We start from the raw sequence: 111857 nt of genomic DNA, 5'->3' as shown, positions 1-111857 counted from the left end.
TGAGTGTCGTCCTTGCCATCCCGCCTCCTTGCCACCTGGAAAAGCCGTTGCACGGTGGGCGATTTCCGTCGTCTGTGTGCCAGCAGACGGTGCGCCCCTGTCTCTCGCTGCAGTGTCGCGCTATGCGTCGTGTGCTTTGTGCTCGCTGCTTCTACTATGATTTTGTACTACATCATGGCGGGGACATCGGTGCAGCTTGCGCTTACCTTGCTCTTACCTCGATGTGGCGCAAAGGCATGCGCCGCACGCCGAAACAAGCACGCATCAGGCACGTGACAGGCACGCCGTTTCACGGTTAAAGATGCTACGGCCACGGCGGCACCGGCACGGTGCGCCGCGCAGCACCAGCATGAGGCAGATGTACTGGCGAAGATCCGCGCGCGTCGTTCGCGCGCGGCGCTTGCGCCGCATACGAACCAGAACAGGTCACCCCGTTCCGCCATATGGGCAGGCCCGCAAGCCTCATGCCAACGCGATTCGCCGTGGCACGCATATTGCGGCTGATGAGGTCGACGCATAAAAAGGGGCGAGCCATGCTGTATCAGGTGTACCAGACTTATGCGGATTTCATGCAGCCCGCCTGCAGCCTGGCCGACATGGTGTCGAACACGCTTGCAGAAAATCCGCGCCTGGCAGGATGCGAGCCGATGCTTGCCACGCGCGCGGCCTGCGAGGTGCTCGCACTGAGCCGCCTGACACACCATCGCCCGCCGTTCGCCATCGACAGCGTCATGGTGAACGGCACACCGGTACAGGTTACGGAGGAAGTGACCGCGAGCACGCCGTTCTGCTCGCTGCTGCATTTTCGCAAGCACGGCGTCTACGACCACCCGCGAGTGCTGCTGGTGGCACCGATGTCGGGCCACTTTGCCACGTTGCTGCGTGGCACCGTGCAGACCATGCTGCGCGATCACGATGTCTACATCACCGACTGGCACAACCCGCGCGACATCTCGCTGGCGCACGGCCGCTTTGGCTTTGACGAGTACGTCTATCACTTGATCGATTTCCTGCGCGTGCTGGGCGGCGGCACGCACCTGATGGCGGTGTGCCAGCCCACGGTGGCGGCGCTCGCCGCCGTGGCGTTGATGGCAGAAGATAGCGATCCGGCGCAGCCGCCGAGCCTGATCCTGATGGCCGGCCCCATCGACGCGCGCATCAACCCGACCAAGGTCAATGAGCTTGCCACCAGCCAGCCCATCGAATGGTTCGAGCGCTCGCTCACCAGCTATGTGCCGTTTCGCTTTGCCGGCGCGATGCGTCGCGTCTACCCCGGCTTCATGCAGCTGATCGCCTTCATGAGCATGAACAGCGAGCGCCACCAGCAGGCTTTCCGCGACCTCTACGACCTGCGTGCCAGCGGCCAGCATGATCGCGCGGATGCGATCCAGGTGTTCTACGAGGAGTACTTCGCCACCATGGACCTGAGCGCGGAGTTCTATCTCGAAACCGTGAGCATGGTGTTCCAGGAATTCCTGCTGGCGCAGGGCCTGCTGGACGTAGGCGGGCGCCGCGTGAACCCGCACGCGATCCACCGCACGGCGCTGCTCACGGTGGAGGGCGAGCGCGACGATATCTGCGCCATCGGGCAGACCATGGCCGCGCAGGAACTGTGCGGCAGCCTGCGGCCCTATATGCGCATGCACCACGTGCAAACCGGCGTGGGGCACTACGGCGTGTTCAATGGCAAGCGCTGGGATTCGCAGGTCTATCCGCTAGTGCGCAACGCCGTCCATATGAACGCGTGAGGTTGTGCGCATGAGGCCGCGCAGCGCGGCCAGGCAGCCGGGAGCTTAGGCGGCATTTTGGTCTGCCGGCCACGGCGTCACCGCCGGCACCGCGCATGGACCCTCGACATCGACGGTGCCAAAATCCGCGGGCCCCACGATCTCCAGGTACTCCATGTCCGGCGAGTAGTCGAACAGGAAATGCGTGATGCCGGGGCGCTGGTGCACGCAATCGCCAGCCGCCACCAGCGTCTCCTTGTCCTCGTACATGAAGCGCGCCCAGCCCTTGAGCATCAGTACCACATGGAACTGCGCCTCGTGCCTGTGCCAGCCGGTGCCTTGCTCGGGCGGCTGGTTGGCCTTGACCAGTTGCACCAGCAGCTTGCCGCCGGTGGCCTCGGCAATGCCCAGGTCGCGATACAGGAAGAAATCGCGCAAACCCTGGTCGACAAAGGCTGTGTCTTGCGGGCGCACGTGGGAGAACTTCGTGGGAGAGGCATCCGTAGCGGCATCGCCAGCGGACGCGCTGGACTTGCTGAGGGACTCGGCCATGACAAGCTCCTTTCGCTGAGGGAAACGCTCTGCACTGCGACGCAACATTCACGCCAGCGGCCGCGAGCCCACGCAGCGCCGAAAGCGGCGAGAACTGGCCCGAATGTGGCACAGCGATCGCTGCGAAAGGCACATGCCTGACGAACGCCCGACGCCTCTGCACCGGCCGGGGGCGCGGCCGAGCACCGGGCAGGTGCCGCGGCAAGGCGCGTTGACGGCTATCATGCAGCGATGCCCACTCCCGCCGCAACTTGCATGCTGCCTCTCAATTCTATGCATTTCCAAGGCCAGGAACTGATCCGGGTCGGAGACGATTCCAGTTTCATGCTGCTCGCCCCGCAGTTCGGCGCCCGCCTGGTGCGCTGGGTGCATCGCGGCGAGGACATCCTTTACTGGCCGCAGAACGCCGACTGGTCCCAACTGGCCCGCGTGCGTGGCGGCAACCCGATACTGTTCCCCTTCATTGCCAGGCACTTCGTCGACAGCGTGCCCGGCGCATGGAAAGACACCAGTGGCACCGTACGGACGCTGCCGATCCACGGCTTCGCGCGCGACCTACCCTTCGCGGTCACCCAGCACGAGGCGGGACGCAGCCTGACCATGACGCTGCAAGCGTCGGACGCAACGCGCGCGGCCTACCCCTTCGAGTTCCTGTTCGAGGTCACCTACCGGCTGCTCGACGACGGCCTCGAAGCCACATTGCGCACGCGCAACGCTGGCGAGCAGGCCCTGCCTTACTACGCCGGCCACCACTTCTACTTCCCGCTCGCCCACCAGGCGCGCGCCGCTTCCACACTGACCATGCCGGCCGCGGAACTGATGCGCCAGCGCCCCGACGGCTCGCTGGCATTGAACGGCCAGGGCGCCGAGACCTATCAGCTCGACGACCCGCGCCTGCAAGACACCTTTCACGTCCTGCATGCCCAGCCCGCAGCGCCGCGCCACTGCACGCTGGCCACGCCACCCGATGCCACCGCCCCGCATGGCCGCAAACTGGTGATCGATCTGGACACGCCGGGCAGCACGCCTTGGTTCGCGGTCACCACCTGGTCGGAGCGCGTCGACTCCGACTTCTACTGCGTGGAACCCTGGCTAGGCCTGCCCAACGCCATCCACCACGGCACAGGGTTGCGCTGGCTCGCGCCGGGCCAGGAGGAAGCGGCGGTCTGCCGGCTGCGGGTGGCTCCATAAGGCGCCATAGCGCCTTCAAGCCCCTCCGATCAGCCGTTGATCGAAATAGCGCCCATGTCACCCAGAGGCGCTTCGGCACAGCGCGCCTTGGCCTGACGCAGTGCTGGCCAGCTGCTGCGCTTGCGGCTGGCGCTGGCCACCGGTGGGCGGAAGCGCGAGATAATGCACTTTTCATGGGATCCGGCGCCCGCGCACCTTGCGCTCGCCGGGGCATCCCGCGTAGAATCGCGCTTCTTGCGGGCGTCGTATAATGGCCATTACCTTAGCTTCCCAAGCTCTCAAGGTTTCCAGTATTGGCGCGGCTTTCCGGCTGATTTCAGTTCCGCAATTCCTCGGCACCATCCCCCTGTAAACCCGCATAAAGCCTGAGTGTGTTTCCGTTTTGCGGAACACTTTGGAGGGGCGTTTTGGCGTGTGGAGTACCATACCGCGAAACAACCGGGGGATCACCATGCGCTATCTCAAAGCGGCCGGCATCATGCTGGTCTGTATCGTCCTGGCCGGCCTGCTCATCCAGCAGCTGCCGCAATTCGAAACGGGCATTGTGCTGGGCGGCATCGCGGCGGCCATCCTGCTGGCGCGCCGGGAGATCCGGCGTCAAGCGGACAGGTAGACGCCGCTCTCGGCCTGGCGCCGGATGGTCAGGCCCCTGACCACCCTACCCCCTGCCTTGTTCCAGAGCAGGAAGGCGCGGGCCGCCGCCGCCCAATCCCCATCGTTCGTCTTGCGCTTTACCGTGCTGGCGTTGAATGCGCCCAGGCCGATGTTGTAGGCCAGGCTGCCGCACGCCGCAGCGCGCTCAGGCGGCTCCAGCCACAACATGGGTGCGCGCTTGTAGACCCCCAGCAGGAATTGGGCGACGCGCATGCGGAGCACCGATTCGGCCTGCGCCTGGGTCCAGACCATCCCGGGCTTCACGCCGTGGGTTTCCCCATAGCCGATGGTCCAGATGCCCACCACATCCTGATAGGCGGTCAGCCGGCAGCCCTCGAAGCGCATCACGAGGGTCACCAGCAGTTCCAGCGCGGCTTTCACTTCCGGCCCTTCTCGAAGCAGCGACCGACGAACCAGAAGCCTAGGATGCCCGACAGGATATTCCGGTCGTCATCGGTGTACAGCTTCAAGATAGCTTCCCAACCGGAGATCCCCGATTGGGTGGCCAGCACGAACATGGCAACCTTGGCCAGGCCGTACAGCGCGAGCACGTAGTAGGTTGCCAGCGGCCGGACGAGGAAGTTAAGCGCGTCCACGATCCGGATGCCCGTGATCTGCATCTGCCCCTTGAGCGCTTCGGCCTGGGCGTCGAGCATGTGGACGATTTGCTCGGAGGTGGTCTGTAGTTCCAGTTCGCTCTGGCGGTTCGCGCCGCGGGCCTGCTCCAGCGCGAGCTGCTTGTCCATCATGGCGAGCTCGTGGCTGTTGTCGGTCTTCTTGTTCAGGAAGCTGAAGACCTCGGGTAGCAGGCGCAGCAGGCCACCGCCGAGCAGGGATAGGATTGAAAGGATCATCGCTTGATCTCCATCTTGAACGCCACCCACAGGGTGTAGAGCAGCCAGCCGATCGCGGCCACGCCGCCGGTGGCGGCCATCTTCTCGAGAGCGGCGCGCACCAGGCGGTTACGCAGCTCGCGCCACTCGATCACCGCCTCGTGGTAGCGGCGGTGGCCTTCCGTGTCGCCATTGGGAAAGCCGTTCAGCAGGTCGTCCAGCTTCTTGTCGGTGGCGATCTGCGCATCACGCATTTCGGTGAGTACTGCCACTAGGGCGTCGTCGCCTCGATCGCGCAGCCGTTCCTGCCAAAGTTTGTCCATCCAACCCCGGGCCTGCCGCTCCCGTCCCGTGTCTTGTAATGCAGCAAAGGTACTGGATGGCGGGCCGGGTAACCGCACGGCAGGGGATGAAAAAAGCCGCCCGAAGGCGGCTTGCTTGGGTTACCCGTCTTTACTTCGCGATACCAACCCCTTGCTGTGCAAGTTCGGCCACGGCCCCGGCGGACCGTCGATCCCGAAGCCTGAGAATTGGCTGCTCGATGTATCTCCAACTCAATTGAGCCAGTGCATAGGTAATCGCGAACGAGGCGAGCACCCAAATCCAATGCAGGACAAGAGGAACTCCATCCGCCCCGAACGCGCCGCGTACAGTACGCGATCCCATTATGTCCGGAACAATCCCGTGGAATAGATAAAATCCGTAGCTAACACGCCCCAGCGAAACCAATGGCGAAAACTCTAGAAATCTAACCACTCTAGAGTTTCCATTGTTAGCGATCCACCAGATGAGGATAGCAATCGCAATACCAGCAGCTATCGATATCGCCACAAACGCCGCCGGTCGATCCGCGCCGGGGATCGACCCATAGAAAACACAACCAATGGTCGCGACCACCGTGGCCGCGAACACAACATACGAACCAGCTCCTCGGGGATAATCTTTGCGGCGTGCGTAGAGTAGATACGTGGCGCCGCCCAACGCAAGGAGCCAGAAATTCGAGAAGGGATCTGTGTACACCGTTACTTCAGGTGCGCCCGCATCCATAAGCGAAAACATGACCACTAAGCCGATAGCGATAATCGCAACGCAAACACCCATGTGGCGGCGCGCCGGGACCGCAAGAAGTAGCGGGGCGAAGAGTAGATAAAACTGTTCCTCAGTCGCCAGACTCCACAAGTGCGAAAAAGGCCCCGGCCACTCTTTCACTACATACCCAATCCATATGTTTGACAGATAGAAAACATGGTAAATCATGCCATCCGCATAACCTGTTTTCCATATGCCGACGGCAAAATTTACTGCCATCAAAAACAGAACAACATAATATATTGGAAATATCCGAAGCGTTCTGCGAAACAGAAATTTAGCTAGCTCCGCTTTATAGCTTGTTCCGTGCGCCTCGATCTTTGATCGTTGCCCGTGCAAGATTCCTGTTATGAGAAAACCGCTCAAAACAAAAAATACCCACACACCCAATTTTCCAGGGCCTGCGCCGTGCAACGCAAACTTGTGCTGCGCGAACACGAGCAGGACAGCTATCGCTCGCAGGCCGTCGAATCCGTGCACCCTACCGCCCGTGAAGTTCAAAATTTCCCCGCGAGTATTGTCGTCAGCTTTTGTAGCAATGCTATAACCGCACGTCAACAACACTCTTACCCTACGCGTCGGGGGATAGACTTGTGCACGGATGGCCCATAGGCCACCCGAGGTTCATCAATACACCACCCTCGCTGTGAGCATGCCGCTCGCCAAATCAACCGGACTGCCGGTCTGGTTAAAGAACACGCAGGTGACCGTGTTGTTAGCCGACACATAAGCGGTCAACGTCATGCCCGCCAGGCTATTGGAGAACCCGACGGCTACGGCATCACCGAGCAACGCGCCCTGCACAGAGACAGTTGTCGTGGCGAAGCTGTTAACGGCAATGAGTGGGGGATCGTACGTGACCGAGCCGCGGGGGGTGCTAGGATCGGCCAACGCCAGGTTCCCCGGGATAACCCAGTTAGCCCTCTGTGCAGACAGATCGCAGACGGTCCTGCCGGCAGTATGGTTAATCTGTTTGTTGCCCCGGATAAACCACTTAGCGCGGTTGCTATTTGCCGAGACTGCGACCGGGGAGCTAGTACCCGCACCAGCAAATTTCAAATCGAACGTGTTGTCTTGAATCACGTAGGTGTCATAGTCGTTCATCGCACCCCCGTCCGTGCAATGCCCGGTAGAGATCTCATACATCAGCTTACCGGCCGCGCTGACATAATTCCGCTCTATTCGAATTACGCGCGGCTTGCAAGGCGAGGAGTTCAGCAGGGTATTTGCGGCAACGGCACGGCTCATACCGCTAGCAATGCTGACATAACCAGATGCTGGGAAATCAAGGTCATAGTAGTTCGACGTTAGGCACTCGAAGTTGTTGCCAATGATCTCTGTGTAGGCCACGTCCCCAAGCACGGTCACGGTACCTGGGATGCCGACCGACGACTCCTCGCTAGGTAGGAAGGTGTTGTTCTTGATGACTACAGAGTTGACGCCGTATTCCTCAAAATACACAGTAGGTGGGGTTGTGTATCCCATGCCCCCTGTCAGCACAGTGAAGCCCGTGACAGCCCCTCCCACCACAGTAGCCCGCGCTGTAGCCCCGAATCCAGTATTGGTGCCATCGCGCAGCGACACCACCGGGTTTTTCGTGTAGCCCGCGCCGCCCGCCCCCAGCGTGATAGAAGTGACCGCGTCTCCTGTAAGCACGGCGGTCCCAGTTGCGCCAGAGCCGACACGGACCGGCCGATCTTTTTGGCCAAAAATATTGATAATCCCGCCCTTGAGCAAGTTATCGATAATCAGGATCGAGTCAACGGAAGCAAAGAAATTAGCCGGCTGGACCCAGTTCTTTGCTCCATTCTTGAGGAAATATGTGCAGTCGATGACATTCGACTGTAGCACTATCTCTGCGTTATTGAGGTTCCCATCCCCACCTCGAAATCCGCCCGTGGTTGACACGAACGTAGCGCACACGCCATTGTTTCCAATGGCTTGCAATCGCGTATTCCTGTTATTCGGATTCGTTACATCTCCGAAATCAAACGCAATAGCGGTAGCAGTTGGCATGTAGAACTGATTGCCAGAGACTATTACCCCATTTACGCCGTTCCGGATCTTTACGGCTTCACGAGTCGTCGTGGATGGTGCACGGAAAATATTGTTTGCAATCAGCGCATTCTGTGCTGCGTTCGCTGCAACCGCACTGTTGCCAAAGTAAACGGCATGGTCCGTGTATGCGTAGAACTTGTTGCCGACAATCTCCACATCACGCCCGCTATTCGACAGAATGAACGACCCCTGAGAGTCGATGAATGTGCAAGATTCAAACTTAAAAAATCTCTCCTGCCCGCCGAGTGCTGGCGAACAATTGAAGTCGTTATATAGCGTCAAATTCGCCGCATCAGCCAACCCAGTGGCGTTACCATCATAGGTAAGGCCAAACACAATGTTGTTTCCGGATAGCGAAAATGCGGAGTTGGCGACTGTGTACTTGTGGTATCGCTTTACTGTTGCCCCAAGGGCGTAGATGCTGACGCCGACCGGTACGACGACGACCGAATTTAGTTTGTAGAAAATCGAGGTAGGCGGAAACTCGACGCTCTTGTTCTGCGCCCCCGCGATGGTGCACGCAGCCTGAATAGAGGTGGTGTCGTCGGCCGCACCGTCACCTTTCGCGCCAAACCACTGGACGTTGAGATTGCTGCCGTAGATCCGCTTCCAGCGCTTTCCGTTGCTTGCGACGATGATCGTGCCGCCGTTGTCTACGCTAGTCGTGTCATTGTCGTCGCGCACGAATGTCCCAGCCACACCCGCAGGGGCCGACATCGCAAGGTAGCCGGTGACCGCAACCGTGGCGGCCGCGCCAGCGAAGGCTCGAAGACCGGCATAGTCCGCCACGCTGATGGGCGCGATCGTCGAAGCCGCCTGCGATGCGGCTGCCTGAGCGATGGCAGCACTGCCGTTGGCATCCTGCGAATACTTCTTTGCCGAGTAGCCAGTGTCGTCGACGGTACCCCCTAGGAGAGTTGCCCAATCCCTCGCGGAGCCGCCACCCGCGCTACCGCGCGTGAAAGTGCCGACAGCCCATTCTTTGGCAGAAAATAGCCCGCCAACCACCGCTGCGCCCACCTTGATCGCCCACGACTTGGCGTCACCGGCGGTGGGCTGCCCACTGCCCGTGCCCCCCACGGCCCAGGCCTTGGCGGAGTTATCAGTTCCCTCTGCGAAATCATCCGTCTTGGCCGCATAGTTGACGGCGCGCTGTGCACTCGCGGCCGAGTCGGCGGCGCTATGCGCTGCCGCATCGGCCTGCGCAGTGACGTTCGTGAGCTGGTCGACATAGTTGTCGACAGACACCCCCACGTTGCCTGCGTCGTCGAAAATCAGGGCCTTCTTGGCGCGCGCGGTGGCGGCCGGAAGCGTCGATATCGAACCGGAATCTGAAACCGGGAACTTGAGCGAGCGAGAGACCTTTTCCGAGATCTGCTGCACCAAGATGGTCAGCCGGTCGAACACGGCTTCGACCACATTGCCGAAGTACGGCCCCTGGTTCGGCAGGTCGGTAGGCTGCGTCTCGTCGAGCGCGCCGGTCACCGTCAGCTTGTAACCGGCTGCCATCGGGCCGCCGGTCTTCGGGTACCGGATGCTGCCGCCGGGGTTCGTGTCCTGGTTGCTGTTGACGGTGACGCTATAGGTCGAGTCGAGCACCAGTACCGTATCCACGCCGGACGGATCGGTGAGCGTGACCTGCACGTCCTGCTTCTTGAAGATGCGGAAGCTGAACGGGAAATCGATTGTCACGCCGTTACCGGCGAACGGCCCCGCCTTCCGGGGTGCGGAACTGGAAATTGTCATGGAGGGCGCCCTCGTGAAACTGCCCTAATTGTTGGGCACGAGGGCGCCGGTAACCGCACAGGCGGCTATTCCTTCTGGAAGCCGAATACCAGCGCGGCGGGGTTGCTGGTCTTGTCGCCTGCCAGCGCCTGCGCACCGGTGATGGTACGGTTGACCTGTGCCGATGGCAGGCCGAAGAAATCGCCAACCAAGTTGATGGAGGCCTTGCGGAATGCATCGTCGAACTCGCCCTGGTGCGCTTGCTTGGCGAAGGCCATCGTGTCGGAGATCATGCGCAGGCCGGCCGGCCCGGTGTAGTCGCGCCCGCGGTCATTGGCTCCGGTGACGGTCTTGGCCGCCTCGCCAAACTCGCGCACCACCACCATCAGCCCCATCAGGTAGTCAATCTGGTTCGCCAGCAGCTTCTTGGCCAACTTCTCCCAGTCGTCGTCCCCGCCGCCCGGCGTGAGCCCCTCCTTGAGGAAGAACCCGAGCACGGCCGGCACGACGTACAGCAGCGCATAGTCCACCGCCAGCCGGGCCTTCTTGGCCGGCGTGTCGGCCGCCATGGTCTGCGCCACGCCAGCATTGAGCGCGGTATTCATGAACGAATAGAACACGGTGAACAGCTTCTGCGCCGGGCCGCCGCGCTCGATAGCCGAGAGGTCTTTCGTCTGCCCTCCGCCCTGTGCATCAATCACGGCTTGGTCGGCCAGGTCGACAGCGCGCTCCTCCGCGTTGCCGCCGGCAATGGCCTTCTCGTACGCGCCCAACCAAGTGGGCACGTCCACCATCTGCTGCGCACGCATCATCAGGAAATAGGCGTAGCGCCCTACCCGCTCCTTAGCGGCGCCTTGGTCCTGCACCTGGTTGCGCAATTCGTTAAGCTCGCGGAAGCGCGTGCGTGCCCGGTTCGCCATGAACTCGGACTTGGCGTTGACTTCACGTGTCGAGCCGATCGGGCTGGCGATGTACTGGGCCATGCCGCGCCCGATCCACTTCGCGCCCACGCGGACGATGGACTGCGTGATGCCCAGCGGCTGCATCGCCGCGCTCATAGCGTTGAAGCCCAGGCCGGCCACGCTGATACCCTGGCGCAGGCGCGACAGCGCCTGGTCCACCGCTGCGTCCGATCCCTGGTCACCCTCAGCGACCGCGCCCGCCCAGGTCTTGAGCTGCTGCTTTGCCTCGGGGCCGTAATGCTTACGGATCGCGCCGTCGATGGTCTTGGATCGCAGCAGGCGATTGGCGTCGATCAGCCACTCGTGCCAGGCCACGTCGTGGATCACGTCATTGACGCCGGCATACAGCCCGGCCAGCGTGTACAGCAGAGGTCGCCCGGTGACTTCCTCGGCCCGCGCCTTCGTGAAGCTGCGGCGAGTGGTGGCCGAGGTATAGGCGCCCTGCAGCTGGCGCTTGGCACCCTCGGCGTCGGCGTGCTCCTCGGCTCGCTGGCTGGCCGCCGGATCGTACTTGATTGGGTAGTAGCCGCCGCGCAGGTCTACGACCTCGCCGTCGCGCGTCTGGACCTGGAATGCCTGTGGCTCGACCCACTCGGGTTCCTTGCCATAGACGCGGCGTTCCTTCGCCGCGATGCGCGGGCGGTAGGATTCGAAGTGATCCCACACGGCCTGTACCACGCGCCATTCCTCGGCAGTCAGCGACTGCATGACGGGTACCACCTGCGCGGGCGTCCACCCCTCGCCACCGAGCAGCCGCTGCATGTTGCTGGCGTTGCCCATGTTCAGCGCAATGGTTAGCCGGGCCTCGCGGTTCAGGCTGCGCTGGATGGTGGGGAAAAACTGCCCGGCCCCGCCCATCTTGCCCAGCTTGAAGACCGGCGCGAGGAGCGCGGACAGCGCCGTGGTGGCCTCGGCACGCATGGTCGTCTCCATGTCGCCGCGCTCGTTGGCGCTGCGCACGAAGTACTCCCACATGGGGCCGCCGTCCTTGCCGCCGTCCATCACGCGCGCCCAGGTGGCGGCCTTGATGTGCGCGGCCCAAAAGCGCTTCAGGCTTGCCGCGGCGCGGCCCAGGTTGGTGGTGGGCGTACGGGTGTTCGCCGAGCGGTCGCCCGCGTGGGCCTCGATGCTGGCCGCGATCTCGTCGCGGATGACTTCATAAGCGCGCTGGTCCCGCGCGGTGAGCAACCGGTGCTTGAGGCGCCCAAGGTGCTCGATTTGCTTGATGGTATCCACCAAGCCGCGAAACTCGTCGACGGTCATGTCCTTGTAGGGCTTGCGGTACGCCTCGTTCTGCAGCGCCTGCGGCACGTCCGGTTCCAGGCCCTGTTCGCGCTGCGCGGTCAACCATTCGGCAAGCGCCGCGCGCTTGTCGATGTCCTTGAGCGAGCGCTTGCGCAGGTCGAAACGCTCCAGCAGCGAGTCGATCTGCTCGGTGTAGTCCGAATCCAGCCCCTTGCGTGTGCCCTCGCTCTCAAACTTGCGCAGGTAGCGCAGCCCCTTCTCGACCTGCTCCTGCGCATCGTAGGCCGCGCGCGTGGCGTAGGTGTTCACCAGTTGGTTGCGCTTCTCGGCAACGGCAGCCTCGAGGTCGCCGCCCCGGCTGGCTTCCTGCGCGGCGCGGCCTGCGCGCGCCTCGGCGGCGGCATACTGCCCCGGCCGGATGTCCCGCACCTTCAGGCGCGAGATCATCGATTCGGCGAACTGGCGCGCCGCCTGAGGCAGGATTGCGCGGGTGATCGGGCGCCCCTTCTTGTCAGCGCGGCCAGTGTCTTCGCGCGCGCCAAGCGCCTTCGCCAGCGCGTTGGCTTCCGTCGCGATCATGCGCGTGCGCGCCTCGTTATGGATGGCGCGGTCCGCCGCCCTGTCGATCGCCTGCGCGTCCGCCAGGTCGCCGTACTGTTCCAACATGCGCTGGTCGGTCAGCGCGCCAATCTCCTCGCGCGGCGTCGGGGCGGCGGCGAGTGTGCGCACTAGCTCGTCACCTGACGTGAAGCCGAACAGATCCGCGACCGTATCCGGGTGCAGGCCGTCCTTGCCGGTCATCCGCAGTTTCTTGATGTGCTCAACGATCTCAGCCGGAATGCCGAGCGAGCGCACCGCCTCCAAATCGAACTTGCCATAGTGCTGGTCGTCCGGCGATTCTTCGACGGCGGTTGCCGGGCGCTCGGGCTTCGGGTTCGCGCGGTCCCAGTCGAGCATGGCGCGCGCCACGGTCAGGTCGATGTCCTTTTTTGACCGGGCGAGGAACTGGCCCTTGGCCATCCCCTTTGCCTGCCCCGTGGCGTACTCGGCCTTCGATTCGGCGGACGCTTCCCAGGCATCGGCACGGGCGCGCTGCCGCGCTAGGTCTTCGGCTTCGTTGCGTTCCTTCTGCCACTCGGCCACTGCCTCCGCGTGCGCGGCCTGCTCTGGCGTGGGCTCGCCCTGGACGGTCTTGGGCTTCTCGGTCAGAAACTGCCAGGCGCGGTACACCGGCTGGCTCATCACCTCGCGCCGCACGTCCATCTCGATCTCCGCCCGGCGCGCCGCGGCTTCCTTCTGCAGCTGCTTGATCACCCGGCCCTTGGCGTTGTGCAGCCAGCGCATGTCCCGCAGGCCGCGTGCCTGCAGTTCCTGCACAGCCTCGTTCGTGGCGTCCACGTTGAGATTCTGGTAGGCCGCGAATTCTTCGGGCGTCATGCCCGCCTGTGCCGGCGAATCGAACAGCGGCAGCATCGAGCGCCCCTGCTCCGCCAGCTTGATATCTTCCGTGGACGCCACCATGCGGTCGATCACGCCGCGCACCGAATCGCTCAGTTCAACATTCAGCGCCTTGAGATCCTTGTACACGTTCAGCAGCCACGCGCGGAAGCGCTGGAACAGGCCCTGCAGCTGGATGCTGGGCGCCTTGCCTTCGAACAGGTACGCCTCGAAGCCGCGCGCGAACTGCTCGTGATAGCTGCGCTTTTCCTCGAAGTCGAGGCTATACCATTCGCTCAGATCGCGGACACCGAACCACTTGAGCACGGCGGCGGCATCGTCGAGGATCTGCTGTTGCCCTGGCGTGCGCGTGTCTGCCGGCTCCTGCTGAATCTTTGCCGCCATGTCGAATTGCACCTCAAGGTAGAAGTGCCCCGATTCGTGCAGGAAGGTCGACAGGTCCGCATTCTTCAGCAGCGTGATGGTGTTGGTCGACGGGCTGAACGAGCCGCGCTGGCCGCCGGCGGCCTGCTCAAGTTGCTGCGCCGGGGTGGTGCTCGCGCGCCCTCCCTTGGGCGCTGCAGCACCTGCAGAGCCTTGTGCTGCCTTGCTTGGCGAGGCCGCAGGGGTGGTGTTCGCCGGCGCGGTTCCGGCTTCGCCGGGGGCGCCCTGTTCCGATATCGGCATTCCGATATCGCCCTGCTCGCCCTGTGCCAACACCTGCCCCGGGTTGGCGACGTTCTCGGCGCGGATCTGCACCGGGTAGCGCGCCATCAGTTCTTCGGGCGAGATTCCCATGCGCGCGGCCTGCACCGCATAGAAGTTCGCCATCAGGCCGGCATACGCCTGGTTGACGTTGGCGGTAAAGCGCTTCACCTGGTTCAACTGGTCGAGGATCTGCTGCTCCACGGCAGCGCGCGATGCCTTGAACATCTCGTCGCCCTGCTGCTCCGTGAGCGCCTTCTCCACCTCCTGCTGCAGTTCGGCGGCCTTCTCCTGCATGAAGACCTCGGCCTCGGCGCGCGACATGCCGGCCGGATCGGTCTTCAGGTGGGGCAGCAGCGCGGCCCCGGTCTCGGTGCCGGCAACGTGCGTGGCGAAGTCCTCGACCGGGATGCGCACCGAGCCGCCGGTCTGGACAGCCTCTGCGATCTGCTCCGCCACGGCGGGCGATGCCGCCACCAGCGGCGAGAGGTCGACACCGGACTGTGCGAGCTCCTGCAGCTGGTTGGCGTCGATGAACACGTCCTGCACGGCGCCGTCGGCGGCGGCCTGCGCTACGAATTCGCGGAAGCTCCCCGGATCGCGCTGGCGCAGCTTCGACGCCGCAGCGAGCTGATCCAGCTGGGTAAGCGCCTCGCCAGACTGGAGACCCTGCTCCGCCTGGGCTTCCCGCCCGCGCACGCGGTTCATGGCGAGTTCGACACCCTTGGCCGTGGTCACGGCACCGCCGGACGCAACAAGTGTTGCCACGAGCGTTTGCACGGCAGCGGCGGGCCGGTCGGCCAGATAGGACGAGAACGGCTTCTCCGGGTTCAGGATGGCCCACTCGTTCAGATCCTGCAGGATGGTGGCCACCTGCTCGCCCGGCACCTCGGCCGCCATCTGGCGGGCCAGCATCGAGGCGAACGGCGTGCCGGCCTTAATGTCGGTCAGGAAGCGGCCCACCGGGATCTTCTCGGTGGCGTATTCGATGGCGGCCTGTGAGACGGCAAACGGCAGCGCCAATTGCGGCGCCACGCCCTTGTCGCGCGCCTCGCCGTAGGCCTGCCCGCCGGTTATGCCCGACAGGATGCCCAGCATCCCACCCGGGTTGCCGGTCAGCATGGAGGGCGCGGCCAGCCCCATTTGGCCCAGCGACTGTAGGCCCGAGTAGTATCCGGATTCCACGGCGCCCTCGGCGCGCGGCATCATGTCTTTGGTGATGCTGTCCTGCCGCTGGCGCAATCCTGCCACGCCCTGCGCGACGCGCGCGAAAGGGTTCTCGGGCAGGATCGTACCGGCCAGCGGGTTCGTCAGCGTGGCAAGCGCGTCTGCGCCGGCCTGCGCCACGCCCCAGGCGGAGGCATTGAACTGCGGCAAGGCCGAGCCCAGCGCGCGCGCCGAGTTCGTCAGCAGGCGTACCCCTTTCTCGATGGCCGACAGGTTTGGCGTGTCGTCGTAGGAGATGGCCGCCTTCTGCGGATCGGAGACCATGGCCGCGGTGGTCGGGTAGTCCCGAGCCAGCCCCTGGTAGTCGATCGAGTCGATGGTGGCGCGCCGCTCGTAGTCCGGCTGTTGGAGGCGCACCGACTCCACCGGCACGCCGTACTGCTTGGCAAGACCCTGCAGCCGGGCCTCGACATCCGGGTTGCGGTCGGCCACCTGCATCATGGACAGGCGCCCAGGTGTGCCGGCCGTCGGGCCGCCCACCACTTCCGTGTAAGGATTGGGCGCGATATCGCCCTGGACGATACTGAGATAGGGATTCGAGTCAGCCATTGCGCTTTTGTGCGATCACGCCCTTGGAGCGGCGGTAGATGTCTTGGATGGCCTGATCGGTCACCGGCTTGCCCACGGCGCGCAGTGCCTGGGCGATCTGCTGGCGGTCGGTATCCGGCACCGCGAGGGCCTGGTCGGCTGCCACGGCCGCAGCAGGCATGCTCTTGTTCCAGAAGGGGCGATTCACTTCCACCGCGGTGAACAGCGCGGCCGCCTCGCCCTTCATCTCCTCGGGCTTGAGCTTGCGCTGGAGATCACCCTCGCGCGCGCGCACCCGATCTTCGAAGGCATTCCAGATCCGGCCGACCACGGCGGCACCATCCTTGTCGGTATCTTTGGGCGTGGGGTCGATGCCAGCCTCGCGCATGTATTGGCTCAGGTAGTCGCGCCCGGTGCGCAGGTTCGTCATCCGCTCGGTCTTGCCCTGCTGGATATCCTGCTGCTCGTTCGTCAGCTGCTTGAATTCCGCATCGCCCAGCTTGTCGCGCACCGCCATGAGGTTCACGCGGCCGAGCACGCCCGGGTCGTTCTTGAGCTGGTAATACAGGCTCCAGTCCGTCTCGATGGCCTGGCCCTTCGAGATGGTGCCGGCGAAGCGGATCACCTCGTCGACCTTGCCCGGGGGGATGGCCGCGCGCACGTTGACCGGAAGTGCGTTGTAGTTGCCCCCGTTCTGAACGATGCCCTGCTGCGCAGCGGCCACGGCCTCGTCCTCCCGCTGCTTCACGGCCTTGTTGGCTTCGTCGTAGCGGCGCGTTACCTCCTGCTCGGCAACGCGCAGCCGCTCCGGGTTGTCGGTGCCCACGATCTGGCGCACCTGGGCGTGGAGGTCCTGCAGGGTCGGCTTCTGTGGCGCGCCGGCGCCGGCGCTGTATGCCTTGGTGATTCCCGCGACATACTGCTGCGTCTCCGTCGACAGATACGCAATCCAGTCGCCGGGCTGCGCGGGGCGGGTACGATCACCCGCGCTCGCCGCCTTCTTGATGGCGTTGTCCACGGCGCCCGGGCCCGCGTTGTAGGCAGCCAGTGCTTGGGGCACGTTGCCCTGGTACTTCTGCAGCATGGCGGTCAGGTAGTCGCGGCCCACGCGGGCGCGCTCCGCCAGGCTGTTGTCCTTGGCCGGCGCCACGCCAAAGCCAGGATCGGTGTTGGTGCCATCCATCACCTGCATGCGCCCCTTGGCGCCCTTCGGGGAGGTGACCACCGAGCCATCAGAGTTCAGGTCGCGGTTGCCGCTCTCGCGGTTGGCGACCAGCCCGGTGAGCTTCGCCACGTCGACCGTCGAGCCGTCGCCAGCCACGAGGTTGGTCAGGCGCGTGGCATCGCTGGGGATGATCGAGGGCATAGCCGCCGTGATGACGCTGCCGGCCGCCGCGGCGCCGATGCGTGCGTCCATCTGCTTTGTCACCAGCCCGCTGGCGCGCAGGATGTCGTTCGCGTCCATGTCCTTCGAATACTTCTTCAGGTACTGGTCCGCGTATGCCGGGTCATTCTTCTGCAGCGCAGCGTCGATCGCCACCAGATGGGCGTTGCTGGTCATCTGGCGCGCGCGGGCGTCCGCCCACTCGGCAGACCGGCCTTGCATCCGCGCCAAGTCGTAGGTGGCCGCGCGGATCGACTGCACGTTTTCGTCGATCAACTTAGGGTTGTTGTAGTTCAGCCCGATATCGTTCATGCGGTTGGAGATCGTTCCCTCCCGCACCGAGACCGCATAGTCGCGAAACTGGTCCGCCTCGTGCCGCATGGCCGACGCCTGGAACTGCGTCAGCATGTCATTGGCGTGCCGCTGGAACGCGAGGCGCTGTGCCTCGTTACCCAGGCTGGCCGAAATGCCGTCGAACGATTCCTTCAGCTTCTGGCTGTATTCTTCCGACAGCGGCATGCCGCTGTCACGCTGCAGCGCGGCCTGCCCGCGTAGGTTGGCAAAGCCGGCATCCTTGTCGTAGATAAGCCGGTTGCTGGCTTCCTTGGCTTGGTTCAGCGCGTCGTCGACCCGCAACTGGTTCGCCTGCTGCTGAGCGTCGAGCGCGATGCGACTCATGTCCTCGCCCAGGCGCATGAGACCCTGCCCCATCTGCTGACCCTGCTGCGCGGCAGCGCCGCCCATCAATTCCGGGGTAGCCGACGAGGAAGCGCGCACGGCCGGCAGCGCTTGGGGCTGGACCTGTGGTGTGCTGAAACGCGGTACGGTAGGCATGTCTTACCCCGCCGCCTTGTTGCCGGCATACCAGGTGGAAGCCACCTGGCCGGCGCCGGTGAGCAGGGAGGTGGCGCCCGCACTCACCGGGCTGATACCGCTCGCGCCGGCGCGCTTCATGGCCGCATCGGCCTGGTAGTTGATCCCCTGCGTGCGGTAGCCCCATGCCGTGCGCAGAGCGTTGTCGCGGATGGTGTTCGCGTCAAGCTCACCCACATAGTCGGTGGTAGTCAGAATGTCCGCCGCGCTACCCTGCGTCACGTCGATGCCGTTGGCAGCAAGCGCCGCGCGCTGGCTGCCCTTGACCTGGGTGACCTGCATGTTGGACCGCGCAACCGCCTTCTCGCCTTGGCGGATAGCGTCCTGCGCATTGAGCTCAGCCAGCTGCGCATTGATATCCGACGTGCCGGCCTGCGCATTGAGCGCGGACTGCTGTGATTTGGCGGAGTTGTAGGCGCTATAGGCCGACACTCCCATCCCTACGGCTTGGACGGCTACTGGGTTGCACATACGGGTCTGGTCAAGGTGAATCGATGAAAAGGCGCCCCGTTCGGCCCCAAGGGGATCGGGTCCGGCTCGACCGTGAAGCCCAGCCGGCGCAGCCACCGCAGGCTGACGGCATTCTCGGCGTGCACGAAGTTGACGAAGGCGGGGTACATCTCCAGTGCAAGGTCACGATACTGCATGCCTATCCGGGTAACCGCACCTGGGAAGCGCTCGGCGTGGGTGGTGCCGAGCATCCAGCCGCAGCCCAGCTTGTCGACGCCGGGCACCGCCACGATGCCGCCGAGCAGCGCGAGCTGGCCGTCGATATCGACCGCGAGGCGCCACCCCTTGAACGCAATGGCGGCGCGCAGCACGGCCAGAAGGTCTTCGCCCGGGTGCAGCGCCTCCACCTCTGCGCGGTCCGCTGCGCGCATGTTGGCCACCAGTTCGACGATATCGGCATCGGTGGGTGGCCGGCGGGTGATCGTCGCCATTTCAGCCCCCCACGGCAACGTCGAGCGTCACCGATACTATCGTGGCAGGCAGCGGGTAGACCTGCTGCAGGAACACACCGGCGTCTTGATTCCAGCTCGGATCGAGCACGATCTCGACCTCCTCGTTGTTGATCAGCCGCGGCGGCGAGCCATACGGCTCGTTGGTGCGCTGCTTGAGTTCCTTCATGCGGTCCAGGCTCGGGCCGGCAAACAGGCCGGACGTCTTCCGCAGGCGTGGGAATACCTTGTTGACGTTCTTTGGGCGGCCCTGCCCGAAGGCCTGCACCGCCTCCAGCGTGAGCGGCAACAACTGGATCTCGGCGGTATAGGGCAATCCCGCCGTAATGATGGATGCCGGCTGGTCCAGCGTGATGACGCCGTCAGTCACAACTTGTGACGGCAGCACGGCGCCGTCAGCCAGGATCGCCACGGTCTTGCCCTCCAGGTGGTCGAGGCCAGTCACCACCGTGGCCGGCGCGCCGTTGTATGTGACACCCGCGTCGACGAAGAAGCATTCGGTAAGCTGGGTGAAGAACCTACTGTGCATCCGCTCCACGTAGCGCACGCTGTTGCCGTTGATCGTGCGCCGCACCACCGCATACAGCACGTCCTCGTTGCCTTCCGTCACCGCAGCTACCGACTCGAACACGCCATCGGTCTGATGCTGGTGCCAGCCGGCCACCTTCTGTTCGGGCACATAGGTCAGCCCCAGCAGGCTGCCGTTCGAGCTCACCGACCACAGCATGGGGTACGGCGCCTTGACGAACGCCATATCCACAATGGTGTTGTCATCGAACAGGTGCGGCGCGAGGATAGAGATATCCGAGTTGGTGTATCCGAAACCCGTGGCCGCGCTGTAGCTGTACTGCAATTCGCGGATCCGGCCGCCGCGCGCCTGCGGGTAGAGAATGGTATTGCCGATGGAAGGCGGCTGCACGTTACTGGCACCAATATAGGACAACGGCCTGGCGTTGGTGGTGCTGGCCGTGAGCGCCGCGCTGCCACCCGATGTGATGCGCCATTCCGCGCTGGCGGTCAGCACAATCAGGTCGTTGAGCGGCACGATGTGGCGGATGGTGTTCGCCTCTCGTGCGGCCATGCGGAACTGGATGGAGTCATCGTCCTGCGCGGGGATGGACCGCGCCATGTTGCCCTCAGTGGCCGAGCGGGTCAGCCACATGTTCTGCGGCTTGTTGGCGGTGCCGCCAAAGGCGCGGCGCTGCTCGAAATAGGAGGTAGCTGCCGGGTAATCGCCCGCCGCGGCGAACGGGTTGTCGGCCACCGGTGGCACGCGGGTGGTATCCGGCTTGATGTTGTCGTCCTCGAACGCGGTGCCCGCCGTCTGGCCGATGTAGCCGTAGAGCCCGTTAATCAGCCGATAGACGTTATAGCGCACGGCGCCGGAGACGGCGGACCACGTAAAGGTGTTGGTCGACCCCGCATGGGTCAGGTCGTTATCGCACGTCGCGATGGGGAACGTGACGGGTGCGGATTCCTCGAGCGTGTTGGCAGCAACCGCGCGCACGGTGTAGTTGTACGTAGTCAGCGCCGTCGCGGGCGGATTGTTGGCTGTCGCGGCCATAGACGACGGTGTGCTGATGGCAGGCACGAACGACGCATCGATCAGGGTCCAGTTGAGCGCGCCCAGGCGGCGCAGCTCCTTGGGCGGGTAGCTCGGGTGCACCAGCGTCAATACGTCGTTGGACTGGATGTAATGGATGTCGAACAGGTCAGCCTCGGCGTATGGCGTAGCCACCTCGTACGGCGCGCCGCCCCCGTCCACCAGCGTGGCACCGTTGGTGTGGAAGCGGACATATCCGGGGCCGAATTCCAGCACGAAGGTCTGCGTCACGCTGTAGGTGAACGGCAGCAGCTTCGTGCGCTTCGTGCTGTCCTTCACGGGGCGCACGAACTCGAAGCCTGGCCGATTGGCCACCGGGCCGTGGGGGAGCACTTCGAAGTTACGGCAAAGGGCCAGGCCTGTCTGGAAGGCGCCCAGGTCGAGCCGGCCGAATAGCTCCGGCGTGATCTCGCCGCCTGCGAACGATCGGGCAAGGGTGCGTTGATTTGCCATTAGCGACGCCCCCATGGGTCGCAGTCAGGCACGATGTTGCGGCCGGCCATCCAATCCGGGGTGTGGACCGTGCGTACCTTGCGCTGGTTGGCATCGCGCCCGGTGGCCTTCGCCAGCCAGACCTGAAACTGCTGGTAGCACGCCGAGCCCGCCTGCACGCCGCTGTCTCCCTTGATGATGGGCCCGGCCAGATAGGCGGCCAGCAGCCACGCCATGGCTTCGACGAACAGCGGCGAAAACTTGGTCGAGTCCTCCACGAATCGCGTGTAACGCAGGATCGCGTTCACCTGGTTGGTGAGCACGATCGAATCGCCGTTCTCGTCCGTCTCTACCTCGAATTCCTGCGTGTCCTGGTCGAGCGCACCGGGAGCGAGAAGTGTCTGCGGCGCCAGGCAGTCGGCCGGCAGCGCGTAGGCGAATTGCCATGCGGTATCTGGTGCATTTGCCAGGAGCGGCAGTTGCACTCGGCGCGTGGCGAATCCCCAGTAGTGGGCGGCCAGCGTAGTGTCGCGCGCGATCGGATAGAAGCGTGCGCAATGTTCCGCCTGGGCGCTGCCCTCTGGCGGATCGATGCTCGACACGGTGGCGCCGTCACCCAGGTGGGACAGCGCGAAATTGCAGATGTCAACGTCCGATGCCATGCCCGGCTCCAATGAAAACGGGAGTCTGCAGGAGACCCCCGTTAAGCTGCGACAACGTCAGGAGAGACGAGGATCAGGCCAGTGCGTTCGGGTCCGCCGGATCGCCCTTTGCCTGCTTGCCGCCCTTGGCCTTCGGATCGTCGAGACGTTCCATCCAGCTGCCGACGGCATTTTCGTCTTCCACTTCGAAGGTCTCGCCCGGGTTGCGAAGGCTGCCATAGAAGCCGACTTCGGTTGCGCGTACTTGAATGCCCATGCTGTGCTCCTTAGACCGGGATGGTTTCGTCGTTGCCCATCGTGAACCCGGCAGTGACTTTGCCGGTCGTCGGGGCCGTGCCTGTCACGGTGTAATTCAAGCGCATGTAGCGCTTGGTCAAGCCGTAGGGCACGGTCTTCAGCGCGAAGCGCTTGCCCGGGGTCAGGCTCGCCGCCAGCAGCGTCTCGGTGTACAGCGTGACGGCCGTACCGAAAGCAGGATCATCGTCCGTTTGCACGGCGACAGCCAGGCTAGTGAGGTTGTTAAAAGCCTCGGTCACCTGCATCAGCAGCGGGATGTCCTGGCCCTTGCTGACATCGCGCTTGATCGGGGTCGCGTTTCGGGTCGGCGGCGTACCGGTGGCGCCGAAGTCGATCGTGTTGGCGGATGGTGCGCTGGCCGTGATGGCCTGCTTGTCCGAGAAGAGGTTTTCCTTGTCGAGAATCATGGTCAGCTCTCCTGTTAGACCACGCGGGCTTCGGTGTTGAACAGGGCATCCGTCTCGCGGATAGGGATGCCGCGATACGTCATCACCTCTTTGCCCTCGATCTCCATCGGCTTCAGGCGGATGAAGCTGTCGCTTGCGCCGGCGTTGGTAGCCAGCGCGTCGAGCGCTTCCAGCACATCGCGGTTGCAGTAGATCGCAACGCGACCGCCGGCGATACGCCGTTGGAACAGCGCGTAGTACGCCTTGCGCAGGAAGTCGTACAGCTTCACAGTGCCGCCCCGCATCGCCGCAAGATCGATATTGGCGACGCGCGCAACATAGCGCCAATCGCGCACCGAGAGGCCCAGGTCCCACGAGAATTTCTCGCGATATACGTCCAGCACACCGCCGTCGGTGGTGTCCTTGGTCACCTTGCCCTTGTCATCGCGCTGCAGGCCCGCCTTCGATCCCTTCGGGTACAGGCCGTGTACCGTGCGCTCGCCCCACACCACGAACCAGATCGAGGTGTTGTTGGAGCCGGTGCCGCCGGCATCGATGATCTGGCCGCCGTTCTCCGCGCCCAGCGAACCGAAGCGCGGCGCCAGGCCGAGAAATTCCTCGGGATCGGTGGCGGTGTTGCCGTAGAAGATCCGGCGCGATGCGGTCTGGCTCAAGCCTTCGATGAAGGCAGCGGCTTCCGACAGGCGCAGCTTGGCCGGGTTGTTCGACAGCTCGACCAGCTTGGCGTCGATTTCCGACCAGTTTTCCATCATGCCGGTGGCATCGCGCACTTGCTTGGTGGTCGACTTGCTCGGCTGGACGGACTGGTACAGCTTGCGGAACGTGCCGGCCGGGATGCCGGTACGGACCGTGGTCAGGTGCGTGGTGCCGTCATTGCACTCTTCCACCAGCATGTCTTCGAGGATCGGGTTCACCTGCGCCAGCAGTTCGATCACGTCGGCAATGGTGCCGTTCGGATCGGTGCGCTTGAACGTGTCCGCGAGAGTCAGGTAGGTATTGCCGATAATGGGCATGGCTCAGCTCACTTTTTAACGTCGTTTGGATACAGCCGCTCTTCCATCGAGCGCTCAGCACCTTGCGGCGCGGCGCCGGTCAGGAGGCGGTCCTCACTGATTGCCTTGCCGACCCGGTTGAACGTCCGGATAACCTCCGGGTGGTTCCCCAGGCCGGACTCCACCAGCAGCTTGCGGAAGTCGTCACTTGCAAAGGCGTCGAGCGCCTTCTTGCTCGTGGCCAGGTTCTCGTCGAACTTGTCGCCGCCGAGTTCCTTGTCCGCGCGGGCATCGGCTTCCCACTGCACCGCGGCGGCTTTCAGCGCCTCGGTCTGCTGGGTAGCCCATTTCTGTTGCAGGCGTGCGCCGAGGTCAGCGACCTTCTGCGCGTTGGCCTGCGACAGACCCAATTCCTTGGCAAGTCCCTTGAGATCGCCGGCCGCGTCAGCGTCGAAGGTGACGCCATCGGGGGCCGTGAAATCAGCGTAGGTCTCCGGTGGGCCGTCCGGCTTGGCCGCGCCGTCATCGGTCTTTCCCTTGGTGGGATCGTCCGCATTCGGAGTGGCGGCAGCCTGCTGCCCGTCGACCTTGGCGGCGGTCGCCGCGTCGGTGCCAGGTTGTTGCTGCTGTTGCGCGCCGTCTGCCGCCGTGGCCTGTTGGCCTTGGCCGGCATCGGGCGCGCCGGTTGCAGTGGCGGCATCAGTGGGAGCTTGGCCGGCCTGCGTCGTCACGTCTGACATTGTTCTGTTGCTCCTGGAGCATCACTGCGTATTGCTCGGGGCACGCCGCGTGGATCTGTGCCATCAGGTACAGACCCACATTGCGCTGGCCTTCGCGAAAGAAGGTTTCCGAGTTGCCTGTGAACGAGCTGCGGAACACGCCGGTGCGTTCGAGCATGACCCAAACGATGCGGCGGCCCCGCTTGTCCTTCATGAGCCAGCGGAAGTCCTCGACCGCGATGCCGGCCTGTTGCCTGCTTCGCTCTTCGGCCTGCTGCTTGGTGCGCCGCTGGCCATCGATGTCGGTCGGGTCGTATCCGAATTCACTCATGCAGCAAACGATACATCCCGATTTGGGAGGTATCCGCACCGGGCAATGTCAGGTGCCGCCGTACATCCGCTCTTCCATCGAGCCCGATGGGGCCGGGTCGAGTTGCATGTCAGTGATCTGCAGGTTGACGTTGGTCTCTTTGCCGTCCTGGTTGGCGTACTGCGATGTGCCAGTCACCTCGACGACGGCAACCAGCTGCATCTTGGTGCCGACGGTCGGCGCAGTCGTCAGGCCCAGCTTGCCGAGCACTTCGTCGCACAGGTTGATGCTGAGGCCGTAGGGGTAGGCCGGGCCGCCGTCGCCGGAATCGGATGCGCAGCAGCCGGCTTCCTCCTTGGCTTCCTCGGGGGTGAGCTTCATCGAGACGAGGGCCATGGCCGGCTCCTTAGAACGTGGTGGGCTGGGCTACGGCGCGCACGGCCCACATGAACCCTTGCTGCAGATTGGTCTTGCCGAGCGCCACTGCGCGCTGGTCGAGCGAACTGCCGGCCGCCTGCAGCTGCTCGATGAGCGCGCCCACCTCTTCGGCCTTCTGCTTGATGGCATTCATGAGCGCGATCTCTTCCGCGCTCAGATCCCGATAACCCTTGATGTGCTTGTGCTGGTTGTCCATGAATGCTCCGTTGGGGTTGTGGATTTACTGGCCGGGCGCGCCGTAGCCCTGCAGCATGCCCATCACGTCGGTGAGAGCGTTCTGGCCGCTGGTGTCGGCGCCGGCCAGCTTGTTGGCCGAATCGGCCCCGGCCTGCATGAGCGCCGCCTGCTGTGCGGCCTGCTGTGCCTGGGCGCGCTGCTGGCGGATGACTGCCACCTGCTTGTCCGGCACGATGATGCGCGGGTCGACGCCGTAGCCGTCGGCATAGATTTCGGCCCACTGGTCGGCGTCGAAGCGGTCGAGCACCTCGGGCTTCATGCTGGCCACGGTGCCCAAGCCCATGACAAAGCGGTCCATGGCGTTGTTGCCGATGGCGCGCTGGGCCTGGGCGAGGATGGACACGAACTCGACGAGCAGCGGCTGCCCCTCCATCTCGGGCGGGGGCGGCGGCACCAGGCCGGCCTGCACCATGCGATCGAACGTGATTTCCACCAGCGGCTTCAGGCACTCGTTGTGCAAGCGCTCGAGCGCTGGCCCGATCATGAGCAGCTTTTCCTCGTGGCGCTCTGCGATCTCGGTGGCGGTCTTCTGGGTGTTGTCGCCCTGGTACAGCATCAGGAACAGGTCCGCGAAGAACGCCGCGTTGATTCGCTCGCGCACGTCGCGGATGTCCTCCAGCAGGAAGTCCAGGCGCAGGTTCACCTCGAAGGTGCTGCGGATGCCGCCGCTGGGGCCAGCCATGTCCACATACGACACGCCGCCCGGCAGCATGTCCACCTCGTGGCCCTTCATGGCGGTGGGCGCCTGCACGGGCGGCTTCGTCATGTAGTCGATGCCCTGCCCCTTGCGGAGCTGCTCGTGCTGCAGCTGCTTGATATCGCCCAGCGCCATCATGCCCGGCGAGACGCCATAGACGTCCTGGCCGAACACGCGCCAGCGTGGAGCCAGCGCGCGGAAGCTCTTGAAGCCGGATTCGCTCAGCGTCGCACCGGCGCGGTCCGCGCCCAGTTCGAAGTAGGTTGAACTCCACGGCATGTTCTTGCCATCGCGCAGGGTCGGATCGCGGTCGGCGCGCGGCTCGATGCCGTGCACCACGGTCACCCAGGTATCGAGCGAGCCGGAACCGTACAGGTTCTGCACAGCCCGACTGCAGCGGTCCTTGCCGAACTGGCCGACCATCTGCGCGACGGTCATGTCGAATTCGCGATACAGCGTGCACACGTCACCCTTGAAGTCCGTGGCGACGCGGTATTCACCGGCGGTCAAGGGGAAATTGTGGATGACCGATTTGAAGTCATCCATCACGATGTTGGCCGCCGTCCCGTAGCAGCCCAGTTCCTCGTACATCGAATGAAGGGTGCGATAGGTATTGCCGCGCGAGAAGATCGCCAGCATGCGCTGGGTGAGTTCGTTGAGCCACACCTTGACGGGCTCCGACTGCATCAGCCCATCGTCCGCTGTGGTCATCTTCACCCAGGGGCGCGCCGGGCTGGTGGCACCGGACATCATGCCGGCGCCGAAGATCGTCAGCGCCTTCGTGCCGGTGCTGTCGTAGATGTTGTTCATCCGCCAGTCGCCGCGGTTGCGGTCGGACGTGACGAAGCGACCCGAGTACGGCAGCAGGTGCCGGCTCACGTCCTGGTAGACGGTGCGCCAGCCGGCGTAGTCGAGGTTCAGGCTCGACCAGCGTTTCTGGTAGTTGATGACTTGCTCAGCGGTCGCCATGCCGGATCAGGCCCCCAGCAGGGTGTTCACGCCCTGCAGCTTGGTGCGAGAGAGCGAAAGCGTACTGGGGTCCACGCCCTGCGCGCCGGTGAGCAGCGTGCTGGCATTGCCAGCGTTGAGGCCATCGGTGGCCTGCGCGCCAGTGTTGGCGGTCTTCAGCGCCTGCACGTCGGGTGCCTTGGTCTCTTGTGGCTTGGCGCCGGCCTTGTTGATCTGGTCCTGCAGCGCCGCATTCTGTGCGTTCTGCGCATCCCGGGCGGAGTTCGCAGCCTTTCGCTGCTGGTCAGCCGAGTACGCGCCGACGGCGACGGCCGCGACCGCTGCGATGCCATAGCCAATCGATACTGGTTCGCACATGACGGATTCCGGTCAGGATAGTGATTCGTACGGATTATGGTCGCGACGTTTGCGGGTATCCGCACCCGGCAGGTCGGCCACCCGCGGCGTGTCGATCAGCGCGAGGATGGCGGCGCTGGCGTAGTCGGGGCTGCGCTGGATGCGCTTGATGATCTCGTCGCGGCTCTCGACCTGGACGGTGCGGCCCTGCAGGCGCCAGCGCGGTGCGCTGAGATCCGCCAGCAAGCGCTGGTCAGGTGGCAGCGCGATGCCAGTGGCGTTGGCCGGGTCCAGCGCCTCGCGCATCTTCCACCAGTACTGGCTGCGCTGGTTGGCGAAGGTGAGCCGGCCGGACTTGTCGGTGGCGGTGGAGCCCTCGGCCACGTTGATGCCAAGCACGTGCTGGCCCGCCTGGTTCAGGAAGTCGTAGGGCGAAGCCCCTACACCGATTACGTCGATGTGGATCGGCGCGCGGTCGCGCAGCGCGGCGATGGTCAGCCCGGCCACGGTCGGCCCGTCCGGGGTGGCCGTGCCGGGATAGGCGATCAGCTCGTCGAACCACATGCCGTGGCGCCGCGAAATGACGGTCTGATCCTCGCCGCCGCGCGCCACGTCGACGCCCAGGGAATCCATGCGGCCTGGCTTGGCGTCGTGCTTCTTCCATCGGGCTTGTGCCGCCTCGATCCAGGCTGTGGGAATGACCTGCATGGCATCGTCCTTCACGCCGGCCATGAAGTCGCCATAGAGCATTTGCGAGCGCAGCGGCTCGGGCAGGGCTTGCAGGGTAGCCATGTAGCCAGTCCCCATCAGGAAAGGGTTATCCGCCACCCGCGACGGGATGAAGGTGCGCGATTCGGGGGTGATCACTTCCCCGTTGCGCGTGAATGGCGTGCTATCCGGTACCTCGACCTCGGTGCCGTCGATCATGGCAAACCAACGCAGCTCGCCGGGCTCGGCCGGGCACGGGTGCTTCGGGTCCAGCCAGGGGGCAAAGAAAGCGATGATCCAGCGCCCTTCCGCCGACGTGGGCGGATTGAACGTGAGCAGCGCCTGACATTGCTGCTTGGGGTCGACGGATCGCAGCCAGCCGAGCAGGAACCGCACCTGGCCTTCGAGGAAGTTGGCCGCCTCGTCGAACACGAGCAGGTCGTGTGGCCGGCCCTGATAGCCCTTCTCGTCGCCAGCGTTGGGCAGGCTGGCAAACTCGATCTGCAGGGGCTTGCCGTCGGGACGCTGGGTGCGCCAGATCTTCTTTTGGCCGTTGTAGCCCAGCTTGTTGCCAATCAGCTCCTCGAGCCGATCCTCGATGCCGGTCAGCTCGGTACCCACGCGGCGCAGCATCATGACCTTGCGATGCCGGGTCAACGCCTTGCCGCACGCCAGGTCGGTCTTTCCGCCGCCGGCCGCGCCACCGTAGCCGATGATCTTGGCTTGCGAGGCGTAGGCCAGGGATTGCGGGCCTGGCAGCGGGTTCCAAGGGTGGCGCCGCTTCAGTTCGCGGGCCAGCAGCAATGCGCGCTCCAGACGCGCGCGCTCTTCAAACGAATTCGCTGCCATCGGATTGCGGTGCGGGGGGCGGCATGTCCGGCACCGCCACGCCCTGTGCAGCCAGCATGGCGAGCTCGGCACGGATGTCCTCGTTCGTCATCTCGGTCAGGGCCAGGCTGCCGGATAGCTCCAGCTTCTCGGCAAACAGACGCAGGTGCTTGCCGACCAGTTCGGCCGCGCGGGTGCGGTCGTGGGTCTTGATCTCGATGCCGTCCTTGGTCTGCTTCACCCCGGCATAGAGCGTGCGTGCGGGGCCGCTCAGGTGGCGAGTATCCGGGATGTACATGTCCGGCACACCCTCGCCGTGGCACTCGGGGCAGTCGAGGTGCGGATCCTTGCGCGGGTCGAAGCCCATGCCGCCCGCCTCGTCGAAATGCAGATCGCGCTCCTTCAGCGGCTTGCCGGTGCGCTCGGCGTCTTCGACTCGCCGATCGTGCGCGTCGCGATCCCGCTCCATCTCCGCCGGTGTGCGCTGGTAGCGGAACCCAATCCCGTGGCAATGGCGGCAGCAGATGCGGCGGTGCTGCACGATCTCGTTCGGGTCCGCGGTGGCGATATCCCACAGGATCCGCAGCACTTCCTTGGCCTCGATGTTCAGATCCGCAGCGCGCTCGGCTGCCAGCTTGTCGATGGCGGCTCGCACATACGGCGTGGCCATCAGTTGCGCGGCTTGCTCGTTCGCCGACCTGGGGCTGTAGCCCGCACGAATGGCGGCCTGCGTGCCGTTCAGGTCAACGAGGTACTGCTCGACGAATGCCCGCTGCTTCGGGGTGAGGGTAGGAGCCATGCCAACATGCTAAGTTTTGCGTGGCCCGGTATCCGCACCTCACACTGCCCGCCATGCTGTCGCCGTTTGCGCCCGAGTGCGGAACGTCACGATGTCGCGAACCGTGGACCGTCCGATCTCGAAGACTTCCGCCAGCTGGCGGTAGCTCATCCCCTCGGAGCGCAACTGCCTCAAGCGCTCCACATCCGCGTCGGTCAGCTTGGCGCGTTGGTGGTCTTCCCCGATCCGCAACCCCAAGTCGTTCACCGCCACAATGCGCTTACCCATGGTGACCTCCTATTCCCGCAAAATTTTGCGGATTAACGGTTTGCGGATGTCGCGGATGTCGCGGAGGTTATTTCAGTCGTTTCTATATAACTGTCACACTGACACTTCTCGTACATCAGCTAAAAAGACATCCGCGACATCCGCGACATCCGCAAGACCACCCCTCACCTAACCGGCTTTACCCGCCATTCGAGAAACTTTGTGTGTGAATTCTGCGAAACCGCAAAAACTTGCCCGTTCACAACTTCGTCCCGATGCTTGTTTAGCCAACGCGTAAAACTTTGCGGACTCATAAAACGGCCGTCATCGGCCAATTCTTCGATGGCTTCACGCAATTTTTCGCGGATTGGGGATTCTTCCAGCGAGTCGCTATCCCCCATCAGCGCCATCTTGGCCGTGACCCGTTGATCGCCGAACACCCCCACCCATGCATCCATGACGCGACCCAGCAGCGCCTTCTCGGGATTCTCGTCCACCGAGCGCAGGGCCGACAGCGCCGGATCAGCCAGCCCAACGGCACCACCCAGGCCCATTTCAGCGCACCAGACGACGCACTGCCGCACCAGCTGGTCCCACGTCTCGAAAGACGCGAGCTCGCCCTCCCCGACCGGCATGCCTCGCGTCTGGTATCCGCGCAGCACGGTCAGCGCCGCCCGCACGAGCACCTGCCTGCTGTCCCGGACCTTGACCAGAGGATCGAATGGGAACGAGCGCAGGAAGGGGGTCTCGCTGGCCGCATCGATACGGCACCGCAAGATGCGGCGGCAGGCATCGCCGCGCACGGTCAGGTTGTTGCCACTGGCGATGAACATGGCGCGGTTGGGCACCGTCTTGTTGCTGCTGGCGCCCAGCACGCGGTCGCTGAACTCGCTGGCCGTGAGGAACGCATTCAGCACCGCGCCCTCCAGGGGCCGCACGATGTTGTCCCAGATGACGCTACCCGAGCCTCCCAGCAGCAGCGAGAACAGCGCCTTGGATGCCTCGGGCTCGTCCCGCGGCGGCGCGTACACCGCCGGGCTGTTGCCGCCCAGCACCGCCACGCACTGCGCCAGCTTGGTCTTGCCCGTGCCGGCCGCCGGCGCGTCGAACGCGAAGCCGGGCGCCGTGGGAATAGCGCGGCGGATCACCGCAGTCAGGAGCGCGGCCAGCATCACGCCGCGCGCCTCGCTATCCGCGAACGGGAACATGGCGAACGGCTCCCACAGCTCGGTGAAGGCTTCGCGCACCTGGTCGAGCGTGGGCGACACCGGCACGCGCAGCGGGTCGCGATCGTCAGAGAGGAACAGCAGGCCGGTGGCTTCGTCATACCCCGGCGTGTCCAGCGCGGTGCCGTCGGGCCGCAAGGTGGGCGCCGTGATCACCGCGGTGAGCTTGGGCAGGCCACGCTCGCCCGTGCGGTCGCAAATGAACTTGGCGAGCTTCTCGGGCGCGTCCGCCGGCACCCAGTCCTTGGAGCGGCCATCGAAGCGCTCGAAGCGGATCACGCGACCGAGGTAGTCGAGCACCCAGGTGGCCGTGGCGATATGCACCCTGCCCTCCGCCACGCGCGCAATGGCGCCGTCGCCGAAGTCGAACACCTCACCCTGGGCGCGGATGATATCCAGCGACTCGTCCGCGAGCCGGGATAGCTCGCCCGCCTGCAGCTTGAGCAGCTTGGGCTGGCGCACCAGGTCATAGCGGATGCCGCCGTGCGCCCAGCTCCACAGGTAAGGCCGGCCACCGCTGCGCAGGTTGAGCCAGGCCACCCGCCTGTCGTTCCGGTAGCCCGGCTCACAGGGGTCCGCGAAGCGCTTGTTGTGCCAGCGCGCCGGGTTGTCCAGCACCTCGCCAACGGTCACCGGCTTGCCCTCCTCGGGCAACAGCACGAAGTCGGCATAGAGGGTTTCGTCCTCCAGCGCCGCGCGTACGATCTCGCGGGCCCGCTCGATCTCGATGTCCTGGGTAACGGACAGACCGTGCGCCTCCTCCTCGATATAGGCAGCGCGCACGCGATCGGCTTCCGGCTTGACCGCGGCGCGGGCCGCCGCCTGCAGCTCGGCCAGCTGGATTTTCTGCGTGGCGTCGAGGTCCGGGATCAGCCGGGAGTCGAACGCCTCGGCGCCACCGTTCCAGATCTTCGGATCCGGCCGGCGCTGCACGAGCGGTGCATGGCACATGGCACCAGCGGCGAAGTCGATGCGCTCGGGCTGGTACACCGACCCGTCGATGATGGACCGGTCCAGCAGCCGCCCGTTCTTGGCCACGATATAGTGACCGTAGCCGGCGAGCCAGGTATAGGCGTAGAGGGCCGTGCCTGCGCGCTCGATGTCCGTGCCCTGCAGGAAGGGGATGTACATGCGCTGGCCGCGCAGCCCGGTTACTGGCGCGCCGCCGTCGTTGCGCTCGATGAACGAGGAACTGCTGGCGCACCACAACATGGGCGCGTCGCCCAGCGCCGGGCAGGACTTGACCAGGGCATCGCGCAGGGCGTCGGCGCTGTTGAGCGGGTCGGATGCGTGGTCCGCATCGTGGTCGCACATGAACATGGCCGGGCCCGCGCTGAACGAGAAGTAGTCCCGGCTGCGCGCGATAGCGCCCGGGTTCTCGTGCATGACGTCCTTGGTCACGATCGTTGCGCGCGGCTTGGTGGTCAGGCCATAGGCCAGTGCCTGGTTGTGTTTGAGCGACTGCAGCAGCCCCGAAAAGCCGTGCAGGTCCGCCACCTCGATGCGCTCGGCCTCGCCGTGCGCGAGGAAAGCCTTGGTATGTTTGACCACCTTGCCGTCGGCATCGAGCGAGAACACCTTCGTGAGCTGCGCCTTGTCGTTGGTCAAACGGGTAATTGCGATGGGCATGTGTTGGGTTTCCTCAGACGGCAGCGCGCAGCGCCTGGAGTACGTCACGCCCGACGACCGGGCAGACCGCGTTGCCGAGCATGTGCACGGCCAGCCTGTGCTGCCGGGGCAGGATGTAGGTATCGGGGAAGGACATGGCCGCGCGGCACTCGTCCTTCGAGAACATGCGCATGCGGTCGCCATCGACTATTGCCCAGCGGTCCACCGTCGTGATTGTGCCGACGGGGCGGTCAAGGCTGCGGCCTGTCAGGCCCGAGCCCTTGCCGTAGTACGGCATGATGAAACGATCACCGAACCGGGCGCGGCCCGCGGCCACGCGCGCGAGCGTCTTGGGGCTGCGCTTCGGCTTCTCCACCGGCGACCAATTGCCGGCGCTGAAATCGATGATCGAGGACACCGGCACGTGATCGCGCTTCGGCAGCGCCAGCTGCAGTGGGTGCTTGCTCCGCGTTGCCACGATGAACATGCGCTGGCGGTGCTGCGGCACGCCGTGGTCGGCAGCGTCGACGATGTGTGGCGCGAGGCTGTAGCCAAGCTGGTTCATCGCCATAGCCCACGCCGGGTACAAGGCCCACTCAAGAAATTCCGGCACGTTCTCGATTACTGCAGCCTGCGGACGGTGATACTCAACCGCGGAGACAACAGCCCATGCCGTCGAGCGGCTGGCGTCATGCTGCGGGTTGTTGGCGGCCTTGCCTCGCGCCTTGCTATGCCCCTGGCAGCAAGGCGCAGCCAGCAGAAGATCGTGGCGCGGCACCTCAGCCCAGTTGGCCTGGTGCAAGTCCTGGCAGGCGTGCCGCGTGCCCGGGTGGTTCGCCGCGTGGGTATCGACGGCGACGCGCCAATGGTTCCCGGCCCACACGACCCGTATCCCAGCCATCTCCGCCCCCTCAGAAAACCCCCCGAGCCCGGCGAACAGGTCAACCGCTTCTGCGATCGCTGCGTTTCCCATCTCAACCTCGCGCCATGTCCAGCCAGCCCGCCGGCAGGCCGAGCCGGATCTCGAACGCGCGTGCTGTGCGTTCGCTAACGTTTCGCTGCGGGTTGGGTCCGATTAGCTGAGAGAGGTACGAAGGGTGCCGCATGTGCAACTTAGCAGCGAGGTCAGAAATGCTCTCGTGCTTACTTGCCAGCAGGCGCAAATTGGCCCTTCTTGCGTCGAATACCGCACTTAATGCATTGCTTTCCACCTGGGTAGTGTCCACTTGCTAAACTCCGTCCGTTATTTGCTAACGTCGACTTTAGCATACGCGTACATACCATGGTGTAGAGCTTTTTAGCAGTTGCTTTAATTGTTAGCTTTTAGTACCCTGCGGGCTATCAAGAACTAAAACGCGGCAGACCAACCATGACAGAGGCACTTAAGCCAGCAAAGCCACTCTCCCCTATAGAGCAGCGGCGCAGAGAGAATTTGAAGCGGATCTATTCGCTGCACGGCGGACCAACGCGCGTGGCAAATATGCTCGGGCTGAAGACCGCAAGTTACCTGTCGCAGTTAGCAAGTGGCCACCGGCCGATCAAGGAAGACCGGGCGCGATCCATCGAAGAAACGCTAAAGTTACCCGTCGGCTGGATGGACCAGGAGCATCCGGAGCCGAAATTCATCGCAGGCGCAACGTCATCCGTGGCGGCACTTGCTAGCCTGGTTCCAGGAAGTGGCGGTGTGATCGCAGCTGGCGGCGCTCTGCACAAGCTAGGCGTAGAGGAACCAAAGGCCAACCTGGTCACCGATGCGGTGCTCTCAGTTGGCGCGCTTCTAGAGGACGCAGGTTTAGAGGTTTCCCCGGCCAAATTCGCCACCATGGTGAACCTGGCGCTGGAGAATGCCAGCGTGCACGGTGCCATAAGCGAGGACTACCTGCGCAAGATCATCTCCCTGCTGAACGCGGACGATAAGCCCACAAAGTAACGCTCGCACCACCCCGCCGCACTCAAGCCACCTTCGGGTGGCTTTTTCACGCCCCGCGTCGTTAGCAAACGCTAAAAATACTTCTTGACCTTTGCTAAAATCACCTGCTAAATTGCTAACGCAGTCACGGAAAACGACGTTAGCAAACGGGGCAGGAAGATGAACACATACAACATCCAATTCAACCATCTGCTCGCCGCGCGGCAGTGCGCCGGTGACAAGGACATCAGGTATTACCTGAACGGCGTCTGCTTCACCGACGGCAAGCTGGTGGCCACCGACGGCAGCACGCTCATCGAGCTGACCACGCTTGAACTGACCCCCGGCCGCTTCATCGTGCCGAACGAGGCCATCGACGCGCTGCGCAAGCTGCTGGGTGCGCGCCATCTCACCGACGAGATCACGCTGGAAGTCGAGGGCCTCACGGCCCTGGCCAAGGGCGTGTTCGGCTCCTATTCGTTCAAGCTGATCGACGGCAATTTCCCCGATCACGTCCGCGTTCTGCCCGAACCCGATCAGCGCCACGACGAGGTTGCCCAGTTCTTTCCGGACCAACTGCAGCGGATCGAGAACGCTGCCCGGCTCTACGCCAACGCGGGCAAGAAATATCTCCAGACCTGCGTCTGGCATCGCGGCCTTAAGCCGGCACACGTCAGCGGCCCGACCGGTTTCCGCGCCGTCGTTAGCCCCGTCACCCCCTGAGCGAGGAGCCGACCATGGCAACCATCCACACCTGGCGCGTCCGCCTCCCGGACGGCACCGCAGTGAACATCCGCACGATGCCGACCCGGCCGCGCGCCGCCCGCAAGGTTGTGCGCTACACCGACGGCCACGTCATCGCGCTCACCGCCACCGGTGAGATCGTCTCCAACTTCGTGCACTTCAATCAGGACGTCACCGCGACGCAACCCGTGCGCTACGTCTTCGCCGTCGAGGCCCTGTGCCGCATCGGCGCCATCACCAAGGAACAGCGCGACGCCGCTTTCGCCCACGCCAACCAAGTGGGCCAGCGCGCCGCGCGCATCGCGCAGGTTCGCAAGATCCGCGAATCGCTTTTCGAGCTGGGCCTCAAGGTCCCGACCTCGCTCGACCGCGCCCTGAACCAGATCACCGACGAAGCCTAACCACCTGCCCGCGTGGCGGGCGACCCATTGACAGGAGAACCACCCATGTCCGCAGTTCCCAGCATCAAGCAGGTAGCCGTCCACGTCCGCCGCGTTTTCGCCGACGGCCAAGAAGCTACCTTCGACGCGCAGGCTGCCAGCCTGGAAGACGCGCTCGCCGCGGCGCAGTACCTGGCCGGCATCGACGCGCCGGCAGCCGCCAATGCGGTGATCGCAAAGGCGGCCGGAAAAAAGGAAAACGGGACCGGCCCCGCGACCGGAAGCGCCGCCGGCAAGCAGAACGCCGAGCCCTCCACCGGCTCGCCCGCTGGTGAAGCGGGAAACGCGAAGGACTCCGGCTCGGCTTCGACTCAGCAGTCGTCGCAACAGTCTGCGTCGACAGCCACGAGCTCTTCCGGCGAGCAGAAGCACGACGCGCCCGCGCTGGACTATGACAAGGACATCAAGGCCCGCGTGCTGCGCCTGGCTGCCGATCAAGGCCCCGACAACACTCGCGCCACGCTCGCGCGCTTCGGCGTGGCCAAGGCCACCGAACTGAAGCAGGACCAGTGGCCTGAGTTCATCGCCTTCATCGACAAGGTGATCGCCAAGGAAGTCAGCCCCGAGGAGTCGCTGGCATGAGGGGCACTCCCTTCGCGCGGGCCCAGGCCATGTTCGCCGCCATCGCGGCGGCCATGACTCTGCAGGGTTCCGCCCAACAGCTGGCACTGGGCCAGATTGGCCCCTACGAGTCGCGCGGCAAGGGCAAAGGCCGCCGCACGGCATCCCGCAACACGGTAGCCCAGGACAAGCGTGCCAGCGTGCCAGCGTCAAGGCTCGCAACCGGGCGAAGCATCGGAGGTCTGGCCGTGGCTAAGCGCAAAGACAACTGGGCATGGGTCAAGGTGAACACCGACACCATGACCGCAACCTTTGATGGTCCGATCCTTGGCTGCGCCAAGGAACTGTTCTTGTCACTTCCACTGGACAAGCACGAGAAGGCGCTGGAACTGTTCGCTGCCGAGTCGGCGAAGCGCAAGCAGTCGCACGCCGAGTGGCTCGCCCGCCAGGCCGAGCAGGAAGGCACCCGCCAACCCGAAGCCATCGCCGAGGTGCAATCGTGAGCGAATCCTCCCACGCCCGCCTCTCGCCCTCCGGGGCTGATCGCTGGTCGGTCTGCTTCGGCTCGGTGGTGCTCGAAGCGGATAAGCCCGACAACAGCAACGAGCACAGCGACTGGGGCACCGCATGTCACGCGGTCGCCGCCATGTGCCTGACCGAGAAGACGGACGCCCTCGCCTACCTCGGCCGCCGCATCGACGTGGGCGACTGCCGCACGGTTGAGTGCGATCGCGAGATGTGCGAGACGGCGCAGACCTACGTCGACTATATCCGCGAGGCATCCGCCGGCGCGCAGCTGCTGGTCGAGCAGCGCCTGGACATCAGCCACGTGGTGCCCGAGTGCTTCGGCACGTCGGATGCGGTCATCATCCGCGACGACGACGAACTGCACATCGCTGACCTGAAAGGCGGCCGCGGCGTGCAGGTGTATGCCAGCTACCCGGTGGACCCGTCCGACCCGAACAGCCCGCGCAAGCCCAACAAGCAGATGGCGCTCTACGCGCTGGGCGCCCTGCGTGCTTTTGAGTCCCTGGGCGACTTCAAGCGCGTGCGGATGACCATCAGCCAGCCGCGTCTGAACCACCTGGACGAATGGGATTGTTCCGTCGAGGAACTGCTTGCCACCGGCGAGGAGCTGCGCCAGGCCGCCGAGCGCGCATATGCCTACGTGGACAGCACCACCGCGCTCGTGGAAAGCGACCTGGTGCCGGGCGACAAGCAGTGCAAGTTCTGCAAGGCCAAGGCCACGTGCCCGGGTCTGGCGCGCCGGGTGCAGGACGAGGTGGGCGGCGATTTCGACACCATCGCCACGTTTTCCCAGTCGGACGAACAGAAGGCCATGTCGCTCAAGGCATACACGCCGAAAACCGCTGACGCGCTGAGCAAGGCCATGCGGGCTATCGACCTGATCGAGTCGTGGTGCAAGGCCGTGCGCGGCGCCGTCGAGGTCGAGCTGCTCGCTGGCCGTGAAGTGCCGGGCTACAAGCTGGTGCAGGGCCGCAAGGGCGCGCGCAGCTGGACCAGCGAGCACGAGGCGGAGACGGCGCTCAAGGCCATGCGCCTCAAAGTCGAGGAGATGTATCAGTTCAAGCTGATCACGCCCACGGCCGCCGAGAAGCTCGCCAAGGCCGGCACGCTGGGCCCGCGCCAGTGGACGAAGTTGAAACCCCTGATCGGCCAGTCCGAAGGTGGCAAATCGGTGGCCCCGGCCAGCGACCCGCGCGACGCGATCGTCATCACGCCGCCGGCGGACGACTTTTCCGACGAGACCACCGCAGCAACCACGGCTCCGGCCGGCGAGGAGTTCGCATGACCCGCCTGCTCCTCGGCGCGGCCCTCGGCGCCTACTGCACGTTCTGGTTCGCCCTGGCTCTCGCCGCCACCAAGACCGATGGCCATGTCTGGTGGATGCCGTTCGCCATTCTCGGAATGGTCTGCACCCCCGCGATCTTGGGCGCGCTGCTCGGCGCCGAACTCGCGAAGCCCAAGCGATGAACCAGCTCAGCCAGCCGCCGCAGCGCAAGACCATCGCGCTGTCGGCACTCCCACCCGAGGCCAGCGCGGCGCTTGCGGCCGCCGCGCGGTCTCACCCCAATGACCCGTTCGCCCGTGAAAAGGCGATCGATGCCGCGATCAAGCGCGTGAAAACGCAATTTCCAGAGTACTTCCAACCGGAGTCACAGCAATGAAAGTCCTGCTCAAAGACGTGCGCCTTGCCTTCCCCGACCTGTGGACTGCCAAGCAGTTCGACGGCGCCGGCCCCTTCCGCTATAGCGCCACCCTGCTGATCGAGCCGGGCAGCAACAACGAGAAGCTGATCGAGGCCGCCATCACCAAGGTGGCCGCCGACAAGTTCGGCAAGAAGGCCGCCAGCCTGCTCCAGAGCTTCCGTGGCAACAGCAACAAGTTCTGCTACCTCGACGGCAACCTGAAGGAATACGACGGCTTCCAGGGCATGTTCTACCTGTCGTCGCACCGCAAGCAGACCGATGGCCCGGTGTTGGTGATCGATACCAACAAGGCCCCCCTGGGCGAGTCCAGCGGCAAGCCCTACGCCGGCAGCTACGTCAACGCCAGCGTCGACATCTACGCGCAGGACGGCCAATACGCCGGCATTCGCTGCGGCCTGATCGGCATTCAGTTCTTCCGTGACGGTGACAGCTTCGGTGGCGCCAGCAAGACCGATGGCAGCGAGTTCGAAGACCTGGGCGTCGGCGCGGAGGCCGAAGACGCCTTCGCCTAACCCCGCACTACCCCGTTTTGCTCGGCCTTCGGGCCGGGCGTTTTTGGAGTGGGCTTAGCTCAGTCGGTAGAGCGGGGAATCCTGAAGGGCTGCAGTACCCCTTCTTGGTACGTCCCAGGGCATCGGTTCAAGTCCGATAGCCCACACCAAAGACCAGGCCGAACCCGGCGCGCCGAAGGACCGGGCGAACGAGAGGGAGAACACCATGCGCAAATAACTCTCAGCGGGCGCCGGCCACCTTGCCGGGCGTTACGCAGTGGGCTGCCCCAACAGATGCGAAAAACCTGATGGACCGATGCAGCCCACTCCAAAACGCGGGAACGCCCTTCCTCCCTCCGCGAATGGCCGCGCGGCAAGACGGCCGGGATCGCTAACCCTCGGTGCCCGTTCTGATTCTCACACCGATGTGCATGCGCAAACCGCGGGGCGTTGGCAACTAGATCACGCGGAAATCCCGGCAAAGGCCTTTCTCACCTGGACCCCCATGCCATTCAAATACCCCGACCTGTGCCACCGCATTGTCGCCAACACGGTAATGGCGGTGGATTCCTACTACGACGGCACGCCCTGCTGGCTGTGGATCGGCGCCTTCAACGCCTCGGGCTACGGAAAGATCAATCTGCGCTGGCAGCGCGGGCCGCGCAAGGGCCAGGTGCGCAGCGCCCTTGCCCACCGCATTTCGCTCATGGCGTTCAAGAACCGCCGCCTGACGGCGCGCTCGGTAGCCAAACACCTCTGCAACAACCCGGTCTGCGTGAACCCCGACCACCTCATGGGTGGCACGCAGAAATCCAACGTCCGGCAGTGCGTCGCGGAAGGCCGGCACTTCACCCCGTTCAGGAAGGCAGCATGACCGACCCCCACAACCCTCAGTTTTTCCCCATCGTGCCGCACGACACGACCGCGCGCATTCCGTTCGCTTGGGTGATCCAGCACCAGTCGCAGGCGGTGCACAACCACGGGCAATCTGTCCATCGCCTCGCGGAGCGCGGCGGCCTGTCTTGGCTGGAGCTATGGGCGGTAGTCAGCGGCCAGTGCCCGTTCGAACTGCTGCGCAAGAAGTTCACCGACGCGGCGTGCAAGCCCAAGGTGTTGCGCCAGTTGGAATGGTGGAAGGCACAGCGCCAGGTCACAGCGGCCGTAGGTGATGGCGCCGAGATCGTTGGCGGCGGCTTTCGCAAATCCCCGACCTGCCGGGACTGACGATGACGAAGCTGCTCCCGCTGGCCGGCGGCCACCACGTCGGCCCGCTTTTCCAGATAACCAAACGCCGCGCGCCGAAGCTGGCCACGACGACCCTGTGCGGCCGCGTGCGCCGGCGCAACGAGCGCGCGGCCACGCCAGCCTGGGCGGACAAGACCGGCATCGCCGTCTTCTACCGCGCGGCGCGCCTCATGACCATCACCACCGGCGTACCCCACAGCGTCGACCACATCGTGCCGCTGGTTCATCCGCTTGTCTGCGGCCTGCACGTGCACTGGAACATGCGCGTGGTACCGCTGCTCGACAACCTGCGCAAGGCGAACCGCAGCTGGCCCGGCATGCCCTTCGAACAACTGGAGTTGCCCCTGTGACCACCCCCCAGCTCTGGTGTGACCTTGAGACCTACTGCGAAAAGCCGCTGAAGCACGGCACCCACGCCTATGCGGAGGCCTGCGAGGTCATGATCTGGTCGTATGCCTTTGACGACGGTCCGGTCACCGTGTGGGATCTGACCGAAGACCCCACGCCGCCGGCGGATCTCGTTGCCGGCCTGGCCGATGCCGACCGCGAGGTGTGGTTTCAGAACGGCGGCATGTTCGATTTCGTGGTGCTCAGCTACGCCATGCCGGCATTCCTGCCACCGCTGCACCGCCGCCGTGACACGCTCGTGCAGGCGCTCGCCCACTCCCTGCCCGGCTCGCTGGACAAGCTGTGCGATGTGCTCACTATCGACCAGGACGAGCGCAAGCTCAAGAGCGGCAAGCAGCTCGTGCAACTGTTCTGCAAGCCGCCGGCCAAGAACCTGAAGCGCGGCCGCGCCACGCGCCACACGCACCCGACCGAATGGGCGGAGTTCAAGGCATACGCGGGTGCCGACATCCTGGCCATGCGCGCGATCCACAAGAAGATGCCCAAGTGGAACTACCAGGGTACCGAGATGGCGCTCTGGTTCCTCGACCAAACCATCAACATGCGCGGCGTGGCCGTCGATACCGACCTGGCAGAGGCAGCCGTGGCGGCGGTCGAGCGCGCGCAGAAGGCGCTGGCCGGCCGGACGCTGGAGCTTACCGACGGTTGGGTGGCATCGGCCACGAAGCGGGACAAGCTGCTGGGCTACCTGCTGGCCGAATACGGCGTCGACCTACCCGACATGCAGAAGGCCACGCTCGAGCGGCGCGTCGACGATCCCAACCTGCCGTGGGCGCTGCGCGAACTGCTGGCTATCCGGCTGCAGGCCTGCACCACCAGCACCAGCAAGTACAAGACCCTGCTGCGCGGCACGAACAGCGACGGGCGCCTGCGCGGCACGCTGCAGTTCTGCGGGGCCTCTCGCACGGGCCGCTGGGCTGGCCGGCTGTTCCAGCCGCAGAACCTGCCCCGCCCCGCCATCGGCTCGCTGCGCGACGACGCGCTGCAGGAGGCCATCGACAGGGGCATCGATGCGCTCAAGCTCGGCGTGGCTGATCTGATCGCGGACAACGTGATGGAACTAACCAGCGCGGCAATCCGGGGCTGCATCGTGGCGCCACGCGGCAAGAAGCTGGTGGTGGCCGACTTGTCCAACATCGAGGGCCGCATGCTGGCCTGGCTGGCTGGCGAGGAATGGAAGCTGCAGGCGTTCCGCGACTACGACACGGTGATCGGCACCGACACCAAGGGCGAGCCCATCCGCAAGGGGCACGACCTGTACAAGCTGGCCTATGCCAAATCCTTCGGCATCCGGCCCGAGGACGTGGACAAGAACCAGCGCCAGGTGGGCAAGGTGCAGGAACTGGCGCTGGGCTACCAGGGTGGCGTGGGCGCGTTCCTGACTTTCGCCGCGGCCTACAACCTCGACCTGGAAGACATGGCCGAGCAGGCTATCGACTCGATCCCGCCCGACATCCTCGACGAGGCGCGCGGCATGTACCAGTGGACGCTGAAGAAGCGCCGCAGCACCTTCGGCCTGTCGGAGCGCGCTTGGCTGGTCTGCGAGTCGTTCAAGCGCGGCTGGCGCGGCGGTCATCCTGAGACGGAAGCGTCTTGGGACGAGACCGACGCGGCGGCCAAGCGCGCCACCCAGGCGCCCGGTACCACCATCACCTGCCGCCGGCTCAAGCTGCGCCGGGACGGCGCCTGGCTGCGCGTGCAGCTGCCGTCTGGCCGGTTCCTCTGCTACCCATCGCCACAGGTCAGCGACAAGGGGGATTTCACGTACATGGGCGTCAACCAGTACAGCCGCCAGTGGAGCCGGATCAAGTCCTACGGCGGCAAGCTGATCGAGAACGTGACCCAGGCCGCCGCGCGCGACGTGCTGGCCTCCAGCATGCCGCACGTGGAGGCGGCCGGCTACCAGATCGTGCTGACCGTGCACGACGAAATCATCACCGAGGCGCCCGACTCGCCGGAGTTCAATTCCGACCACCTGGCCGCGCTCATGTCCGCCAACCCGCCGTGGGCCGCGGGCTTGCCGCTGGCCGCCGCAGGCTTCGAGGCCTACCGCTACCGCAAGGAGTGAGCCCTGCCGATACAAATATATCTAGATATATCGATACAAACATATCTGCACGTGCGAAGCGCACAGCATTTTGCTAAATCCATGGCATACCAAATTGCTAATGTCTTTAATGTTTATCCCCTCTTTAGGGTGGGACCGCGATACCACACAGTTTCATACCATACCGAACCACACGATATGACATGAAACTGAGCTATACAGCCATCTATGCATTCAGTATGAGCCAAATTTGCTTTGGCATCGAAGCTCAGCGCCATGATTGAACGGGGTCTGGAACAGTCAAATTTGCTAATTGAACTTGACTGCTGTTTTCAGCATTTGCTAAAGTCTAGCGACACCAACAAGAAGGAAAAAAGGAAATGTGCATTGAGGGGTTGTCGACCGAAGTCATTTTGAAACTGGGGGATGCAATCAACCGAGCAGGCGACTTGCGCGAGATCGCAGCAAAGGCTGCTCACATTCAGGCCCTGCCACCCGGCTCCCCCGACCGGGCAGCGCAGGCTCTCCAACTGGTCGAGTCAATCGACACCACCGTTGAGCAGCTCGACGAAGACATCGCAGCCATGCACAACTCACTGGCCGCCGTCCGCGCGCAGCAGCGCGTAATCCGCCGCAGCAAATAGGAGCTATCCATGCTGGAGTCCAAGATCGAGGCCCACCTCGTAAAGCGCGTCAAAGAGGTGGGCGGTGAGGCTTACAAATTCACGTCGCCCCAGCGGCGCAGCGTGCCCGACCGCCTGGTGCTGCTGCCGGGCGGCCGCTCCACCTTCGTGGAGTGCAAGGCCACGGGCCAGAAGCCCACCGAAGCCCAGGCGCGCGAGCACACCCGCTTGTGGGCGCTCGGCTTCCCGGTCTTGGTCATCGACAGCATCGAGGCCGTCGAGGCCTTCGTCGACGGTGCACGGCAATGACCACCGCCGACATCGCCCTCGTCCTGTGGTTCGTACTGAGCATGGCCGCCATCATCGTTGGCGCGCTGGTGGCGCACGCGAACTGGCTCCGTCGCATGGAGACGGAGGACCCATCGTGAAATGCCACTTCGTCTACCGCGCGCTGCCGGTGCTGGTCGTCGAGACCAACCGGCTGATCCCGGCCCGCTTCCAGGGTTTCAACCTCGGCCCGGTGGTGTTGGTGCGGCCGGGCACCAGTGCAGCGCTGATCGAGCACGAGATCACCCACAGCAAGCAGGTGTACCGCACCGCGTTCTTGATGGGCGCGGTCTACTACCTGTCGAAGCGCTGGCGCCTACGCTGGGAGGCGGAGGCCTATGCCGTCCAGTGGATGGCCGGTGGCGGCTATCTGCCTGCGCTGGCCCAGTTTCTGGCAGCCAACTACAACTTGGGCATCAGCGCCGCGCAGGCGCAGGATGCCATCGTCGACGCAGCCATCGCGCTGCAGGGGAGCAAGTGATGCGCGAAGAACAGAAACACGGCCACGTAACGCCTCGCGCTGATGGCGCAAAGGCTCGCTGCGGCGGTCCTGCGATGTGCCGCGTGTGCCAAACCGAACGTGCTGCACTGGAGAGCGCCGCGCCTCCGGCCGGCGCCGCCCCGCAACCGAACGCATCGCCTGCAACCACCCTACCTGACCCGGGCTGCAGTGTGTTTGAGGACATGCTGGCTTCGCTGGAACACGTCGAGTGCGTCTATCGTCTGAACGTTGTCAAGGATAGTGGCGAGCCAAGCAGCACGCTTGCCAACCTGCAACGGGTCATCGCTCGCGCTAAGAGCGCATCGCCTGCCGCGCTGACGGATGCAGTGGCGCACATCGAGCGCAAGGCGGAGGAATATGCGAACCGATTCGGATACGGCGTCGCGGGAACCCTCTGCTTCGATAGCCAAGTGAAGATGGACCACTACACGTCGCTGACGGAATTGGCTGATGAGCTTCGCGAACTCGCCGCCCCGCAACCGAGCGCCCCTGCGCTGACGGATGAGCAAGTGGGGACGGCGAAATGCTCGCTTTCCAGCATCGCGCGGTGCCGCTGTGACGAGCCCGGCGAGATCCTCGAAGGCTACTGCCAGGAATGCGGCGAGAAGGTAGGAAAGGGACCGTTCGCTCTGTTGCTGGAGGCGTTGGCGCGCGATGCGGAACGGTATCGGTGGCTACGCCTCCAGCCTATTGGCCCAAAGACTCCGCTAGTTCATCAGGGAATCCACTTCAGGTTTGCGCTGCAAGACCCGGTGGCGAATTGGATAGTCCGCAGTGTAAATGGCGAAGCCATGGATGCGGCCATCGACGCCGCAATGCAGGAGCCGCGCGCGTGACCCTCCGCAATTTCACCTCCCGCCCGTACGGCAAGCTGATCCAGAACCATATTCTGGAGACGCCGCGCTGCGGGGTGTGGGCTGGCATGGGGATGGGTAAGACCGTCGAGACGATGAACGCGCTGGATATCATCGAGCTGGTCGAGCCCGGCCCCACGCTGGTCTGTGCGCCGCTGCGGGTGGCCCAATCCACCTGGCCGGACGAGGCGCGCAAGTGGGGGCACCTGCGCAACGTTGAGGTGGTCCCCATCATCGGTGACGCCAAGGCGCGCACCCGCGCGCTGGCCCGCGCCTTCATGCCGTCGGCCAGCATCTTCACCATCAACTACGAGAACCTGCCCTGGCTTGAGGAAACGCTCAAGCAGCAGCGCATGCCGTGGCCCTTCCGGCGCGTAGTCAGCGACGAGTCCACGAAGCTCAAGGGCTGGCGCGGCAGCAAGCAGGTGAGCAAGGGCGGCAAGGAGTTCGTACGCGGCGCCGGCGCACAACGCTCCCGCGTGCTGGCACGGGTCGCCTTCTCACACGCAACCCGCTTCATCGAGCTGACCGGCACGCCCTCCCCCAACGGCCTGCAGGATCTGTGGGGGCAAGCCTGGTTCCTCGACCAGGGCGCCCGGCTCGGCCGGACGTTCGACGCCTTCACCCAGCGCTGGTTCAAGCCCAAGCACCAGGGGTTCGGCACCGAGCCGTTGCCGCACGCCCAGGCCGAGATCGAAGGCCGCATGCACGACCTGTGCATGTCGCTGGACGCGCGCGACTGGTTCGACCTGCGCGAGCCGATCAAGAACCGGATCTGCGTGGACTTGCCCACCAAGGCCCGAGCGCTGTACCAGGACATGGAACGGCGCATGTTCATGCAGATCGACGGCCACGAGGTCGAGGCCTTCAACGCCGCGGCCAAGACCATGAAGTGCCTGCAGCTGGCGAACGGCGCGGCCTACGTGGGCGAGGACGCCGAGAAGTGGGTCGAGGTGCACGACGGCAAGCTGCAGGCGCTGGAGTCGGTCATCGAGGAAGCGGCCGGCATGCCCGTGCTAGTGGCTTACCACTTCCGCTCCGACCTGGCGCGCCTGCGCAAGGCCTTCCCCAAGGGCCGCCACCTGGACAAGGATCCGCAGACCATCCGCGACTGGAACGCGGGCCAGATCCCGGTGCTGTTCGCCCACCCGGCCAGCGCCGGCCACGGTCTCTCCCTGCAGGACGGCGGCAACATCCTGGTGTTCTTCAGCCTGAACTGGAATCTGGAGGAGCACCTGCAGATCATTGAGCGCGTCGGGCCCACGCGCCAGATGCAGGCCGGCCACGACCGGCCGGTGTTTATCCACTACCTGATTGCCCGCGACACCATCGACGAACTGGTGATGGCGCGGATTGAAACCAAGCGCGAGGTGCAGGACCTGCTCCTCGAAGCCATGAAAAGAAAGGGGTACGCATGAAGCTTCTGCCCAAACTGGTCGATGCGCTGATCCGCCGCGCGATGCGCACGCCGTACTTCCACCTGAAGGGGTACATGGAGCGCTATTGGCTCATTCCCTACAACCGGTTCGCGCCGGCGGCCCGCATCCACCATATCCTGCGCTCGGACGACGACCGCGCCTTTCACGACCACCCGTGGCCGTACGTCACGGTCATCCTGCGCGGCGGCTACACCGAGGTGACGCCGGTCTATGACGCCTCCGGCTTGTACCAAGGCGAGGCGCGCAAGTGGCACGGCCCGGGTTCGATCCTGTTCCGGCGCGCCAAGTCGTGGCACCGCCTGGAGGTGCCGGAGGGCCAAACGGCCTGGACGCTGTTCATCACCGGCAAGTACCAACAGCGCTGGGGCTTCATGCCGAACCCGGCGGGTAAGGTGTACTACCAGGACTATTTCAACGGGGACCATCAATGAGCGAGCGTGACCCTACGGGGCGTAACCCCCACGAGCCCGGCGCAAAGTTGGACGCCGGCAAGGCGCCTGTGCGGCGCGGCCTGCTGGAGTATTTCCCCCGGGCCTGCATGGCAGTGGCCCAGGTCAGCGCCTCAGGCGCAGCCAAGTATGCGTGGAATGGCTGGGAGCAGGTGCCCCAAGGGGTCGACCGATACGGCGATGCCGAGGCGCGCCACATCTGCAAGGCCGCTATCGAAGGGCCGGTGGACTCTGACTATGGCCACCTACACGCCGCGCACGAAGCGTGGAACGCGCTGGCGCGTCTGGAACTACTGCTTAGGGAGAACGAACGTGGGTGACATCGCAGACGACTGCTACGACCGGATGATGGACTCGATGCCGGATGCGTGGCACTTCCGTTCTCGCGGCCCCCGCGTTGCCGAGTGCAGGAACTGCGGCAAAGGCGGGCTGCACTGGGAGGACACTGGCGAGGGTTGGCGACTCGCCAGCCCGAACGGCCTTTTGCACAAGTGCGATGCCGGGCTAGCGCATCGCCAGGCTATGGAGGACTTCGACGATGTTTCTGACTGATGAGGAACTCACCGCCCTGACCGGCTTCCAGTGGAAGCAGAAGCAAATCGACCAGCTCAAGCGAATGGGCGTACCCTTCTATGTCAATGCGGCCGGGCGCGCCGTGGTTGTGCGCGCCGCGGTCGAAGGTCACAAGGCCGTGAAGGCGGAACCCGAGAAGCGCGGATGGATGCCGCGCGTTATCCCTACGTGAGGCGGCCATGGGGCGCAGACCATTCAAGAACCTGAACCTCCCGCAGAACATGCGCGCTCGCAAGCGCCCCAGCGGGAAGATCTATTACTACTTCGATCAGGGCGGCCGTCCGCGCAAAGAGATCCCGCTCGGCTCGGATTTCATCCTGGCCATCAAGAAGTATGCCGAACTGCAGATCAACGCGCCCAATGTCTCCGCGCAGATCTTGTTCTCGGAGGTGGCCAAGCGCTACCAGGTCGAAGAGATCCCGACCAAAGCCAAGAGCACGCAGTCGGTGCAGATGTCCGACATCAAACACCTGCTCGCTTTCTTCAGCGATCCGCCGGCGCCGCTTGAAGCCATCCAGCCGACGAACCTGCACATGTTTCTAAAGAAGCACAAGGACAAGCCCACCACCGCCAATCGGTGTAAGCGGCTGTTCTCGCACATTTGGAACAAGGCGCGTGCCTGGGGGTACACCTCCCTGGCCAACCCCGCCGATGGCATCGAGGGCCACTCCCTAGACAAGCGCGACGTGTACGTGGACGACGAGCTATACCGCCTGGTCTACACCCATGCATCCGCCCCGCTGCAGGATGCGATGGATCTGATGTATCTGACGGGCCAGCGTCCAGGCGATGTGCTCAAGCTGGCCGAGCAAAACATCCATGCCGGGCACTTGGTCATCAAGCAGTCAAAGACCAAGGCGCCATTACGCATCGCGATCACCGGCGAGCTCAAGGAACTGCTAGACCGGATCAAGGTGCGCAAAGCCGGGCTCGACGTGAGCGCGATATACCTGCTGGTCAACGAGCGTGGCCTCAAGCTCAGCCAGCCGACGCTGCGCACGCGCTTCACAGCCGCCAAGAAAGAGGCAGCAAAGGCACACCCGGATCAGGCCGACCGGCTGGCGAACTTCTGGATGTATGACCTGCGGGCGAAGGCAGCAGACGACACTTCAGACGAGAAAGGCGACGCCGCGGCGGCCGATCTGCTGGGCCACGCAGACGTGCGCACGACGAAGCGGCACTACCTGCGGCGTGGTAAGCGCGTTGCCCCAACGAGGTGAATTGCGGAACAAGCCTCGGATTGCGGAACTGAAACAACCTCGGAAATCATGCTACAATCCGCGCCGTATAACGCTTAGCGGGCGTCGTATAATGGCCATTACCTTAGCTTCCCAAGCTAAAGACGTGGGTTCGATTCCCATCGCCCGCTCCACATCAGATTGAGACGAGCCGCCTTCGCCACTGGTCGCATGCCCGATCAGGATCGCCCGGCGGCTTTTTTGTTGCCATGCTCCCCCAAGACCCCAGCTCCGACCCGACGCCAGCCGACGACGCTGACAACGCGCCCGCCAAGGCTGCCGACGGCAGCGACGTGGCGCATCCGCGCCGCATCCGTTCCTTCGTGCGCCGCGCGGGGCGAACCTCCACCGGCCAGCAGCGTGCCATCGATGACCTGGGGCCGCGCTTCATCCTGCCCTACGCACCGCAGCCGCTCGACTGGGAGGCCACGTTCGGCCGCGCCGCGCCAGCCATCCTCGAGATCGGGTTCGGCATGGGCGAGACCACCGCGCATATCGCGCAACTGCGCCCGCAGGACAATTTCCTGGGCTGTGAGGTGCATGAACCCGGCGTGGGCGCCCTGCTCAAGCTGCTGGGCGAGCGCGAGATCGGTAATGTGCGGATCATGCCGCATGACGCCGTGGAGGTCATCGCGCACATGCTGACGGAATCCTGCCTGGACGGCGTGCATATCTTCTTCCCCGACCCGTGGCACAAGAAGCGCCACAACAAGCGGCGCCTGGTGCAGCCGCCGCTGGTCAAGCTGTTGGCCAACCGCCTGAAGCCGGGCGGCTACCTGCACTGCGCGACCGACTGGGAAGAGTATGCCCACCAGATGGTGGAAGTGCTGTCGGGTGAACCCACCCTGACCAACACCTCGGACGCCGCCGGCGGCTTTGCGCCGCGGCCCGACTATCGCCCGGTGACCAAGTTCGAGCGCCGCGGCGTGAGGCTGGGCCATGGCGTGTGGGACGTGGTGTTCCGCAAGCGGGCTTGAAGGCGAAGGCCGCGCCGCGAGCCGGCACCATGAAAAAAGCGTGGCTCAAGGCCACGCTTTTTTCATGGTGCGACAGTTGTCACCGGTATTAGCTACCGCGATCGCCTTCAGGCATGCCAGGCGATCAGCCCCGAGTACGCAGTCGCCAACACAACGATGCCGAAAATGATCCGGTACCAGGCAAACGGCTTGAAGTCATGGGTGGCGACAAAACGCAGCAGCCAGCGCACACACAAGAAGGCGGACAGGAAGGCGAAGACGAAGCCGATGCCGAAGATGCCCAGGTCGTCGGCGGACAGCAGCGCGCGCGACTTGTACAGCTCGTAGACGGTGGCACCGAAGATCACCGGGATCGCCAGGAAGAAGGAGAACTCGGTGGCTACCTGGCGCGACAGCCCGAACAGCATGCCGCCGATGATGGTGGCGCCGGAGCGCGAGGTGCCCGGGATCAGCGCGAAACACTGCGCCAGCCCGACCTTGACCGCATCGCGCCAGTTCAGGTCGTCGACCGACTCGATCCGCGGCGCGCCAGCCTTGGCGGCCTCCAGCAGCGCATTGCCCTGCGGGTGCGATACCTGGCCGCGATGGCTTTCCCGCCATTCGGCCCACAGGATCACCACACCGCCGACGATGAATGCGGTGGCCACGGTGATCGGGTTAAACAGGTGAGCCTTGATCCACTTGCCGAATACCAGCGCCAGCACGATCGCCGGCACGGTGGCCACGATCACGTTGATGGCAAAACGCCGGGCCTTTTCATCGGTGGCCAGACCGCCCACCACGGTGACGATGCGGTGGCGGAACTCCCAGCAAACCGCCAGGATGGCGCCGAACTGGATCACGATCTCGAAGATCTTGCCCTTTTCATCATTGAAGTCGAGCAGCTGCCCGGCGAGGATCAGGTGGCCTGTGCTGGAGATGGGCAGAAACTCGGTCAGTCCTTCGACGATGCCGAGGATCACGGCTTTCAGGGCGAGGGCAATATCCATGCTGATTGGAATGTGTGGAATGCTCAATGAAAGAGCGAAGAAAAAGCCAAGGACGGGCGAGCAAAGAGGAAACGGGCAACCGTCAGCCCTATGCCATCAGCCACGCGCCAGGCACCAGGCACCAGGCACCAGGAATCACAACTATCCGCCACGACCATGACACCGCAGTGGCTGTGCAAGGTGCATGACTGGGCGCGGCGCGTCATCAAGGCCGATTGATCTTGACGTTGATCCCGTTGGGCAAAACGGTGATTGTACCGGGTTCGACACTGGCGCCGGCGAGGCGCAACTCGTCGGGACGGAAGGTATAGAGCGGATAGCCTTGCAGCAACTGCTCCGCAAGGATGCCGCCGAGCGCGTTGAACTGGCGCGTGAGTTGAGGCGGCAGGCCTCTGACTTCGAACTGCTGGACCTGCGGGTCCTGCAGCACCACCGCGCGGCTGGCCGGGTCGTAGCGCAGCCCGCTGTCCAGCGCAAAGCGGCCGGTCATCGGCTCGCCAGAGAACAGGCGGTTGCTCACGGTCGCGTCGCACTGCACGTTCACCCGGTTGCGGCTGGGATCGAGCGTGAGCTGCGGGTTGGCGAGCTGGATGTCGAACAGCTCCATATAGCGCTTGTTGAACGGGAACTTGCGCTCCAGGGCCGATTGCAGCTGGCTCTGCGAGAACGTGTAGTCGTTGCCCATCATGCTGCAGCCGACGAATGCCGCGGCCAGCGCGGCGCCAGCGCTTGCTGCCAGCCAGCGCCGGCGATTGATCATGACCATCTGTTTGTTCCTTGCGGGTTCAGGCGGCGCGGCCAGGCGCGGTGGCAGCCTCGAGCTGCGTCAGCCAGGCCAGCGCTTGTCCGCGGGTTTCGCCGCACATGTCGGCAGAGGGCTTGAGCCCGGCGCAAAATGCCGGCCGCGTGGGCTCGCCAAAAATCGCGCAGCGCCGATCGGGCAGCAACTGCACGCAGGGTATGCCGGCCGGCTTGCCATGGGGCATGCCGGGAATCGGCGAGGTGATGGAGGGCGCGGTGCAACAAGCGCCACAATCGGGCCGGCAAGAGAGTTCAGACTGAGGGGACATGGCAATGGTTCAGGCGCGGACGACGCCCGGCAGACCATATTGTGCCCCAAGCCGTATGGACCTCCCCGCGCTTGACCGCCGGATTCCCCTCCACTACATTACTGACCCAAGAGTTATTTATTTGCAACTCACGCGGGGTGCTTCCCGCAGAGGTGCACAGCGCCCCAGTGAAAAACCCGCCAGGCCAGAGCCAGAATCAGGAATCCGCCAACACCAAACGCTGGGCTCGCCGCAAGGCAGCGCGCCCACAGGAACTGGTGGCCGCCGCGCTCGATCTCTTCGTCGATCGCGGCTATGCGGCCACCCGGCTGGAAGATGTCGCCGCCGCGGCGGGCGTGTCCAAGGGCACCGTCTATCTGTACTTCGCTAATAAGGAAGAGCTGTTCAAGACGGTGGTGCGCGAAAACCTGGTGCCGACGCTGGCCAGGGGCATCGACCTGGTGGAGAACTACCAGGGCTCGACGCCGGAGCTGCTAAGGGAATTGCTGCGCGGCTGGTGGGGCCTGGTGGGGGCCACGCCGGTGGCCGGCCTGACCAAGCTGATCATGGCCGAATCCAGCCATTTTCCTGACATTGCCCAGTTCTACCACGAGGAAGTGGTGCTGCCGGGCGATGAGTTGTTCGCACGTGTGCTCAAGCGCGGCGTGGCGCGTGGCGAGTTGCGCGACATGCCGGCCAACCCGACCACAACGCTGATCTGCGCGCCGCTGATGTTCCTGATGCTGTGGCAGCGTGCGTTCAGCGCGTCGTCGCGCATCGAAATCGACCCCGAGGCCTTCCTCGACAACCTGCTCCAGATGCTGCTGTTCGGCCTGACCACCGGCGCCGCGCGCGATACGCCGCTGCCGCCCAAGGTCGGCCCCTACGTCTGGGAACAGATACAACAAGAAGCCCTGGCACAAGCGCAGGGGCAGCAGGCCGCGCGGGAGATCCCGGCGCCGCCGCCGGAGACCGCATGACCCGACGCAAGAAGATCCTGATCGCCGCGATCGCCACCATCGCGGTGGTTGCCGTGCTCAGCGCCGCTGCCGCCGTGCGCAAGGCAAGCAATGGCAAGCCTAGCGCGGCCCCGGCGGCCCCGGCGGCCGCGGTGCAAGACCTGGTGGAGTTCCTGCCATCGGACCTGGTCGAGGCCACCACGCAAGACTTGCGCGTGTCGCTGCCGCTGTCAGGCGGGCTGCGGGCGCTGAACCAGGCCTCGGTCAAGGCCAAGGTTGCCGGCGAGGTACAGCAAGTGCTGGTGCGCGAGGGCGAAGCCGTGCGCGCCGGCCAGGTCATCGTGCGCATCGATGCAACCGAGTACCAGGCCAAGGTGACGCAGGCGCGCGGGCAAATGCTGGCGGCGCGCGGCCAGTATGAGAATTCGAAGCAGACCTTCGAGCGCAACCGCGAGCTGGTGGCCAAGGGCTTCATCTCAAAGACCGCCTTCGACAACTTCCAGAGCAACCTGGATGTGGCGCACGCCAATCTCGATGCCGCCCAGGGCGGCCTTGAAGTCGCGCAGAAGGCGCTCGCCGACACCATCGTCAAATCGCCGCTGGATGGCCTGGTGGCCGCGCGCGCGGTGCAGCCGGGCGAGAAGGTCTCGCCCGACACGCGCCTGATCGACGTGGTCGACCTGCGTGTGCTGGAACTCGAGGCACCGATCCCCATGGCGGATGTGGCTCGCGTTGCCATCGGCCAGGCCGTGCAGCTCGACGTGGAAGGCAGCGGCCGCTTCGAGGGCAAGCTGGTGCGCATCAACCCGGCGGTAAGCCAGGGCACGCGCAGCATCATGGTCTATGTGCGGGTGGACAACCCCGAGGCGCGCCTGCGCGCGGGCATGTTCGCCCAGGGCGCGCTGGTGCTCGGCCACCACGCCGGCGTGGTGGCGGTGCCAGTCACAGCGGTGCGCAACGATGGCGAGCGCACGTTCGTCTACAGCGTGGAGAATGACGTGCTGGCGGAACGCCAGGTCAAGCTGGGCATCCGCGACGATGCGAGCGGGCTGGTGGAAATCACCAGCGGCCTGGCCACCGGCGCCAAGGTGGTGCGCAACAACCTCGGCACCCTGCGCGCGGGCAGCCGCGTCAAGCTGGTCAAGGCGTAGGAGCCCCCGCCCATGTGGTTCACCCGCCTGTCCATCCACAACCCGGTGCTGGCCACCATGATGATGATGGCCTTCATCGTGATCGGCCTGTTCTCCTACCAGCGCCTGCCGGTTGACCAGTTCCCGGACATCACCTTCCCCATCGTCGTGGTGCAGACAGAGTACCCCGGCGCCGCGCCGGAATCGGTGGAGTCCGACGTCACCCGCAAGATCGAGGAAATCGTCAACACCATTTCGGGCATCGACGAGATCTTCTCGCACTCCTACCAAGGCACCTCGGTGGTGGTGATCAAGTTCGACCTGTCCGTCGATGTCGGGCAGGCCGCGCAGGACGTGCGCGACAAGATCGCGCTGATCCGCCCGCAGTTTCGCGACGAGGTCAAGGACCCGCGCGTGCTGCGCTACGACCCGTCGGACGCACCGGTGTTCTACCTGTCCGTGTCGAACGCGCCGGGGGCCGAGCGCACGCAGCGCGAACTGACCACCGTCGCCGACCAGATCGTGCGCAAGCGGCTGGAGACCGTGCGCGGCGTGGGCGCCATCAGCCTCGTTGGCGGCACCAAGCGCGAGGTGGAGATCCGTATCCGCCCCGCCCAGCTGGAGGCGCTCGGCATCGGCGTGAACCAGGTGATGGACGCCATCCGCAACGAGAACCAGGAACTCCCCGCGGGCGAGCTGCGCTCCACCTCCACCGAGACGGTGGTGCAGATCAAGGGGCGCGTCATCACGCCGGATGCCTTCCGCCACATCATCGTGGCGCGCCGGGCTGGCCAGCCGGTTACGCTGGAGCAGGTCGCCGACGTGCGCGACGGCGAGGAGGAGCAGGAGAGCCTGGCCATGCTGGACGGCAAGCGCGCGCTGTTCCTGGCGGTGGTGAAAGCACAGGGCCAGAACACGGTCGACACCGTCGATGGCCTGATCAAGATGACCGATGAGTTGCGCAAGCTGGTGCCTGCGGGTGTGCAGCTCACCGTGGTCAACGACGCCGCGCGCGGCATCCGCAGCAGCGTCAAGGAAGTCCGCTCCACGCTGCTCGAAGGCGCCTTCCTGACGGTCGCCATCGTCTTCCTCTTCCTCGGCTCGTGGCGCAGCACGGTCATCACCGGGCTGACCCTGCCAATCGCGCTGATCGGCACGTTCGGCGTGATGTACATGTTTGGCTTCACGCTCAACGTGATCACGCTGATGGCGCTGTCGCTGTGCGTGGGCCTGTTGATCGACGATGCCATCGTGGTGCGCGAGAACATCGTGCGGCACAACCTGATGGGCAAGAACCATCGCACGGCAGCGCTCGACGGCACCAACGAGATCGGGCTGGCGGTGCTGGCCACCACCTTCTCCATCGTGGCGGTGTTCCTGCCGGTGGGCTTCATGGGCGGCATCATCGGCCGCTTCTTCCACCAGTTCGGCGTGACCGTGGTGGCAGCGGTGCTGATCTCCATGTTCGTCTCGTTCACGCTGGACCCAATGCTGTCCTCGGTCTGGCACGACCCCGACCTGCACGGCACCGGCAACAAGAAGAGCCTGTACGGCCGCACCGTGGGCCGCATGCTGGACTGGTTCTCGGCGCGCATGGATGCGCTCGGCCACGGCTATGGCTCGATGCTGGGTTGGGCGCTCAAGCACCGGCTGGCTACCGCCATCATCGCGGCGGTGACGTTCTTGGGGAGCTTCGCGCTGGTGCCGCTGATCGGCACGGAATTCGTACCGGCCGCCGACCTGGGCGAAACCCAGGTCGGCTTCACCACGCCGGTGGGCACCTCGCTGGCTGTTACCGAAGCCAAGGTCAGGCAGGTGGAAGCCGCGCTCAAGACCTTCCCCGAGGTGGCCTACACCTACGCCACCATCAACTCCGGCAATACCTCCGGGCGCAACAACGCGCTGGTGTCGGTGCGCCTGACCGAGCGCCGCGCGCGCAAACTCACCACCAAAGAGCTTAACCCGATGATCCGGGAGCGCATGGCCAGCATCGCCGGCATCACGCTGACCATGGTCGGCATGCCGGATGGCGCTGGCGGGCAGAAGGCGCTGCAAGTGTCGATCCAGGGCGACGACCTGGAAACGCTGCGGCGCCTGTCGCTGGAAGCCAGCCGGCGCATGGCCGCCGTGCGCGGCCTGACCGACCTCGACTCCAGCATGAAGGACGACCGCCCGACGGTGGAAGTGCGCATTCGCCGCGAGCTTGCGTCCGACCTGGGCGTGGGCATCGTGCAGATCGGCAACGCGCTGCGCCCGCTGCTGGCCGGCGACGCCATCAGCTCATGGCGCGCCCCCGACGACCAGAACTACGACGTGCGCGTGCGCCTGCCCAAGGACGCCCGCACCGGCATGGCGGATCTCAGCGCGCTGATGATCGCCAGCAACCAGACCAACGCCGACGGCTCGCCGCGCATGGTGCCCCTGCGCCAGATCGCCGAGCTGGTGCCCACCACCGGCGCCAACCAGATCAGCCGGCGCGACCTCTCCCGCGAAGTGGAGCTGACCGCGAATACCGCCGGGCGCTCGCAAGGCGAGGTGGCGCGCGAGGTCAAGGCGGCGCTGGATGGGATGAACTGGCCGGCGGGCTACAAGTACCGCTTCGGCGGCTCCACCAAGTCGATGAACGAGTCGTTCGGCTTCGCGGTATCGGCGCTCGCGCTGGCGGTGATCTTCATCTACATGATCCTGGCCTCGCAGTTCGCCAGCTTCTTCCAGCCGATCGCCATCATGACCTCGCTGCCGCTCACGCTGGTGGGCGTGTTCGCGGCGCTGCTGCTGTTCCGCTCCACGCTCAACATGTTCTCCATCATCGGCTTCATCATGCTGATGGGGCTGGTGACCAAGAACGCCATCCTGCTGGTGGATTTTGCCAACCAGGCCCGGCGCGGCGCCGACGGCCAGCCGCCGATGTCGCGCGAGGCCGCGCTGGTTGCCGCTGCGCGGGTGCGGCTGCGGCCAATCCTGATGACCACGCTGGCCATGATATTCGGCATGGTGCCGCTGGCCTTCAGCCTGGGCGAAGGCGCCGAGCAACGCGCACCGATGGGCCAGACGGTGATCGGCGGCATCATCACCTCGTCGATCCTGACCCTGGTGGTGGTTCCGGTGATCTATACGTACCTCGACGACTTCAGCGCATGGCTGGGCCGCAAGTGGCGCGGCAAGCAAGCCCAGGCGGCTCCCGCCGCCGCGCCGGCAGCCGACGGCACGGCGGCGCACAAGCCAGCAAGCGCGGAATGAGGCAAGCCCGCCCCAAAAGCCCCGGGCAGGCCTGTAGCCAGCCCGGAATGCCTCAGCCATGGCCGGACTGCGGCATGGAGGCCACAACTTGGGCGACGCGCTTGGGCAAGTGTCTTGGCGCGGGGTTAAAATATCAGGTTTGACGGATTTCCCCGGCCCCTCGCGCCGCGCGGCCGGAACTCTGAACTGATTAGCGGTTGGCATTGGAAGGAATGGCAAGATGGACCTCGAGAAAGCCCGATTCAATATGATCGAACAGCAAATCCGCCCCTGGGATGTGCTGGATCAGGAAATCCTGGACCTGCTGGCAGTGGTCAAGCGGGAACAGTTCGTGCCGCAGGCATACGCCGCGCTGGCCTTCGTCGACATGGAAATCCCGCTGCCGGGCGGCCAGAACATGCTGGCCCCGCGCGTGGAAGCCCGCATCCTGCAGGACCTGGCCGTGCGCAAGCATGAACAAGTGCTGGAAATCGGCGCCGGTTCCGGCTACATGGCCGCCCTGCTCGCCCACCGCGCGCGCCACGTGCTGAGCGTGGACATCTTGCCGGAACTGGCCGAGCTGGCCCGCAAGAACCTGGCCGACGCCGGCGTGACCAATGTCGACGTGGCCCAAGGCAATGCCGCCACCGGCTGGGCCGCGAGCGCGCCCTACGACGTGATCTGCATTTCCGGCGCGTTGCCCTCGGTGCCCCCGTCCATCCTGTCGCAAGTCAAGGTCGGCGGGCGCATCGCGGCCTTCGTCGGCGCGCTGCCGGCCATGGAAGCGCAGATCATCACGCGCGTCAGCGAAAACGAGTACAAGACTGTCAACCTGTTCGAGACTGCCATCACGCCGCTGATGGGTGCCGAGCAGCCGTCGCGCTTCCATTTCTGAGCGGGAAACAAGACATGCAGGTAATCAACGCACCCGAACTGGTGCAATGGCTGGCGGATGCCAGCCGGCCGCAGCCGGTGCTGCTCGACGTACGCGAAGGCTGGGAGGTGCAGACCTGCGCCATGCCCGGCATCACGCATATCCCGATGGGCCAGATCCCGGCACGCGCCGGCGAGCTTGACGAAGACGCAGATATCGTCTGCATCTGCCATCACGGCGCGCGCAGCATGCAAGTGGCAAGCTTCCTCGAGCGGCAAGGCTTTGCCAAGGTCTACAACCTGACCGGCGGCGTGCACGCCTGGGCCGAGCAGGTCGACCCGGCCATGCCGAAGTACTGAGCACAGCAACAGCACAACAACTGCACGGCAAGCATCACCCCCTGGGCGCCGGCCTCCCGCGGCGCCAACTCCCTTGAACGCTGATCGTTAGAAACGTTAGCCGCGCGCCCGGTGCCCGGCAGACTGGAGATGTCATGAGGTTTGCGCTTTTCCCTGCGCGGGGCGTGCCCAAGACGCGCCTGGCACTGACGGGTTCCCTGCTTGCGCTACTGCATCTGCCAGCCGCGCATGGCGCCGACCTGCTCCAGGTCTACCGCGATGCACAGGCCAACGACGCGCAGTTCGCCAGCGCGCGCGCGCAGTTGGTGGCCAGCCAGGAGAAGCTGCCACAGGGACGCTCCGGCTTGCTGCCGCAGGTCAGCGGCACGCTAAACGCCACGCGCACCAATGTGGACCAGACCGTGCCCTTGGTGTCGGACCGCTTCATCAACAACAATAACTGGTCGCTGCAGCTGATACAGCCGCTGTTTCGCTGGGATCGCTGGGAAACCTACAAGCAGGGCGAACTAGCCGCGCTGGCTGGCGAAGTGACCTTCAGCCAGGCGCAACTCGACCTGATTACCCGCACTTCGCAGGCCTACTTCGACGTGCTGGCCGCGCAGGACAACCTCTACCTGGCCGGCGCGCAGAAGAAAGCCATCGGCGAGCAACTGGCACAGGCCAAGCGCAACTTCGAGGTGGGCACCGCCACCATCACCGACGCCAACGACGCGCAGGCCCGCTATGACCTCGCCACCTCGACCGAGATCGCGGCGCAGAGCGACCTCGAAATCCGCCGCGCCAACCTGCAGCAGATCACCGGCAAGCCCGTTGACGAACTGCTCGGATTGCGCACCGCGGCCACGCTGCCCGGTCCGCAGCCGCCCGATGTGAACACCTGGGCCAGCCAGGCCGAGAACACCAACCCGCAGGTGGGCCTGGCGCGCTACAACCTCGACTCTGCCCAGCGCGAGTACAACAAGGCACGCTCCGGCCACCTGCCCTCGGTCGACCTGGTCGCGTCGTACGGCTTCGTCAACGCCACCGGCAACGCCGCGCAGCAGGTCAATGTCTCCAGCCGCTACAACAGCGCCCAGATCGGCGTGCAGCTGAGCGTGCCGATCTACACCGGTGGCCAGATCCAGTCGCGCGTGCGTGAAACCGCCGCGCTGGCCGACAAGGCCGCCAGCGACCTCGAGTTTGCCCGCCGCACCGCAGCCCAGAGCGCGCGCCAAACCTACTCGGGCGTATCCAACGGGCTCGCCCAGGTCAAGGCCCTGGAAGCCGCCGAGCATTCCGCGCAAAGCGCCGTGGAATCCAACCAGCTCGGCTACGAAGTCGGCGTGCGCATCAACATCGACGTGCTGAACGCCGAAGCGCAGTTGTTCTCCACCCGCCGCGACCTGGCCAAGGCGCGCTACGACACCATCATGAACGGGCTGCGCCTGAAGGCCGCTACCGGCGCTCTGATCGAGGATGATGTGGTGCAGATCAACACGCTGCTGACCTCGACCCCGGGCTCGATGTACAAGCTGCCGGAGAAGGCACGGGTCGGGGCGGTGTCGGCGCCGGCACGGGGGCGTGGCAATGGGAGCCGCCGCGAAAACGTGGTGGCGCCGAATACCCCGCGCAGCTGATTGCCGCTACGGGACGCCTGCCAGCCAGTTCAGGCAGCCGCGCCCACTGTCGATGCAGCGCGCGGTTTTGCCCCGTTTGGCTTTGCGCCGTTTTCCACGGTGTGCTCGCCGCGCGACGGGTGGCTTGCCATCCCCAGCAGCAGACCGATAAGCCCTGCATAGAACACCACGTTGGCTTGGTGGGCCATCGTGACTTGCGTCAGGCCGCAGATCAGGGTTGCCAACACAACCCCCAGGCCGGCACCACCCAGGCTCACGCCTTCCGCGGCGCGCCCGGGGCGGCTTTGTTGCATGGCACGCCAGAACAGGGCCGCTGGCACGAGGAACAACGCAAGGAACGCGGCAAGCCCAAAGACGCCGGTCGTCGCGGCTACCTCGACGATATCGTTATGCGCGTGTTCGAGGATGCAAACCGTCGATTCGGGATGCTCGTGGCAATATGGCGTGGCATGCAGAATGCGCGCGAACTGGCCCACACCGGCGCCAGTCAACGGATGCTCCGTAAAGTACCCGGCGCCGATCTCCCAGATCTTGAGCCGCACGCCCACCGAGGTCTCGTAGTTGCCTTGCCCGAACTGGTGAATTTCGTTGATTGCTTGGTCTACCCGGCCGACGATCGGGCTGCCGGGCATGAGATAGGCGCCAGTCGCCAGAATGATCGTGCCGCCAAGTGCAGCCAGAAACATCCTGACACCCACGCGCCGGTAACGGATCATCAGCATCGGCACTAGCGCTACCAGCATCGCGACCATTGCACCCCGGGTGCCATTGAGCATGAGGATGGCCGCACCACAGATCACGTTCAGCCAGGCCTGCGCATGCACCGCACGGGTCTGCCCCGGCCGTGCGAAGCCAACCAGCGACAACGCCGCCACCATGTTGGCAAAGGCAATCGCCTGAATCCAGGCCGATGGACGGGGCTCACCTTGCACGAACTTCTGGTACGCCACGAGGAGCAGTGCCAGCACCAGGGCCACGGTGATGCCGCGCCACAGCCACCACGGATTCGGCGACGCGCGAACCACCACCCAGCAGGTCAGCACAGCAAGCAATACGCGCGAAGGATTGTCGATGACATCCCAAGGGGTCTGGTGAATCAGCTTCGACAGCAAATATACGACTAGGAACGCAAGCACGGTGATCGTTACCGGCCAGAGGACCGACGCATGCTGGCGCCAAGCCCGCCCCATCTCGCGCCACCCCAGCAACGCCAGCAACACGACCCCCGCGAGGAACACGCCTGCGCCACGAGGCACGCATAGCACCAGGATGGGAAACGCGAATACAAGAGAGTCGGCGGCCCGCGAGAGCTGGATCGAACTGCTTTTCATAGAAACCAAAAGGGACAAACTCGCCACATTCAGCGCGGCGATCAGCTTGCAATTGTAGCCGATCGCACTAGTTGGCCCGCGTTCTGGATTCCACGCCAAGCAACTGCCAGCGAATGGCAGACGCATCGGCCGGTGGGTTCCGCACCTGGTACTCCCTCACCCGCAGCTTGTAGATGACACCCGGCTCGAAATCGAGGCCCTCGATCGGCCCATACCAAAGCTGCCACGGCGCGTCGGGCGATTCCCGCCAGTGCTAGCACTGCAGCTTGCCCGGACCGGTGCATTCCACGCGCTGCGAATCGATATAGACGATCTTTTCCCGCCCAGGCACGCCGCCGGTGGCCGGGTCCACCTTGTCGCCGCGCCGGGCCACCCCTTCCCGTTCGACAAACTGCAGCAGATCGCCATCGGCTGTCTTCCAGATGACCTGGCGGCCCATGGCGCCGGCGGACGGCTGCATGCCGACCGTCGTGAACGGTGTCTGCATCGCCTTGAGCAGGGCCGACTCCGTTTCCATACGCGGGCCCGGGCACGCCATGCGCGTGCCGGCGACACGGTCGAAGCGGAGGCCAGTATCGGTCTTGCCGTAGCCACCGGTGAAGCGGTTGCAGCCGCTGGTGCCGCTGACGGTGCCCTGCGACGAATCGATGCCGTCGCTGAAATTGAAGATGATCGGCTCGCCGTTGTCACCGTGCGGAATGTCGCGCAACGTGCCGTCGGCGCGTTGCCAGCGCACCAGTTCCCAGCGGCTGGGGCCGCTCGAACGCATTTCGTTAAGGCTTGTGGTGGCAGACGGATTGTCGGGCGGTTGCCCCGTGGCGCAGGCAGTCAATGCGGCCGTTGCGCTGGATGCCAGCAGCACGGCAACTAGCGCCGGAAAACGGTGTCGCAACATATTGAGACTCCTTCCAATGCGTTGAATCATCCTGCAAATTTACACCTTCATATCCACAAGTAGAGGATTCGACGCATACCATCTTTTTCCCACGGGATAATCGGATTTCGCCCCCTTGACATACTTCTCGCGAGGGCTCTTTCGCAGGGAACTGTGTTATGACTGCCAGCCTTCAGGCCGCCCCCTCGCCCCAAAAGCATGGCACGCTGCAGACAGCCGCACGAATCACTCGGTGATATGAATAACCAGATAAAACACCTCAAATATCGCCCGGAGATCGACGGGTTACGAGCGATTGCAGTGGTTTCGGTCATATTGTTTCACGCCGGATTCAAGTGGATCGGCGGGCAATCCACCCAAGTTAAGCGCCAACAAATAGGCATCAGCAAGCCTTATAGGCGGCATGCGGATGAGGTTTGGGGCGAGGCGGACGTGGCTTGGCACGATCCGGTCGCACGCGATGGGTACGTGTTGCAATCAAAGCCAAGGTCTCATTCAGAGCGGCCTTGGCCCAGCGCAAGCCGAGCAGCGCCGGTGACAGGACACGTTTGAGGGCGGTGATGGCGTAGGTACGGTTGATCCGATGGTCCGATTCAATGACATGTTCCTGGGCTGTGGTGAGGCAACACAAAGCGTGTGGGTTGTCGCTCAGGATTTTGGCGCCGAAGTCCTGCCTGGCGGCCAACTGTGAGAGGCCGGACAGGTGTTCGAGTGCCATGCGGTGTTTGAGACGTTTAAACGCCTCCTCCAGACGCCAGCGCTGATGATAGAGATCGCGGAAGGTGGCAGCCGGATAGCGGTGCACGTCGACCAGATTGGCTATGAGCACGCGCACCTTACCGGCTGGCGAGATCTGTCGGATCAGCCGGACGGTCTGCGGGGTAGCAGCGCACTCATAGTCGCGCGCGTCGTTGCGGGCTGGAGCCGGGAGCGTGACGATGGCCTCGTCGCGGCCGGAGCGGACGAAGTGCCGCACGGCAGCAAAGCCGCTACCGTCCGCGCGCATGCAGAAAGGGATGTTTCGTTGGTTGAGCACGGCCACCAGCCAGCGGGCTGGGTAGCCGCGGTCAAGTAAGAGCAAGTCGTCGGATTGCAGGCGGTCCAAATACTCGAACAGGATCTGGCGTTCGTTCTCGTGTACGCTGTGCAATTAGGCGGCGAGCATGATCTCGGCCCCGGGCAGGTACAGGCCGAAGGCGAGTTGGTCGCGGGTGGCGGCTCGAGGGAGATGGCTGTGGCGGATGGCGAAACGCAGGTGTGAGGCGTCCGCCGCGACCAGCCGAAAGCCATGCCAGCGCGGCAAATGGTAGGACACGTGCTGAAGCAGCCAGTCATTGAGGTGAGCAAAAATATCGCCGCTGAGTTTGCTGCGAGCCTGGGTGAAGGCCTGTTCACTGACGCATCGGCACAAGGTGTTCTGGCGGGCGAGCGCGGCAAGGAATTGATCGAGTTCGGCTTGTACGCCCATGCGCAAGTTGCCAAGCATGAAGGTGATCAGTGTCGGCAGGGTGAGTTTGCGCTGACGGGTGAAGGCGGTGGGATGTTCGGGATGGCGGGCAAGATCGTGAAAGACCTTGGTGTGCAGATATTCGGTAAGCGTAGCGAACAGAGCGGACAGAGGCATGAGAGCCGAGCGAAGATCGAGAAACGATCCTCTATTGGCCGCCGCCCTGCTTGCGCTAAACAGCCAGCGCAAGCGGGGCGGCCGCTCGAACCTCGTCACCTGTCAAGCGTTCGAGTGGAAAATTGCGATTTTATTTGACGACTTAACTTGGGTGGATTGCTTCCCGTGCCCCTAAAATTTTTGCCTTGGACGTAACACGGAAACCAGTCCCGCCTGAGCGCCTTCTGGCCCATGGAAGCTAGCCGCCAGCCTACCTAAGGCATAATCTCCGCTTTTGTCCCGAGCTGAGCACATGGACCTGTATCCGATCTGGCCTAGCGTGGCGATCTTCACCTCTTGCCTGATCCTGGTCTGGCCCAAGGCGCTCTGGCGCTTTCTTGACGAAGATTCGCAGAGCGGAAGCCATCGCTATGTGACTGTCGATGGTTTGCGAGGCTTTCTCGCTCTCGCGGTGGCAATCCACCATAGCGTGATCAGCTATGGGTTCCATCAGACTGGAGAGTGGAAGCTCCCGCCATCGTCGTACTACTCGATCATCGGTGAAGCCGGCGTCGCGGTCTTCTTCATGATCACGGCCTTCCTTTTCTGGGGGCGCATCCTCGACCAAAAAGGGCACGTTGACTGGTTCGCGCTCTACTGCAACCGGATCTTCCGCATCGTGCCCCTGTACTGGGTCACCATCGTCTCCATGTTGCTTATCGTCGGGTGGAAGACTGGCTTTCGATTGGCGGTCGCGCCGGCTGAGCTGATGAGCCAACTCGTGCAATGGTTGTTGCCGGCGCTCGTCGCTGCTCGCCCAGCAGTGAACGGGTACGCATACACCAACACGATCACCGCCAGCGTTACGTGGACGCTGTACTTCGAGTGGCTGTTCTACTTCTCCCTGCCCTTCCTGGCAATCGCCGCAAGCAGGCGATCGTTGCTGGCATTCGTACCAGTTTGCATGTGGATTGTTTTCGCCCTACCCGACACCTTCATTCATCTGGACCATCCTGCGCCGGTCACACGCCTGCTGCTGGCGATGTTCATCGTCGGCATGATCGCTGCGAGCTTGACGCGACGATTTCCAAAAATGGTAGGGGATAGCACCGCCAAATCTGCCCTGGCCATCTTGGTGCTTGCATACACTGTTTCGCAAAAGTCCTCGGCCTACGACTGGGGCACCGTTGCATTGCTGGGTGTGTTCTTCGTTCTGGTTTCCAGCGGCGCAAGTCTGTTTGGTTTGCTGCGATCGAAGTGTGCTATCAGGTTGGGCACGATCAGCTATGGGATCTACCTGCTGCAAGGTATCGTGATCACGGGCTTCCTCACGCCACGGGTCCTTGGCACATTCGCGATGAAGGGCCCTGGGCAACTCTGGCTTACCGTGCTCGCACTCACGCTCGCCCTGGTATGTCTGGCCGCTACCGTTTTCCACTTCGTTGAAAGGCCGTGCATTGGCTTTGGCAAGCGGCTCGCCAAGGCTATTCCGAGAACACAACAGAATATTGACGCATAGGCCCAATGGGCCTACTATGACTTTCAGCGGTTGCGCATCCGTGCGACCCACCACAGCCGAGAGGAAAGTCATGAAGCGCTCATTCTGGGCGGCATTTTATCGCCATCACGTCCATGAAATACACACCGCCGACGCCGCAAGACCTCGATCGCCTTAAGCAAGAATTGAAGCTGAGCAGCGCAGGGATGGCCGATTTGTTCGGTGTTCAGGGCGGCCGACAATGGCGCAAGTACACCGGGGGCGAGTCACCCCGCGAGATCAGCCCGCACATCCTGTTTTTTGCGATGGCCCGACTCGAACTAGATCCAGCCGCGATCGAGCGAGTACTCAACCGCATGCGAGCAAGTGGCGCGACTATCGATCTGGCGCCATCTGGCGATCAGGAGCAATAGCCGCCCTTGCGGCATGTGTCCTCACTGCCTGCGGGGGTGGGGGCGGTGAACCATCGGCACCACAAGCTGTCGAGGCAGCTCCTGCCGCGCCGGCTCCCATCCTGCTGGAAATGTACGGCGACAGCACAACGTGGGGCAGTGACGGCTCGCCAGACCAGACGACCAGCGAACCCGAGTGGCTGCGCCAGCTGGTACCGTCGTACGTGACCATCGCCAACCATGGCGTGCGCGGTGCCGTTGCGGCGCAGCTATACAACGGCACGGATGGTCGGCACCTGCCATGGGTCCAGCAGATGGCGACCAGCACCGCCAAGTTAGTCACCTTGAATTTCGCCCTGAATGACTCGGCGCATGTGTCCCTGCAGGATTACGCAGTCACGATCCGGGCACTGATTGATGTGGCGCGAGCCAATGGCAAGATCGTTGTTCTGCAGGAGCCGAACCCTTCCTGTGAGCCTGCTCTAGTGGCGCTGCCGGTGTACGTCAAGGCGCTCAACGAGATCGCCGTCGAGAAGGGCGTACGCATCGTCCACCAGTAGGGCCAAGGTTGGCGCATCAACCCCGACGACATCATCATCTCTACCAACATTCCGACGCGCGCCGATGGTCTACCACGCTCCGACGGAAAGAAGCCTGCGGATCCGGGCGTCGCGGTCTACTGGATGGAATATATGGGTGGGACGTATGTGCAGCGGGCGATGGCTATAGACCGGTACCGGACCGTGGCTGACAACCTCGCCGCGATTGCCGCCACCCTTGACGCCATGCGTGCAATCGAGCGGCATGGTGGTGCGCAGATCCTTGACCGGGCATTCGCGGGATTCACTGCCCTGCCGTCGCCAATCACGGCCAGCAGCTGGCGCGAAGTCATCGGCGTGCCGGCCACCGAGCAGGATCTGGCCGTCGTGCGCGCGGCGTATCGCCGCCGAGCCCAGGCCGCGCACCCAGATCGGCCAGGCGGCTCGCACGACGAGATGGCCCGCCTAACCGCCGCCATGCGGCAGGCAGAACAGGAGCTGTCATGAGCGCGATCATCAGCAAGTGCTGCGGCTATCGCTACCGCCTAGAGCGTGAAATTCAGGCCGATGGCATCGTCATCGCGTACTTTGGCGTGAATCCGTCGCGCGCGGACGCAATCATCCGCGACCAGACCGACATGAAATGGTGGGGATTCGGACAGCGCTTCGGTGCATGCAAGTACATCGCCGGCAACCCATTCGCGTGGCGCGCTACGAATGTGCGTGAACTGGTGGCCGTGGTAGCTCCGATTGGTCCAGAGAATGACTTTCACCTCGCACAGATCATTGCAGAAGCCGATCTGCTAGTGCCGTACTGGGGAGACAGGAAAAAGCTACCGAGCACGTTGCGGCCGCGCCTTGATGTGCTGGCCGAGATGCTGCATACGTCAGACAAGCCCGTGAAGGTCTTCGGACTGACGTCTAGCGGCGACCCGAAGCACCCGCTGATGCTCGGCTATGACGCGTCGCTCGTAGAGTGGCCTGCCGCATGACCGCACCGCTACAGCTCGGTCCGCCCCGTCTTCACGCAGTGGTGGGCATAGTCCGTCGCGGAAGTCATCGCCGCATCCCGATCCGGGTACAGCACCTCCACCTTGTGCCAGAGCCCCGGCACGAACGACATAGCGTAGTCGCGCTTGAGCTCTAAGAGCACCGACGCCTCCCAGCGTCCGGGCGCGGTCTCGATCACGGTGCAGTAGGCGTAATAGTCGCCAATCTCAAGGAAAAGGTGGTCCGACATGGAAAAAGACTGGAAGTGTCGGGCCATCCTAGCACGGGCGGTTTAGTCCGAAATTACGCAAACCAAATAACCTGAAATACAACCTAAAACGCGTAAATCTCTAATACAACCAATACGGTGTAAGGAACAATTGCCATCGGAACGAAGAGCGTTCGAGAAGCCTCCAGCCACCGAGAAGCGTTGCCACCGTGCCCCTTCTGCGGGTTGCCTGGTCAGATGAAAACGTCGCAGGGGTGGTCAGCCGCCAGTTGCACCGATGTCATGTGCTGCGGTCATCAGATCGCGCTGACGCGCAAGAGCGAGGACAGTGCGGCGGCAGCGTGGAATCAGCGCGTAGACACATCGCCATCAGCTATGACTCGCCACGCCAGCCATTCTCCGGGGCGCTGAAGGGACGCATCCGAGCCAGTGGGCCCTGACAGCTTCTGCACACGTACAGGGCAGCATCGCCGTAAATTTTCGCCCACCATGGAATCGGATGGTTCTCGCCTGCGCTGGCAAGCTCTACGTGATCCAGCTTCGCGGAATTCTCTCCGATCAAATCCTGGCATCGCTGGCAGTAGGTCATGCCCCTTCCTTGGCCTCGGTCTTCTTCCGCAATTTGCCAACATGGTCAGCCCACGCCTGCATCATCTTTCGGCGCTCTGGTAAGTACTGTGCGTCGTTGTAGGCTGCGCGAACCTTGTTGCGCTCGACGTGCGCGAGCTGGCGTTCGATGACGTCCGGTTGGAAGCCCAACTCGTTTAGTGACGTTGATGCCAAGCCGCGGAGACCATGCCCCGTCATGCGCGAACGGTATCCCATTCGGTGAAGAGCAAACAGCATCGTGTTGTTGCTGATATAGCCGGTCTTTGCGCGAGAGCTGGAGAAGACGTAAGCACGGTGGCCATTGATCTCACGCAACTGTTTCAGCACGCCCAAAGCCTGCTTCGATAGCGGCACCACATGCGGGTCGCGCATCTTCATCCGCTCGGCCGGCACGACCCATTCGGCTTTCTGCTCGTCGATCTCTTCCCACTGCGCCTGGATCAGTTCTGTGGTGCGAACGAATGTCAGCGTCATCAGCTGCAGCGCCAGGCGCGTCAATTCGTCGCCCTTATAGGCATCGATGTCACGCAGCAGCTTAGGCATCTCCCCGATGGAGATACGTGCCATGTGCCGGACTGGCGCTGAAACCAGGACGGATCCGCCCTTAATATCCGTCGCCGGGTTGCGATCACAAAGTCCGTAGACGATGCCGTACTGAAACACTGAACGCATGCGCTGCAGAAGCATCCTCGTCATTTTGCGAACGCCGCGTTCCTCGACCTTCTTTAACAACTCCAGAATCGCCGGTGCACGGATCTCAGCCAGAGCCGTCCTGCCGAACACCGGAAATACGTTGTTCTCTAACGAAGCGAGAACCTGGCCGGCATAGTGAGGCGTCCATCGTTCCTTCTGTGTTTCGTACCACGCGCGCGCCACGGCTTCGAAGGAATTGCCGGCTGCAATCTTGGCAGCTCGACGTTGATCTTGCTTCTCAACGCTGGGGTCTTTCCGGCCAGCAACATGGAGCCGGGCGGACTCACGTTGCGCACGTGCTTGAGCGAGGGAAACGTCTGGATATGATCCGAAGCCCAGGCGGTTTTCTGCACCAGATGGTCAGATGTATTTAAAGCGCCAGAGCTTTCGACCATTGGTCATGACCTCAAGATAGAGGCCACCGCCATCGAATAGCTTGTAAGATCGCTCACGTGGCTTCGCGTTGCGGATCTTTGTGTCAGTGAGCGACTCGACCGTACGGGGCATGGAATGTAATAGGGGCATCCGAAAACGATGCCCCTAAGGATGCCCCAAAAAGTGATGGCTACCAACGATTCTCAGCGAACTTCAGTGAACGCTATACAGCGAAAATCCGGGCATTTTGGCAACCCACGAACTTCAGAGAACTACAGCGAAACTGAATATGGATTATCGATCAGCTATTCGAACGTCCGCCGGGGCAGTGAAGGGTCGCCGGCGGTCGCATACCAGCCAAGCTGGTTGATATAGCTGTCGGCCTCGTATGGCAGGCGCTCGCGGTCGCCATCTACGAAGATGTCGGCAAAGCTCGTCACCGCCATGGTATGCGACGACATATTCCAGATCCGGTTGAGCCAGTATGCATCGGCGCTACCGGAAAACACCATCCTGCCGCGCTCCTGCCATGTATCCGAAACCGCTGCCTTGATGACGAGGTTCGATTTGGCAAAGGCGCCCCGCCATCCATCGATTTCGATATAGCGGAACGGCATGACCGGGCCGATTTCCGATGGCATCAGGCGCGCATCTTTCTCGCGCAATACCGGCTTGTTGACGCCGTCGCGCAAGGCGAGGTCGGTCTTGAAGTAGCGCACGCCAATCGGCTCGGGACCAGTGCTGGGCAACGGCTTCGGCGCCTTACTCTCCTTCATGACAAGCGAGATGACATTGCCGGAATTGCGTGCCGGGGCGTTGATCTCGACGTTGCCGAACCATACCTTGCCCAGATCCACACGCACGCGGCTGCCGGTCTGGTCGATGGACGCTGGCACGATTTCCACAAGCTTGACGCCCGCATGCGCCACGCTGGCGATTGCCATCAAGAGAGACCCGATTACCAGTTTCCGAGAACGCAGTTTGCCAGTCATTTTCATTGTTTCATTTTTGATGCATTCGGCATCCGACGGCGAATTGTAGCGGATCGAACTCCCGCGAGAACGTCAGCGGACGACCGGTGCCAGCGCCTCAAGCGTCCGCACGGTCGCCCCCCGGTGCTGCCCGGCGAACGTCAGCGCATTCGCCCGCATCTCGGCCAGGCGGGCCGGATCGCCCAGGACGCCGGCCGCCGCCGTCATCAGCTCGTCGGCGTTGGCCACCCGCAAGCACGCGCCGGCGGCAATGGCATCTTCCGTGGCTTGGGCGAAGTTGAACGTGTGCGGCCCCATCAGCACCGGCGTGCCCACCGCGCAGGCTTCGATCAGGTTCTGGCCGCCCAGCGGGACCAGGCTACCGCCGATATAGGCGATGTCCGATGCCGCGTAGTACATCGCCATTTCGCCCATCGAATCGCCAAGCACGACGTCGGCCATAATGGGCGCCGCTGCCTGTTCGATATCGAGTGCACTGCGGCGCTGGACGGTGAATCCGGCGCGCGTGGCCATGGCGGCGACTTCATCGAACCGTTGCGGATGGCGCGGCACCAGCAGCAGTGCCGGACGCGTGTCGCCGGGCCAGCGCGAGAATAGCTCCAGGATCAGCGGCTCTTCACCCTCGCGCGTGCTGGCGGCAGTCAGCACCTGCCGCCCACCAAACGCCCGCCGCAGCAGTTGCCCGCGTGCCATGCCCGCCTCCGGCGGCTGCATGTCGAACTTCAGGTTGCCGGTAATCTGCACTGCCTTCACGCCCAGCGCCCGGTAGCGCTCGGCGTCACCAGGCGTCTGGGCCAGCACCATCGTGAAATCGTTGTAGAGCGAAGCCGCCGCACTGCCGAAGCGCGCGGTGCGCCGATAGCTGCGCGGCGACAACCTGGCGTTGACCAGGAGCAGCGGCACGCCGGCACGCCGGGTCACATGCACCAGGTTCGGCCAGACTTCCGTCTCCATGATCAGCCCGGCGTCCGGCCGGAAGTGCGACAGGAATCGTCGCACCATGCAGGGCACGTCATACGGCAGGTAGCACTGCTGGACGCGCGGGTTGCTGCCATAAAGCTGCGCGCCGGTCTGCCGCCCGGTAGGCGTCATATGCGTGAGCAGCAGGCGGTGTTGCGGATAGGCGGCCAGCAAGGCGTCGATCAGCGGCTGCGCGGCGCGCGTTTCGCCCACCGATACGGCGTGGACCCAGAGCCAAGGGCCGTCGGACGGCAGGTCGCCATACCGCCCGAGGCGTTCGCCCACGTGGCGGATATAGCCGGGCTCCTTGCGCGACCGCCACTTCAGGCGCAGCAACGCCAGTGGCAGGATCACCAGCCACAGCAGGGTATAAACGATTCGAAGCATCAGATCGAGACTCCGCGCACGCGCCGCGCCGCGGCATAGACCTCGTCGACGTCGGGCACGATGCCGTCGTCGCCCACGTTGGCGATACGGTCCGACCAGTAGCCCTCGGTCTTCCATCGCCAAGTGGCGGTATAGATTTCGACGGTCGGCCGGCACAGCGCCGCAGCGATATGGACGAGCCCGGTATCGACACCGATGACTACCTCGGCCCGGTTGATCAGGCCAAAGCCCTGCATCACCGAGAAGCGCGGCAAGACCTGCGCGCCCGGCATGCCGGCGGCCAATGCCTCGGCGTCGCGCCTTTCCGATTCGCTGCCCCAAGGCAGCAATACGGTGAGCCCTTCCGCATGCAGCTTCTGGCCCAGCGCATGCCAGTTCGCGACCGGCCAGTGCTTCTTCGCACCGGCCGTGGCATGGAAGCAGACCGCGTAGCGCGCCGGCAGGCCGGCCCAGAGCGGATCGTCGGCATGGAGCGAGTTGGCGGCCGGCCCGAAGAAGCGCGGCAGCTCCGGTGGCGTCACGCTCGTCAGCGCCGCGCCAAGCAGGCGCGAACGCCGCACGGAATGGGTCTGCCGTGGCACCGTGACCGGCGCGGTGTAGAACAGCCGCGCGGCGGGTTCGTAGCCAGATCCCTGCGTGGCGTTGCCCAGGCCGATCACCGGGGCGCCGGCGGTGCGGGCGGCGCTGCGCGCCACGATGGCGGTCTTGAGCAGCCCCTGTGTTTCCAGCACGGCGTCGTAGGCCTGTTCGCGGATGGCCGCGCGTAACGCGCCTACCTCGGCCCAGGTGCCGCCCTGCCAGAAGCGCCTGCGCCAGCGCCGCAACGCAAACGGGATCACGCGGCGCACCTCGGGCAGCAGCTTCACCAGGTCGACGTAGCCTTCTTCCACCACCCAGTCGATCTCGGCTTCGGGCCAGCGCGCGCGCAGGTCATGCACCAGCGGCATGTTATGCACCACGTCGCCCAGCGAGGACACCTTGACGATCAGGATGCGTGGCCGCGCCGGCAGCGCAAACGACCCCACCGCCGCCAACGGCTGCGGCGGGATCTCGACCGACGGCTGCACAGGGTCAGAACGGGAGCTTTGCATCCGGTTTTTCCGCCAGGATCACGCGCTTGAATTCAGCCTGGATGCGCGCCAGCGCGGCATCGTTGTCGGCCTCGAAGCGCATCACCACCACGGGCGTGGTGTTCGACGGCCGGGCCAGGCCGAAGCCATCGGGATATTCCACGCGCACGCCGTCGATGGTGATCACCTCCCTGGCGCCCTCGAACTTCGCATTGGCGCGGATCTTGTCGAGCAGCGTGAACGCCTCGCCCTCGGCCACCTTGAGCTGCAGCTCCGGCGTGCAGTTCGAGTTCGGCAGCGCGTTCAGCACGGCGCTCGGGTCGGCGTGGCGCGCCAGAATTTCCAGCAGGCGCGCCCCGGTGTACAGGCCATCGTCAAAGCCGTACCAGCGGTCCTTGAAGAACACGTGGCCGCTCATTTCACCGGCGATCGGCGCGCCCGTTTCCTTGAGCTTGGCCTTGACCAGCGAATGGCCGGTCTTCCACATCAGCGGTTCGCCGCCATGCTGGCGGACCCACGGCGCCAGCTTGCCCGTGCATTTCACGTCGTAGATGACCTGTTGGCCTGGATTGCGCGACAGGATTTCCTCGGCAAACAGCATCAATTGCCGATCCGGGAAGATGACTTGCCCGTCCTTGGTGACCACGCCCAGGCGGTCGCCATCGCCGTCGAAGGCCAGGCCCAGCTCGCAATCGGTCTCGTACAGGCACTGCATCAGGTCCTGCAGGTTCTCGACATGTGCGGGATCGGGGTGATGGTTCGGGAAATGGCCATCGACATCACAGAACAGTTCCACGACCTCGCAGCCCAGGCCGCGGAACAGGTCGCCCACGAACGCACCGGCCACGCCATTGCCCGCATCCAGGGCAATCTTCATCGGGCGGGCCAGCTTGACGTCGCCGATGATGCGGTCCAGATACTGCTGTCGGACGTCCACCAGCTTGTAGCTACCGCCACCCTCAACGAAGCTGCCCGCGCCGATGCGCTGGCGCAGTGCCTGGATCTGGTCGCCATAGATGGCCTTGCCGCCCAACACCATTTTGAATCCGTTGTAGTCCGGCGGATTGTGGCTACCCGTCACCATGATGCCGGATGTGGCGCGCCGGCCCTCGAGCTCGACATTGGTACCAAAATACACCATCGGCGTGGCGACCATGCCGAGATCGATCACGTCCAGGCCGGCGGCGCGCAGGCCTTCGACCAGCCCGCCCAGCAGATCCGGGCCCGAGAGGCGGCCGTCGCGGCCCACCACCACGGCTTTCTCGCCAAGTTCGACGGCGGCCGAGCCGAACGACAGGCCGATGTAGCGGGCCACTTCCGGCGTCAGCGTCTTGCCGACGATGCCGCGGATGTCATAGGCCTTGAAGATCGAAGGATCAATTTGCATGTGGCTTCCTGGAGATAAGGTTCATCGTGCAATTCCACCTAGGGGCGGGACACCTCGGGAGGGGCGCGGGCAGGGCGCCAAAAAGCCGTATTGTGCCGGATTGCGCGTGGCGCAGGCGCTATAATCGTCTTCAGTCGCCCTCTTAGAGGAATTTTTCGGCCCTTTTTGACTGCCATCGGTCTGTCCGTGCATGTTTTATCGGACAACCGATCCAATCAGGACGCAGCTGACGGGCGTCCGTCGCATCACCTGCGCGTGCATCCCCTGTTCGAGACCTCCGCCATTGCCCTTGATCACGTCGACTGAACGACCACGCATTGCCTGTCTCATCACCAATTCCGAGACCGGCGGCGCCCAGAGCCATGTTGCCGACCTGCTGCGCGCCCTGCGCGGGCAGGCCGACGTCACGTTGCTGGCCGGCGGCGATGGCCCGTTGTTCGACCTGGCCCGCGACTTGGGCATTCCCGCCATCCGACTGGCGACGATGAACAACGCCCTGTCACCGTTCAAGGCCGTGGCGGCCTTGCGGGAACTGATGCGTGCACTGCGCGCGGCGGCGCCAGACATCATTCATACGCACAGCGCCAAGGCGAGCGCGCTGGGCCGCATCGCCGGCAAGCTCCTCGGCATACCGGTGGTCTATACGGTCCATGGCTTTGCGTTCAAGCCGGCAGCCGCGTGGAAGCAGCGCACCATTGCAAAAACCGCCGAATGGCTGCTTGCGCGGCTGACGAGCCATGTCATCTGCGTGGCGGAAGCCGAGCGGGGCCTAGCGCGCAGCCTGCCGATCCGCGACGACCGTATCAGCGTAATTCCGAATGGCATCGCCGACGTGGCGCCACGCGCCCATCCGGGCGGCGCCCTGCAGCGCGTCGTGACCGTCATGCGGCTGGCACCCCCGAAGCGCCCCGACGTCCTGATCGAGGCGTTTGCCGCGGCGCAGTTGCCCGACTGCGAACTGGTCATCGCCGGCGACGGGCCGCAGCGCGCCAGCCTCGAGCGGCTGGCCCGTCAACTGGCCCCCGGGCGCGTGCTTTTTGCAGGCAGCATCGACGACGTCCCTGCCCTGCTTGCCAGTGCGCAGCTTTTCCTGCTGGCCTCCGACCATGAGGGATTTCCCATTTCCATCCTGGAAGCCATGCGCGCCGGACTCCCGGTGATCGCCAGCGACCTCCCCGGCATTCGCGAACAGCTTGGCGACAGGCCGTGTGGCGTGCTGGTAAGCGGGAACGATCCGCGTGGCTTTGCCGACGCGCTGCGCCAGGCCGCAACCGACGCGCCGGCGCGCGCCGTGGCGGGTGAGGCCGGCCGTCAGCGGTGGGAGGAAGAGTACGGCCTGGAGCGCATGGTCCGCGCCACCTGGGCGGTCTATCAACAGGTACTGGCTGGCAGCCACCATGCCGACGCATGCGTTTCCGCATCATGAATACCCTGCACAGCGGCTCCCTGCGGCGCAACGGCCAAGGCACTCCGGCCAGATCGGAAACAATCCGGCGCGCCAGCCGCATGATTGCCTGGGCCGCCATCGGCCTGGTGCTGTTCGGCATCAACGCCGCATTGTCCGAAGTCGCCCACCAGGCGGGCGTTGTGACATACGTGTTCCCGCGCACCCTGCTGTGGTCGATCCTGCCCTACCTGGCGGCATTCCTGCTGGTGCATCGCGCGCTGCATCTGCCGGCCATGGAAGGCACCAGCATCGTCGGCGTGGCCGCCACCCTGCCATTTGCCCTGCTGCTGATCGTCTACGCGGGGTTCCACGTCGAGTACTCGCGGGGTGCGGTGCTGGTGGGCTACGTCACCACGCTAGCATGGACCTGGCTCGGGTATCGCCGCTACGTGCAGAAGTACGTGCCGGTTTTCGGCTACATGGATCCCGAAACCCTGCAGCACCTGAACCGCATCATCGCAATGCCCGGCGCCAATCCGCCCGCCACCACGCGCCTCGAGCAGATCGGCTCGCCCGAGGAAGCCGCGCATTGCGATGGCATCCTGGTGGAACGCGGCCTGACCGCCGATCCGGCGCGCACGCGGCTGCTGATCCAGTACCGGCTTGGCCATCTGCGCATGTACTCGGTGGAGCGCATCGGCGAAATGCTGACCGGCCGCGTGGGCCTGGACCATATCGACGAGAACTTCTTCGACGACTACGCCGACCACTACCTGTTCGACTACATCAAGCGACTGATGGACATTGTCGCGGTGGTCGCGCTCGCCCCGCTGGCCATACCCATTGGCCTGGCCGTGGCGCTGGCGGTCGGCCTGGAAACCCCGGGCGGCGCGCTGTTCCGACAACGCCGCGTGGGCCTGTTCGGCAAGCCGTTCACGATGCTGAAGTTCCGCAGCATGGGCGTGGACAAGCATGCACCGGCACAGTTCGCGCTGCGCCAGGACCCGCGCGTGACCCGCGTAGGCCGCATCATCCGCAAGTACCGGCTCGACGAGATTCCGCAACTGTGGAACGTACTGGTCGGCGAGATGAGCTTTATCGGCCCGCGCCCCGAACAGGTGCCGATGGTCGACGAATTCTCGGAAACCATTGCGTACTACCCCTATCGGCACCTCGTGCGTCCGGGCCTGTCGGGCTGGGCGCAGGTGCAGCAGGGCTACGTCGGCACCCATGCCGAAACGGTGACCAAACTCAGCTATGACCTGTACTACGTCAAGCACTGTTCGTTTGCGCTAGATCTGCTGATTGCTGTGAAGACCATACGGACACTGCTGACCGGGTACGGAGCGCGTTGATGACATCGACCGCTGTTGCGGGGCGCTCACCGATGCGCATCATGCTGGTCACGACCGGGCTCAAGGTCGGCGGCGCCGAACACCAGGTGGTGACATTGGCGCGCGCCTTCCTGGCGATGGGCCATGCCGTTGCCATCCTCAGCCTGTCACCGGGATGCGAGATCGACGTGCCATCGGGCGCCGAGGTAGTCGAGCTCAATATGCGCAAGACGCCGGCCGGCATGATGCGCGCGCTGGCACAGGCCCGCGCGCTGGTACGCACGTGGCGACCTGACGTCATGCATGCCCATATGGTCCATGCCAACCTGTTTGCCCGGGCACTCACACGCATCGTCAAGTGCCCGCCGCTGGTCTGCACCGGACACAGCTTCCGTGAAGGCGGCCGCCTGCGCATGGCAGCCTACCGCCTGACGGACAGCTGGACCGACATCACCACGCATGTCAGCCACGATGGCCGCCTCGGCATGATCGCGGCGGGCGGCGTGCCGGCGTCGCGCGTCATCGTGATGCCCAATGGCATCGACATTGATCGCTTTCGCCCCGGCCCGGCCGTGCGCCTGGCCACGCGCGCGCAACTCGGCGTCAGCGCCGACACGCGGCTGCTGCTTAACGTCGGCAGGCTGGTGCCGGAGAAGGCCCAGGACTCGCTGATCCGCGCCTTCGCCCGCATCGATCCGGCCATTCCCGCGCATCTGCTGATTGCCGGCAACGGTGCGTTGCGGCAGCCGCTGTCCGACCTGACGGCGTCGCTTGGCATCGCGTCTCGCGTGACACTGCTCGGGCAACGCAACGACATCCCCGCGCTGCTGAACGCCGCCGACACCTTTGCGCTGTCTTCGAACGTGGAAGGCCTGCCGATGGTGCTTGTGGAAGCGCTGGCATGCGGCTGCCCGGTCGTATCGACCGACGCGCCTGGCGTGGCGGAAGTGGTTGGCGACCTCGGTGCCATCGTGCCACGCGGCAATGTCGATGCGCTTGCCGCCGCGCTGGCCGATGCCTTGCGCACGGGCGCGGGAACGCCGGCCGAGCAAGCCAGCCGGCGCGCGCGCGTGCTGGCCACGTTCTCGATCGACGCCGTGGCCCGCCGCTGGCTCACGCTCTATGCGAGCCTGCCCGGCAAGGCTGCCGTGCCGCACGCGGAGGCGGCCTGATGCGGCGACGCGTTGCGGACAACCTGCTCTGGATGCTGGCCGAACGCGGCCTGCAAGTTGGCGTAGGCATTGGCGTGGTAGCCATGCTCGCCCGCGCCCTGGGGCCGGAGGGCTTCGCGCATTTCCAGTACGCACAGTCGATCGTGCTGATCGCCGCATCGTTCGCGCTGGTATGCAGCGCAGAAGTGGTGGTGCCCCGGCTCGTGGCGGCGCCCACGCCGACGGCAGAGAATCAATTGCTGTGGCAGGCATTCGTACTGCGCCTGGCCGGTGGCGTGACGGGCTACGCATGCATGTGCGCCTACCTCGGCATCACCGCGCCGCTTGCAGACATCTGGCACGCCGCGCTCTGGCTCGGCATCGCCATCCTGTTGCGCGAACCCGTTGGCGTGGTGACGGCTTGGATGCAAGCCCATACCAACAATCGGCCAGGCACGTTGTTCAGCCTGGCCGCGCTGGCAATCAAGGCATCGCTGGTCGGCGCGCTGTTTGCGACGCATGTCACGGACGTAACGGGATATGCAGTGGCATTCGCGGTGGAAGCCATCGTGCTTGCGGCCCTACTGGCCACCTTTTATTTCCGTCAGGGCGCCGCCAGCCATGCCCGCTGGCAGCCAACGCTGGCGCGGGAACTGCTGGGTGCCGGTACACTGTTCTGGATCAGCTTCATCATGATGATGGGCGCGCGCCGCGTTGACCAGCTAATATTGCAGCCCACCGTGCCGGCCGCCGAGTTTGGCGCCTACGCCGCGTGCATGCAGATCCTGGACAACTTTACGATGGTAGCAACGATCCTCGCGGCCGGCATCGCACCGAGCTATGTCTATGCGCGGCAACGCTTTGACGACGCCCACGCCAATATCGGCCGTATTGCGCTGGGTCTGGGCGGGTTGGGGCTGGCCGGCGGACTTGCCATTGCCGCGTGCGCGCCGTGGATAGTGACGCTGCTGTATGGCCAGGCCTTCGCGGCGACGGTCGAGCTGCTGCGCATGGCGGCGATCATTTCCGCACTGGTATTCGCGGATGTTGCGCTAACCCTGCTGGCCGCACACCTGCGCAAGCCGCGCTGGGTGGCAATCAAGTGGGCACTAGTCCTGACTACAATACTAGTGTGGGACCTCGTGATGATCCCGCGCCTCGGCAGCTGGGGCGCCATCGCCGGCTACGCGCTGGGCAATGCCGTCGCTGTGATGGTCGGCACGGTGCTCTGGTGGCGGCACCGCCCTGCCCGGCAAATGGCATCGGCATGAGTACGCTTCCGACCATCGGCTTCCTGACCGGCACGCTGAACGCCTTTGCCGGCGCCGAACGTATGACAGCCGTCATCGCAAATGCGCTGGCGGAGCGCGGGTATCGCGTGCAGATACTGAGTCTCTGGGACAAGGCCAGCGTGTTTCCGCTGCACGCGGATGTCGGGCACGACGCCCTGTTTGAGACACGACCCTCGTTCAAGCGCCAATACGTCGCCACAGTGGCGGGCATCCGTCGATTCGTTAGCCAGCACAAGGTCGACGTGCTAATCGAAGTCGATACAATGCTGACGCTGTTCACCCTGCCAGCAACGATCGGCCTGAAGGTGCGCAGGATTGCGTGGGAGCATTGCCATTTTGACGAGGACCTGGGGAAGCCGGCGCGGCGGGTGGCGAGGCGCCTCGCCGCCTTCTCGGCACAGGCCATCGTGGTGCTGACCGCACGCGACCAGGCGCTTTGGCACGCGGGAATTGGCCATGCCCGTGCAGACATCGTTGTCGTGCCGAACCCGCTGCCGTTTCCATTTCCAACGGTACCGGCCGCGCGTAAAAGCCGGGTTGTGCTGGCAGTGGGCCGGCTAACACCGGCCAAGGACTTCGATGTGCTGCTGTACGCGTGGGAGCTGGCTCGACCCGCCATGGACGGGTGGCAGTTGCGGATTGTCGGCGACGGGGAATGTCGCCCGCAGTTGGAGGCCCTTTGCGTCGAACTGGGCGTCAACGACTCCGTCGCATTGCCCGGGACCACGGCCGATGTGTGCGGCGAGTACGCGCGCGCCGGGCTGTTTTGCCTGAGCTCGCGCTATGAAGGATTCGGACTGGCGCTGCTCGAAGCGATGGCCTACGGTCTGCCGGTCATTGCCACTCACTGCGAAACGGGCCCGAAAGCGCTACTGCGCAATCAGGAAAATGCATGTGTCGTGCAGGTCGGCGATGCCGCGGAGATGGCAGATGCGCTGGTCACGCTGTCGCGCGACGATAGCGCGGCGTTGCAGCAGCGCATTGCGGAGGGTGCACGCAAGACCGCCGCGGCATTCACGATGGATCGTATCGCCGCGGCATGGATCTCGCTACTCGATGCATGAACGAGGCCGCGCGACGATGCTCGACTCGGCCTCTCAAACGCCTCAATTCTTGCGGAAGCTGCCCGCAGAGATAAAGCGAATCACATTTTCACGCCAGAAGAACGCGGCACCCGCCAGGCCAAACAGCAGCGCCAGGGCCACGATGACCAGCTGTGGCGTGGGCATCTCGGGACGTCCCGGCACCGACGGTTTGGCCAGGAACTGCGCCTGAGACTGGAAGCGCGCCGTGATGTGTGCAATGTCGGCCGCCAGTTCCGCGGCTTTCTCGCGCTCCGCACCCGTCTTCGCGTCCTTGGTCCGCGAGGCAATCACGACAGCCAGCTTCGTCACGCTGTCGCCTCCGCTGGAGGCGTCGGCAATGGCGCTCTCGACATCTTTCACCATTTGCCGGAAATACACCTGCTGCTGGTCTTGCCGGTCCAGGGCCTTGATTTTGGCCTGGTAGTCGATGATCTCCGACTCGGCGCCAATCAGCTGTGCCAGGGGCGAAATGAACTTTTCGTTATCCCGGCGCACTTCAACCGCCTGGGAATTGTCACGACGCGCGGCTTCCGGATATTCGGCCAGTACGCGCTTGAGAGCATTGGCGCGCATCTTCGCCTGCTCGATCGAGAACTCGAGCTTTAGCTTGCGCTCTGCCGCGCGCTCCGAGAACTCCTGGCTCTGTGCCGCCCAGCGGAATACCTGGTCTCGCACGGCCTCGCGCGTGGCGATATCCTTGAAGTAGCTGCCCAGCCAGTTCGTGATCGCGGCCGCCTCGATCGGCGTCGAGCCTACCGCCGACAGGCGGACGCCCAGGTACGAGGTGGGCACCACGAGCTTCTCGTCGGATTCGGTCTGCTCCATCTGCCGTTGGCGCTGACGCACCTGCTCCTGTTCCAACTGGATGATCAGGTCCGGCAGTTCACGCGAATCAACCTTGCTGATCTTGGGCACCGGCGTCTGCCAGTCGCTGGTCACGACCGAGCGGATCAGCTTCTCGCGGTCATAGCCGACCACATCCTTCGGCGGCGCTACCGCGGCAAACTGCCTGAGCGTCTCGGCGTCGCTCGCAAGCTCGGCAATCCGCTTGTACTCGCTGGTGGTCATCTCGACATGGATGACACCCACCGACTTGTACTTGAGCACCGGTCCATAGCCCAGCGCGGCACCTATGGCGGCCCCCAACGCCGTCGACACCAGTACCGCGATCAACTTTCTACTCACCTGCATTCAGGCTCTCCCATCCAATATTTGTTTACCTGTCTTATGTGCGGCCAACCATGCGCGACTCGATCGCCACAACATTGGCTGGAGCGCCTGCCAGTTCCGGGGCGTAGCCATGCACCAATGTACGCAGCAGACTCTTTATTTTTTCAACGTCGCTGTCGAGCGCCGCTTGGCGCATCTCCATCAGCATCGGGACCAGCTTCATCCAGGGCAGGAAATCCTCGTGCGCCTTCATGATCCGCTCGTGTTCCGTGCCCTCCGGGCTATTGCCGATCAGTAGTTCCTCGTAGAGCTTCTCGCCGGGCCGCAACCCGGTGACACTGATTTCGATATCGCCATCCGGATTGGCCTCGTCCCGCACCGTCAGGCCCGACAGTTTCACAATGCGCCGCGCCAGATCCATGATCTTGACCGGCGGCCCCATGTCCAGCACGAACACATCGCCACCATGGGCCATCGCGCCTGCCTGCAGCACCAGTTGGGCCGCCTCCGGAATCGTCATGAAGTAGCGCGTCACTTCTTCATGCGTCACCGTCACGGGGCCGTCCTGGCGAATCTGCTTGCGGAACAGGGGCACCACGCTGCCGCTGCTGCCCAGCACATTGCCGAAGCGCACCATCGCGAACAGCGTGCGATTCTCGATTTCCTGATCGGCCGGCTCGCCAGGCATCGCGAACGACAGCGTCGAGCTCGACGACATCGCCTGCAGTACCATTTCCGCCACCCGTTTGGTCGCCCCCATCACATTGGTGGGACGCACCGCCTTGTCGGTAGAAACCAGGACGAACAGTGACACGCCCGTCTCCATGGCCACCCGCGCAGCCGTCAGCGTGCCGAATATGTTGTTCATCACGCCTTCGGACGGGTTGCACTCCACCAGCGGCACATGCTTGTAGGCTGCCGCGTGATAGATCGTGGCGGGCCGGTACAGCTCGCAGATCTCGCACATGCGTCCATAGTTGCCCACGCTGGCCAGCCGCGGCAGCAACTCCACGCTCAGCCCGTGATCCGCGCACAGGGTGACCAGCTCGTGATGGATGGCGTAAAGCCCGAACTCGTTGTGCTCGACCAGCACCAGTTGGCGCGGCCGTTCCCGCACGATCTGCCGGCACAATTCGCTGCCGATGCTGCCGCCGGCGCCCGTGACCAGCACCACCTTGCCGGCCAGGTTGCGGGCCAGCAGCTCCGGGCTGGGCGCAACCGCCGCACGACCCAGCAAATCCTCGACATCGAGTTCCTGGAAATCGTGCACCGTGACCTTGCCCGACGCTAGGTCAGCCATGCCCGGCAGCGTGCGAACGTGCACTGGCAGATCCCGCAGCCGCGCAATGATGGCGTTCCGTCCTGCACGATCCATCGACGGGATCGCCAGCAGGATGTCGGTGATACCCATGTGCTCGACCGCGTGTTCCACTTCGTCCGGGCTGATGATGTCCAGGCCATTGATGGTGCCGCCGATCTTCGTCCTGTCGTCGTCGATGAAGCCGAGCAGCGTGAACTGGCGTGAGACACCCAGCGCGGATGCGGTCTGCACGCCGGCTTCTCCGGCACCATAGATCAGCAGGCGACCTTCGCCGATCGCGCCCGACGACCGGCCAGCCAGCCAGTAGCGTGCCACCGCGCGGCTGGCGCCGACGAACAGCAGGAACAAGATCGGCTGGATCAGGCCAACGCTGCGCGGTACCCCTTCCCAGGTGAACAGGACCAGCACCAGGAAAAACGTGGCGCCATAGAAACCGACCGCCTTGGCCGTCGTGCCAAGCGCGGCCATGCCGGTGTACCGGAAAATCGCCCGGTACAGCCCGAACCGGACGAAGAACGGGAACGCCAGCAACGGTGCCGCGAGATAGACGTAAGGCTGCTGCAGCACTGGCATGCCAGTCTGGTCCGTACGCAGATAGAAGGCGCACCAGACCGAGACCACTAACAGGATCAGGTCCAGCGCCACCACGACAAGCCGCTTGGCCGGGCGCGGAAGCGCCAGCAGCGGCTCGGCAATCCGACTCAACGACATGCTTGCCCCAGTACCTCGGTCATCACCGAGCAGGTCTTCGCGATCTCGGCGTCCGTCAGCGTCGGGTGGACCAGGAACATCAGACTGGTTTCGCCCAGTTCGCGTGCCGTCGGCAGCCGCACCTCAGGGCGCCAGCCGGTGCCGTCGAACGCTTTCTCCAGATAGACTTCCGAGCACGACCCCTGATAGCAAGGCACGCCAGCGGCGTTGATCGCCTCGACGATCCTATCTCGGGTCCAGCCACCCGCAAGACGCTCCGGGCGGACGTAGACATAGCACTTGTATTGCGCGTGAACGGTCTCCGCCGGCAGCGCAGGAACCCGCACCACCGGCAACCGCGCGGCGGCGTTCCAGATGTCCTGGGCGTTGGCCGTACGCCGTGCCGTCCACTCGGTCATGCGCTGCAGCTGCATGCGACCCAGCACGGCCTGCATTTCGAGCATGCGCCAGTTCGTGCCGAAGCTTTCATGCAGCCAACGGAAACCAGGCGGATGCTGGCGCTCGTACACGGCCTCATAGCTCTTGCCATGGTCCTTGAAGGCCCACATTGCGCGCCAGACCCCCTCGTCGCTGGTCGTGACCATGCCGCCTTCGCCGCCGGTGGTCATGATCTTGTCCTGGCAGAAGCTCCACGCCCCGACGTGTCCGATGCTGCCAACCTGGCGTCCGCGATAGACCGCGCCATGCGCCTGCGCGCAATCTTCGATCACCTTCAGCCCATGCTTCTCGGCCAGCGCCATGATCGGGTCCATGTCGCAGGGCCAGCCGCCCAGATGTACGCAGATGATGGCCTTCGTACGCGGTGTCAGCACGCGCGCGATGGTCTCGGCAGACATGTTGCCGCTCTCGGAATCCACGTCCGCGAAGACCGGGATCGCCCCGGCATTCACCACGCAAGACGTGCTCGCGATAAACGTCCGCGGCGCCACGATGACCTCGTCTCCGGGCCCGATGCCCAGCCCCTTCAGCGCAAGGTCCAATGCCAGCGTACCGTTGGCCAGCGCGATGGCATACCGCGTGCCGGTCCACGCCGCGAATTCCTTCTCGAACTCACGGCATTCCGTACCTGTCCAGTAGTTGACCTTGTTCGACAGCAGTACCTGGCTGACCGCGTCGGCCTCTTCCTTCATGAAACTCGGCCAAGGGGAAAAAGGAGTATTTAGCATAAGAGTCGAGTGCCAAAAATCAATCATAAATATCGCCGCAAAGCCCCCGCGATCAAGCTCGCGCGCGCGGCACTGCCGGACAACCTGTCACGGTCACACCATGTTCTACCGCCCGGACAACCACCGCTCCTGCTCCCACCACGACGTTGTCTCCAATCTGGATGCCCTGCCGGACCGCCGCGCCAACGCCCACCCAACTGCAGGCGCCGACTATCACGTTGCCCGACAGGTGCGCCCCGGGACTGATGTGCACGCCGTGCGCCAGCGCGCAATCGTGGTCGACCGTTGCACCGGTGTTGACGATGCCGGCCGGTCCGACCACGGCATCTGCATTCACCACGGCATTCGCCATGACGACGGTGCCTGCACCGAGGCGTGCGAACGGGCTCACATAGGCACGGGGATGCACGACCGTCGCAATATGCGCTCCGGCATCCTGCAGCTGGCCTTGCAACTTCCAGCGCACGGCGCAGTTGCCGATGGCAACCACCACGCCATCGAAGTCGCCCACAAACGCGAGCAATGCCGCGCTGTCGCCAACCACCGGCCAGTGGCCGTTGTCGGCACGCGATGGCCACGCATCGTCGAAAAAGACGATCTCCTGCCAACCCGCGGCGAGCGCCGCATCGGCGACGACCTTGCCGTGCCCGCTCGCGCCGAGGAGCGCCAGCCGCTTCATGGCTTGTTGCCCGTAAACTTCGACATCGTCGCCTCGCCGGCCGCACTGATACCCTCGCGCACGATTACCTTGCGCACGGTCGCCCACAGAATGCGGATATCCAGCCAGAGCGAACGGTGGTCGACATACCAGACATCGAGCTTGAACTTGTCTTCCCAGCTTAGCGCATTCCGTCCGTTCACCTGCGCCCAGCCCGTCACACCAGGCCTCACCTCGTGGCGGCGCGCCTGCTCTTTCGAGTAAAGAGGCAAGTATTCCATCAGCAACGGCCGCGGCCCTACGAGGCTCATGTCGCCCTTGATCACATTCCAGAGTTCGGGCAACTCGTCGAGGCTGGTGCCACGCAGGAATCGCCCGAAAACCGGCAGGCGGTCCGCGTCGGGCAGCAGGTTGCCCTCAGCGTCGCGTGCGTCGGTCATGCTGCGGAACTTGACCATCTCGAACGGCTTGCCATGCAGTCCCGGGCGCACCTGCCGAAAGAACACAGGGCTGCCAAGCTTGCGGCGCACCATCCAGATCAGGATCAGGATCGGGACGGCAAGTACCGCCAAGGCAACGCATGCCATCACGATGTCAAAAAGGCGCTTCATTTGTAGATATCTGGTTCTTCATGCCCACAGCCCTTGGCAGGTCCGCCGTGATCGCGATTTCCTCGCGGGCCGCACGCAACCTGGCCGCGCGCGCCCTTGCCTGTCATCGCGGCCACAAGGGAGGCAGACCCGCCGCGCTCGCAGCCACGCATTCGCGTTACGTCAGTGCGCCGCAGAAATCGAGCGCCTGGGCGCGCACCAGCTCGGCACGCACGTCCGGGTCGGCAAACTGGCGATGCTTGACCAGCAGCACCAGCACGTCGGCCTGCGCAATGGCGTCTTCCAGCGACACCAGCGTGAATGCGTCGTGCGACTCGATGTTCGGCTCCACCGCCACCACGTCGTAGCCCTGCTCCTGCAGCGCGGCGGCGATGTGGACAGCCGGCGACTCGCGCAGGTCGTCGATGTCCGGCTTGAACGCCAGGCCCAGGCATGCCACTTTCGGCTTGCGGTCCACGCGTGCCGAGGCATCGGCCACAGCAACCTTGACCTGCTGGATCGCCCACTCGGTCTTGTAGTTGTTGACCTCGCGCGCCGAGCGGATGAGCTTTGCATTCTCGGGGTCACGCGACACGATGAACCACGGGTCCACGGCGATACAGTGACCGCCCACGCCGGCACCGGGCTGCAGGATGTTGACGCGCGGGTGGCGGTTGGCCAGCTGGATCAGGTTCCAGACGTTGATGCCTTCCTTCGCGCAGATCATCGACAGCTCGTTGGCGAACGCAATGTTCACGTCGCGGAAGCTGTTTTCGGTCAGCTTGCACATCTCGGCGGTCTTCGCGTCGGTTTCCAGCACCGCGCCATGCACGAAGCTGCGATAGAAGCTGCTAACGGCATGTGTGTCTTCAGGCTTCAGGCCACCCACCACGCGATCGTTCTCGACGAGCTCGGTCATGATCTTGCCCGGCAGCACGCGCTCGGGGCAGTATGCCATGTGCACGCGTGATACATCCACGCCCGCGGCCGCCAGTTCGTCAGCCATGCGCTGGGTCGTGCCCACCGGCGAGGTGGACTCGAGGATCACCATGTCGCCCGGCTTGACCAAGCTGGCAATGCCACGCGTTGCGGCCAGCACGTAGTCGATGTTCGGCTCGGGGATGCCTTCGCCTTCATGGAACGGCGTCGGCACGCAGATCATGTACACGTCAGCCTCGCGCGGCGTCGTGAATGCCTGGAGGCGACCCGCCGTGACGGCCGAGCGCACGAACGCATCCAGATCGGGCTCGACGATATGCACGCGTCCCTGGTTGATCGTTTCCACCGCATGGACGTTCAGGTCCACGCCCACCACCTGGAAGCCGTTGCTGGCCAGTAGCGCTGCAGTCGGCAGCCCGATGTAGCCCAGGCCCACCACGCACACCATCTTCTTTGTCATTACAGGGTCCTCAATACGTTGATGATCTTCTCGCAGGCCTTGCCGTCGCCATACGGATTGTGGGCGCGGGCCATGGCCTTGTACTCTTCTTCGTTGTCCAGCAGTGCGCTCACATTGGCGATGATGGCGTCGCGGTTGGCGCCCACCAGGCGTACCGTGCCAGCCTCGACCGCCTCGGGACGCTCCGTGACCTCACGCATCACCAGCACCGGCTTGCCGAGGCTCGGCGCCTCTTCCTGGATGCCCCCGCTGTCGGTCAGCACGATATGCGCGTGCTTGAGCAGATAGACGAAGGGCTCATAGTCCAGCGGCTCGATCAGATGCACGTTGTCCAGCCCGGCCAGGATCGCATTGACGGGCTTCTGGACGTTCGGGTTAAGGTGCACCGGATAAACGATATGGACGTCCGGATAGCGCTCCGCCAGCGACTTCAGCGCATCGCAGATCTGCAGGAAACCGTCACCGAAGTTCTCGCGGCGATGTCCCGTGACCAGTACGAAGCGCTTCTGCTGCCAGGCAAACGGCAGTTGTGCGTCGAGCTGGGCAGTCAGGCGTTCGCGGCGTTCCAGCGATTGCTCGATCCGGTCCAGCACCCAGAACAGGGCGTCGATGACCGTATTGCCGGTCACGGCGATGGACGCCGCCTCGACACGCTCCGCCAGCAGGTTCTCACGGCTGGTTGCCGTCGGCGCGAAATGCCACTTCGTTACCCGACTCACCACCTGCCGATTGAATTCCTCCGGGAACGGCGCGTACACATCGTGCGTGCGCAAGCCGGCTTCCACGTGCCCGACGGGCACCCCTGCATAGAACGCCGCCATCGATGACGCCAGCGTGGTCGTGGTATCGCCATGCACCAGCAGCACATCGGGCTTGTGCTCGCGCAGCACGTCGCGCATGCCCAGCAGGACCGCCGACGTCACGTCGTAGAGATCCTGCCCGGTGCGCATCACGTTCAGGTCGATGTCGGGCTTGATGTCGAATACGCGGAGCACCTGGTCCAGCATCTGGCGGTGCTGGGCGGTCACACAGAAATGCGTCTCGAACTCTTCGGGCAAGGTCTGTAACGCGTGGTACAGCGGGGCCATCTTGATGGCCTCGGGCCGCGTGCCGAAAACGAGCATGACCTTGGTCTTGCGATTGCCTCTCACTTCTTCCCCTTTGTTATGTGAGATCACAGCGTTGCGCCATCACCGTTCCGCGCGGCGCCGCATTTTCCAGTGTTTGCAGCCATTGGGCCGCCAACAACGACCGGTCGAAATCGCTTTCCGCCAGCGCACGCGCGCGCTGGCCCATGGACCTGAGCCCATCCCGGTCATTTGCGGCACGTTCCAGTGCGTCGGCAAATGCCGCCGCATCGGCAGACGGTACCGCGAAGCCACAGTCATGCCCCGAAATCATCTCCGCCAGCCAGCCAGGATAGTTGTTCAGCACGGGCAGGCCTGCCGCGATGTAGTCGAAGAACTTGTTGGGCGACGTACCATAGTAGAACGCAGGCACATTGGCCAGCAGCTGCAGGCCAAGATCCGTTGCGGCCAACAGGCCGGCCAGACGGGTCTTGTTCACCGGCGCATGGAACACGACGTTGTCAAGGTTCTCGCGCTTGGCGCGCGCCTCGAGCGACGGCTTGAGCTTGCCCTGCCCGATCAGCACGATCTTGATGTCCTGCCGGCCGCGGCGCTTGAGTTCCGCAGCGGCATCGAGCACGGCATCGAGCCCGTTGGCCATGCCGTGCGTGCCCGCGAATACGGCCATCAGGTCGCCCGGGCCCACCTGTTCCGGGCGCCACGGATCGACCGGCGCTCCGAAAATGCCCAGATCGCAGCCGTTAGGCACCATGACAATGCGATCACGCGGCACGCCACGGTGCGCAATGCCATCCACGATCCCAGGAGACAGGCCGATCAGGCGATGAGCCGAGCGGTAGCTGGCCCATTCCAGCAACCCCATGGCCCACAGGACCGCCGGATTGCGGATCACTCCCATCGCTCGCGGCAACTCGGGCCACAGGTCGCGCACCTCGAACACGAAGCGCTTGCGGCGCAGCCAGCGCGCCAGGATGCCGGGAATGCCGGCCGTCAGCGGTGTCGTGGTTGCAAATACCACGTCATAGGTTTCGGCGAAGGCAATGCCGACGCTGCGCATGGCAAACTTCAGGAACGTCATGGCGCGCCGGACGAAGCCGTCGCTGTTCGAATAAGCCAGGTTGAGTTCGATGACATCGATACCGTCGACCGTGCCGCGGCGCATGCCACCGGCGAACGGTGCCTCCAGGCCGGTATGACCGCCCGCGAAGCTCCCACATACCATGGTGACCGAATGCCCGCTTTCGACGAGGCGTCGCGCCATGGCATACGAGCGAATGCCGCCAGTGCCGCGCGGCGTCACGAAGTGTTGGTGGAAATACAGTACTTTCATGTCGTCCAATAGTACCGGGACACCAATGTGCAGCCCTGATGAACCTCGAGCTCCAGCACCGGCGCCGGCGTCTTTTCCAAATAGTGCAGCGACTCCCACCCTTCGACCAGTTCGCACCGTTCGACAGGGGCCGTGGCCGTTACGACCAGGCGCTCGCCACCCGCTTCGCTGACGACCACGCCGGCACCGTTCTGTGCCGGCTCCACGCGCCACTGACCTGGCCGCAGGCGCCACCGAAGCACCGCGCAGCGCGCAAATCCGCTGACTTGATCCTCCACCTCGAACCGGTCGTCGTGCAGGCGCAGCGCGCGACGATGGTGGGCGCCCTGCCGGTCACGATACGAAGCGCCAACCGTCACCGGCGTGCCGCCATGCAACGGCTCGATCGCTTCCGTCTTCAACCAGTCGCCAAACAGAAAGCGCGACAGCCGCGGCATCTGCTCACGCCCATCAAACTGCACGGTGTTATGACTGCTCACACCGCCAAAATAATCCAGCCAGCGCGGCTCGGTGTTGTAACTGAACGTACCTGCGTCACGCAGGTGCGCCTTGCCGTTCCACCATAAATCGACGTGCAGCCCATCGGCCTGGCATGGCCGGAAGCGGAACCGCGGATACCTAAACAGCGCCATGGCGCGCCCTTTGCGCAACACGGCAAATCCACCATCGTCGGCCTGCATGTTGCCCGCTGCTGCCGCGCCCTCGCCGCCTTGCGGCACGGCGAGCCAGCGTGTCATGGCATCAGCCGACGGGTCGTTTTCGTACGCCACCCTACTATGGAAGACCGCCACCGCAAGCTGCACGCTCGGCCGGAAGTCACGATATGGCGCATTGGTCAGCGGCAACAGGCGCGCCCCGTCGTTGGCCCCGATATTCGGTACGTCGCCGGTCTGCGGATCGGTCATCGCGTGCAACCAATCGGTCGCCGCACGCGCACGTCCATACCACGCACCGCTGAATTCTGGAGCGTTGAGCAGGCTGCGCCACGTTTCCACCCAGCTGAAGGTGTCGAGCATCAACCGGTGATAGTTCACCGAATACTGGCTGAACGTACCCTGTGCACCAATCAGCCTGGCCGCACGGTTCTCCAGCAGCTTGCGGCCCGCTATCGCCCACTGCCGCGCACGCTGCACGCCGGACAAGCCCAGCCACGTGCCGCCGATGAACAGCGCCGCTGCCTCGGACGTCCCATGGTTGTTGTCCTGTGCCATCGCATAGGACACCGTCGGGGCAATACGCTGCAGATGCAGTTCGACCAGCGCCTTCAGGCCAGGCGCCGTCTCGTGCACCTGACCGAGGATCATCGCGGCAGCGGCCAGATGCATCACGCGAATGGACGCCTCCTGCCCACACTTCCAGTTGGGTCCTGCATAGGGCGCATTGCGACCGCACCAATCGCCAAGCCAGGCGTTCAGCCGCGCAAGCGCTGCCGCATCACCCTGACGGGCCCGCTGCGCAAACGCGAGCACCCAATCCATGCGGGATGCCTCCCAGATAGCCTTGATATCGCCAACCCGCGGATCGAAATCCGGAATCTGCCACCAGGCGCGCTCGGGGCGTTCCACGCGTGCACCGCTCAACGGGTTGGCGAACCAGTCGGGCGGCGTATCACCCACCGGCACGGGCCAGTATCCGAACCACTTCGCTTCGTGCTGCCAGCCCGACACCACGGGCGCGTCCAGCGGCGCCAGGCGCGACGCCTCGAAAAAAGGCGCAACAGGCACGGCCGCATGCAGGCGTCGCACCTTGTTGACGCCAATTCGCACCCCCACGCGATAGCCGACCGCGCGGGCGATGTTGGGAAGCCCTAACGCCATGGCGGTACGTGCTTTCATCCATTGGCGGTTCATGGTGCGTGCATCACTGGCGGCGGAGCAATTCCGCCACCTCGATGCTCGCCCGCGCCACCTCGAAGATCTCGTCGGCCGGGATCGCAGGCGTACCGCTTTCGATCGCGGCGAGGAAGGCCGCTGCGCAGGCGTTCTGCCCCTTGTCCTGGCGCCACAGGTTCATCTTGCGGAAGCCGGGCCATCCGAAGCCGGTGAGTCTGCGGAAATTGTCGAGCTGGAGCACACGGCCTGCGGCAAACACCTCGATGCGTTCCTTCGGGAAGCTGGCAGCGCCATTAGCCAGGTACATGATCGTGCCGAAGGACCCGTCCTCGAAGCCAAACGTGATCGACGCCTTGTCTTCGGTAATGGCCACGCCGGGCGTATCGCCCATGCGCCGCGCCTGGATCGACACGATCGGCGAATCGGCCAGAAAGCGCATCAGGTCGATGAAGTGGCACGCCTCACCAATGATACGGCCACCACCGACGGCGTTGTCCTGCGTCCAGTGGTTGGACGGAATGGCCCCGGCATTCATCGTCATGATGAACGACTTGGGCTCCTTGACCGACGCCAGCAGCGCCTTCATCTTCTGGACTTGCGGCGAGAAGCGACGATTGAATCCGACCATGATCTGCGGCGCCCGCGCCGGCTGGCGCGCCCGTGCCTCATCGAAGGCACGCTGGGCCTGGGACAGGCCGTCGATGTCGATGGCAAGTGGCTTTTCGACGAACACGTTCTTGCCCGCCGCAAGCGTCTGCGCGACGAACCGCGCATGGGTATCGTGGCGGGTAACGATGACCACGGTGTTGATCGCGTCGTTCGCGAGCATGCCGGCCAGATCTGTGGAGGCTTCGGCAAAGCCTGCCTTCTCGCCATGGATGACGCCGTTGATGCCGCCGGCCGTGACGATGCTGTGGAACTGCGCCCCCGCCGTCTTGAAGGCCGGAATCAGCATGCGCGACGCATAGTTGCCCGCGCCGATGAATCCGAGTACCGGCCGCTGCTTGTCATACACAGGCGTGGCAGCGAGCGGCACGGAACGCAGCATACGGGTTTCGGGCGCCGACCGATACTGGAGCAGGATACCCAGCGCCGACTTGTCGGCCGTCAACTGGTCGTAGGCTTGCGCGGCATCGTCGAACGAGTATCGATGCGTCACCAGCGATTTCACGGCAAGCTGGCCACTGGCCATCATGTCGAGCACGGCTTCAAAATTACGCTGTTCAGTCCAGCGAACAAAGCCGATCGGATAGTCGATGCCCTTTTCCTCGTAGCTCGGGTCATAGCGGCCCGGACCGTACGAACAGGAGACCTGGAAACTCAGCTCCTTCTCGTAGAAGTCCGCACGATTCAGGCTAAGGCCGGTCACACCCACGAGGACGATACGGCCACGCTTGCGCGACATGCGCGCCGCCTGCGTCACCGGATCGGTCGACTTCGTCGACGCAGTGATGATCACACCATCCACGCCACGGCCGCGACTGAACGCCATGCCTGCAGACACCGGATCCTCTCCGGCCCCCGGATTGCAGGTCTGGGCGCCGAACTGGCGCGCCAGTTCCAGCTTGCCCTCGTCGAAATCAATCGCCAGCACGCGGCAACCGTGCGCGCGCAGCAGTTGCACGGTGAGCAGGCCGATCAGGCCCGCACCCACGACGACGAACGCCTCGCCCAGCGTCGGCTGGGCCAAGCGCATGCCTTGCAGGCCGATACTGGCCACCACAACGAACGATGCGGCTTCGTCGTCCACCTCGTCAGGCACCTTGGCACAAAGGTTCTTGGGTACCTTGACGACATCGGCGTGCGGCCCGTTGGACACCACGCGGTCGCCAACCTTGAAGCCCTCCGCGCCGGCACCGACTTCTGCAACGCGGCCGACATTGCAGTAGCCCAGAGGCAGCGGCTGCGCCAGCTTCGAGCGCACGGCATCCACCGTCGTCAGCAGCCCATCCGTCTGGACCTTTTCCATGACCATGCGGACCTTCTCCGGCTGCTGGCGCGCCTTCTCCAGATAGGATGCCCGGCCGAAGCCCACCAGCATCCGCTCGGTGCCTGCCGAAATCAGGCTGACCGCCGTATGGACCAGCAGGCCGTCGCGGCCTGCGGAAGGCGCGGGCGCTTCAGCGATATAGGTCGCGCCCTTGCCCATGTCTTGCAAAATCTGCTTCATCGAAATTCCTGGAAATCGCTTCAGGCGCCCTTGGCCGGACGTGCGTAATTGATCAGCACCGCGCGATACGGCCCCTTGAATACGAACATGCTGCCCGCGGCGGCACCCACCACGCCCACGGCGTCGATCAACGCCTGCATGTCGTCGGTGCTGCCTGCGCCGCCCACAAACGTCAGCGGCGTGGTGACTGCCGCGCGCACCTGCTTGGCCAGCGCGAGATCATAGCCACGCATTTCCCCATCGCGATCGATGGAATTGATCGTAATTTCGCCAGCGCCCAGTTCCGCGACCTGCTGGCAGAAATCGATCAGATTCAGCTTGCACTTCTCCTGGGCGTTATGAGTGAACACCGTATATCCGCCAAGCAGCTTGTTCTTCTTGGCATCAAGGGTCACGACCACGCTTTGCGCGCCAATGGCCTCGGCTACCTCACGAATCAGTTCGGGACGCTCCACCGCTGCCGAGCTGATCGACACCTTCTCAAATCCGAGCGCGATGATCTTCGCCGCCTGGGCGGCACTCGTGATGCCGCCACCATAGGCCAGTGGCATGCGCGATTCCACCGCAAGGCTGCGCAGCAGCTCGAAGTTCGGCGTCTTGCCATGCACGGTGGCATCGATGTCAATGAACATGAGCTCATCGACTTCCTTTTCGTTGAAGATCTTCACCGCGTTCAGCGGGTCGCCAACGTACTTGGGGTCCTTGAATTGCCGGGTCTTGACCAGGCCACCGTCATGCATCAGCAGGCACGGGATAATTCGAGAGCGCAGCATGATCAAAGCTCGGCGAAATTGCGGAAGACAGCCACACCATTGGAATGGCTCTTCTCGGGGTGAAACTGCATGCCGTAGACGTTGTCTCGGAATACTGAGCACGGCAGGTCCGCTCCATAACGCACCGTGGCCGATACGTTGGCGGGGTACTGCGCATCGAAATAGAAGCTGTGCAGGAAATAGAAGCCCTGCTCGAGGTCCACGCCTTGCAACAGCGGCGCATCCGCCGACTTCGCGGTCACCGAATTCCAGCCCATGTGCGGCAGCTTCGGCGAACTTGCCAGCATGCTCGTGTCGATCTTGCGCACGCGCCCCGGAATCCAGCCCAGACCGGTCTTCACGCCTTCCTCGCTCGAATCGGCAAGAATCTGCATGCCGACGCAGATCCCCAGCACTTTCTTCTTCTTGACCAGTACCTGCTCGTTGAGCAGTTCCACCATACCCGAATTCCGCAGGTAGTCCATCGTCGTATCGAAGGCACCCACGCCGGGCAGGACGTAGCGCTCGGCGGCAGCAAGCTCAGCCGCATCGCTAGTAATAACGTGCGGAATCTTCAGCTTCTTATAGATATTCGCGATGGCACCGACGTTGCCGGAGCCGTAATCAATGATGGCAATCATCTCTTCACCGCCCGTTCGATGCCCAGCATCTTCAGCGTCTTCGCACCGAGGTCAAACAGCCATTCCTGGTTGTGATAATCCCGATACGTCTTCTTCGGCATCTCGTGGTAATGCCGCAGTTCTTCCACGCTGATGCCCAGCTTGGTTGCGATGTATTCAAAGTCCTCGTCGATCGTTGCCGGATCGTAGGCCGGCTTCTCGAGCTTTGCCAGCGCATCGGCACGCGTCATCTGGCCGGTAAGGATCAGACTCGAATACTGCACGCGGCGCGTATCGTAGCCAAAGCGCGTCGGCAGCCAATACCCTTCATAGAAGCGCGTGAAACGCGATTCGAAGTGCTTTTGCGGATATGGGCGCCATCCATAGACCTTGGCCAGCGTCTTCGATGCATGCTCCTTCGTGTAGGGCAGGTAGTTGAGTGGCTTCTCCACCCGCACGCCCTTCAGATAGCGCAAATACACCTTGTGGAACAGGATACTGCTGAACGGATAGGTCTTGAGCGGACGCGTGCCAAAGCGGCGATGAATATCCTTGAGCTGCGCCATGTCCGTGCCGTAGTACAGCCATTCCTTCGGATTGCGCACGCACTCGGTGGCAAAGTTGCCGCCGTTCAGGATGTACTTGATATTGTGCTTGTTCGCAAAGTGGTACAGCGTGGCAACAAACGCGTGATCCTGCGGAATATCCAGATGCGGCACACCCGACTTGAAGAAGGCCAGCTGGAAGTCCTTCATTTCCTGCCAGTTGATCACTTCCGTGTACAGGTCCAGGCCAAGCTTATCAATAATCACCTGGATATTGTTGACCGCAATATCGGTATTCCAGCCGCCGTCGACGTGAAACACCAGCGGGCGCAGGCCGAATTCGCTCACTGCCAGATGCAGCAGGTAAGAGCTGTCCAGACCGCCGCTCATACCCATGATACAGTCGAATTCCTTGCCCTTGCCCTCTTCCTTGATCTTTTCAACGACGTTGCGGAACATCGCCTTGCCGGCATCATTCGGATGCCAGTTCGGCAGGACGTCCGACTTGAATCCATTGCAGTGGTCGCACACGCCTTTTTCGTCGAAGACGATCTGCGAGTCGCTCGTGTCCATCACACAATTGCTGCAAACCTGATACTGCCGCATAAAAAATCCCGATCTAAATTTTTTCCCACGCCACCGGCGGCGTGGGCACTCGATTTTTTGACAAAAACAGGCGACGTTTCAGCCAAGGACCCGAACGTACTTGCGGTATTCTTGATGCGCGTCCCGCGCCATCTCCCAGCGACGTCGGCTCGGCAGTGTTGCAAGCGCCCCGTGATAGTGGTGAACGACCTGAAGACAAGGATCGTACCAAACCTGATACCCGGCGTCAGAAAGTTGCTTGCTCAGGAAATACTCCTCCGACATCATGAACGTGGGCGCCCACAGTTCGCCGAACTCACGGAAGAAGGCCGGCCCCATGACATAAACGGAACCGTGCCCCTGGTAAATCGGCTGGGCCGTCTCCCATTGCTGTTCATCTGTGCGATCGGACACCGACCGGAACATCATGGCCAGCTTCAGCATCGCCATGCCAACGTGATAGTTCGAGTAATACGCGTCATAAAACAGCTCGCGCGCCTTGCTGATACTCGCAATCACGTGCGGGTTCTGATGTTCGCCATCCAGTGTGATCACATCCGGCGACACCACCGGATATGCCTTGAGCCGCTCCGCGTTGGCCTCGAGCTTGTCGACAAAATCCGCCTGGAATTCCAGATCGTTATTGCCGATCACCATCCATTCGATATCCGGCCGACGTTGTCGCAGCGCGCGAATCCCCACGTTGAGCCCGGGAAAATAGCCCAGGTTTTCCTGGTTGAGCTGGAGCTCGACGTTTGGGAAATCCGCCCGGATTCCCTTCAGCAGTTCCACGTTAGTCGCGTCGGAATTATTGTCGACGACGACCACCTCGATCTCGTGCCCGATATTGCGCGACAGGGTCTCCACAGCCGCCCGCGTGAAGGCGCTGTTGTTATAATTGGTGCAAATGTAACCTAATTTCATGGCATCTCTCGGAAAATCAACTGCTCGCTGTCTCTTGGCCCACCTGGGTCGGTAATCTTCCGCTCCCACGATATCGGTTAAGAAAACACAACAGCGCCGTTATCAGAACACTCGCGTAGATGCTGTTCCAAATCAGGAGGCTAATGATGAATGAGGTATAAAAATATCCAATCGCGTGAATGAATATCGACGTCGAAAGCGATGGCGATTTCGACGTGAGGAAAATCCAGTAAGCAATGTGGATCATCAGGCCCGCGAGCAGCGTGACCAACAGAGAACCCGGCAGACCAAAATCGTTGATCAGACCCCGAAACATCGTATAGATATTGGTCTGGATAATGTCGCTGTAAATGAAATACTCTTCATACACACCCGCCGGTAGCGGTGTGTGGTTACCCAGCAATCTCGCGATCGGCGTGAAAGTATAGATGCCGTAGTCGCCGAGGTTATCCAGATACGGCATCGTGCCACCCTGGCCGATCAGGTGCGCGAACCAGTCCGAAAACGCATACATATGGGCGGTGGCATAGGAGGCGAACAGGCGCACCAGTGCTGCCTGCACGTCGACCGACGAATCGAGTACGCCACGCGAAAGCATTGCCATGAGCACCAGCCCGAATACCCCCGCGGCATATGGCGCCGCGCGGCGCAGGTCTCTGGCCGAGAACATTTGCAGCTCGCCACAATTGACTTTGCAGACGAGCGTGGCCGCCCAGAACAGCACGAGCACAAGGAACAGGTTGCCCTTTGCGCCCTGCAATGTCATCGCCAGCACCGACGGCAGGAACGTAAGCAGCAGGATTCCCCAGCGCCGCGTGCCTTCCGGGCGCGTGGAATAGATGAAGCCACCCAGGATCGCGCTCGGATACTGGAGCACGAAGCTGATTTGCGCAAACAGATTAGGCACCAGTTCCTCGCCGTAGCGCTTCGCGATCATTGCGCCGGCGATGGCAACCGGATTCGTCACGGCCTGCATTAGCGACACGCCCTGAATACCCAGGTCGATAATCAGGCTGAATGCCGTCACCATGCTGGTCAGATAAAACGCCCGCACCATGAACGGACTGCCGTATTCGAGGCTGCTCGCATTGGCGGCCCGCTGTTCGAAGCCCATACGCCAGCGGAACGGCAGCGCCCCGAGCGAGAACATCACGCTGGCGACAAATAGATACGCCACGGCATAGATGTTCACCGGAATATCCCAGAGGAACACCAGCGGGATGAAGGTGTACAGGAACCAAAATAGCCCGAAAATGCAGCCAGGCACGATCCAGGTGCCGACGTACACACGCAGTGCTGCCGCCTGGCCCAGGATCATTAGACTGAAGAATAGTGCAGTTAACTTTTCCATCGTCATAGCATGGCATTGACGAGCCGTTCGCCACGCGTGTACTTGCGGACGATCATTGCGAACAGTACGCCCTCGGACAGCGTGAAGCTAATGGCCGCCCCGATGGCGCCGTACATGCCACCCAGCGCCGCTGTCGCGGCGACGCTGACCACTGCCGCACGCAGGATCCCACCCAGCAAGGCCTTCTTGCGCCCGAGCATGTTCAGACCCGCGCTGCCAAACATGAAGTTGCACACGCCAAACAGCGTGCCCAGCGCCATGACGCCCATGAAGAACATCACTTGATCCAACTCGCGAATCTGCCGAATGGCGGACACATGTTCCCTGAACAGCGGCACGGCCACCATGATCGCAATCCAGATGACCACGAGCGCGCCAAGCTGCGGCCAGGTCAGCCTTAGCAGGCGTACGAAGACGTCGCGGTTGGGGCCAGTTGCCCCCTGCGTGACCAGCACCGCCTTCGGGAAAAAGAGCTGGTTCAGCGGCCGTATCACGGCCTGCACCGCCTTGGTAATCTTCTCCGCAAGCGAATATGCAGCAATCGGCGCCCCGTGCAGACCAAGAAAACCCAGCAGCAGCACGTTGGAGTCCCGGTACAGCGCCACGCCGACGTTGCCCAGGAAGATCTCTTTGCCGGCATGGATCATCTGCCCGAGTTCGGGCCAGCGGACCCGCACGGGCCGGACGCCCAGTCCCACCACGGCAAGCGCCAGCATGGCGACAGAGCCAAGCGCATACATGCTGCCCATGATGGCGGGCACCAGCAGGAAATCTCCAGGCTGCTTGACCAGCGCCAGAATTAGCACGACGGCCACCGCACGACTCACAAACGTGCAGACCGCGGGGCCGACATTGGCCTGCAGTCCTTGAAACAGCCAGGTGGGCTGCAGCGCATAGCTGAGCGGGATCAGCATCCACCATGCCGCGATGGCGGTAAGTTCGGGGCGATACAGCGACAAGCCAAAGACGAGCAGCGGCGCCGCCACCAGGAATAGCAGCACGCGCAGGAAGGTGATGCGCGAGAACACCGAGGAAATCTGGGCGTGGTCACGTTCGGGATGCAAGCCGCTAACTGCCGCCACGCCGTCGATCTCGAAGCTGTAGAGGATCACCGTGATCAACAGCACGGAGAAGGCCTCTGTCACGACAATATCGGCATAGTGCTGCGCACCGACCATGCCAAGCACGTACGGGAACACCAGCAGCGGCAAGGCTGCGTTTGACCCCTGGATCATGACTAGGGAGAAGAGGTTCCGTGTTTGCTTGATCATAGATAGCTGCAACAATAAAGCCATGCCCGGCCTTGCCGGTCAGCAGGTCTCCGCTTCGCTGAGGCGCTTGCCCAGCTTGTCCTTCGCCGAAAGGACGGGCGTCACGCCACCCGGCCAGGTGATAGCCAGGTCGGGATCATCCCATGCGATGCATCGCTCGAATTCCGGGGCATAGTAGTCCGTGGTCTTGTACAGGAAATCGGCACTGTCGCTGAATACCAGGAAGCCGTGGGCAAAGCCCGGGGGCACCCAGAACTGTCGCTGGTTCTCCTCGCTCAACTCCACGCCGACCCACTGCCCAAAATGGGGCGAGGCCGGGCGAATATCGACCGCCACATCGAACACGGCACCGCGTACCACGCGCACCAGCTTGCCTTGTGGCTGCGTGACTTGGTAGTGCAGGCCGCGAAGCACGCCCTTGGCACTGCGGCTGTGGTTGTCCTGCACGAAGCTGACATCGAGCCCCGTCGCCTCGGCGAAGATCTTCTGGTTAAAGCTCTCGAAGAAGAATCCACGCTCGTCGCCGAATACCTTTGGCTCGAGAATCAGGACGTCGGGGATGGCCGTTGCAATGACGTTCATGCGGATATCCCATCCTTCAGCAGACGCAGCATGTATTGCCCGTAGGTGCTCTTCGCTAGCGGTTGTGCCAGCTTTTCGAATGCAGCGGCATCGATGAAGCCCTGGCGCCAGGCGATTTCCTCGACGCACGCGATCTTCAGGCCCTGGCGGTGCTCCAGCGTGGCGATGAACTGCCCCGCATCGAGCAGGCTCTCATGCGTGCCGGTATCAAGCCAGGCGAATCCACGCTGCATGATCTGCACTTTGAGCTGGCCTCGCTCCAGATAGACTTGGTTGACCGCCGTGATCTCGAGCTCGCCGCGCGCGCTCGGCTTCACCGCCTTGGCGATGTCGACGACGTCGTTGTCGTAAAAATAGAGCCCCGTCACCGCGAAGTTGCTCTTCGGCACCTGCGGCTTCTCTTCGATGGAAAATGCCTTGCCGCCCTTGTCGAAAGCCACCACGCCGTAACGCTCCGGGTCCGTGACGTGATACGCGAACACGGTGGCCCCTTCATCGTTTCGGTCGGCCTCGTGGAGCAGGCCCTGAAGGTCGTGGCCATAGAAAATGTTGTCGCCCAGCACCAGCACGCTCGGGGAATTGCCCACGAATTGCTCGCCGATGATGAAGGCCTGCGCCAGCCCGTCGGGGCTGGGCTGCACCGCATACTGGAGATTGATACCCAGCGCGCTGCCGTCGCCGAGCAGGTCGGCGAAACGCGGCGTATCCTCGGGCGTCGAAATAATGAGGATGTCACGAATCCCTGCCAGCATCAGCGTGGACAGCGGATAGTAGATCATCGGCTTGTCGTAGACCGGCAGGAGCTGCTTCGACAAGGATTTGGTAATCGGATAGAGCCGTGTGCCGGAACCTCCGGCCAGGATGATGCCTTTGCGCATATTGATGTCCGTTACAGGAGGATCTGGTCGAGCAGGTGGTGAATACCCTGCTCCCAGGACGGCAAGTGAATGCCGAACGTTTCGCGCATGCGCGTCGTATCGAGCCGCGAATTCGCGGGGCGCGGCGCCGGCAACGGGTAAGCCGTCGCGGGAATGGCTTCGACGTTCTCCGGGCCGGCCTTCAGTGCGACACCCAGCGTCCGGGCATATCGCAGCACCTCCACCGCGTAGCCATGCCAGCTCGTTTCCCCGGCTGCCGCAAGGTGGTAGACGCCGGACGGGAAAGCCTCGCGCAACCCCGTCAGCCAGTGGCGGGCCACAATCTGCGCAGTGACATCGGCGATCAACGCCGCCGTGGTGGGCACACCGAACTGGTCGGCAATCACACGCAGGCTGTCTCGCTCGCCGGCAAGCCGAAGCATCGTCTTGGCGAAATTGCCGCCATGTGCACCGGCCACCCAACAAGTCCGCAGCACCAGCGCCTGCGCACCCGACTCCGCGACAGCCTGTTCGCCGGCAAGCTTGCTCTTGCCGTAGGCCGATTGCGGATTGACGGCATCCGTCTCGACGTAGGCGCCTTGGGCCGTGCCGTCGAACACGTAGTCCGTTGAATAGTGGACAAGCAGGCTGCCCAGGGCGAGCGCCTCCTCAGCGAGCACGCCCGCAGCCACGCCATTCACCGCGAAAGCCAGATCGTGCTCGGTCTCGGCCTTGTCTACCGCCGTATAGGCGCCGGCATTGACGATGACGGCCGGACGATGCTCACGCACCACGCGGCGCAGGTCGTCGGCCTGCGACAGATCGCAGCCAGCCCGGTCGAGCGCCACGACATTGCCCAGGGGTGCCAGACTCCGGCGCAGTTCGAATCCGACCTGACCGTTGCTTCCTGTTACAAGAATGGTGGGGGTGGGAAACGGCTTACGCTGCATATTGCTTCGCCACCCAGTTCCGATAATCCCCCGAAACCACGTCCTGCACCCACGCCTGATTGTCGAGGTACCACCGCACGGTCTTGCGCAGGCCAGTCTCGAACGTTTCCGCCGGCTTCCAGCCGAGTTCCCGCTCCAGCTTGCGTGCATCGATGGCGTACCGGCGATCATGGCCGGGCCTGTCCTTCACAAACGAAATCTGATCGCGGTACGAACCCGCCGCCTTGGGCTTCAGTTCGTCAAGCAGATCGCACAGCGTATGCACGACATCGAGGTTGGTCTTCTCGTTCCAGCCGCCGACGTTGTACGTTTCGCCCAGGCGGCCGCGCGCCAGAACTTCACGAATGGCGGCGCAATGGTCGCCTACATACAGCCAGTCGCGCACGTTCAGTCCGTCGCCATAGACCGGCAGGGGCTTGCCGCCCAGCGCGTTCGCGATGATCAAGGGTATCAGCTTCTCGGGGAAGTGATAGGGGCCGTAGTTGTTGGAGCAGTTGGTGGTAACAACCGGCAAGCCATAGGTGTGGTGATAGGCCCGCACCAAGTGGTCGGATGCCGCTTTCGAGGCCGAATAGGGGCTATTGGGCGCATAGGCCGTGGTCTCGGAGAACTGCGGATCGTCCGCTTCTAGCGAACCGAAGACCTCGTCGGTGGAGACGTGCAGGAAGCGAAAGGCTGCCTTGGCTTCGTCATCGAGCGCGCTCCAATAAGCGCGCACGGCTTCGAGCAGCGTGAAGGTGCCGACGATATTGGTCTGGATGAATTCGCCCGGGCCGTGAATGGAGCGGTCTACATGGCTCTCAGCAGCAAAGTGCACCACGGCGCGCGGCTTGTAGGTCGCTAGAAGTCGGTCCAGGGCCGCGCGGTCGCAGATATCCGTCTGCGAGAAGACATGGCGGGCGTTGCCATCCAACGAGGCAAGCGTCTTCCGGTTGCCCGCGTAGGTAAGCTTGTCGACGTTGACAACGCTGTCGGCAGCGTCGGTGCCAAACCAGCTCAAAACGAAGTTGGCACCGATGAACCCCGCACCGCCCGTAACGAGAATATGAGACAAAAGTTGTGCTCCCTGCCTATCGATATATTTCGAGGCCCCGACCAATGCCGAGCGCCCGCCTTGGTCCATCGTGGGGACGGCGGGATCTTAAGTACCTGCAGAAGTGGCGGTATTCTATCCGACCGGGGGCGGGGGCCCACCCGGAATAGACATATTTTTGTAGCTTGTTGTAACGTCCCATCGGAAATTTCAGCACAATATTGCCAATTCAAACCATTCTACGTGTGCGATCAATCAGGCAATTTATTTTTGTGACTACTACACATCATTACGCCATCGGCGACCTTCAGGGATGCGCAGGTTCCCTTGAAGAACTCGTCTTACAACACCTCCCCGCCGACAGCCAACTCCGCTTCGTAGGCGACCTGGTAAACCGCGGCCCTGCCTCCGCACGCACACTGCGAACCGTCCGCCAGCTTGGCAAGCGCGCCGAATCCGTACTCGGCAACCACGACATCCACCTGCTGGCTGTCGCCGCCGGCGTGCGCAAAAACGGCCGAAGCGACACTTTGACCGACATCCTCGAAGCGCCGGATTGCGATGAGTTGCTCACTTGGCTAAGGCATCGCCCCTTGGCCATCCACGAAGACGGCTTCCTGCTCGTGCACGCCGGCGTGCTTCCGCAGTGGACCGCAGAGCAGACCATGGCGCTGGCGGCGGAAGTCGAGCGTGAACTGCGCGGCCCGGGCTGGAAGGCGTTCCTGGCCGACATCTTCGGCAATGCGGCGGACCGGTGGGACCCGGCCTTGCGGGGCATCGAGCGTCACCGCGTCGTGATCAACGCCCTGACCCGCCTGCGCTTTTGCGACGCTGACGGCGTAATGGATCTCAAGACCAAGGAGGGCCCCGGCAGCACGCCGGCTGGCTTCATGCCCTGGTTCGATGTGCCCGGACGGCGCACCGAAGACACCACGGTGGTGTGTGGGCATTGGTCCACGCTCGGATTGGTGATGCGCCCCAACCTGATGGCGCTGGATACTGGGTGTGTCTGGGGTGGCAAGCTCACCGCCGCGCGCTTGGCGGCGGATCCGGCTGAACGCACGCTGATCCAGGTGGAATGCCCGCAGTATTGCGATCCGCTAGCCTGAGCCGGTCAGGCAGCCGGCGCGGGAGAATCCGCGCTCACGTCGCCTTCGCTAAAGGATCGCTCGCTTTCGCGCCCTTCGTTCACCCGCACCACGAGTTCCACTGCGTGCTGTTGCGCGCCCTGGCTCAGATGGTTCACTACCGCGCGAGCCGCCTCGGCCAGGTCGCGCCGGCTGGCGCTGGTGGCGGTGAGGGCTGGCGCAAAGCATAGCCGCGCCGTAATCGGCGGCGCCCGCAGCACCGCATCGAGCGTCTCCAGCAGGCTCAGCTCGCCAATATATGCCGGTGCCAGCGTCGGCTGGCCGGTCGCGGCATCCAGGTAAGCCAACCCCACCGGCTGCACCGGCAGCCCACCCGATATCGGCGCCTGCATCAGGTTGGCATGGAACGGCAGCACGCTACTGCCATCCGTGGTCGTGCCTTCCGGGAACACGCAGACCAGATCGCCTTGCAGCATCACGTCGGTAATGGCATGCAGCACGCGATGCGCGTCGCGCTTGCGTGCGCGTTCGATGAAGATGGTACCGGTCTGCGCGCACAGCCAGCCAATCAAGGGCCAGTCACGGATTTCCGATTTGGCCACGAATCGCACGGGGTGCCAGCAGTTGATGACGTAGATATCCAGCCAGGAAATGTGGTTGGACACCACCATGGCGCCATGCGGTGCCGCCTGTCCGGGCTGCAGGCCCTGCACGTCGACTGTGACCCCGCAGATCCGCAGCAGCCGGCGCGACCAGCGCCGGATATGCCATTGCCGCGACTCGACACCGAGCCAGGGGAACAGCACCGCGCAGGTCGCGAGGCCGCGCAGCAGGTGGAGGATCAGGGCGGTCTTGCGCAGCCAGATCATGCCTGCCTCGCTGGCGAACGTACCTGAACCAAGTTGTCCAACTTCCCTCGGCCGGGCATGGTGTTCAGTGCAGTTCGTAGACAACGTGGCCGCCGACCAGCGTGGTGCGCACGCGCCCGCGCATCTCGTAGCCGAGCCACGGCGAATTCTTGCCCTGGCTCTTGAGCGCGCGCCGCTCGACCTTCCATTCCTGCTCGGGATGGAAGATGCAGATATCGGCGGCGCTGCCTGTGGCCAGCGTGCCGGCAGCCAGGCCGAGCACGCGGGCCGGCTCGGCCGTGATGCGGGCTAGCGCCTTGCCAAGCGGCACCTTGTGCTCCTCGGCCCAGCGCAGCGTCAGCGGCAGCAGCAGTTCCAGCCCGGTGGCGCCTGGCGAGGCTTCGGCGAAGGGCAGCAGCTTTTCGTCGTCGTCCACGGGGGTGTGGTCCGAGCACAGTGCGTCGATGGTACCGTCGGCCAGCCCGGCCACGATGGCATCGCGGTCGCGTGCGCTGCGCAGCGGCGGCGAGAAGCGCATCTGCGAGTTGAAGTAGCCAATGTCCATGTCGGTCAGCGACACATGATGGATGTTGACGTCACAGGTCACCTTGAGCCCTTCGCGCTTGGCCTGGCGCACCAGCTCGATGCCGGCGGCCGACGACAGGCGGCACAGGTGCACGCGTGCGCCGCTGGCGCGCATCAGCTCGAAGATGGTGTGCAGGCGCACGGTCTCGGCAATCACCGACATACCGGACAGGCCCAGGCGCGACGCCACGGCGCCGCTGGCGGCCACGCCGCCACCGAGGTATGGGTCTTCCGGGCGCAGCCAGACGGTGAAGCCGAAGGTCTGCGCGTACTGCAGGGCGCGCAGCAGCACCTGGGTGTTGCGGATCGGTGCTTCGGCCTGCGAAAAGCCGATGCAGCCGGCCTCGGTCAACTGCGACATCTCGGTCAGCGTCTCGCCCTTGAGGCCCAGCGTGAGCGCGCCCAGCGGATACACGTGGGTCTGGTTGAGCGTGCGGGCGCGGTACTTGAGCATCTCGACCAGGCCGGGCTCGTCGAGCACGGGGTCGGTGTCGGGCGGGCAAACCAGGCTGGTCACGCCGCCGGCGGTGGCTGCCGCCACTTCGGATTCGAGCGTGGCCTTGTATTCATAGCCCGGCTCGCGCAGCCGCGCGGACAGGTCGACCAGGCCGGGGCAGACGATCAGCCCGCTGGCATCGATGGTCTTGTTGGCGTGGAAGTCCGCCGGCGCGCTGCCCACGCCGACGATCTTGCCGGCGGCAATGTAGAGGTCTTGCTGCGCATCGACGTTCGCGGCCGGGTCGATCAGGCGGCCGCCCTTGATGTGGATCTTCATATCGTGTCGCTTGGCTTGTATTCGGTTGTTCTGGCTTGCCTGGACCTTGTCGGTCGGGCGCTATCCATCATGAGATCAGTCGTGGTTTCCGGCCACGATGCCCATCACGGCCATGCGTACCGCAATGCCGAAAGTCACCTGGTTGAGGATCACGGACTGCGGCCCGTCAGCCACGGCGGAATCGATCTCCACGCCACGGTTCATGGGGCCCGGGTGCATCACGATGGCATCGGGCTTGGCCAGCGCCAGGCGCTCCGGAGTGAGCCCATAGGCCTTGAAGTACTCCTGCGCCGAGGGCAGCAGCGCGCCGCTCATGCGCTCGTTCTGCAGGCGCAGCATGATCACCACGTCCACACCCTTCATCCCCTCTTCCATATTGTGGAAGACACGCACGCCCATCTGCTCCAGCCCCGAGGGCAGCAGCGTGCGCGGGCCGATGGCGCGCACTTCGGGCACGCCCAGCGTGGTCAGCGCGTGGATGTCGGAGCGCGCCACGCGGGAGTGCAGGATGTCACCCACGATGGCGACCGTGAGATTGGTGAAATCCTTCTTGTAGTGGCGGATCGTGTACATGTCGAGCAGCCCCTGCGTGGGGTGCGCATGGCGGCCGTCACCGGCGTTGATGACATGCACATGGGGCGCGACGTGCTCGGCGATCAGGTAGGGCGCGCCGGAACTGGCGTGGCGCACCACGAACATGTCGGCCGACATCGCCGACAGGTTGTTGATGGTGTCTAGCAGCGACTCGCCCTTGCTGGTGGACGAGGCGTTGATGTTCAGGTTGAGCACGTCCGCGGAGAGCCGCTTGGCGGCAATCTCGAAGGTGGTGCGGGTACGCGTGGAGTTCTCGAAGAACAGGTTGAACACGCTTTTGCCGCGTAACAGCGGCACCTTCTTCACTTCGCGGTCCGAGTCGGACAGCGAGACGAACTGGCTGGCGGTGTCGAGGATGTGCGCGACCATCTCGCGCGAAAGGCCCTCGATCGAAAGCAGGTGCTTGAGCTCGCCGTTCTTGGTCAGTTGCGGGTTGCGGAACGTCTTGATCATGGCAGGTAGAAAGGGCCGGGCGGTGGCGTTGACTGGTCTGGGCAGGTCTGGGCAGGTCTGGGTCTGGCTTGCCGGCGTGCCGTTGCGGGCGCGCCGGCGGTTAAGCTGGGCAGGCTTAGTTGCCGGTGGCCTCGTTGGCGAAGGCAAAGCGCATGTCGGAGCCGGTGCCCTCATGCGACAGCACCAGCGTGGTCCCGGGCGGCAACGCGACGTGCGCGGCGGCAAAGTCCGCAGCCGCCGGCAGTTCGCGCCCACCGCGATCGACCAGCACGGCCAGCGCCACGCGGGCCGGGCGGCCGTAGTCGAACAGTTCGTTGACGGCGGCGCGGATGGTGCGCCCGGTGGCCAGCACGTCGTCGATCAGCAGGATCTTGCGGTCTTGCACGTCAAAGGGCAGCGTGGTCGGCTGGGCCTGGCTATGCAGGCCCTTCTTGGCATAGTCGTCGCGGTGGAAGGCAACGTTGATGACCCCGTGGGCCGCCAGTTGCAGGTCGGCGGCCAGCCGTTCGGCAATCCAGGCGCCGCCCGAATAGATGCCGGCGACCGACCATTGCGCCCGTTCAGCCTCAGGCAGCGCGGCCTGCAACTGGTCACGCAACGTACGGTAGAGCGCCTCGGCGTCGAGAGAGGAAGTCTGGGTCATAACGGATGCTGGTCGAAGTACTGTTGCAGGATGAGGCTGGCGGCCTCGGCGTCAAGCGCGCCCTTGCGGGCGCCGGCCATCTCCGCGGCGATCGATGTGTAGCTTTCGTCCACCCAGGCCACCGGCAAGCCGAAGCGGCCGTTCAACTGGTTGCCGAAGCGGCGTGCGAGCCGCATCGAAGGCTGCTGGCTGCCATCCGGATTGGTGGGCATGCCCACCACCAGTTGCACCGGCGCCCACTCGTCGATCAACGCGGTTACCGCCTCGAAGCGGCCTTCCACGGTGATATTGGGGATGATGACGAGTGCATGAGCCTCGCGCGTGACGAAGTTGCCAAGCGCAACGCCGATCTTCTTTTCGCCGTAGTCGAAGGCCAGGACGGTGCCGTCGGAGGGCAACTGGCGCGGCGCTGGCGTCGCTCCGTCCTCAGGCATGCCCAGCCTCGCCCGAGAGCATGGTGAAGTCGATGCCCAACAGGCGTATGGCGGCGGCGAAGCGTTCCTCGGGGGGCACGCTGAAGATGATTTCGGGATCGGCCTGGACGGTCAGCCAGCCATTGCGGCTGAGTTCTTCCTCCAGCTGCCCGGCGCCCCAGCCGGCATAGCCGAGCGTGAGCAGGAAGCGTTGCGGGCCGCTGCCGTTGGCCACGGCCTCCAGCACATCCTTGGAGGTGGTCATCTCGAGCCCGCCGGGCACGGCCAGCGACGAGACATAGATGCCAACCGGATCATGCAGCACGAAACCGCGCTCGGTCTGCACCGGCCCGCCGAAATAGACAGGCTGCTGCGCCACCGGCTGGATCTCCAGCTTGAGGTCGATCTTGTCGAACAGGGTGGCCATATCGATATCGATAGGCCGATTGATCACCAGGCCCAGCGCGCCGCGGTCGTTGTGCTCGCACAAGTAGACGACGGAACCCGAAAAAGTCGGGTCTGCCATGCCGGGCATGGCAATCAGGAACTGATTAGTGAGGTTGATTGGGGCTTCCAGCGTCGCCATTCCTGCATTTTATCAAATCGTTGCCATCCGTCCGGAAAAGATTCGCGGAATGCCGCAACGCAACATTCCGACGCCTGCCCGGTGCGCTTGCTTGCCGGCCTCTGTGCCAGCGTCATTGCTCGCTTGCTGCCGCCTGCCTATTCCTTGCGCGTCAGGGCGGCCAGGTCTTCCGGCGTCAGCCAGCGCCAGTCTCCCAACGCCAGAGTCGGCTCCAATACCAACCCGCCGATGGCGCTGCGATGCAAGGCTTCCACATGATTGCCAGCCGCGGCCACCATGCGCTTGACCTGGTGGTACTTGCCCTCGGTCAGGCTAAGGCGCAGGCTGCGCTCGCCGGTAGCTTCGCAGGCGGCCGCCGCGATCGGGGCCGGCTCGTCCTCCAGCTGCACGCCCGCCACCAGCGCATCGACCTGCTCTTGGGTGACCGGCTCGGCGGTCGTCACTTCATAGACCTTGGGCACCTTCTTCTTGGGCGAGGTCTGGGCGTGAATGAACTGGCCATCGTCCGAGAGCAGCAGCAGGCCGGTGGTGTCCTGATCCAGCCGCCCGACCGCCTGCACCTCGCGCTGGCGCAGCGGCACCGGCAGCAGGTTGTACACGCTGGGATGGTGGCGCGGGCGCTGCGAGCATTCGTAGCCCACCGGCTTGTTCAGCAGGATGTAGGCCTTGGTGTGGCCGATCCATTCCTCGCCGTCCACGGTCAGGCGCAGGCCATCGACCTCGAACCTGGCGCCCGGATCCTCGCACAGGGTGCCGTCGACCTCCACCAGGCCGGCCCCGATCAGGTCGCCGCAATAGCGGCGGGTGCCGAAGCCTTGGGATTGGAGGATGCGGTCGAGTGTCATGGCCATGGCTTGCTTCTTGATATCTGGATTACTGGATTGCTGGATTACGGGATTGCCGAAATACGGACCGCCTGTTCGGCGCTGCGGGCAACGCTGGCCGGCATGCCGGGCCAGCCCGAGCGCGCCGCGCATGCCTGACGCTATGGTAGGGTAACAGGCTTCGCCAGCCCAACTTCCGGAGCGCCCGATCTTGCCCCCATCCCCCGCCGACGCCCGCCAACCCTATCGGATCGACCGGCTGTTCGAGTGCGGCCTGGTCTGGTTCCGGCGCGACCTGCGCGCCGACGATCACGCGGCGCTGCATTATGCCCTCAAGCACTGCCGCCAGGTATGGTGCGTCTTCGTCTTCGACCGCGAGATCCTGGATCCGCTGCTGGCGCGCGGCTTGGCGGCCGACCGCCGGGTGGCGTTCATCCTGGCCTCGCTGGCCCCGCTGGACGAAGCGCTGCGCGCGGCCGGCGGCGGCCTGATCGTGCTGCACGGCCATGCGCGCGCAGCCATTCCCGAGCTGGCCGCCGAGCTCGGCGTCACCGCCGTGTTCGCCAACCACGACTACGAGCCCGCCTCGCTGGCCCGCGATACCGAGGTCAGGCAGGCACTGGCGGGCCAGCCCTGCGCATTCTTCAGCTTCAAGGACCAGGTGATCTTTGAGCGGGATGAGATCCTGACCGGCCAGGGCAAGCCTTTTTCGGTTTTCACGCCTTACAAGAACGCCTGGCTCAAGGCCTTGCTTCCGTTCGACCTCAAGCCCTACCCGGTCGAGCCTTATCTGAAGTCACTGGCCGCTCCGCCCAAGGCTTACCTGCGGCCGCTGCCCACGCTGGAGGCACTGGGCTTCGCCCCCTCCAACCTGGCCGAGATCGCCATGCCCACCGGCAGCGCCGGCGCCCACGCCCTGTTCGACGAGTTCTGCGAGCGCATGGGCGACTACGCGCGCCGGCGCGACTTCCCCGCCCTGCGCGGCCCGAGCTACCTGTCGGTGCACCTGCGCTTTGGCACCCTGTCGATCCGCACGCTCGCCCGCACCGCCCACGCCGCCACGCTGCGCGGCGGCGCCGAGAGCGCCGGCGCCGCCACCTGGCTGTCGGAGCTGATCTGGCGCGATTTCTACTTCATGATCCTGCACCACCACCCCCGGGTCGCCGCGGGGCATGCCTTCCACTCCGCCTACGATGCCATCCGCTGGATCAATGGCGACACCGGCGAGCGCTACTTCCAGGCCTGGTGCGACGCCAGGACCGGCTACCCGCTAGTGGACGCCGCCATGCTGCAGATCCGGCAAAGCGGCTACATGCATAACCGGCTGCGCATGGTGGTAGCGAGCTTCCTGGTGAAGGACCTCGGCGTGGACTGGCGGCGCGGCGAACAGTACTTCGCCGACCAGCTCAACGACTTCGACTTCTCCGCCAACAACGGCGGCTGGCAGTGGGCCGCCTCCACCGGCTGCGACGCCCAGCCCTACTTCCGCATCTTCAACCCGACCACGCAGTCTGAGAAATTCGACCCGCAGGGACGATTTATCAGGAAGTACCTGCCGCAACTGGCACGCCTGCCGGACAAGTACATACATGCCCCCTGGACAGCCTCAGAGGACGTGTTGCTAGCAGCCGGGGTCAAGCTAGGGGAAAACTACCCGCGGCCGATCGTGCAACACGACGTAGCCCGCAAGGAGACCCTGGCGCGGTATGCGGTAGTGAAGGAACAGCGAGGAACCGACGCTGCGCACTCCGAGGGCGACTGAGAACCGAGGAACAGCAAGCGACGATTCATTGCAGCCGTGATTCCCGCCTGGGGGCGGGAAATACCCATGCGCGATGCGAAGCGAGCCGTGTAGGTGTACCAGGCCGTATGGGGCGCCTCGTGATCCGGCGAAAAGAGCGGAAAAGAGGGACCCATGTCTGAGTATCGCCTTAAGGCGATGCGAGTTTGAGTCCCGGCCGCTCTTTTTGGCTGACGACGAGGGGGTGTCGCCCCATCCGGCGCGCCTTCTTTGCCTACTTTCTTGGC

At 64.0% G+C, this 111857-nt stretch carries 112 protein-coding genes, 2 tRNA genes and 2 pseudogenes (1 of these 116 running past the window's edge); 48 read left to right on the top strand and 68 right to left on the bottom strand.

What is annotated here, in order from left to right; all coding sequences use genetic code 11:
* Nucleotides 1–19: the start of a glutathione S-transferase family protein gene (locus AC1RWI_RS08215; protein ID WP_006162908.1), read on the bottom strand. 638 nt of this gene lie to the left of the window's left edge; only the first 19 of its 657 coding nucleotides appear in the window; the start codon lies at nucleotides 17–19; its stop codon lies off the left edge, out of view.
* A gap of 514 nt (nucleotides 20–533) precedes the next feature.
* On the opposite strand from AC1RWI_RS08215, the gene AC1RWI_RS08210 reads away from it, so the two are divergent.
* Nucleotides 534–1748 carry a polyhydroxyalkanoate depolymerase gene (locus tag AC1RWI_RS08210; protein WP_043348594.1) on the top strand — a complete coding sequence of 405 codons (1215 nt, stop codon included), beginning with the start codon at nucleotides 534–536 and terminating at the stop codon, nucleotides 1746–1748.
* 45 nt (nucleotides 1749–1793) lie between these two features.
* On the opposite strand, the gene AC1RWI_RS08205 is transcribed toward AC1RWI_RS08210, so the two are convergent.
* Nucleotides 1794–2279, bottom strand: coding sequence for a cupin domain-containing protein (locus AC1RWI_RS08205; protein ID WP_492865669.1), 486 nt, complete (start codon nucleotides 2277–2279; stop codon nucleotides 1794–1796).
* A 273-nt stretch (nucleotides 2280–2552) separates the two neighbouring features.
* Between AC1RWI_RS08205 and AC1RWI_RS08200 the strand changes: the two genes are divergently transcribed.
* Both AC1RWI_RS08200 and AC1RWI_RS08195 read left to right on the top strand, forming a co-directional pair.
* On the top strand, nucleotides 2553–3470 hold the full coding sequence (locus AC1RWI_RS08200; protein WP_492865700.1) for an aldose epimerase family protein: 918 nt from the start codon (nucleotides 2553–2555) through the stop codon (nucleotides 3468–3470).
* Between the two features lie 451 nt (nucleotides 3471–3921).
* Nucleotides 3922–4083 (top strand): hypothetical protein, encoded by a 162-nt coding sequence (locus AC1RWI_RS08195; RefSeq protein WP_492865667.1) that lies wholly within the window; start codon nucleotides 3922–3924, stop codon nucleotides 4081–4083.
* Here the strand turns inward: AC1RWI_RS08195 and AC1RWI_RS08190 are convergent.
* The 26 genes from AC1RWI_RS08190 to AC1RWI_RS08065 all read right to left on the bottom strand — a co-directional run bounded on the left by AC1RWI_RS08190 (nucleotide 4068) and on the right by AC1RWI_RS08065 (nucleotide 33889).
* Nucleotides 4068–4505 (bottom strand): lysozyme, encoded by a 438-nt coding sequence (locus tag AC1RWI_RS08190; RefSeq protein ID WP_492865665.1) that lies wholly within the window; start codon nucleotides 4503–4505, stop codon nucleotides 4068–4070. The two genes, AC1RWI_RS08195 and AC1RWI_RS08190, sit on opposite strands and share 16 nt — an antisense overlap.
* Complete coding sequence (locus AC1RWI_RS08185) at nucleotides 4502–4978, bottom strand: hypothetical protein (RefSeq protein ID WP_492865663.1); 477 nt, start codon at nucleotides 4976–4978, stop codon at nucleotides 4502–4504. Before AC1RWI_RS08185 ends, AC1RWI_RS08190 begins: the two co-directional genes overlap by 4 nt.
* The gene (locus AC1RWI_RS08180; protein ID WP_492865661.1) at nucleotides 4975–5280 is read right to left on the bottom strand and encodes a hypothetical protein; all 306 of its coding nucleotides are present in this window, start codon (nucleotides 5278–5280) and stop codon (nucleotides 4975–4977) included. The genes AC1RWI_RS08185 and AC1RWI_RS08180 overlap by 4 nt, the downstream gene beginning before the upstream one ends.
* A gap of 130 nt (nucleotides 5281–5410) precedes the next feature.
* Nucleotides 5411–6547, bottom strand: coding sequence for an acyltransferase family protein (locus tag AC1RWI_RS08175; protein ID WP_492865659.1), 1137 nt, complete (start codon nucleotides 6545–6547; stop codon nucleotides 5411–5413).
* A 126-nt stretch (nucleotides 6548–6673) separates the two neighbouring features.
* Nucleotides 6674–9850 carry a putative phage tail protein gene (locus AC1RWI_RS08170; protein WP_492865657.1) on the bottom strand — a complete coding sequence of 1059 codons (3177 nt, stop codon included), beginning with the start codon at nucleotides 9848–9850 and terminating at the stop codon, nucleotides 6674–6676.
* Between the two features lie 65 nt (nucleotides 9851–9915).
* Complete coding sequence (locus AC1RWI_RS08165; RefSeq protein ID WP_492865655.1) at nucleotides 9916–15954, bottom strand: hypothetical protein; 6039 nt, start codon at nucleotides 15952–15954, stop codon at nucleotides 9916–9918.
* Complete coding sequence (locus AC1RWI_RS08160) at nucleotides 15947–18151, bottom strand: transglycosylase SLT domain-containing protein (RefSeq protein WP_492865653.1); 2205 nt, start codon at nucleotides 18149–18151, stop codon at nucleotides 15947–15949. The genes AC1RWI_RS08165 and AC1RWI_RS08160 overlap by 8 nt, the downstream gene beginning before the upstream one ends.
* 3 nt (nucleotides 18152–18154) lie before the next feature.
* Nucleotides 18155–18628: a virion core protein, T7 gp14 family gene (locus tag AC1RWI_RS08155; RefSeq protein ID WP_492865651.1), complete on the bottom strand. Its 474-nt coding sequence runs from the start codon at nucleotides 18626–18628 to the stop codon at nucleotides 18155–18157.
* A 17-nt stretch (nucleotides 18629–18645) separates the two neighbouring features.
* Complete coding sequence (locus AC1RWI_RS08150) at nucleotides 18646–19131, bottom strand: hypothetical protein (protein WP_492865649.1); 486 nt, start codon at nucleotides 19129–19131, stop codon at nucleotides 18646–18648.
* 1 nt (nucleotide 19132) lies between these two features.
* On the bottom strand, nucleotides 19133–21205 hold the full coding sequence (locus AC1RWI_RS08145) for a phage tail protein (RefSeq protein ID WP_492865647.1): 2073 nt from the start codon (nucleotides 21203–21205) through the stop codon (nucleotides 19133–19135).
* The gene (locus tag AC1RWI_RS08140) at nucleotides 21205–21846 is read right to left on the bottom strand and encodes a phage connector family protein (RefSeq protein ID WP_492865645.1); all 642 of its coding nucleotides are present in this window, start codon (nucleotides 21844–21846) and stop codon (nucleotides 21205–21207) included. Before AC1RWI_RS08140 ends, AC1RWI_RS08145 begins: the two co-directional genes overlap by 1 nt.
* Nucleotides 21847–21919: 73 nt before the next feature.
* Nucleotides 21920–22102, bottom strand: coding sequence for a hypothetical protein (locus tag AC1RWI_RS08135; RefSeq protein ID WP_492865643.1), 183 nt, complete (start codon nucleotides 22100–22102; stop codon nucleotides 21920–21922).
* Nucleotides 22103–22112: 10 nt separating this feature from the next.
* Nucleotides 22113–22550 carry a Bbp16 family capsid cement protein gene (locus AC1RWI_RS08130; RefSeq protein WP_492865641.1) on the bottom strand — a complete coding sequence of 146 codons (438 nt, stop codon included), beginning with the start codon at nucleotides 22548–22550 and terminating at the stop codon, nucleotides 22113–22115.
* A 14-nt stretch (nucleotides 22551–22564) separates the two neighbouring features.
* A complete protein-coding gene (locus AC1RWI_RS08125; protein WP_492865639.1) occupies nucleotides 22565–23563 on the bottom strand; it encodes a major capsid protein in 999 nt (332 codons plus the stop codon).
* A gap of 8 nt (nucleotides 23564–23571) precedes the next feature.
* Complete coding sequence (locus tag AC1RWI_RS08120; RefSeq protein ID WP_492865637.1) at nucleotides 23572–24282, bottom strand: protease; 711 nt, start codon at nucleotides 24280–24282, stop codon at nucleotides 23572–23574.
* The gene (locus tag AC1RWI_RS08115; protein WP_492865635.1) at nucleotides 24242–24592 is read right to left on the bottom strand and encodes a Bbp19 family protein; all 351 of its coding nucleotides are present in this window, start codon (nucleotides 24590–24592) and stop codon (nucleotides 24242–24244) included. Before AC1RWI_RS08115 ends, AC1RWI_RS08120 begins: the two co-directional genes overlap by 41 nt.
* A gap of 48 nt (nucleotides 24593–24640) precedes the next feature.
* Complete coding sequence (gene gp10, locus AC1RWI_RS08110) at nucleotides 24641–24967, bottom strand: capsid staple protein (RefSeq protein ID WP_492865633.1); 327 nt, start codon at nucleotides 24965–24967, stop codon at nucleotides 24641–24643.
* A 10-nt stretch (nucleotides 24968–24977) separates the two neighbouring features.
* Nucleotides 24978–25205, bottom strand: coding sequence for an Acb2/Tad1 domain-containing protein (locus tag AC1RWI_RS08105; protein WP_492865631.1), 228 nt, complete (start codon nucleotides 25203–25205; stop codon nucleotides 24978–24980).
* Between the two features lie 24 nt (nucleotides 25206–25229).
* Complete coding sequence (locus AC1RWI_RS08100) at nucleotides 25230–26912, bottom strand: portal protein (RefSeq protein ID WP_492865629.1); 1683 nt, start codon at nucleotides 26910–26912, stop codon at nucleotides 25230–25232.
* A gap of 6 nt (nucleotides 26913–26918) precedes the next feature.
* The gene (locus AC1RWI_RS08095; RefSeq protein ID WP_492865627.1) at nucleotides 26919–27269 is read right to left on the bottom strand and encodes a hypothetical protein; all 351 of its coding nucleotides are present in this window, start codon (nucleotides 27267–27269) and stop codon (nucleotides 26919–26921) included.
* A gap of 12 nt (nucleotides 27270–27281) precedes the next feature.
* Nucleotides 27282–28805, bottom strand: a complete 1524-nt coding sequence (locus AC1RWI_RS08090; RefSeq protein ID WP_492865625.1) for a terminase — start codon at nucleotides 28803–28805, stop codon at nucleotides 27282–27284.
* Entirely contained in the window at nucleotides 28786–29583 is a 798-nt protein-coding gene (locus tag AC1RWI_RS08085) for a terminase small subunit (RefSeq protein WP_492865623.1), read from the bottom strand. Before AC1RWI_RS08085 ends, AC1RWI_RS08090 begins: the two co-directional genes overlap by 20 nt.
* Nucleotides 29584–29622: 39 nt before the next feature.
* On the bottom strand, nucleotides 29623–29850 hold the full coding sequence (locus tag AC1RWI_RS08080) for a helix-turn-helix domain-containing protein (protein WP_492865621.1): 228 nt from the start codon (nucleotides 29848–29850) through the stop codon (nucleotides 29623–29625).
* A 164-nt stretch (nucleotides 29851–30014) separates the two neighbouring features.
* Nucleotides 30015–32684 carry a hypothetical protein gene (locus AC1RWI_RS08075; RefSeq protein WP_492865619.1) on the bottom strand — a complete coding sequence of 890 codons (2670 nt, stop codon included), beginning with the start codon at nucleotides 32682–32684 and terminating at the stop codon, nucleotides 30015–30017.
* Nucleotides 32685–32697: 13 nt separating this feature from the next.
* Nucleotides 32698–33636 (bottom strand): DNA cytosine methyltransferase, encoded by a 939-nt coding sequence (locus tag AC1RWI_RS08070; protein ID WP_492865617.1) that lies wholly within the window; start codon nucleotides 33634–33636, stop codon nucleotides 32698–32700.
* A gap of 1 nt (nucleotide 33637) precedes the next feature.
* Nucleotides 33638–33889, bottom strand: coding sequence for a hypothetical protein (locus AC1RWI_RS08065; RefSeq protein WP_492865615.1), 252 nt, complete (start codon nucleotides 33887–33889; stop codon nucleotides 33638–33640).
* A 143-nt stretch (nucleotides 33890–34032) separates the two neighbouring features.
* On the opposite strand from AC1RWI_RS08065, the gene AC1RWI_RS08060 reads away from it, so the two are divergent.
* The 26 genes from AC1RWI_RS08060 to trmB all read left to right on the top strand — a co-directional run bounded on the left by AC1RWI_RS08060 (nucleotide 34033) and on the right by trmB (nucleotide 49721).
* Nucleotides 34033–34593: a hypothetical protein gene (locus AC1RWI_RS08060; protein WP_492865613.1), complete on the top strand. Its 561-nt coding sequence runs from the start codon at nucleotides 34033–34035 to the stop codon at nucleotides 34591–34593.
* Nucleotides 34594–34752: 159 nt separating this feature from the next.
* Complete coding sequence (locus AC1RWI_RS08055; protein ID WP_492865611.1) at nucleotides 34753–35295, top strand: hypothetical protein; 543 nt, start codon at nucleotides 34753–34755, stop codon at nucleotides 35293–35295.
* A gap of 14 nt (nucleotides 35296–35309) precedes the next feature.
* A complete protein-coding gene (locus AC1RWI_RS08050) occupies nucleotides 35310–35717 on the top strand; it encodes a hypothetical protein (RefSeq protein WP_492865609.1) in 408 nt (135 codons plus the stop codon).
* Nucleotides 35718–35762: 45 nt separating this feature from the next.
* The gene (locus AC1RWI_RS08045) at nucleotides 35763–36338 is read left to right on the top strand and encodes a hypothetical protein (RefSeq protein ID WP_492865607.1); all 576 of its coding nucleotides are present in this window, start codon (nucleotides 35763–35765) and stop codon (nucleotides 36336–36338) included.
* Nucleotides 36335–36820 carry a hypothetical protein gene (locus tag AC1RWI_RS08040; RefSeq protein ID WP_492865605.1) on the top strand — a complete coding sequence of 162 codons (486 nt, stop codon included), beginning with the start codon at nucleotides 36335–36337 and terminating at the stop codon, nucleotides 36818–36820. Before AC1RWI_RS08045 ends, AC1RWI_RS08040 begins: the two co-directional genes overlap by 4 nt.
* Nucleotides 36817–38130, top strand: coding sequence for a DUF2800 domain-containing protein (locus tag AC1RWI_RS08035; protein WP_492865603.1), 1314 nt, complete (start codon nucleotides 36817–36819; stop codon nucleotides 38128–38130). Before AC1RWI_RS08040 ends, AC1RWI_RS08035 begins: the two co-directional genes overlap by 4 nt.
* Entirely contained in the window at nucleotides 38127–38312 is a 186-nt protein-coding gene (locus AC1RWI_RS08030; RefSeq protein ID WP_492865601.1) for a hypothetical protein, read from the top strand. The genes AC1RWI_RS08035 and AC1RWI_RS08030 overlap by 4 nt, the downstream gene beginning before the upstream one ends.
* On the top strand, nucleotides 38309–38506 hold the full coding sequence (locus AC1RWI_RS08025) for a hypothetical protein (protein WP_400099675.1): 198 nt from the start codon (nucleotides 38309–38311) through the stop codon (nucleotides 38504–38506). Before AC1RWI_RS08030 ends, AC1RWI_RS08025 begins: the two co-directional genes overlap by 4 nt.
* Complete coding sequence (locus AC1RWI_RS08020) at nucleotides 38503–39060, top strand: ssDNA-binding protein (protein ID WP_492865599.1); 558 nt, start codon at nucleotides 38503–38505, stop codon at nucleotides 39058–39060. Before AC1RWI_RS08025 ends, AC1RWI_RS08020 begins: the two co-directional genes overlap by 4 nt.
* 48 nt (nucleotides 39061–39108) lie before the next feature.
* Nucleotides 39109–39209 (top strand) — tRNA-Thr (locus AC1RWI_RS08015).
* A 335-nt stretch (nucleotides 39210–39544) separates the two neighbouring features.
* On the top strand, nucleotides 39545–39913 hold the full coding sequence (locus tag AC1RWI_RS08010; RefSeq protein WP_492865597.1) for an HNH endonuclease family protein: 369 nt from the start codon (nucleotides 39545–39547) through the stop codon (nucleotides 39911–39913).
* Complete coding sequence (locus AC1RWI_RS08005; protein ID WP_492865595.1) at nucleotides 39910–40263, top strand: hypothetical protein; 354 nt, start codon at nucleotides 39910–39912, stop codon at nucleotides 40261–40263. Before AC1RWI_RS08010 ends, AC1RWI_RS08005 begins: the two co-directional genes overlap by 4 nt.
* Before the next feature lie 2 nt (nucleotides 40264–40265).
* On the top strand, nucleotides 40266–40634 hold the full coding sequence (locus tag AC1RWI_RS08000; RefSeq protein ID WP_492865593.1) for a hypothetical protein: 369 nt from the start codon (nucleotides 40266–40268) through the stop codon (nucleotides 40632–40634).
* Entirely contained in the window at nucleotides 40631–42760 is a 2130-nt protein-coding gene (locus AC1RWI_RS07995; RefSeq protein ID WP_492865591.1) for a DNA polymerase family A protein, read from the top strand. The genes AC1RWI_RS08000 and AC1RWI_RS07995 overlap by 4 nt, the downstream gene beginning before the upstream one ends.
* Before the next feature lie 374 nt (nucleotides 42761–43134).
* Entirely contained in the window at nucleotides 43135–43383 is a 249-nt protein-coding gene (locus tag AC1RWI_RS07990; protein WP_492865589.1) for a hypothetical protein, read from the top strand.
* A gap of 9 nt (nucleotides 43384–43392) precedes the next feature.
* A complete protein-coding gene (locus AC1RWI_RS07985; RefSeq protein WP_492865587.1) occupies nucleotides 43393–43671 on the top strand; it encodes a PDDEXK family nuclease in 279 nt (92 codons plus the stop codon).
* Nucleotides 43668–43790, top strand: coding sequence for a hypothetical protein (locus AC1RWI_RS07980; protein WP_492865585.1), 123 nt, complete (start codon nucleotides 43668–43670; stop codon nucleotides 43788–43790). The genes AC1RWI_RS07985 and AC1RWI_RS07980 overlap by 4 nt, the downstream gene beginning before the upstream one ends.
* Entirely contained in the window at nucleotides 43787–44170 is a 384-nt protein-coding gene (locus AC1RWI_RS07975; protein ID WP_492865583.1) for a hypothetical protein, read from the top strand. Before AC1RWI_RS07980 ends, AC1RWI_RS07975 begins: the two co-directional genes overlap by 4 nt.
* Nucleotides 44170–45027: a hypothetical protein gene (locus tag AC1RWI_RS07970; RefSeq protein WP_492865581.1), complete on the top strand. Its 858-nt coding sequence runs from the start codon at nucleotides 44170–44172 to the stop codon at nucleotides 45025–45027. The genes AC1RWI_RS07975 and AC1RWI_RS07970 overlap by 1 nt, the downstream gene beginning before the upstream one ends.
* Nucleotides 45024–46463, top strand: a complete 1440-nt coding sequence (locus AC1RWI_RS07965; RefSeq protein WP_492865579.1) for an SNF2-related protein — start codon at nucleotides 45024–45026, stop codon at nucleotides 46461–46463. The genes AC1RWI_RS07970 and AC1RWI_RS07965 overlap by 4 nt, the downstream gene beginning before the upstream one ends.
* Nucleotides 46460–46915 carry a hypothetical protein gene (locus tag AC1RWI_RS07960; protein WP_492865577.1) on the top strand — a complete coding sequence of 152 codons (456 nt, stop codon included), beginning with the start codon at nucleotides 46460–46462 and terminating at the stop codon, nucleotides 46913–46915. Before AC1RWI_RS07965 ends, AC1RWI_RS07960 begins: the two co-directional genes overlap by 4 nt.
* The gene (locus AC1RWI_RS07955) at nucleotides 46912–47253 is read left to right on the top strand and encodes a dATP/dGTP diphosphohydrolase domain-containing protein (RefSeq protein WP_492865575.1); all 342 of its coding nucleotides are present in this window, start codon (nucleotides 46912–46914) and stop codon (nucleotides 47251–47253) included. The genes AC1RWI_RS07960 and AC1RWI_RS07955 overlap by 4 nt, the downstream gene beginning before the upstream one ends.
* 218 nt (nucleotides 47254–47471) lie before the next feature.
* A complete protein-coding gene (locus AC1RWI_RS07950) occupies nucleotides 47472–47678 on the top strand; it encodes a DUF4224 domain-containing protein (RefSeq protein WP_492865573.1) in 207 nt (68 codons plus the stop codon).
* Nucleotides 47679–47727: 49 nt separating this feature from the next.
* Nucleotides 47728–48726 (top strand): tyrosine-type recombinase/integrase, encoded by a 999-nt coding sequence (locus AC1RWI_RS07945; protein WP_492865571.1) that lies wholly within the window; start codon nucleotides 47728–47730, stop codon nucleotides 48724–48726.
* A 77-nt stretch (nucleotides 48727–48803) separates the two neighbouring features.
* Nucleotides 48804–48878 (top strand) — tRNA-Gly (locus AC1RWI_RS07940).
* 75 nt (nucleotides 48879–48953) lie between these two features.
* Entirely contained in the window at nucleotides 48954–49721 is a 768-nt protein-coding gene (gene trmB, locus AC1RWI_RS07935) for a tRNA (guanosine(46)-N7)-methyltransferase TrmB (protein ID WP_043348600.1), read from the top strand.
* A 107-nt stretch (nucleotides 49722–49828) separates the two neighbouring features.
* Here trmB and AC1RWI_RS07930 read toward each other — a convergent pair whose 3' ends face one another.
* From AC1RWI_RS07930 to AC1RWI_RS07920, 3 genes are all read right to left on the bottom strand, one after another.
* The gene (locus AC1RWI_RS07930) at nucleotides 49829–50710 is read right to left on the bottom strand and encodes an undecaprenyl-diphosphate phosphatase (RefSeq protein ID WP_043348603.1); all 882 of its coding nucleotides are present in this window, start codon (nucleotides 50708–50710) and stop codon (nucleotides 49829–49831) included.
* Between the two features lie 205 nt (nucleotides 50711–50915).
* Complete coding sequence (locus tag AC1RWI_RS07925) at nucleotides 50916–51476, bottom strand: DUF1439 domain-containing protein (RefSeq protein WP_492865569.1); 561 nt, start codon at nucleotides 51474–51476, stop codon at nucleotides 50916–50918.
* A gap of 19 nt (nucleotides 51477–51495) precedes the next feature.
* The gene (locus tag AC1RWI_RS07920; RefSeq protein WP_043348609.1) at nucleotides 51496–51780 is read right to left on the bottom strand and encodes a YkgJ family cysteine cluster protein; all 285 of its coding nucleotides are present in this window, start codon (nucleotides 51778–51780) and stop codon (nucleotides 51496–51498) included.
* Nucleotides 51781–51947: 167 nt separating this feature from the next.
* On the opposite strand from AC1RWI_RS07920, the gene AC1RWI_RS07915 reads away from it, so the two are divergent.
* The 6 genes from AC1RWI_RS07915 (at nucleotide 51948) to AC1RWI_RS07890 (ending at nucleotide 59916) form a co-directional block, all read left to right on the top strand.
* On the top strand, nucleotides 51948–52739 hold the full coding sequence (locus AC1RWI_RS07915; protein WP_043348613.1) for a TetR/AcrR family transcriptional regulator: 792 nt from the start codon (nucleotides 51948–51950) through the stop codon (nucleotides 52737–52739).
* Nucleotides 52736–53869, top strand: coding sequence for an efflux RND transporter periplasmic adaptor subunit (locus AC1RWI_RS07910; protein WP_492865566.1), 1134 nt, complete (start codon nucleotides 52736–52738; stop codon nucleotides 53867–53869). The genes AC1RWI_RS07915 and AC1RWI_RS07910 overlap by 4 nt, the downstream gene beginning before the upstream one ends.
* Nucleotides 53870–53881: 12 nt before the next feature.
* Nucleotides 53882–57088, top strand: coding sequence for an efflux RND transporter permease subunit (locus AC1RWI_RS07905; RefSeq protein WP_043348620.1), 3207 nt, complete (start codon nucleotides 53882–53884; stop codon nucleotides 57086–57088).
* A 220-nt stretch (nucleotides 57089–57308) separates the two neighbouring features.
* Nucleotides 57309–57962 (top strand): protein-L-isoaspartate O-methyltransferase family protein, encoded by a 654-nt coding sequence (locus AC1RWI_RS07900; protein WP_492865564.1) that lies wholly within the window; start codon nucleotides 57309–57311, stop codon nucleotides 57960–57962.
* Between the two features lie 14 nt (nucleotides 57963–57976).
* Entirely contained in the window at nucleotides 57977–58300 is a 324-nt protein-coding gene (locus tag AC1RWI_RS07895; RefSeq protein WP_043348625.1) for a rhodanese-like domain-containing protein, read from the top strand.
* A 134-nt stretch (nucleotides 58301–58434) separates the two neighbouring features.
* Nucleotides 58435–59916, top strand: coding sequence for a TolC family outer membrane protein (locus AC1RWI_RS07890; protein WP_492865562.1), 1482 nt, complete (start codon nucleotides 58435–58437; stop codon nucleotides 59914–59916).
* Between the two features lie 29 nt (nucleotides 59917–59945).
* Here AC1RWI_RS07890 and AC1RWI_RS07885 read toward each other — a convergent pair whose 3' ends face one another.
* The 4 genes and pseudogenes from AC1RWI_RS07885 to AC1RWI_RS07870 form a co-directional block, all read right to left on the bottom strand.
* Nucleotides 59946–61373 (bottom strand): O-antigen ligase family protein, encoded by a 1428-nt coding sequence (locus AC1RWI_RS07885; RefSeq protein WP_492865560.1) that lies wholly within the window; start codon nucleotides 61371–61373, stop codon nucleotides 59946–59948.
* A pseudogene (locus tag AC1RWI_RS07880) lies at nucleotides 61315–62142 on the bottom strand (META and DUF4377 domain-containing protein). The gene AC1RWI_RS07885 and the pseudogene AC1RWI_RS07880 overlap by 59 nt, the downstream one beginning before the upstream one ends.
* 382 nt (nucleotides 62143–62524) lie before the next feature.
* Nucleotides 62525–63292 carry a transposase gene (locus tag AC1RWI_RS07875; RefSeq protein ID WP_492865558.1) on the bottom strand — a complete coding sequence of 256 codons (768 nt, stop codon included), beginning with the start codon at nucleotides 63290–63292 and terminating at the stop codon, nucleotides 62525–62527.
* A complete protein-coding gene (locus AC1RWI_RS07870; RefSeq protein ID WP_492865556.1) occupies nucleotides 63293–63766 on the bottom strand; it encodes a hypothetical protein in 474 nt (157 codons plus the stop codon). It lies immediately after the preceding gene.
* Nucleotides 63767–64058: 292 nt separating this feature from the next.
* Here AC1RWI_RS07870 and AC1RWI_RS07865 point away from each other — a divergent pair, with 292 nt between their 5' ends.
* The 5 genes from AC1RWI_RS07865 to AC1RWI_RS07845 all read left to right on the top strand — a co-directional run bounded on the left by AC1RWI_RS07865 (nucleotide 64059) and on the right by AC1RWI_RS07845 (nucleotide 67166).
* Nucleotides 64059–65264 (top strand): acyltransferase family protein, encoded by a 1206-nt coding sequence (locus AC1RWI_RS07865; RefSeq protein WP_492865554.1) that lies wholly within the window; start codon nucleotides 64059–64061, stop codon nucleotides 65262–65264.
* A 113-nt stretch (nucleotides 65265–65377) separates the two neighbouring features.
* Entirely contained in the window at nucleotides 65378–65656 is a 279-nt protein-coding gene (locus AC1RWI_RS07860; RefSeq protein ID WP_492865552.1) for an XRE family transcriptional regulator, read from the top strand.
* A gap of 110 nt (nucleotides 65657–65766) precedes the next feature.
* Nucleotides 65767–66195 (top strand): SGNH/GDSL hydrolase family protein, encoded by a 429-nt coding sequence (locus tag AC1RWI_RS07855; RefSeq protein WP_492865550.1) that lies wholly within the window; start codon nucleotides 65767–65769, stop codon nucleotides 66193–66195.
* A 159-nt stretch (nucleotides 66196–66354) separates the two neighbouring features.
* The gene (locus AC1RWI_RS07850; protein ID WP_492865548.1) at nucleotides 66355–66681 is read left to right on the top strand and encodes a hypothetical protein; all 327 of its coding nucleotides are present in this window, start codon (nucleotides 66355–66357) and stop codon (nucleotides 66679–66681) included.
* Entirely contained in the window at nucleotides 66678–67166 is a 489-nt protein-coding gene (locus AC1RWI_RS07845) for a DUF1643 domain-containing protein (RefSeq protein WP_492865546.1), read from the top strand. Before AC1RWI_RS07850 ends, AC1RWI_RS07845 begins: the two co-directional genes overlap by 4 nt.
* 8 nt (nucleotides 67167–67174) lie before the next feature.
* Here AC1RWI_RS07845 and AC1RWI_RS07840 read toward each other — a convergent pair whose 3' ends face one another.
* Nucleotides 67175–67414 carry a hypothetical protein gene (locus tag AC1RWI_RS07840; protein ID WP_492865544.1) on the bottom strand — a complete coding sequence of 80 codons (240 nt, stop codon included), beginning with the start codon at nucleotides 67412–67414 and terminating at the stop codon, nucleotides 67175–67177.
* A gap of 180 nt (nucleotides 67415–67594) precedes the next feature.
* On the opposite strand from AC1RWI_RS07840, the gene AC1RWI_RS07835 reads away from it, so the two are divergent.
* Nucleotides 67595–67804, top strand: a complete 210-nt coding sequence (locus AC1RWI_RS07835) for a Lar family restriction alleviation protein (RefSeq protein WP_492865542.1) — start codon at nucleotides 67595–67597, stop codon at nucleotides 67802–67804.
* Nucleotides 67805–67978: 174 nt separating this feature from the next.
* Here the strand turns inward: AC1RWI_RS07835 and AC1RWI_RS07830 are convergent.
* From AC1RWI_RS07830 to AC1RWI_RS07810, 5 genes and pseudogenes are all read right to left on the bottom strand, one after another.
* A pseudogene (locus AC1RWI_RS07830) lies at nucleotides 67979–69202 on the bottom strand (tyrosine-type recombinase/integrase).
* 173 nt (nucleotides 69203–69375) lie between these two features.
* Nucleotides 69376–69927: a hypothetical protein gene (locus AC1RWI_RS07825; protein WP_492865540.1), complete on the bottom strand. Its 552-nt coding sequence runs from the start codon at nucleotides 69925–69927 to the stop codon at nucleotides 69376–69378.
* 207 nt (nucleotides 69928–70134) lie between these two features.
* Nucleotides 70135–71409: a lipid IV(A) 3-deoxy-D-manno-octulosonic acid transferase gene (gene waaA / locus AC1RWI_RS07820; protein WP_492865538.1), complete on the bottom strand. Its 1275-nt coding sequence runs from the start codon at nucleotides 71407–71409 to the stop codon at nucleotides 70135–70137.
* Complete coding sequence (gene waaC, locus AC1RWI_RS07815; protein ID WP_492865536.1) at nucleotides 71409–72500, bottom strand: lipopolysaccharide heptosyltransferase I; 1092 nt, start codon at nucleotides 72498–72500, stop codon at nucleotides 71409–71411. The genes waaA and waaC overlap by 1 nt, the downstream gene beginning before the upstream one ends.
* Nucleotides 72481–73866 (bottom strand): phosphomannomutase/phosphoglucomutase, encoded by a 1386-nt coding sequence (locus tag AC1RWI_RS07810; protein WP_492865534.1) that lies wholly within the window; start codon nucleotides 73864–73866, stop codon nucleotides 72481–72483. The genes waaC and AC1RWI_RS07810 overlap by 20 nt, the downstream gene beginning before the upstream one ends.
* 289 nt (nucleotides 73867–74155) lie before the next feature.
* Between AC1RWI_RS07810 and AC1RWI_RS07805 the strand changes: the two genes are divergently transcribed.
* The 5 genes from AC1RWI_RS07805 to AC1RWI_RS07785 are packed head-to-tail and all read left to right on the top strand — an operon-like array spanning nucleotide 74156 to nucleotide 80094.
* Nucleotides 74156–75292, top strand: a complete 1137-nt coding sequence (locus AC1RWI_RS07805; RefSeq protein WP_492865532.1) for a glycosyltransferase family 4 protein — start codon at nucleotides 74156–74158, stop codon at nucleotides 75290–75292.
* The gene (locus AC1RWI_RS07800) at nucleotides 75289–76608 is read left to right on the top strand and encodes an exopolysaccharide biosynthesis polyprenyl glycosylphosphotransferase (protein ID WP_492865530.1); all 1320 of its coding nucleotides are present in this window, start codon (nucleotides 75289–75291) and stop codon (nucleotides 76606–76608) included. Before AC1RWI_RS07805 ends, AC1RWI_RS07800 begins: the two co-directional genes overlap by 4 nt.
* Nucleotides 76608–77759 (top strand): glycosyltransferase, encoded by a 1152-nt coding sequence (locus AC1RWI_RS07795; RefSeq protein ID WP_492865528.1) that lies wholly within the window; start codon nucleotides 76608–76610, stop codon nucleotides 77757–77759. The genes AC1RWI_RS07800 and AC1RWI_RS07795 overlap by 1 nt, the downstream gene beginning before the upstream one ends.
* The gene (locus AC1RWI_RS07790) at nucleotides 77759–79009 is read left to right on the top strand and encodes a lipopolysaccharide biosynthesis protein (RefSeq protein WP_492865526.1); all 1251 of its coding nucleotides are present in this window, start codon (nucleotides 77759–77761) and stop codon (nucleotides 79007–79009) included. Before AC1RWI_RS07795 ends, AC1RWI_RS07790 begins: the two co-directional genes overlap by 1 nt.
* Nucleotides 79006–80094, top strand: a complete 1089-nt coding sequence (locus AC1RWI_RS07785; RefSeq protein WP_492865524.1) for a glycosyltransferase family 4 protein — start codon at nucleotides 79006–79008, stop codon at nucleotides 80092–80094. Before AC1RWI_RS07790 ends, AC1RWI_RS07785 begins: the two co-directional genes overlap by 4 nt.
* A 42-nt stretch (nucleotides 80095–80136) precedes the next feature.
* On the opposite strand, the gene AC1RWI_RS07780 is transcribed toward AC1RWI_RS07785, so the two are convergent.
* The 20 genes from AC1RWI_RS07780 to rfbB all read right to left on the bottom strand — a co-directional run bounded on the left by AC1RWI_RS07780 (nucleotide 80137) and on the right by rfbB (nucleotide 103041).
* Entirely contained in the window at nucleotides 80137–81288 is a 1152-nt protein-coding gene (locus AC1RWI_RS07780) for a hypothetical protein (RefSeq protein WP_492865522.1), read from the bottom strand.
* 52 nt (nucleotides 81289–81340) lie between these two features.
* Nucleotides 81341–83317, bottom strand: a complete 1977-nt coding sequence (locus AC1RWI_RS07775) for a polysaccharide biosynthesis protein (RefSeq protein WP_492865520.1) — start codon at nucleotides 83315–83317, stop codon at nucleotides 81341–81343.
* The gene (locus tag AC1RWI_RS07770; RefSeq protein WP_492865698.1) at nucleotides 83308–84483 is read right to left on the bottom strand and encodes a DegT/DnrJ/EryC1/StrS family aminotransferase; all 1176 of its coding nucleotides are present in this window, start codon (nucleotides 84481–84483) and stop codon (nucleotides 83308–83310) included. Before AC1RWI_RS07770 ends, AC1RWI_RS07775 begins: the two co-directional genes overlap by 10 nt.
* Before the next feature lie 52 nt (nucleotides 84484–84535).
* Nucleotides 84536–85162: an acetyltransferase gene (locus AC1RWI_RS07765; protein ID WP_492865518.1), complete on the bottom strand. Its 627-nt coding sequence runs from the start codon at nucleotides 85160–85162 to the stop codon at nucleotides 84536–84538.
* Complete coding sequence (locus AC1RWI_RS07760) at nucleotides 85159–85752, bottom strand: sugar transferase (RefSeq protein ID WP_492865516.1); 594 nt, start codon at nucleotides 85750–85752, stop codon at nucleotides 85159–85161. The genes AC1RWI_RS07765 and AC1RWI_RS07760 overlap by 4 nt, the downstream gene beginning before the upstream one ends.
* 157 nt (nucleotides 85753–85909) lie before the next feature.
* The gene (gene wecC, locus AC1RWI_RS07755; RefSeq protein WP_492865514.1) at nucleotides 85910–87130 is read right to left on the bottom strand and encodes a UDP-N-acetyl-D-mannosamine dehydrogenase; all 1221 of its coding nucleotides are present in this window, start codon (nucleotides 87128–87130) and stop codon (nucleotides 85910–85912) included.
* Nucleotides 87130–88254, bottom strand: a complete 1125-nt coding sequence (gene wecB / locus AC1RWI_RS07750; RefSeq protein WP_492865696.1) for a non-hydrolyzing UDP-N-acetylglucosamine 2-epimerase — start codon at nucleotides 88252–88254, stop codon at nucleotides 87130–87132. The genes wecC and wecB overlap by 1 nt, the downstream gene beginning before the upstream one ends.
* 40 nt (nucleotides 88255–88294) lie before the next feature.
* Nucleotides 88295–89548, bottom strand: a complete 1254-nt coding sequence (locus AC1RWI_RS07745) for a glycosyltransferase family 4 protein (protein ID WP_492865512.1) — start codon at nucleotides 89546–89548, stop codon at nucleotides 88295–88297.
* The gene (locus AC1RWI_RS07740) at nucleotides 89545–91383 is read right to left on the bottom strand and encodes a heparinase II/III family protein (RefSeq protein WP_492865510.1); all 1839 of its coding nucleotides are present in this window, start codon (nucleotides 91381–91383) and stop codon (nucleotides 89545–89547) included. Before AC1RWI_RS07740 ends, AC1RWI_RS07745 begins: the two co-directional genes overlap by 4 nt.
* A gap of 25 nt (nucleotides 91384–91408) precedes the next feature.
* Nucleotides 91409–93550, bottom strand: coding sequence for a bi-domain-containing oxidoreductase (locus AC1RWI_RS07735; protein WP_492865508.1), 2142 nt, complete (start codon nucleotides 93548–93550; stop codon nucleotides 91409–91411).
* 20 nt (nucleotides 93551–93570) lie between these two features.
* Nucleotides 93571–94323: an AglZ/HisF2 family acetamidino modification protein gene (locus tag AC1RWI_RS07730; RefSeq protein ID WP_492865506.1), complete on the bottom strand. Its 753-nt coding sequence runs from the start codon at nucleotides 94321–94323 to the stop codon at nucleotides 93571–93573.
* A 2-nt stretch (nucleotides 94324–94325) separates the two neighbouring features.
* The gene (hisH, locus tag AC1RWI_RS07725; RefSeq protein ID WP_492865504.1) at nucleotides 94326–94943 is read right to left on the bottom strand and encodes an imidazole glycerol phosphate synthase subunit HisH; all 618 of its coding nucleotides are present in this window, start codon (nucleotides 94941–94943) and stop codon (nucleotides 94326–94328) included.
* The gene (locus tag AC1RWI_RS07720; protein WP_492865502.1) at nucleotides 94940–96073 is read right to left on the bottom strand and encodes an N-acetyl sugar amidotransferase; all 1134 of its coding nucleotides are present in this window, start codon (nucleotides 96071–96073) and stop codon (nucleotides 94940–94942) included. Before AC1RWI_RS07720 ends, hisH begins: the two co-directional genes overlap by 4 nt.
* 78 nt (nucleotides 96074–96151) lie before the next feature.
* The gene (locus AC1RWI_RS07715; RefSeq protein WP_492865500.1) at nucleotides 96152–96976 is read right to left on the bottom strand and encodes a glycosyltransferase family 2 protein; all 825 of its coding nucleotides are present in this window, start codon (nucleotides 96974–96976) and stop codon (nucleotides 96152–96154) included.
* 16 nt (nucleotides 96977–96992) lie between these two features.
* The gene (locus tag AC1RWI_RS07710) at nucleotides 96993–98327 is read right to left on the bottom strand and encodes an O-antigen polymerase (RefSeq protein WP_492865498.1); all 1335 of its coding nucleotides are present in this window, start codon (nucleotides 98325–98327) and stop codon (nucleotides 96993–96995) included.
* Nucleotides 98328–98329: 2 nt separating this feature from the next.
* A complete protein-coding gene (locus tag AC1RWI_RS07705; protein WP_492865496.1) occupies nucleotides 98330–99598 on the bottom strand; it encodes an oligosaccharide flippase family protein in 1269 nt (422 codons plus the stop codon).
* A 39-nt stretch (nucleotides 99599–99637) separates the two neighbouring features.
* Nucleotides 99638–100180, bottom strand: coding sequence for a dTDP-4-dehydrorhamnose 3,5-epimerase (gene rfbC, locus AC1RWI_RS07700; RefSeq protein ID WP_492865494.1), 543 nt, complete (start codon nucleotides 100178–100180; stop codon nucleotides 99638–99640).
* Nucleotides 100177–101058: a glucose-1-phosphate thymidylyltransferase RfbA gene (gene rfbA / locus AC1RWI_RS07695; RefSeq protein WP_492865492.1), complete on the bottom strand. Its 882-nt coding sequence runs from the start codon at nucleotides 101056–101058 to the stop codon at nucleotides 100177–100179. Before rfbA ends, rfbC begins: the two co-directional genes overlap by 4 nt.
* A gap of 11 nt (nucleotides 101059–101069) precedes the next feature.
* Complete coding sequence (rfbD, locus tag AC1RWI_RS07690; protein ID WP_492865490.1) at nucleotides 101070–101987, bottom strand: dTDP-4-dehydrorhamnose reductase; 918 nt, start codon at nucleotides 101985–101987, stop codon at nucleotides 101070–101072.
* Nucleotides 101977–103041 (bottom strand): dTDP-glucose 4,6-dehydratase, encoded by a 1065-nt coding sequence (gene rfbB, locus AC1RWI_RS07685; RefSeq protein WP_492865488.1) that lies wholly within the window; start codon nucleotides 103039–103041, stop codon nucleotides 101977–101979. Before rfbB ends, rfbD begins: the two co-directional genes overlap by 11 nt.
* 245 nt (nucleotides 103042–103286) lie before the next feature.
* Between rfbB and AC1RWI_RS07680 the strand changes: the two genes are divergently transcribed.
* Nucleotides 103287–104129 carry a symmetrical bis(5'-nucleosyl)-tetraphosphatase gene (locus AC1RWI_RS07680; RefSeq protein ID WP_492865694.1) on the top strand — a complete coding sequence of 281 codons (843 nt, stop codon included), beginning with the start codon at nucleotides 103287–103289 and terminating at the stop codon, nucleotides 104127–104129.
* 5 nt (nucleotides 104130–104134) lie between these two features.
* On the opposite strand, the gene AC1RWI_RS07675 is transcribed toward AC1RWI_RS07680, so the two are convergent.
* The 7 genes from AC1RWI_RS07675 to AC1RWI_RS07645 all read right to left on the bottom strand — a co-directional run bounded on the left by AC1RWI_RS07675 (nucleotide 104135) and on the right by AC1RWI_RS07645 (nucleotide 109850).
* The gene (locus AC1RWI_RS07675) at nucleotides 104135–104977 is read right to left on the bottom strand and encodes a lysophospholipid acyltransferase family protein (RefSeq protein ID WP_043348707.1); all 843 of its coding nucleotides are present in this window, start codon (nucleotides 104975–104977) and stop codon (nucleotides 104135–104137) included.
* Nucleotides 104978–105041: 64 nt separating this feature from the next.
* A complete protein-coding gene (locus AC1RWI_RS07670; RefSeq protein WP_183036601.1) occupies nucleotides 105042–106316 on the bottom strand; it encodes a dihydroorotase in 1275 nt (424 codons plus the stop codon).
* Nucleotides 106317–106391: 75 nt separating this feature from the next.
* On the bottom strand, nucleotides 106392–107363 hold the full coding sequence (locus AC1RWI_RS07665) for an aspartate carbamoyltransferase catalytic subunit (protein WP_043348713.1): 972 nt from the start codon (nucleotides 107361–107363) through the stop codon (nucleotides 106392–106394).
* Between the two features lie 115 nt (nucleotides 107364–107478).
* Nucleotides 107479–108006, bottom strand: a complete 528-nt coding sequence (pyrR, locus tag AC1RWI_RS07660; RefSeq protein ID WP_492865485.1) for a bifunctional pyr operon transcriptional regulator/uracil phosphoribosyltransferase PyrR — start codon at nucleotides 108004–108006, stop codon at nucleotides 107479–107481.
* A complete protein-coding gene (gene ruvX / locus AC1RWI_RS07655) occupies nucleotides 108003–108440 on the bottom strand; it encodes a Holliday junction resolvase RuvX (protein ID WP_043348717.1) in 438 nt (145 codons plus the stop codon). The genes pyrR and ruvX overlap by 4 nt, the downstream gene beginning before the upstream one ends.
* Nucleotides 108433–109005 carry a YqgE/AlgH family protein gene (locus AC1RWI_RS07650; RefSeq protein ID WP_043348720.1) on the bottom strand — a complete coding sequence of 191 codons (573 nt, stop codon included), beginning with the start codon at nucleotides 109003–109005 and terminating at the stop codon, nucleotides 108433–108435. The genes ruvX and AC1RWI_RS07650 overlap by 8 nt, the downstream gene beginning before the upstream one ends.
* 137 nt (nucleotides 109006–109142) lie before the next feature.
* The gene (locus AC1RWI_RS07645) at nucleotides 109143–109850 is read right to left on the bottom strand and encodes a pseudouridine synthase (RefSeq protein WP_173430715.1); all 708 of its coding nucleotides are present in this window, start codon (nucleotides 109848–109850) and stop codon (nucleotides 109143–109145) included.
* 190 nt (nucleotides 109851–110040) lie between these two features.
* Between AC1RWI_RS07645 and AC1RWI_RS07640 the strand changes: the two genes are divergently transcribed.
* Nucleotides 110041–111591 carry a cryptochrome/photolyase family protein gene (locus AC1RWI_RS07640; protein WP_492865483.1) on the top strand — a complete coding sequence of 517 codons (1551 nt, stop codon included), beginning with the start codon at nucleotides 110041–110043 and terminating at the stop codon, nucleotides 111589–111591.
* The last annotated feature ends 266 nt before the right edge of the window (nucleotides 111592–111857 follow it).

The sequence above is a fragment of the Cupriavidus sp. MPR-AND1C genome (assembly GCF_058809705.1).
This window is presented reverse-complemented; position numbering and strand designations above follow the sequence as displayed.

Bases quoted from the DNA above. Each gene is read 5' to 3' on its own strand.
- AC1RWI_RS08210 (WP_043348594.1), top strand. From the start codon at position 534: ATGCTGTATCAGGTGTACCAGACTTATGCGGATTTCATGCAGCCCGCC.
- AC1RWI_RS08205 (WP_492865669.1), bottom strand. From the start codon at position 2,279: ATGGCCGAGTCCCTCAGCAAGTCCAGCGCGTCCGCTGGCGATGCCGCT.
- AC1RWI_RS08200 (WP_492865700.1), top strand. From the start codon at position 2,553: ATGCATTTCCAAGGCCAGGAACTGATCCGGGTCGGAGACGATTCCAGT.
- AC1RWI_RS08195 (WP_492865667.1), top strand. From the start codon at position 3,922: ATGCGCTATCTCAAAGCGGCCGGCATCATGCTGGTCTGTATCGTCCTG.
- AC1RWI_RS08185 (WP_492865663.1), bottom strand. From the start codon at position 4,978: ATGATCCTTTCAATCCTATCCCTGCTCGGCGGTGGCCTGCTGCGCCTG.
- AC1RWI_RS08180 (WP_492865661.1), bottom strand. From the start codon at position 5,280: ATGGACAAACTTTGGCAGGAACGGCTGCGCGATCGAGGCGACGACGCC.
- AC1RWI_RS08170 (WP_492865657.1), bottom strand. From the start codon at position 9,850: ATGACAATTTCCAGTTCCGCACCCCGGAAGGCGGGGCCGTTCGCCGGT.
- AC1RWI_RS08165 (WP_492865655.1), bottom strand. From the start codon at position 15,954: ATGGCTGACTCGAATCCCTATCTCAGTATCGTCCAGGGCGATATCGCG.
- AC1RWI_RS08160 (WP_492865653.1), bottom strand. From the start codon at position 18,151: ATGCCTACCGTACCGCGTTTCAGCACACCACAGGTCCAGCCCCAAGCG.
- AC1RWI_RS08155 (WP_492865651.1), bottom strand. From the start codon at position 18,628: ATGGGAGTGTCGGCCTATAGCGCCTACAACTCCGCCAAATCACAGCAG.
- AC1RWI_RS08150 (WP_492865649.1), bottom strand. From the start codon at position 19,131: ATGGCGACGATCACCCGCCGGCCACCCACCGATGCCGATATCGTCGAA.
- AC1RWI_RS08145 (WP_492865647.1), bottom strand. From the start codon at position 21,205: ATGGCAAATCAACGCACCCTTGCCCGATCGTTCGCAGGCGGCGAGATC.
- AC1RWI_RS08140 (WP_492865645.1), bottom strand. From the start codon at position 21,846: ATGGCATCGGACGTTGACATCTGCAATTTCGCGCTGTCCCACCTGGGT.
- AC1RWI_RS08135 (WP_492865643.1), bottom strand. From the start codon at position 22,102: ATGGGCATTCAAGTACGCGCAACCGAAGTCGGCTTCTATGGCAGCCTT.
- AC1RWI_RS08130 (WP_492865641.1), bottom strand. From the start codon at position 22,550: ATGATTCTCGACAAGGAAAACCTCTTCTCGGACAAGCAGGCCATCACG.
- AC1RWI_RS08125 (WP_492865639.1), bottom strand. From the start codon at position 23,563: ATGCCCATTATCGGCAATACCTACCTGACTCTCGCGGACACGTTCAAG.
- AC1RWI_RS08120 (WP_492865637.1), bottom strand. From the start codon at position 24,282: ATGTCAGACGTGACGACGCAGGCCGGCCAAGCTCCCACTGATGCCGCC.
- AC1RWI_RS08115 (WP_492865635.1), bottom strand. From the start codon at position 24,592: ATGAGTGAATTCGGATACGACCCGACCGACATCGATGGCCAGCGGCGC.
- gp10 (WP_492865633.1), bottom strand. From the start codon at position 24,967: ATGGCCCTCGTCTCGATGAAGCTCACCCCCGAGGAAGCCAAGGAGGAA.
- AC1RWI_RS08105 (WP_492865631.1), bottom strand. From the start codon at position 25,205: ATGGACAACCAGCACAAGCACATCAAGGGTTATCGGGATCTGAGCGCG.
- AC1RWI_RS08100 (WP_492865629.1), bottom strand. From the start codon at position 26,912: ATGGCGACCGCTGAGCAAGTCATCAACTACCAGAAACGCTGGTCGAGC.
- AC1RWI_RS08095 (WP_492865627.1), bottom strand. From the start codon at position 27,269: ATGTGCGAACCAGTATCGATTGGCTATGGCATCGCAGCGGTCGCGGCC.
- AC1RWI_RS08090 (WP_492865625.1), bottom strand. From the start codon at position 28,805: ATGGCAGCGAATTCGTTTGAAGAGCGCGCGCGTCTGGAGCGCGCATTG.
- AC1RWI_RS08085 (WP_492865623.1), bottom strand. From the start codon at position 29,583: ATGGCTCCTACCCTCACCCCGAAGCAGCGGGCATTCGTCGAGCAGTAC.
- AC1RWI_RS08080 (WP_492865621.1), bottom strand. From the start codon at position 29,850: ATGGGTAAGCGCATTGTGGCGGTGAACGACTTGGGGTTGCGGATCGGG.
- AC1RWI_RS08075 (WP_492865619.1), bottom strand. From the start codon at position 32,684: ATGCCCATCGCAATTACCCGTTTGACCAACGACAAGGCGCAGCTCACG.
- AC1RWI_RS08070 (WP_492865617.1), bottom strand. From the start codon at position 33,636: ATGGGAAACGCAGCGATCGCAGAAGCGGTTGACCTGTTCGCCGGGCTC.
- AC1RWI_RS08060 (WP_492865613.1), top strand. From the start codon at position 34,033: ATGACAGAGGCACTTAAGCCAGCAAAGCCACTCTCCCCTATAGAGCAG.
- AC1RWI_RS08055 (WP_492865611.1), top strand. From the start codon at position 34,753: ATGAACACATACAACATCCAATTCAACCATCTGCTCGCCGCGCGGCAG.
- AC1RWI_RS08050 (WP_492865609.1), top strand. From the start codon at position 35,310: ATGGCAACCATCCACACCTGGCGCGTCCGCCTCCCGGACGGCACCGCA.
- AC1RWI_RS08045 (WP_492865607.1), top strand. From the start codon at position 35,763: ATGTCCGCAGTTCCCAGCATCAAGCAGGTAGCCGTCCACGTCCGCCGC.
- AC1RWI_RS08040 (WP_492865605.1), top strand. From the start codon at position 36,335: ATGAGGGGCACTCCCTTCGCGCGGGCCCAGGCCATGTTCGCCGCCATC.
- AC1RWI_RS08030 (WP_492865601.1), top strand. From the start codon at position 38,127: ATGACCCGCCTGCTCCTCGGCGCGGCCCTCGGCGCCTACTGCACGTTC.
- AC1RWI_RS08025 (WP_400099675.1), top strand. From the start codon at position 38,309: ATGAACCAGCTCAGCCAGCCGCCGCAGCGCAAGACCATCGCGCTGTCG.
- AC1RWI_RS08020 (WP_492865599.1), top strand. From the start codon at position 38,503: ATGAAAGTCCTGCTCAAAGACGTGCGCCTTGCCTTCCCCGACCTGTGG.
- AC1RWI_RS08010 (WP_492865597.1), top strand. From the start codon at position 39,545: ATGCCATTCAAATACCCCGACCTGTGCCACCGCATTGTCGCCAACACG.
- AC1RWI_RS08005 (WP_492865595.1), top strand. From the start codon at position 39,910: ATGACCGACCCCCACAACCCTCAGTTTTTCCCCATCGTGCCGCACGAC.
- AC1RWI_RS08000 (WP_492865593.1), top strand. From the start codon at position 40,266: ATGACGAAGCTGCTCCCGCTGGCCGGCGGCCACCACGTCGGCCCGCTT.
- AC1RWI_RS07985 (WP_492865587.1), top strand. From the start codon at position 43,393: ATGCTGGAGTCCAAGATCGAGGCCCACCTCGTAAAGCGCGTCAAAGAG.
- AC1RWI_RS07980 (WP_492865585.1), top strand. From the start codon at position 43,668: ATGACCACCGCCGACATCGCCCTCGTCCTGTGGTTCGTACTGAGCATG.
- AC1RWI_RS07970 (WP_492865581.1), top strand. From the start codon at position 44,170: ATGCGCGAAGAACAGAAACACGGCCACGTAACGCCTCGCGCTGATGGC.
- AC1RWI_RS07960 (WP_492865577.1), top strand. From the start codon at position 46,460: ATGAAGCTTCTGCCCAAACTGGTCGATGCGCTGATCCGCCGCGCGATG.
- AC1RWI_RS07955 (WP_492865575.1), top strand. From the start codon at position 46,912: ATGAGCGAGCGTGACCCTACGGGGCGTAACCCCCACGAGCCCGGCGCA.
- AC1RWI_RS07950 (WP_492865573.1), top strand. From the start codon at position 47,472: ATGTTTCTGACTGATGAGGAACTCACCGCCCTGACCGGCTTCCAGTGG.
- AC1RWI_RS07945 (WP_492865571.1), top strand. From the start codon at position 47,728: ATGCGCGCTCGCAAGCGCCCCAGCGGGAAGATCTATTACTACTTCGAT.
- trmB (WP_043348600.1), top strand. From the start codon at position 48,954: ATGCTCCCCCAAGACCCCAGCTCCGACCCGACGCCAGCCGACGACGCT.
- AC1RWI_RS07930 (WP_043348603.1), bottom strand. From the start codon at position 50,710: ATGGATATTGCCCTCGCCCTGAAAGCCGTGATCCTCGGCATCGTCGAA.
- AC1RWI_RS07925 (WP_492865569.1), bottom strand. From the start codon at position 51,476: ATGGTCATGATCAATCGCCGGCGCTGGCTGGCAGCAAGCGCTGGCGCC.
- AC1RWI_RS07920 (WP_043348609.1), bottom strand. From the start codon at position 51,780: ATGTCCCCTCAGTCTGAACTCTCTTGCCGGCCCGATTGTGGCGCTTGT.
- AC1RWI_RS07910 (WP_492865566.1), top strand. From the start codon at position 52,736: ATGACCCGACGCAAGAAGATCCTGATCGCCGCGATCGCCACCATCGCG.
- AC1RWI_RS07905 (WP_043348620.1), top strand. From the start codon at position 53,882: ATGTGGTTCACCCGCCTGTCCATCCACAACCCGGTGCTGGCCACCATG.
- AC1RWI_RS07900 (WP_492865564.1), top strand. From the start codon at position 57,309: ATGGACCTCGAGAAAGCCCGATTCAATATGATCGAACAGCAAATCCGC.
- AC1RWI_RS07895 (WP_043348625.1), top strand. From the start codon at position 57,977: ATGCAGGTAATCAACGCACCCGAACTGGTGCAATGGCTGGCGGATGCC.
- AC1RWI_RS07890 (WP_492865562.1), top strand. From the start codon at position 58,435: ATGAGGTTTGCGCTTTTCCCTGCGCGGGGCGTGCCCAAGACGCGCCTG.
- AC1RWI_RS07885 (WP_492865560.1), bottom strand. From the start codon at position 61,373: ATGCGTCTGCCATTCGCTGGCAGTTGCTTGGCGTGGAATCCAGAACGC.
- AC1RWI_RS07870 (WP_492865556.1), bottom strand. From the start codon at position 63,766: ATGCCTCTGTCCGCTCTGTTCGCTACGCTTACCGAATATCTGCACACC.
- AC1RWI_RS07865 (WP_492865554.1), top strand. From the start codon at position 64,059: ATGGACCTGTATCCGATCTGGCCTAGCGTGGCGATCTTCACCTCTTGC.
- AC1RWI_RS07860 (WP_492865552.1), top strand. From the start codon at position 65,378: ATGAAATACACACCGCCGACGCCGCAAGACCTCGATCGCCTTAAGCAA.
- AC1RWI_RS07855 (WP_492865550.1), top strand. From the start codon at position 65,767: ATGTACGGCGACAGCACAACGTGGGGCAGTGACGGCTCGCCAGACCAG.
- AC1RWI_RS07850 (WP_492865548.1), top strand. From the start codon at position 66,355: ATGGCTATAGACCGGTACCGGACCGTGGCTGACAACCTCGCCGCGATT.
- AC1RWI_RS07845 (WP_492865546.1), top strand. From the start codon at position 66,678: ATGAGCGCGATCATCAGCAAGTGCTGCGGCTATCGCTACCGCCTAGAG.
- AC1RWI_RS07840 (WP_492865544.1), bottom strand. From the start codon at position 67,414: ATGTCGGACCACCTTTTCCTTGAGATTGGCGACTATTACGCCTACTGC.
- waaA (WP_492865538.1), bottom strand. From the start codon at position 71,409: ATGCTTCGAATCGTTTATACCCTGCTGTGGCTGGTGATCCTGCCACTG.
- waaC (WP_492865536.1), bottom strand. From the start codon at position 72,500: ATGCAAAGCTCCCGTTCTGACCCTGTGCAGCCGTCGGTCGAGATCCCG.
- AC1RWI_RS07810 (WP_492865534.1), bottom strand. From the start codon at position 73,866: ATGCAAATTGATCCTTCGATCTTCAAGGCCTATGACATCCGCGGCATC.
- AC1RWI_RS07800 (WP_492865530.1), top strand. From the start codon at position 75,289: ATGAATACCCTGCACAGCGGCTCCCTGCGGCGCAACGGCCAAGGCACT.
- AC1RWI_RS07795 (WP_492865528.1), top strand. From the start codon at position 76,608: ATGACATCGACCGCTGTTGCGGGGCGCTCACCGATGCGCATCATGCTG.
- AC1RWI_RS07790 (WP_492865526.1), top strand. From the start codon at position 77,759: ATGCGGCGACGCGTTGCGGACAACCTGCTCTGGATGCTGGCCGAACGC.
- AC1RWI_RS07785 (WP_492865524.1), top strand. From the start codon at position 79,006: ATGAGTACGCTTCCGACCATCGGCTTCCTGACCGGCACGCTGAACGCC.
- AC1RWI_RS07775 (WP_492865520.1), bottom strand. From the start codon at position 83,317: ATGTCGTTGAGTCGGATTGCCGAGCCGCTGCTGGCGCTTCCGCGCCCG.
- AC1RWI_RS07770 (WP_492865698.1), bottom strand. From the start codon at position 84,483: ATGCTAAATACTCCTTTTTCCCCTTGGCCGAGTTTCATGAAGGAAGAG.
- AC1RWI_RS07765 (WP_492865518.1), bottom strand. From the start codon at position 85,162: ATGAAGCGGCTGGCGCTCCTCGGCGCGAGCGGGCACGGCAAGGTCGTC.
- AC1RWI_RS07760 (WP_492865516.1), bottom strand. From the start codon at position 85,752: ATGAAGCGCCTTTTTGACATCGTGATGGCATGCGTTGCCTTGGCGGTA.
- wecC (WP_492865514.1), bottom strand. From the start codon at position 87,130: ATGACAAAGAAGATGGTGTGCGTGGTGGGCCTGGGCTACATCGGGCTG.
- wecB (WP_492865696.1), bottom strand. From the start codon at position 88,254: ATGCTCGTTTTCGGCACGCGGCCCGAGGCCATCAAGATGGCCCCGCTG.
- AC1RWI_RS07745 (WP_492865512.1), bottom strand. From the start codon at position 89,548: ATGAAAGTACTGTATTTCCACCAACACTTCGTGACGCCGCGCGGCACT.
- AC1RWI_RS07740 (WP_492865510.1), bottom strand. From the start codon at position 91,383: ATGAAAGCACGTACCGCCATGGCGTTAGGGCTTCCCAACATCGCCCGC.
- AC1RWI_RS07735 (WP_492865508.1), bottom strand. From the start codon at position 93,550: ATGAAGCAGATTTTGCAAGACATGGGCAAGGGCGCGACCTATATCGCT.
- AC1RWI_RS07730 (WP_492865506.1), bottom strand. From the start codon at position 94,323: ATGCTGCGCTCTCGAATTATCCCGTGCCTGCTGATGCATGACGGTGGC.
- hisH (WP_492865504.1), bottom strand. From the start codon at position 94,943: ATGATTGCCATCATTGATTACGGCTCCGGCAACGTCGGTGCCATCGCG.
- AC1RWI_RS07720 (WP_492865502.1), bottom strand. From the start codon at position 96,073: ATGCGGCAGTATCAGGTTTGCAGCAATTGTGTGATGGACACGAGCGAC.
- AC1RWI_RS07715 (WP_492865500.1), bottom strand. From the start codon at position 96,976: ATGAAATTAGGTTACATTTGCACCAATTATAACAACAGCGCCTTCACG.
- AC1RWI_RS07710 (WP_492865498.1), bottom strand. From the start codon at position 98,327: ATGGAAAAGTTAACTGCACTATTCTTCAGTCTAATGATCCTGGGCCAG.
- AC1RWI_RS07705 (WP_492865496.1), bottom strand. From the start codon at position 99,598: ATGATCAAGCAAACACGGAACCTCTTCTCCCTAGTCATGATCCAGGGG.
- rfbC (WP_492865494.1), bottom strand. From the start codon at position 100,180: ATGAACGTCATTGCAACGGCCATCCCCGACGTCCTGATTCTCGAGCCA.
- rfbA (WP_492865492.1), bottom strand. From the start codon at position 101,058: ATGCGCAAAGGCATCATCCTGGCCGGAGGTTCCGGCACACGGCTCTAT.
- rfbD (WP_492865490.1), bottom strand. From the start codon at position 101,987: ATGCAGCGTAAGCCGTTTCCCACCCCCACCATTCTTGTAACAGGAAGC.
- AC1RWI_RS07675 (WP_043348707.1), bottom strand. From the start codon at position 104,977: ATGATCTGGCTGCGCAAGACCGCCCTGATCCTCCACCTGCTGCGCGGC.
- AC1RWI_RS07670 (WP_183036601.1), bottom strand. From the start codon at position 106,316: ATGAAGATCCACATCAAGGGCGGCCGCCTGATCGACCCGGCCGCGAAC.
- AC1RWI_RS07665 (WP_043348713.1), bottom strand. From the start codon at position 107,363: ATGATCAAGACGTTCCGCAACCCGCAACTGACCAAGAACGGCGAGCTC.
- pyrR (WP_492865485.1), bottom strand. From the start codon at position 108,006: ATGACCCAGACTTCCTCTCTCGACGCCGAGGCGCTCTACCGTACGTTG.
- ruvX (WP_043348717.1), bottom strand. From the start codon at position 108,440: ATGCCTGAGGACGGAGCGACGCCAGCGCCGCGCCAGTTGCCCTCCGAC.
- AC1RWI_RS07650 (WP_043348720.1), bottom strand. From the start codon at position 109,005: ATGGCGACGCTGGAAGCCCCAATCAACCTCACTAATCAGTTCCTGATT.
- AC1RWI_RS07645 (WP_173430715.1), bottom strand. From the start codon at position 109,850: ATGACACTCGACCGCATCCTCCAATCCCAAGGCTTCGGCACCCGCCGC.